The 115,343-nt window shown below is 41.8% G+C and carries 105 protein-coding genes and 1 tRNA gene (2 of these 106 running past the window's edge); 40 read left to right on the top strand and 66 right to left on the bottom strand.

The window, feature by feature from the left end; genetic code table 11:
- From KXQ82_RS13910 to KXQ82_RS13895, 4 genes are all read right to left on the bottom strand, one after another.
- Positions 1-213: the beginning of an aspartate aminotransferase family protein gene (locus KXQ82_RS13910; RefSeq protein ID WP_219489000.1), read on the bottom strand. The gene continues 981 nt to the left of window position 1, outside the view; 213 of the gene's 1,194 nt are visible here — the first part of the coding sequence; it begins with the start codon at positions 211-213; the stop codon falls past the left edge of the window.
- Positions 214-275: 62 nt separating this feature from the next.
- On the bottom strand, positions 276-776 hold the full coding sequence (locus KXQ82_RS13905; RefSeq protein WP_219488999.1) for a hypothetical protein: 501 nt from the start codon (positions 774-776) through the stop codon (positions 276-278).
- Between the two features lie 14 nt (positions 777-790).
- Positions 791-1,612 (bottom strand): hypothetical protein, encoded by an 822-nt coding sequence (locus KXQ82_RS13900; RefSeq protein ID WP_219488998.1) that lies wholly within the window; start codon positions 1,610-1,612, stop codon positions 791-793.
- 44 nt (positions 1,613-1,656) lie between these two features.
- Positions 1,657-2,211 (bottom strand): RNA polymerase sigma factor, encoded by a 555-nt coding sequence (locus tag KXQ82_RS13895; protein WP_219488997.1) that lies wholly within the window; start codon positions 2,209-2,211, stop codon positions 1,657-1,659.
- A gap of 186 nt (positions 2,212-2,397) precedes the next feature.
- Here KXQ82_RS13895 and KXQ82_RS13890 point away from each other — a divergent pair, with 186 nt between their 5' ends.
- A complete protein-coding gene (locus tag KXQ82_RS13890) occupies positions 2,398-2,814 on the top strand; it encodes an EamA family transporter (protein WP_219488996.1) in 417 nt (138 codons plus the stop codon).
- Positions 2,815-2,882: 68 nt separating this feature from the next.
- On the opposite strand, the gene bcp is transcribed toward KXQ82_RS13890, so the two are convergent.
- From bcp to KXQ82_RS13870, 4 genes are all read right to left on the bottom strand, one after another.
- Positions 2,883-3,344 (bottom strand): thioredoxin-dependent thiol peroxidase, encoded by a 462-nt coding sequence (gene bcp, locus KXQ82_RS13885; RefSeq protein WP_219488995.1) that lies wholly within the window; start codon positions 3,342-3,344, stop codon positions 2,883-2,885.
- Entirely contained in the window at positions 3,344-5,068 is a 1,725-nt protein-coding gene (locus KXQ82_RS13880; RefSeq protein WP_369412452.1) for a M23 family metallopeptidase, read from the bottom strand. The genes bcp and KXQ82_RS13880 overlap by 1 nt, the downstream gene beginning before the upstream one ends.
- The gene (locus KXQ82_RS13875; protein WP_219488994.1) at positions 5,065-5,676 is read right to left on the bottom strand and encodes a fumarylacetoacetate hydrolase family protein; all 612 of its coding nucleotides are present in this window, start codon (positions 5,674-5,676) and stop codon (positions 5,065-5,067) included. The genes KXQ82_RS13880 and KXQ82_RS13875 overlap by 4 nt, the downstream gene beginning before the upstream one ends.
- Positions 5,677-5,823: 147 nt before the next feature.
- On the bottom strand, positions 5,824-6,354 hold the full coding sequence (locus KXQ82_RS13870) for a T9SS type A sorting domain-containing protein (protein ID WP_219488993.1): 531 nt from the start codon (positions 6,352-6,354) through the stop codon (positions 5,824-5,826).
- 182 nt (positions 6,355-6,536) lie between these two features.
- Between KXQ82_RS13870 and KXQ82_RS13865 the strand changes: the two genes are divergently transcribed.
- Positions 6,537-8,480, top strand: coding sequence for a KUP/HAK/KT family potassium transporter (locus tag KXQ82_RS13865; RefSeq protein ID WP_219488992.1), 1,944 nt, complete (start codon positions 6,537-6,539; stop codon positions 8,478-8,480).
- A gap of 125 nt (positions 8,481-8,605) precedes the next feature.
- On the opposite strand, the gene KXQ82_RS13860 is transcribed toward KXQ82_RS13865, so the two are convergent.
- Both KXQ82_RS13860 and KXQ82_RS13855 read right to left on the bottom strand, forming a co-directional pair.
- The gene (locus KXQ82_RS13860; protein ID WP_219488991.1) at positions 8,606-8,863 is read right to left on the bottom strand and encodes a SemiSWEET transporter; all 258 of its coding nucleotides are present in this window, start codon (positions 8,861-8,863) and stop codon (positions 8,606-8,608) included.
- Between the two features lie 26 nt (positions 8,864-8,889).
- Positions 8,890-10,602, bottom strand: a complete 1,713-nt coding sequence (locus tag KXQ82_RS13855; protein ID WP_219488990.1) for an APC family permease — start codon at positions 10,600-10,602, stop codon at positions 8,890-8,892.
- Positions 10,603-10,680: 78 nt separating this feature from the next.
- Here KXQ82_RS13855 and KXQ82_RS13850 point away from each other — a divergent pair, with 78 nt between their 5' ends.
- Positions 10,681-11,349, top strand: coding sequence for a phosphatase PAP2 family protein (locus KXQ82_RS13850; RefSeq protein ID WP_219488989.1), 669 nt, complete (start codon positions 10,681-10,683; stop codon positions 11,347-11,349).
- A 1-nt stretch (position 11,350) separates the two neighbouring features.
- Here the strand turns inward: KXQ82_RS13850 and KXQ82_RS13845 are convergent, their stop codons facing one another.
- The 5 genes from KXQ82_RS13845 to KXQ82_RS13825 all read right to left on the bottom strand — a co-directional run bounded on the left by KXQ82_RS13845 (position 11,351) and on the right by KXQ82_RS13825 (position 17,038).
- Positions 11,351-12,004, bottom strand: a complete 654-nt coding sequence (locus KXQ82_RS13845) for a hypothetical protein (RefSeq protein WP_219488988.1) — start codon at positions 12,002-12,004, stop codon at positions 11,351-11,353.
- Between the two features lie 170 nt (positions 12,005-12,174).
- Entirely contained in the window at positions 12,175-12,327 is a 153-nt protein-coding gene (locus KXQ82_RS19985; RefSeq protein ID WP_369412451.1) for a KTSC domain-containing protein, read from the bottom strand.
- A gap of 115 nt (positions 12,328-12,442) precedes the next feature.
- Positions 12,443-12,817 (bottom strand): DUF1634 domain-containing protein, encoded by a 375-nt coding sequence (locus tag KXQ82_RS13835; protein ID WP_219488987.1) that lies wholly within the window; start codon positions 12,815-12,817, stop codon positions 12,443-12,445.
- Positions 12,814-13,647 carry a sulfite exporter TauE/SafE family protein gene (locus KXQ82_RS13830; protein ID WP_219488986.1) on the bottom strand — a complete coding sequence of 278 codons (834 nt, stop codon included), beginning with the start codon at positions 13,645-13,647 and terminating at the stop codon, positions 12,814-12,816. The genes KXQ82_RS13835 and KXQ82_RS13830 overlap by 4 nt, the downstream gene beginning before the upstream one ends.
- A 109-nt stretch (positions 13,648-13,756) precedes the next feature.
- Positions 13,757-17,038, bottom strand: a complete 3,282-nt coding sequence (locus KXQ82_RS13825) for a TonB-dependent receptor (RefSeq protein WP_219488985.1) — start codon at positions 17,036-17,038, stop codon at positions 13,757-13,759.
- A 362-nt stretch (positions 17,039-17,400) separates the two neighbouring features.
- Here KXQ82_RS13825 and lpdA point away from each other — a divergent pair, with 362 nt between their 5' ends.
- Together lpdA and KXQ82_RS13815 are read left to right on the top strand one after the other, a co-directional pair.
- A complete protein-coding gene (gene lpdA, locus KXQ82_RS13820) occupies positions 17,401-18,789 on the top strand; it encodes a dihydrolipoyl dehydrogenase (protein ID WP_219488984.1) in 1,389 nt (462 codons plus the stop codon).
- Between the two features lie 122 nt (positions 18,790-18,911).
- Entirely contained in the window at positions 18,912-19,751 is an 840-nt protein-coding gene (locus tag KXQ82_RS13815; RefSeq protein ID WP_219488983.1) for an MBL fold metallo-hydrolase, read from the top strand.
- A gap of 7 nt (positions 19,752-19,758) precedes the next feature.
- Here KXQ82_RS13815 and KXQ82_RS13810 read toward each other — a convergent pair whose 3' ends face one another.
- The 3 genes from KXQ82_RS13810 to KXQ82_RS13800 form a co-directional block, all read right to left on the bottom strand.
- Entirely contained in the window at positions 19,759-22,152 is a 2,394-nt protein-coding gene (locus KXQ82_RS13810; RefSeq protein WP_219488982.1) for a T9SS type B sorting domain-containing protein, read from the bottom strand.
- A 42-nt stretch (positions 22,153-22,194) separates the two neighbouring features.
- Complete coding sequence (locus tag KXQ82_RS13805; protein WP_219488981.1) at positions 22,195-24,033, bottom strand: UbiD family decarboxylase; 1,839 nt, start codon at positions 24,031-24,033, stop codon at positions 22,195-22,197.
- A gap of 93 nt (positions 24,034-24,126) precedes the next feature.
- Entirely contained in the window at positions 24,127-25,245 is a 1,119-nt protein-coding gene (locus KXQ82_RS13800) for a GAF domain-containing protein (protein ID WP_219488980.1), read from the bottom strand.
- A 152-nt stretch (positions 25,246-25,397) separates the two neighbouring features.
- Here KXQ82_RS13800 and KXQ82_RS13795 point away from each other — a divergent pair, with 152 nt between their 5' ends.
- Positions 25,398-25,868 carry a hypothetical protein gene (locus tag KXQ82_RS13795; protein WP_219488979.1) on the top strand — a complete coding sequence of 157 codons (471 nt, stop codon included), beginning with the start codon at positions 25,398-25,400 and terminating at the stop codon, positions 25,866-25,868.
- A 32-nt stretch (positions 25,869-25,900) separates the two neighbouring features.
- On the top strand, positions 25,901-26,374 hold the full coding sequence (locus KXQ82_RS13790; RefSeq protein ID WP_219488978.1) for a hypothetical protein: 474 nt from the start codon (positions 25,901-25,903) through the stop codon (positions 26,372-26,374).
- Between the two features lie 14 nt (positions 26,375-26,388).
- Here KXQ82_RS13790 and KXQ82_RS13785 read toward each other — a convergent pair whose 3' ends face one another.
- Positions 26,389-27,570, bottom strand: coding sequence for an AIR synthase related protein (locus KXQ82_RS13785; RefSeq protein ID WP_219488977.1), 1,182 nt, complete (start codon positions 27,568-27,570; stop codon positions 26,389-26,391).
- Positions 27,571-27,734: 164 nt separating this feature from the next.
- Between KXQ82_RS13785 and KXQ82_RS13780 the strand changes: the two genes are divergently transcribed.
- Positions 27,735-29,162, top strand: a complete 1,428-nt coding sequence (locus tag KXQ82_RS13780; protein WP_219488976.1) for a chloride channel protein — start codon at positions 27,735-27,737, stop codon at positions 29,160-29,162.
- A 50-nt stretch (positions 29,163-29,212) separates the two neighbouring features.
- Here KXQ82_RS13780 and KXQ82_RS13775 read toward each other — a convergent pair whose 3' ends face one another.
- From KXQ82_RS13775 to KXQ82_RS13765, 3 genes are all read right to left on the bottom strand, one after another.
- Positions 29,213-29,515 (bottom strand): YXWGXW repeat-containing protein, encoded by a 303-nt coding sequence (locus tag KXQ82_RS13775; protein ID WP_219488975.1) that lies wholly within the window; start codon positions 29,513-29,515, stop codon positions 29,213-29,215.
- Positions 29,516-29,639: 124 nt separating this feature from the next.
- Positions 29,640-30,095, bottom strand: a complete 456-nt coding sequence (locus tag KXQ82_RS13770; RefSeq protein WP_219488974.1) for a hypothetical protein — start codon at positions 30,093-30,095, stop codon at positions 29,640-29,642.
- A gap of 217 nt (positions 30,096-30,312) precedes the next feature.
- Complete coding sequence (locus tag KXQ82_RS13765) at positions 30,313-32,499, bottom strand: glutamine synthetase III family protein (protein WP_219488973.1); 2,187 nt, start codon at positions 32,497-32,499, stop codon at positions 30,313-30,315.
- Between the two features lie 363 nt (positions 32,500-32,862).
- On the opposite strand from KXQ82_RS13765, the gene KXQ82_RS13760 reads away from it, so the two are divergent.
- The 10 genes from KXQ82_RS13760 (at position 32,863) to KXQ82_RS13715 (ending at position 42,493) form a co-directional block, all read left to right on the top strand.
- Complete coding sequence (locus KXQ82_RS13760; RefSeq protein ID WP_219488972.1) at positions 32,863-34,479, top strand: ammonium transporter; 1,617 nt, start codon at positions 32,863-32,865, stop codon at positions 34,477-34,479.
- Positions 34,480-34,651: 172 nt separating this feature from the next.
- Complete coding sequence (locus tag KXQ82_RS13755) at positions 34,652-35,716, top strand: porin (RefSeq protein WP_219488971.1); 1,065 nt, start codon at positions 34,652-34,654, stop codon at positions 35,714-35,716.
- Positions 35,717-35,787: 71 nt separating this feature from the next.
- The gene (locus KXQ82_RS13750) at positions 35,788-36,381 is read left to right on the top strand and encodes a DUF4468 domain-containing protein (RefSeq protein WP_219488970.1); all 594 of its coding nucleotides are present in this window, start codon (positions 35,788-35,790) and stop codon (positions 36,379-36,381) included.
- A 47-nt stretch (positions 36,382-36,428) separates the two neighbouring features.
- Complete coding sequence (locus tag KXQ82_RS13745) at positions 36,429-37,211, top strand: energy transducer TonB (protein ID WP_219488969.1); 783 nt, start codon at positions 36,429-36,431, stop codon at positions 37,209-37,211.
- A gap of 124 nt (positions 37,212-37,335) precedes the next feature.
- On the top strand, positions 37,336-39,558 hold the full coding sequence (purL, locus tag KXQ82_RS13740; protein ID WP_219488968.1) for a phosphoribosylformylglycinamidine synthase subunit PurL: 2,223 nt from the start codon (positions 37,336-37,338) through the stop codon (positions 39,556-39,558).
- The gene (gene gloA2, locus KXQ82_RS13735; protein WP_219488967.1) at positions 39,559-39,948 is read left to right on the top strand and encodes an SMU1112c/YaeR family gloxylase I-like metalloprotein; all 390 of its coding nucleotides are present in this window, start codon (positions 39,559-39,561) and stop codon (positions 39,946-39,948) included.
- Positions 39,949-39,950: 2 nt separating this feature from the next.
- Positions 39,951-40,664: a tRNA1(Val) (adenine(37)-N6)-methyltransferase gene (locus KXQ82_RS13730; protein WP_219488966.1), complete on the top strand. Its 714-nt coding sequence runs from the start codon at positions 39,951-39,953 to the stop codon at positions 40,662-40,664.
- Positions 40,665-40,707: 43 nt separating this feature from the next.
- Positions 40,708-41,202 carry a metallophosphoesterase family protein gene (locus KXQ82_RS13725; RefSeq protein WP_219488965.1) on the top strand — a complete coding sequence of 165 codons (495 nt, stop codon included), beginning with the start codon at positions 40,708-40,710 and terminating at the stop codon, positions 41,200-41,202.
- Positions 41,203-41,228: 26 nt separating this feature from the next.
- Complete coding sequence (gene fbp, locus KXQ82_RS13720) at positions 41,229-42,275, top strand: class 1 fructose-bisphosphatase (protein WP_219488964.1); 1,047 nt, start codon at positions 41,229-41,231, stop codon at positions 42,273-42,275.
- A 14-nt stretch (positions 42,276-42,289) separates the two neighbouring features.
- Positions 42,290-42,493, top strand: coding sequence for a hypothetical protein (locus KXQ82_RS13715; protein WP_219488963.1), 204 nt, complete (start codon positions 42,290-42,292; stop codon positions 42,491-42,493).
- On the opposite strand, the gene rnhA is transcribed toward KXQ82_RS13715, so the two are convergent.
- From rnhA to KXQ82_RS13690, 5 genes are all read right to left on the bottom strand, one after another.
- Positions 42,485-42,955, bottom strand: coding sequence for a ribonuclease HI (gene rnhA, locus KXQ82_RS13710; protein ID WP_219488962.1), 471 nt, complete (start codon positions 42,953-42,955; stop codon positions 42,485-42,487). The two genes, KXQ82_RS13715 and rnhA, sit on opposite strands and share 9 nt — an antisense overlap.
- A gap of 32 nt (positions 42,956-42,987) precedes the next feature.
- Positions 42,988-43,884: an MBL fold metallo-hydrolase gene (locus KXQ82_RS13705; protein WP_219488961.1), complete on the bottom strand. Its 897-nt coding sequence runs from the start codon at positions 43,882-43,884 to the stop codon at positions 42,988-42,990.
- A 202-nt stretch (positions 43,885-44,086) separates the two neighbouring features.
- Complete coding sequence (locus tag KXQ82_RS13700; RefSeq protein ID WP_219488960.1) at positions 44,087-44,425, bottom strand: hypothetical protein; 339 nt, start codon at positions 44,423-44,425, stop codon at positions 44,087-44,089.
- Positions 44,426-44,572: 147 nt separating this feature from the next.
- Entirely contained in the window at positions 44,573-44,767 is a 195-nt protein-coding gene (locus KXQ82_RS13695) for a hypothetical protein (RefSeq protein ID WP_219488959.1), read from the bottom strand.
- A gap of 130 nt (positions 44,768-44,897) precedes the next feature.
- The gene (locus KXQ82_RS13690) at positions 44,898-45,599 is read right to left on the bottom strand and encodes a CoA transferase subunit A (protein ID WP_219488958.1); all 702 of its coding nucleotides are present in this window, start codon (positions 45,597-45,599) and stop codon (positions 44,898-44,900) included.
- A gap of 104 nt (positions 45,600-45,703) precedes the next feature.
- Between KXQ82_RS13690 and KXQ82_RS13685 the strand changes: the two genes are divergently transcribed.
- On the top strand, positions 45,704-46,108 hold the full coding sequence (locus KXQ82_RS13685) for a hypothetical protein (protein ID WP_219488957.1): 405 nt from the start codon (positions 45,704-45,706) through the stop codon (positions 46,106-46,108).
- Between the two features lie 102 nt (positions 46,109-46,210).
- On the opposite strand, the gene KXQ82_RS13680 is transcribed toward KXQ82_RS13685, so the two are convergent.
- Both KXQ82_RS13680 and KXQ82_RS13675 read right to left on the bottom strand, forming a co-directional pair.
- Entirely contained in the window at positions 46,211-47,305 is a 1,095-nt protein-coding gene (locus KXQ82_RS13680; RefSeq protein ID WP_219488956.1) for a GDSL-type esterase/lipase family protein, read from the bottom strand.
- Between the two features lie 197 nt (positions 47,306-47,502).
- On the bottom strand, positions 47,503-49,908 hold the full coding sequence (locus tag KXQ82_RS13675) for an MG2 domain-containing protein (RefSeq protein ID WP_219488955.1): 2,406 nt from the start codon (positions 49,906-49,908) through the stop codon (positions 47,503-47,505).
- Positions 49,909-50,186: 278 nt separating this feature from the next.
- Here KXQ82_RS13675 and KXQ82_RS13670 point away from each other — a divergent pair, with 278 nt between their 5' ends.
- Positions 50,187-50,555 (top strand): response regulator, encoded by a 369-nt coding sequence (locus tag KXQ82_RS13670; protein WP_219488954.1) that lies wholly within the window; start codon positions 50,187-50,189, stop codon positions 50,553-50,555.
- A 450-nt stretch (positions 50,556-51,005) separates the two neighbouring features.
- Here the strand turns inward: KXQ82_RS13670 and KXQ82_RS13665 are convergent, their stop codons facing one another.
- The 3 genes from KXQ82_RS13665 to KXQ82_RS13655 form a co-directional block, all read right to left on the bottom strand.
- The gene (locus KXQ82_RS13665) at positions 51,006-53,429 is read right to left on the bottom strand and encodes a hypothetical protein (RefSeq protein ID WP_219488953.1); all 2,424 of its coding nucleotides are present in this window, start codon (positions 53,427-53,429) and stop codon (positions 51,006-51,008) included.
- A gap of 122 nt (positions 53,430-53,551) precedes the next feature.
- A complete protein-coding gene (locus KXQ82_RS13660) occupies positions 53,552-55,906 on the bottom strand; it encodes an endonuclease MutS2 (protein ID WP_219488952.1) in 2,355 nt (784 codons plus the stop codon).
- Positions 55,890-56,519, bottom strand: a complete 630-nt coding sequence (locus KXQ82_RS13655; protein ID WP_219488951.1) for a DUF4296 domain-containing protein — start codon at positions 56,517-56,519, stop codon at positions 55,890-55,892. Before KXQ82_RS13655 ends, KXQ82_RS13660 begins: the two co-directional genes overlap by 17 nt.
- A 41-nt stretch (positions 56,520-56,560) precedes the next feature.
- Here KXQ82_RS13655 and KXQ82_RS13650 point away from each other — a divergent pair, with 41 nt between their 5' ends.
- Genes KXQ82_RS13650 through KXQ82_RS13640 form a run of 3 tightly spaced genes read left to right on the top strand, consistent with a single transcriptional unit; the run spans position 56,561 to position 58,985 of the window.
- Complete coding sequence (locus tag KXQ82_RS13650) at positions 56,561-57,253, top strand: YggS family pyridoxal phosphate-dependent enzyme (protein WP_219488950.1); 693 nt, start codon at positions 56,561-56,563, stop codon at positions 57,251-57,253.
- A gap of 1 nt (position 57,254) precedes the next feature.
- Positions 57,255-57,722 (top strand): GNAT family N-acetyltransferase, encoded by a 468-nt coding sequence (locus tag KXQ82_RS13645; protein ID WP_219488949.1) that lies wholly within the window; start codon positions 57,255-57,257, stop codon positions 57,720-57,722.
- Positions 57,723-57,728: 6 nt separating this feature from the next.
- On the top strand, positions 57,729-58,985 hold the full coding sequence (locus tag KXQ82_RS13640; RefSeq protein WP_219488948.1) for an aspartate kinase: 1,257 nt from the start codon (positions 57,729-57,731) through the stop codon (positions 58,983-58,985).
- 123 nt (positions 58,986-59,108) lie between these two features.
- Here KXQ82_RS13640 and KXQ82_RS13635 read toward each other — a convergent pair whose 3' ends face one another.
- Entirely contained in the window at positions 59,109-59,504 is a 396-nt protein-coding gene (locus KXQ82_RS13635) for a hypothetical protein (RefSeq protein WP_219488947.1), read from the bottom strand.
- Positions 59,505-59,568: 64 nt separating this feature from the next.
- Between KXQ82_RS13635 and KXQ82_RS13630 the strand changes: the two genes are divergently transcribed.
- Positions 59,569-60,429 carry a YitT family protein gene (locus tag KXQ82_RS13630; protein ID WP_219488946.1) on the top strand — a complete coding sequence of 287 codons (861 nt, stop codon included), beginning with the start codon at positions 59,569-59,571 and terminating at the stop codon, positions 60,427-60,429.
- Here KXQ82_RS13630 and KXQ82_RS13625 read toward each other — a convergent pair.
- Positions 60,426-61,106: an NAD-dependent epimerase/dehydratase family protein gene (locus tag KXQ82_RS13625; protein WP_219488945.1), complete on the bottom strand. Its 681-nt coding sequence runs from the start codon at positions 61,104-61,106 to the stop codon at positions 60,426-60,428. The genes KXQ82_RS13630 and KXQ82_RS13625 overlap by 4 nt on opposite strands.
- A 106-nt stretch (positions 61,107-61,212) precedes the next feature.
- Here KXQ82_RS13625 and KXQ82_RS13620 point away from each other — a divergent pair, with 106 nt between their 5' ends.
- The 3 genes from KXQ82_RS13620 to KXQ82_RS13610 all read left to right on the top strand — a co-directional run bounded on the left by KXQ82_RS13620 (position 61,213) and on the right by KXQ82_RS13610 (position 66,089).
- Positions 61,213-62,550, top strand: a complete 1,338-nt coding sequence (locus KXQ82_RS13620) for a sigma-54-dependent transcriptional regulator (RefSeq protein ID WP_219488944.1) — start codon at positions 61,213-61,215, stop codon at positions 62,548-62,550.
- Between the two features lie 269 nt (positions 62,551-62,819).
- The gene (locus KXQ82_RS13615; protein ID WP_219488943.1) at positions 62,820-64,805 is read left to right on the top strand and encodes a KUP/HAK/KT family potassium transporter; all 1,986 of its coding nucleotides are present in this window, start codon (positions 62,820-62,822) and stop codon (positions 64,803-64,805) included.
- Between the two features lie 27 nt (positions 64,806-64,832).
- Positions 64,833-66,089: a sensor histidine kinase gene (locus KXQ82_RS13610; RefSeq protein WP_219488942.1), complete on the top strand. Its 1,257-nt coding sequence runs from the start codon at positions 64,833-64,835 to the stop codon at positions 66,087-66,089.
- 53 nt (positions 66,090-66,142) lie between these two features.
- On the opposite strand, the gene KXQ82_RS13605 is transcribed toward KXQ82_RS13610, so the two are convergent.
- The 4 genes from KXQ82_RS13605 to KXQ82_RS13590 all read right to left on the bottom strand — a co-directional run bounded on the left by KXQ82_RS13605 (position 66,143) and on the right by KXQ82_RS13590 (position 74,370).
- Complete coding sequence (locus KXQ82_RS13605; RefSeq protein ID WP_219488941.1) at positions 66,143-66,997, bottom strand: OmpA/MotB family protein; 855 nt, start codon at positions 66,995-66,997, stop codon at positions 66,143-66,145.
- A 180-nt stretch (positions 66,998-67,177) separates the two neighbouring features.
- Positions 67,178-69,148 carry a DUF3857 domain-containing protein gene (locus KXQ82_RS13600; RefSeq protein WP_219488940.1) on the bottom strand — a complete coding sequence of 657 codons (1,971 nt, stop codon included), beginning with the start codon at positions 69,146-69,148 and terminating at the stop codon, positions 67,178-67,180.
- 4 nt (positions 69,149-69,152) lie between these two features.
- A complete protein-coding gene (locus tag KXQ82_RS13595; RefSeq protein WP_219488939.1) occupies positions 69,153-71,078 on the bottom strand; it encodes a DUF3858 domain-containing protein in 1,926 nt (641 codons plus the stop codon).
- Positions 71,068-74,370 (bottom strand): hypothetical protein, encoded by a 3,303-nt coding sequence (locus KXQ82_RS13590; RefSeq protein ID WP_219488938.1) that lies wholly within the window; start codon positions 74,368-74,370, stop codon positions 71,068-71,070. The genes KXQ82_RS13595 and KXQ82_RS13590 overlap by 11 nt, the downstream gene beginning before the upstream one ends.
- A gap of 282 nt (positions 74,371-74,652) precedes the next feature.
- Between KXQ82_RS13590 and KXQ82_RS13585 the strand changes: the two genes are divergently transcribed.
- Positions 74,653-76,458, top strand: a complete 1,806-nt coding sequence (locus KXQ82_RS13585; protein WP_219488937.1) for a glycoside hydrolase family 31 protein — start codon at positions 74,653-74,655, stop codon at positions 76,456-76,458.
- Positions 76,459-76,526: 68 nt separating this feature from the next.
- Here the strand turns inward: KXQ82_RS13585 and KXQ82_RS13580 are convergent.
- A tRNA-His gene (locus KXQ82_RS13580) sits at positions 76,527-76,600 on the bottom strand.
- Positions 76,601-76,716: 116 nt separating this feature from the next.
- Here KXQ82_RS13580 and KXQ82_RS13575 point away from each other — a divergent pair.
- Entirely contained in the window at positions 76,717-78,810 is a 2,094-nt protein-coding gene (locus KXQ82_RS13575) for a heavy metal translocating P-type ATPase (protein ID WP_219488936.1), read from the top strand.
- Between the two features lie 61 nt (positions 78,811-78,871).
- Here the strand turns inward: KXQ82_RS13575 and accD are convergent, their stop codons facing one another.
- From accD to KXQ82_RS13555, 4 genes are all read right to left on the bottom strand, one after another.
- Positions 78,872-79,717, bottom strand: a complete 846-nt coding sequence (gene accD, locus KXQ82_RS13570; RefSeq protein ID WP_219488935.1) for an acetyl-CoA carboxylase, carboxyltransferase subunit beta — start codon at positions 79,715-79,717, stop codon at positions 78,872-78,874.
- 106 nt (positions 79,718-79,823) lie between these two features.
- On the bottom strand, positions 79,824-80,960 hold the full coding sequence (locus KXQ82_RS13565; RefSeq protein ID WP_219488934.1) for a hypothetical protein: 1,137 nt from the start codon (positions 80,958-80,960) through the stop codon (positions 79,824-79,826).
- Positions 80,953-81,408, bottom strand: coding sequence for a tetratricopeptide repeat protein (locus tag KXQ82_RS13560; protein ID WP_219488933.1), 456 nt, complete (start codon positions 81,406-81,408; stop codon positions 80,953-80,955). Before KXQ82_RS13560 ends, KXQ82_RS13565 begins: the two co-directional genes overlap by 8 nt.
- A 9-nt stretch (positions 81,409-81,417) precedes the next feature.
- Positions 81,418-82,407 carry an SPFH domain-containing protein gene (locus KXQ82_RS13555; RefSeq protein ID WP_219489082.1) on the bottom strand — a complete coding sequence of 330 codons (990 nt, stop codon included), beginning with the start codon at positions 82,405-82,407 and terminating at the stop codon, positions 81,418-81,420.
- 197 nt (positions 82,408-82,604) lie between these two features.
- Here KXQ82_RS13555 and fbaA point away from each other — a divergent pair, with 197 nt between their 5' ends.
- The 3 genes from fbaA to KXQ82_RS13540 all read left to right on the top strand — a co-directional run bounded on the left by fbaA (position 82,605) and on the right by KXQ82_RS13540 (position 84,668).
- A complete protein-coding gene (gene fbaA, locus KXQ82_RS13550) occupies positions 82,605-83,684 on the top strand; it encodes a class II fructose-bisphosphate aldolase (protein ID WP_219488932.1) in 1,080 nt (359 codons plus the stop codon).
- An 83-nt stretch (positions 83,685-83,767) separates the two neighbouring features.
- Positions 83,768-84,256 (top strand): low affinity iron permease family protein, encoded by a 489-nt coding sequence (locus tag KXQ82_RS13545; protein WP_219488931.1) that lies wholly within the window; start codon positions 83,768-83,770, stop codon positions 84,254-84,256.
- Positions 84,246-84,668, top strand: coding sequence for a GNAT family N-acetyltransferase (locus KXQ82_RS13540; RefSeq protein ID WP_219488930.1), 423 nt, complete (start codon positions 84,246-84,248; stop codon positions 84,666-84,668). The genes KXQ82_RS13545 and KXQ82_RS13540 overlap by 11 nt, the downstream gene beginning before the upstream one ends.
- Before the next feature lie 68 nt (positions 84,669-84,736).
- Here KXQ82_RS13540 and KXQ82_RS13535 read toward each other — a convergent pair whose 3' ends face one another.
- From KXQ82_RS13535 to KXQ82_RS13520, 4 genes are all read right to left on the bottom strand, one after another.
- Positions 84,737-85,603: a hydroxymethylglutaryl-CoA lyase gene (locus tag KXQ82_RS13535; RefSeq protein ID WP_219488929.1), complete on the bottom strand. Its 867-nt coding sequence runs from the start codon at positions 85,601-85,603 to the stop codon at positions 84,737-84,739.
- 85 nt (positions 85,604-85,688) lie between these two features.
- The gene (gene secDF, locus KXQ82_RS13530) at positions 85,689-88,682 is read right to left on the bottom strand and encodes a protein translocase subunit SecDF (protein WP_219488928.1); all 2,994 of its coding nucleotides are present in this window, start codon (positions 88,680-88,682) and stop codon (positions 85,689-85,691) included.
- 114 nt (positions 88,683-88,796) lie between these two features.
- Positions 88,797-89,285, bottom strand: coding sequence for a dihydrofolate reductase (locus tag KXQ82_RS13525; RefSeq protein WP_219488927.1), 489 nt, complete (start codon positions 89,283-89,285; stop codon positions 88,797-88,799).
- A 41-nt stretch (positions 89,286-89,326) separates the two neighbouring features.
- Positions 89,327-90,148, bottom strand: coding sequence for a thymidylate synthase (locus tag KXQ82_RS13520; RefSeq protein ID WP_219488926.1), 822 nt, complete (start codon positions 90,146-90,148; stop codon positions 89,327-89,329).
- Between the two features lie 164 nt (positions 90,149-90,312).
- Between KXQ82_RS13520 and ispE the strand changes: the two genes are divergently transcribed.
- Positions 90,313-91,116 (top strand): 4-(cytidine 5'-diphospho)-2-C-methyl-D-erythritol kinase, encoded by an 804-nt coding sequence (gene ispE, locus KXQ82_RS13515; protein ID WP_219488925.1) that lies wholly within the window; start codon positions 90,313-90,315, stop codon positions 91,114-91,116.
- 102 nt (positions 91,117-91,218) lie between these two features.
- On the opposite strand, the gene KXQ82_RS13510 is transcribed toward ispE, so the two are convergent.
- The 6 genes from KXQ82_RS13510 to tgt all read right to left on the bottom strand — a co-directional run bounded on the left by KXQ82_RS13510 (position 91,219) and on the right by tgt (position 96,313).
- The gene (locus KXQ82_RS13510; RefSeq protein ID WP_219488924.1) at positions 91,219-92,106 is read right to left on the bottom strand and encodes an NAD(P)-dependent oxidoreductase; all 888 of its coding nucleotides are present in this window, start codon (positions 92,104-92,106) and stop codon (positions 91,219-91,221) included.
- Between the two features lie 4 nt (positions 92,107-92,110).
- Entirely contained in the window at positions 92,111-92,410 is a 300-nt protein-coding gene (locus tag KXQ82_RS13505; protein ID WP_219488923.1) for a hypothetical protein, read from the bottom strand.
- 118 nt (positions 92,411-92,528) lie between these two features.
- A complete protein-coding gene (locus KXQ82_RS19870; RefSeq protein ID WP_255563658.1) occupies positions 92,529-92,663 on the bottom strand; it encodes a hypothetical protein in 135 nt (44 codons plus the stop codon).
- A 511-nt stretch (positions 92,664-93,174) separates the two neighbouring features.
- Positions 93,175-94,074, bottom strand: a complete 900-nt coding sequence (locus KXQ82_RS13500) for a DMT family transporter (RefSeq protein WP_219488922.1) — start codon at positions 94,072-94,074, stop codon at positions 93,175-93,177.
- A complete protein-coding gene (locus tag KXQ82_RS13495) occupies positions 94,074-95,180 on the bottom strand; it encodes an LptF/LptG family permease (protein ID WP_219488921.1) in 1,107 nt (368 codons plus the stop codon). The genes KXQ82_RS13500 and KXQ82_RS13495 overlap by 1 nt, the downstream gene beginning before the upstream one ends.
- Before the next feature lie 2 nt (positions 95,181-95,182).
- Positions 95,183-96,313: a tRNA guanosine(34) transglycosylase Tgt gene (gene tgt, locus KXQ82_RS13490; protein WP_219488920.1), complete on the bottom strand. Its 1,131-nt coding sequence runs from the start codon at positions 96,311-96,313 to the stop codon at positions 95,183-95,185.
- A 114-nt stretch (positions 96,314-96,427) separates the two neighbouring features.
- Here tgt and KXQ82_RS13485 point away from each other — a divergent pair, with 114 nt between their 5' ends.
- The 3 genes from KXQ82_RS13485 to rsmG are packed head-to-tail and all read left to right on the top strand — an operon-like array spanning position 96,428 to position 98,758.
- A complete protein-coding gene (locus tag KXQ82_RS13485) occupies positions 96,428-97,546 on the top strand; it encodes a glycosyltransferase (protein WP_219488919.1) in 1,119 nt (372 codons plus the stop codon).
- The gene (locus KXQ82_RS13480; protein WP_219488918.1) at positions 97,537-98,142 is read left to right on the top strand and encodes an RNA polymerase sigma factor; all 606 of its coding nucleotides are present in this window, start codon (positions 97,537-97,539) and stop codon (positions 98,140-98,142) included. Before KXQ82_RS13485 ends, KXQ82_RS13480 begins: the two co-directional genes overlap by 10 nt.
- Positions 98,132-98,758, top strand: coding sequence for a 16S rRNA (guanine(527)-N(7))-methyltransferase RsmG (gene rsmG, locus KXQ82_RS13475; RefSeq protein ID WP_219488917.1), 627 nt, complete (start codon positions 98,132-98,134; stop codon positions 98,756-98,758). Before KXQ82_RS13480 ends, rsmG begins: the two co-directional genes overlap by 11 nt.
- An 8-nt stretch (positions 98,759-98,766) precedes the next feature.
- On the opposite strand, the gene KXQ82_RS13470 is transcribed toward rsmG, so the two are convergent.
- The 4 genes from KXQ82_RS13470 to KXQ82_RS13455 form a co-directional block, all read right to left on the bottom strand.
- Complete coding sequence (locus tag KXQ82_RS13470; protein ID WP_219488916.1) at positions 98,767-99,543, bottom strand: energy transducer TonB; 777 nt, start codon at positions 99,541-99,543, stop codon at positions 98,767-98,769.
- Positions 99,544-99,606: 63 nt separating this feature from the next.
- Positions 99,607-100,761 (bottom strand): energy transducer TonB, encoded by a 1,155-nt coding sequence (locus tag KXQ82_RS19980; RefSeq protein WP_369412448.1) that lies wholly within the window; start codon positions 100,759-100,761, stop codon positions 99,607-99,609.
- A 98-nt stretch (positions 100,762-100,859) separates the two neighbouring features.
- Entirely contained in the window at positions 100,860-102,941 is a 2,082-nt protein-coding gene (locus KXQ82_RS13460) for a M56 family metallopeptidase (protein WP_219488915.1), read from the bottom strand.
- Complete coding sequence (locus tag KXQ82_RS13455; RefSeq protein ID WP_219488914.1) at positions 102,938-103,318, bottom strand: BlaI/MecI/CopY family transcriptional regulator; 381 nt, start codon at positions 103,316-103,318, stop codon at positions 102,938-102,940. Before KXQ82_RS13455 ends, KXQ82_RS13460 begins: the two co-directional genes overlap by 4 nt.
- A gap of 208 nt (positions 103,319-103,526) precedes the next feature.
- Between KXQ82_RS13455 and dprA the strand changes: the two genes are divergently transcribed.
- A complete protein-coding gene (gene dprA, locus KXQ82_RS13450; RefSeq protein WP_219488913.1) occupies positions 103,527-104,633 on the top strand; it encodes a DNA-processing protein DprA in 1,107 nt (368 codons plus the stop codon).
- Here dprA and KXQ82_RS13445 read toward each other — a convergent pair.
- The 5 genes from KXQ82_RS13445 to KXQ82_RS13425 all read right to left on the bottom strand — a co-directional run bounded on the left by KXQ82_RS13445 (position 104,630) and on the right by KXQ82_RS13425 (position 109,012).
- Positions 104,630-105,115 carry a SixA phosphatase family protein gene (locus KXQ82_RS13445; protein WP_219488912.1) on the bottom strand — a complete coding sequence of 162 codons (486 nt, stop codon included), beginning with the start codon at positions 105,113-105,115 and terminating at the stop codon, positions 104,630-104,632. The genes dprA and KXQ82_RS13445 overlap by 4 nt on opposite strands.
- A gap of 7 nt (positions 105,116-105,122) precedes the next feature.
- A complete protein-coding gene (locus tag KXQ82_RS13440; protein WP_219488911.1) occupies positions 105,123-105,749 on the bottom strand; it encodes a porin family protein in 627 nt (208 codons plus the stop codon).
- 30 nt (positions 105,750-105,779) lie between these two features.
- Positions 105,780-106,760, bottom strand: a complete 981-nt coding sequence (locus KXQ82_RS13435; protein ID WP_219488910.1) for a glycosyltransferase family 9 protein — start codon at positions 106,758-106,760, stop codon at positions 105,780-105,782.
- Between the two features lie 10 nt (positions 106,761-106,770).
- Positions 106,771-108,453: a DNA polymerase/3'-5' exonuclease PolX gene (locus KXQ82_RS13430; protein ID WP_219488909.1), complete on the bottom strand. Its 1,683-nt coding sequence runs from the start codon at positions 108,451-108,453 to the stop codon at positions 106,771-106,773.
- 406 nt (positions 108,454-108,859) lie between these two features.
- Positions 108,860-109,012, bottom strand: coding sequence for a hypothetical protein (locus KXQ82_RS13425; protein WP_219488908.1), 153 nt, complete (start codon positions 109,010-109,012; stop codon positions 108,860-108,862).
- 88 nt (positions 109,013-109,100) lie between these two features.
- Here KXQ82_RS13425 and KXQ82_RS13420 point away from each other — a divergent pair, with 88 nt between their 5' ends.
- Entirely contained in the window at positions 109,101-110,249 is a 1,149-nt protein-coding gene (locus KXQ82_RS13420) for an SIR2 family protein (protein WP_219488907.1), read from the top strand.
- A gap of 6 nt (positions 110,250-110,255) precedes the next feature.
- Here the strand turns inward: KXQ82_RS13420 and sppA are convergent, their stop codons facing one another.
- Positions 110,256-112,013 carry a signal peptide peptidase SppA gene (gene sppA, locus KXQ82_RS13415; RefSeq protein WP_219488906.1) on the bottom strand — a complete coding sequence of 586 codons (1,758 nt, stop codon included), beginning with the start codon at positions 112,011-112,013 and terminating at the stop codon, positions 110,256-110,258.
- A gap of 84 nt (positions 112,014-112,097) precedes the next feature.
- On the opposite strand from sppA, the gene folK reads away from it, so the two are divergent.
- Together folK and KXQ82_RS13405 are read left to right on the top strand one after the other, a co-directional pair.
- The gene (folK, locus tag KXQ82_RS13410) at positions 112,098-112,562 is read left to right on the top strand and encodes a 2-amino-4-hydroxy-6-hydroxymethyldihydropteridine diphosphokinase (RefSeq protein WP_219488905.1); all 465 of its coding nucleotides are present in this window, start codon (positions 112,098-112,100) and stop codon (positions 112,560-112,562) included.
- Positions 112,563-112,670: 108 nt separating this feature from the next.
- Positions 112,671-113,048 carry an Hpt domain-containing protein gene (locus KXQ82_RS13405; RefSeq protein WP_219488904.1) on the top strand — a complete coding sequence of 126 codons (378 nt, stop codon included), beginning with the start codon at positions 112,671-112,673 and terminating at the stop codon, positions 113,046-113,048.
- Here the strand turns inward: KXQ82_RS13405 and purS are convergent.
- The 3 genes from purS to rho form a co-directional block, all read right to left on the bottom strand.
- A complete protein-coding gene (gene purS, locus KXQ82_RS13400) occupies positions 113,045-113,296 on the bottom strand; it encodes a phosphoribosylformylglycinamidine synthase subunit PurS (RefSeq protein ID WP_219488903.1) in 252 nt (83 codons plus the stop codon). The two genes, KXQ82_RS13405 and purS, sit on opposite strands and share 4 nt — an antisense overlap.
- On the bottom strand, positions 113,296-114,003 hold the full coding sequence (pssA, locus tag KXQ82_RS13395) for a CDP-diacylglycerol--serine O-phosphatidyltransferase (protein WP_219488902.1): 708 nt from the start codon (positions 114,001-114,003) through the stop codon (positions 113,296-113,298). The genes purS and pssA overlap by 1 nt, the downstream gene beginning before the upstream one ends.
- An 87-nt stretch (positions 114,004-114,090) precedes the next feature.
- Positions 114,091-115,343, bottom strand: the 3' portion of a protein-coding gene (gene rho / locus KXQ82_RS13390; protein WP_219488901.1) for a transcription termination factor Rho. The gene runs 385 nt beyond the window's last position; 1,253 of the gene's 1,638 nt are visible here — the last part of the coding sequence; the start codon falls outside the window, past its right edge; its stop codon occupies positions 114,091-114,093.

Below are 115,343 nucleotides of genomic sequence, written 5' to 3'. Positions count from 1 at the left end.
CATGTACTTTTCGGCCTGCTGTTTTATGGCCTCTATTACTTTTGGGTGCGAGTGGCCTATGTTACTAACGCCAATGCCTGATATAAGATCCAGGGATGCCTTTCCTTCGCTGGTGTACAGGTAACATCCTTTGGCTTTTTCAAACTCTAATAACAGCGGAAAACGGGTTGTTTGCGCATTGTGATTTAAGAAAAGTTGCCTGAGGGTTGCCATGGTACAAAAATAACAAAGGCTTTTAACTATTGTTAAAAGCCTTTGTTATTAATTACTGCTTGTTATTCATTCGCAGGATCATCTTTTTTATCGCCACGCAGTCTTTTTAAAACTTCGTCGTTAAATTCCTGTTCGCTTTTATATAACTGAATAACTTTTTCGGGAGGTAATATCTTTCTAAACTCTCCACGGTATTTTATCTTTAGCGTAGTTATCTTCAGATCAATTTCATCAGCCTTATCGGCACTATTAGATTGCGGATTTAAGTTGTTCTGCCTTTTTTCTATCTGTGCAGCGGTAAGCTCATCAAGGTATTGTTTATACAGTGGCCAGAACTTTTCGTTTTGGGCAGGGGTAAGATCAAGTTGCTTGTTCATAAAGGCAACTTTGTAATCCTGCGCCCTTTTCAGTTTATCGGCAATTTTAGCTTCTCTGAAAGGATGGTCAACTTTGCGTTGCTCTGCTTTTGGATTGTGTTGTTTTGGTATACGCCCGTCGCCACTTACCTGGGCAAAGCCCTGATAAACGGTCATTAAAAACAATAGTGTAAAAGCGTATTTCATTAAATTACCAATAGTTAGTTATCCTTGCCTTCAGCTTTTATATCCTGTAAAGCTGCTCCCTCATCGTCAACATTTATATTATCCAATATAGTCGAATTATCGCTGTTTAATTGCAAATATAGCTCTAATTCATCTTTTGTCATTTTCGATACTTCTTTGTGCAAAAAGCTGCGGTTATGTTCGGCTACCGGGTTATTAAATTCGCTCATGTAAATAGCGCTACCCACAACCAATGCAAAACATGCTGCCGATGCGTATTTAAATGCCTTTGATACCAGCAGTTTTACAATAATACCCTGGCGTTGCTCTTTATCAGTTTGTAACGTTTCCGAAACTGTGGTTTGAGCCATTATCCTGCTTTCCAGACCGGCAAAATAACCATCGGGAACTGTGAAGATATTTTCGGTATTTACAGTTTCTTCAACCGCTATGCGCGATAGGATGTTGCCGCTAAGCTCTTCAAAGTAATTTTCCGGTACATCAAAAACTTTTTCTGTATTAAGGGCTTTCTCAATAGTAATGCGAGATTGTATATTTTGCGACAGGTCATCAAAATAGTTTTCGGGCAATTTAAAAGCATTGTCATTACTCAATACTTTATCTATCGCGATACGGCTCTCAATATTTTGAGTTAATTCATCAAAATAATTCAGGGGAGTTGCAAAGCCATTGTTAACAGAATCCCCTTTTAGTTGCTGTAAACGAATGGCTCCCATTACCTGCTCTTCCATCTCCGTAAAATAGCCTGAGGGTACACCAAATGCATTAACAGGGTTTACCTGTTTCAGCACCGGATACTCCTCTATCCATTTTTTATCTTCCTCTTCGTTTGTCATTATCCTTTATAGATACTTTTTTTTGCAAAAGGTTTAAAGCCAATCTAATCTTCTGCTAATAAATACGCTTCAATTTTTTTTACTGCCAGGTGAAAGGACGATTTTAAGGCACCAACGCTGGTACCCAGCACTTCCGATATTTCTTCGTACTTCATATCGTCATAGTACTTCATGTTAAAAACCAGCTTTTGTTTTTCGGGTAACGTTAGCAAGGCTTTTTGCAGTTTCATCTGGGCTTTGTCGCCATCAAAATAGGTAGAGTCGGCCAATGTTTCCGTTAGCTCATTCGATACATCATCAAAAGAAACATTGTTTTTAAGCTTTTTACGGTTCAAAAAGGTAATGCACTCGTTAGTAGCAATACGGTACATCCAGGTGTACAGTTGCGCGTCGCTCCTAAAGCCGGGCAGGTTTTTCCATACCTTTATAAAAACATCCTGTACAAGGTCATCGGCATCGTCATGATCTATCACCATACGGCGTATGTGCCAATATATTTTTTGCTGATATTTTTTCAGCAGCATATTGAACGCCAGGTCCCTTGTTTTTACATCCTGGAATTTTTCCAGTATCTCCGAATCCTCAACCTGGTTAGACATTGAACAATTTTGGTTTTAGCATAAAACGAATATAAAGCTATTTATATTTTACAGTAAATATACAGTTTTGAATGATTGATTTACTGAATGATTGATTTGATACATTTACTAAACTATTAATACGCTTTGTTGTTTTTGCTTCTTTAATTCAATCATTCAATAAATCACTAACTCAATAAATAACTTATGTGGTGGATATACGCATTACTATCAGCTTTTTTCGCGGCCCTTACGGCCATTTTCGCTAAAATCGGTATCAAAAATGTAGATACCGACCTGGCAACCGCTATACGCACTGTTATTATACTGGTATTAGGCTGGGCATTTGTGTTTTTTAAAGGCAGCGCTGGTAGTATCGGAAGCCTCACTAAACAGAACTGGATATTCCTGTTACTATCGGGATGCGCTACAGGTTTATCATGGATATTTTACTTTAAGGCCCTGCAACTTGGCGAGGTATCGCAGGTTGCACCTGTTGATAAGCTTAGCGTTGCCATAGCTATCGTACTTGCCGTAATCTTCCTGCACGAACCCGTTACCTGGAAATCGGCAATAGGCGCGCTGATGATCATTGGCGGTACGTTTGTGCTTATTTTGAAATGATTGAATGATCGATTTATTGAATGATTGATTTGGCTAATCAGTAAATCAATCATTCAATAAATCAAAAATTAACCTAACAAGTCCAACACCTGCTGCGTCGCATTTGCATTGTCAACCTTAGTTATGATGTTTGAAATAGTACCCGCCGGCGAAATAATAAAAGTAGTACGCACCGTACCCATATAGGTTTTACCATACATGTTCTTTTCGCCCCAAACGCCATAGGCCTCATTTATTGCCTTATCTTCATCGGCAATAAGGGTAAATGGCAGGCTGTATTTTGTCTCAAATTTTTTGTGCGATTTTTCGCTGTCGGTACTTACACCTATCACGGCAAAACCCTGCGCCGTTAACGATTGGTAGTTATCCCTGAAACTGCAGGCTTCGGCAGTACAACCCGGGGTATCATCCTTCGGGTAAAAATATAGGATCACATTTTTTCCTTTATAGTCAGCTAACGAAACCTGTTTGCCATTCTGATCATTCGCGGTAAAATCCGGGGCTTTGTCGCCTTGTTTAAGTATAGCCATTATCTGTAAAAATTTGCAGTGTATTGTGTAAAGTTACTCTTGTTGTCACCAACAACCAAATCAAACACATGTTTGCCGGGGGTAATATTTTCGTCAAATGTGTAATTTAACAGGCGGGTTTTATAATCCCATTCTACCAGCACCCATTTGCCATCAATTTTTCCATTATAGGTTTTAAGGCCCGATAGGTTGTCGCTCACTTGAAAGTGAATGGTTTTAACTGCCGAGAGGTTGGCTCCGTCGTGTATATTCAATGGTGTTAACCTTGGCGGAATGGTATCTATCCGTATCTCAAAATTGCCAAAGCCTCGGGCATTGGTTTTAACGTATTCTCCATCAAACGTACCACCTTCCGATCCTCCCGCAAGGTTATATATCACAGCTTTACCTGCATTTGCCCCTAAAGGTGCATCGGGCTTTATCGATAGCTCATAAGTATCGTGTATAGGCGTAAAGCGGTTATGTACGTGGTGAACTACCGAGTATGCTCCCGGCCGCATGGCCGATGCTGAATAGATAAAATTAAGGTCGTCATACAAATTGCCCGGTTGCACAACCACTTTTATACCGGGCGCGTTAAACTCGTTGCGCTGGTTATATTTAAATAAGGTACCTGCAGGTTTTGGCATTATTACCGGTGGTTTTGACGACGATTTAACTTTAAACGCCAATGTAGCCATATTGCCTGCTACGTCTTTTACCTCATACGCCACTTCGTGAACATCATCATCCGTGAAAGAGATGAGTCCGCGGTTTACCGATTGCGGGAATACGGTTATTTTATTCCCTGGTAGGATAAAGCTCTTTTGTATCTCGCGGCCGGTAGTTAAATGCAGCGGGTAATCAATAATGGCATTAATAGCATGTGTTTGATCGAAAGCAAAATCTTCGACAGCGAAAGTGAACACAGGTTTGCCATCCACACTCAAGCGGATAGAATAAACGCCGTTATGGTTCATTGATGTACTGTTCATATCATAAGCGCCAATGCCGAAACCTATTTGCCCGTTCAAGGCTAAAACGGGTGCTGGTGCCAAATGATACTTGCCGTTTGAGCCCGCTACCTGGTGGTATTCTTTAGGTGTTAACTCGCTGAAGGGCTCTCCGTTCAAATGGTAAACATACAGCGATGTTATGGCAGGAGGTACCTTATCGCGGATGGTTAGCCCGAACAATTGAGGGTTTATTGTTTCTTGCGTATTTACATCGCGCATCTCAAAATGTAAATGCGGCCCTGCCGAAGCACCTGCATTGCCCGACCACGCAAAAACCTGGTCTTTACAAACAGGTATCTGCATGGGTTGCAAATTAATATCCACTTCAAAACTTTGCTGTTTATACTGTGTATCGCGAATGATCTTCGCCAACCCCGGTGCAAACCGTGATAAGTGCCCGTAAACGCTGGTATAGCCATTTGGGTGCGTAATGTAAACCGCGTTGCCAAAACCACCAAACTGTACTTTCAACCGCGATACATACCCATCGGCAACAGCATGTAAGGGTATACCAATAGCCTGGTTGGTTTTAAAATCCAATCCGGCGTGAAAATGGTTTGCCCGTAACTCGCCAAAAGAGCCGGCAGTAGTTGGTGGCAGATCTAAAGGATACCTGAAAAAATCTTTCGGGTACTGGCGGGTTTGAATAATATCCTGCGCATGCAGACTAAAACAAATAATGACAAGAAATAGGAGTAAGGTTGTTTTTAGCTTGTACGCGATGCTCACTTTATATAAAAATCAAGTAGTTTCTCATTTTCCAGGTAACCTTCCAGATGGTCGCCTATAGTTACTTTTGATACGCCTGCCGGTGTGCCGGTAAATATCAGGTCGCCTTTTTTAAGGGTAATATAACCCGATACAAAAGCGATGATCTTCTCGAACGAAAAAAGCAGGTCGGTAGTACTTCCTTTCTGACGGGTTTGCCCGTTTATATCCAAATGAAAGCTAAGCTTGTACATATCCTCAAATTTATCTTTCGGTAAAAAATTACTTACCGGGGCCGAGCTATCAAAAGCCTTGGCAAGTTCCCAGGGTAAGCCTTTTTCTTTATGCCTGGCCTGTATATCGCGGGCGGTAAAGTCAATACCTAACGCAACTTCGTCATAATAGTTTGAAGCGAATTTTTCGCTGATGTTTTTACCCTCTTTACAAACCTTCAGCACAATTTCTATCTCGTGGTGTACCTCTTCCGAAAAATCGGGGTGGTAAAATGGTTTATTATCTTTTAGTAAAGCCGTATCGGGCTTCATAAAAATTACCGGTACAGTAGGTACGGCATTATTGAGTTCTTTGGCGTGTTCGGCGTAATTACGGCCAATGGCAATTATTTTCATTAATAGCGAATTTATGCGTTTTTACCCATGCCGCAAAGGCATAGCCGGATTTTTACTTTTCAAACAAAAAACAAGAGGGGGGTAAAAGTGGGTATTAAAAAAAAGAAAAGTGTTAAGGTAAGCCCGCTAACTGGATCGGGTGCCGGATTATAAAATAGTTATACGTTTAATAACAGTTTCGTTGCCGATAACCAAACGCACAAAATAGAAACCGCTTGATAACTTATTATTGAGGTTAAAAGTGAACTTTTGTTCGCCCTGCTCTACATGTTGCGAAAAAAGGGTGATCATATCATTACCTAAAATATCCATTATTTTAATGGTAACAGTACTGCTTTTGGCAACGTTATAACGCAGATTGATCTGGTCGGTAATAGGGCTGGGGTAAACCTGCACATTACTCATTAATTTATTAGGATCAAACTTCGGAAACGACGGTTTTGTGATGGTGCCGGTGTTTGTATTGGTTCCGTATATGGTAATTGCGGGCTTAAGTGGCGGTAGGGACACGTGGAGGCCGTTTTTTAAATACGATTTATCGTTTTTATTGGTAAAAACTTTTGTTATTCTTGCAGTGTCTTTAGGAGCGGTTTTTTTATCGCCGGCAAGGGCATAGTTTAAGAGGGATGCCAGCGCAATCAGTATAACAAATGAATATTTGTAGTAAGCTTTCCTCATAAACGAATATTTACAAAAGTATAAATAAAGTTGCGTTGATTTTTGGTTTTTATTGGTTTAAATATGTTTTTAACAAAATTTAACAAAAGTACTTAAACCCTGCTATTACCCTTCACAACTACATATACGTAAAAGGTGTCTAATATGTTTATATTTTCATAAACATTTTTTTAATAAATTGAATGTCATCAAATAATAATCATTTTACCAAGCTTTCAACAGCTGGTTTATTAATTAGCCTGGGTATCATATATGGCGATATCGGTACCTCGCCATTATACGTGTTTAGTGCCATAGTGGGGCACGAGGTTATTCAAACCGATCTTATCCGTGGTGGTATCTCTTGTATATTCTGGACACTTACCCTTCAAACCACATTAAAGTACATTGTTATTACGCTCCGCGCGGATAACAAAGGCGAGGGTGGCATATTTTCATTGTTCTCATTAGTACGCCGCAGGGCCAAATGGCTGCTCATACCAGCCGTTATAGGTGGTTGCGCCTTATTGGCCGATGGTATCATTACTCCCCCCATTACGGTATCCGCGGCAATTGAGGGCCTTTTACCGCTCTATCCCGAGCTACCTACAGTACGTATAGTTATCGCCATTATTACGGGGCTATTCCTTATACAAAAATTTGGCACCTCATTAGTGGGTAAAGGTTTTGGGCCAATTATGTTTGTTTGGTTTGGTATGATGGGCGTTTTGGGGCTCACTTACATCGTAAAAATGCCATCTATACTGTTGGCTTTAAATCCTTATTACGCTTACAAGCTACTTTCGACAGATACCAATGCATTTGTAATATTGGGTGCCGTATTCCTGTGTACAACAGGTGCCGAGGCACTGTATTCAGATCTGGGGCACTGCGGCAGGCCAAACATCCGCGTAAGCTGGATTTTTGTTAAAACTACTTTAGTATTAAATTACCTTGGGCAGGGCGTGTGGCTTATTCAGCACGACGGGCAATTGCTGGGGCATCAAAATCCCTTTTACCAGATCATGCCGCATTGGTTCCTGTTTTATGGGATAGGTATTGCTACCGTTGCCGCGGTTATTGCCAGTCAGGCTTTAATTTCGGGTTCGTTTACGCTGATAGCTGAGGCGGTAAGGTTAAACCTTTGGCCCAAGCTAAAAATTATTTACCCTACCGATGAGAAAGGGCAGTTATACGTTCCAAGTGTGAACTGGTTGCTGTGGGCAGGCTGTTTGGGTGTGGTAGCCCTATTTCAGCACTCCGAAAAAATGGAGGCGGCCTACGGTTTAAGTATTACCGTGGCCATGTTAATGACCACCATCCTTGTATCTAAATTCCTCAAAGCACGTAATGTACCCAAATACATCATCTGGGTGTTTTTGGCTATTTATATCAGTATCGAGGGCTCGTTCCTGCTCAGTAACATGGTGAAATTTGTACATGGCGGCTGGTTTACATTAACTATTGGTACCATACTGTTTTCGGTAATGTGGGCGTGGCACACAGCCCGTAAAATACGTAACCGGTATGTTAAGTTTGTGGAGATAAGTGACTATTTCCCAATATTAAAAGAACTGAGCGATGATGAGAGCGTACCTAAATACGCATCGCAACTGGTGTACCTTACCAGCGCTAATTTTGATTCGGAGATAGAGTCCAAGATCATATACTCCATCCTGCAAAAGCAACCTAAACGTGCCGACGTATATTGGTTGGTGCATGTTAACGTAATGGACGAACCTCACGTAAAGGAATACGAGGTAACATCGTTAATACCCAATAAACTGATCAGGATTGATTTCAGGTTGGGTTTCCGCGTAAGTCAGAATGTAAACCTGTTGTTCCGTAAGGTGGTTGAAGATTTAGTGAAAAATGGTGAAGTAAATATCACCAGCCAATACAAATCATTAAACCGCCATAAAATTGTTGGCGATTTCCGCTTTATCGTACTGGAGAAGATACTTTCACGCTCGCATAACCTGTCGTTTTACGAGAAGTTTATGATGAACTATTACTTCCAGCTAAAAAAGGTGAGCATTAGCGAAGAACGTAGTTTTGGCCTGGATCTGAGCTTTGTTACCGTTGAGAAAGTGCCGCTATTACTGGCCAACCCTGATGAAGTAGAATTGAACAGGATAAGGCGGTAGGCACTCCATCGCGTCATTGCGAGCGATAGCGAAGCAACCTCTACACATGCAAGTCGATGATGCTGCTCGGAGATCTGTCGCGCAGAGGTTGCTTCGTTCCTCGCAATGACGCGTTTTATTGCAGCTTACTTATATCTTATTTTATAAACCAGAATAATTGTTGCCAGTATAAAGGTAATGGCATTTGCCACTACAACCGGTATGGCTCCTATTAACGCGCCGTAAGTAAGCCAAAATAGCGTTCCCATGGTGAAAAACCAATACATACCCAGTGATATGCCCGATGTATCTTTAGTACGGATGGTTTTTATAGCTTGTGGTAAAAAAGATATGGTTGTGCCAAAGGCGGCCATATAACCAATGATCGGGATATAGTCATTCATTACCTGCAAAGGTACGGTTTATTCAGTTATGCCGATGCTTGTTCTTTGGCTAAAACGCTGTTGTTTTTACTGTAAGTGAAGTAAATAACCAAACCAATAACCAACCATATTAGAAAGCGGAGCCAGTTGATATAACCAAGTTCCGTCATTAAATACAAACAGCTTAACAGGCCAAGTACGGGTATAAGCGATAAGTTTTTGTTAAAGGCCAGTACAGTTAATGCCGCGGATAATATCACAAAGAAAAAATAAGGTATCTTTTCCCTGTATATTTCCCAGCCGTCGCTGTAATCAAACAATCCCAAAAAGTTTTTGTGGAATACTACGCATCCTACTATAAATAAAACCGGTGCTATATATTTTGAATTAATATAGGTCATTTTAAAGCGCCCTTTAACTGCCGCCTCCTGTGGCAGCATTAAAACACCCCCGCAAACTAATACAAATGCGAAAAGGGTACCTATACTGGTCAGATCGGTAACTTCGGTTAAATTCATAAATAAAGCCGGTACGGCCACCACAATGCCTGTAACAATAGTAGCAAATGATGGCGTATTGTATTTTGGATGTATGCGTGCAAATGCTTTTGGCAATAAGCCATCGCGGCTCATATTCATCCATATACGTGGTTGCCCTAACTGAAATATCAGCAAAACACTCGCTGTTGCAATTACTGCACTTATTGATATTACATAACTGATGTTATTTAAGCCGATGCGTTTAAATACAAAGGCCAGTGGATCGCCTACCTGGAGTTCTTTATAACTTACCATCCCGGTAAGTACAAGGGCTATCAGTATATACAGCACGGTACATATTATTAACGAATAGATCATCCCGCGGGGCAGATCGCGCTGCGGGTTTTCGCACTCTTCGGCAGTTGTAGATATGGCATCGAAACCAATATATGCGAAAAATACACCCGAAACGCCTTTCATTACACCACCAAAACCATTAGGTAAAAAAGGATGCCAGTTGGCAGGTGTTATGTAAAAGAAGCCGATAACAATAACGAACAGCACGATGGCTATTTTTAATATTACCATAGCATTTGTGGCCTTCTTGGTTTCGCGTATGCCAATGTATACCAGCCAGGTAATGGCAACTACTATTGCCAGGGCAGGTATGTTGGCTATCAGCTTAAAACCGCCTATGCCGGGTGCGTTGCTCCATGCTAATGCCTGTGTTTTCAAAGTTTCGGTAATATCGGCAACATGGCCACTTGCAGTTAGTGTTTTTATAGTTTCTTCTGCACGGTAGGCCGACCAGTAGTCCATAATAAGGTATTCGGGTATGTGGATATGGAAACCTTCCAGCAGGTTAACAAAATATCCGCTCCATGATATGGCTACGGCAATGTTTCCGATAGCATATTCCATTAAAAGGTCCCAACCAATTATCCATGCTATCAATTCGCCGAATGATGCGTAGGCATAGGTATAAGCACTGCCCGATACGGGTATGCGCGATGCAAATTCTGCATAGCATAATGCCGAAAAGCCACAGGTTACTGCCGTAAGCACAAACAAAATGGATACGCCTGGCCCGCCATTAAATGCCGCTTGCCCAATAGTTGAAAAAATACCTGCGCCTACTACGGCGGCAATACCCATAAAAGTGAGATCTTTTACGGTAAGCACTTTTTTTAACGAGCCTGAGTGCTCGGCATCGCCGTAACCCTTCTCAACATCAGATAATATTCGTTCTATTGATTTTTTGCGGAATATGTTGGTGGCCATTTAATGTATTTAAAGCGTAAAATCAAACATAACCATTTTTTTGCATTGATTAAACAAGCTATCTCATTAACTTGCGGCATGAATAACAGTATTATAAGCGTTTTACACAAGATCAGGTTTTTTCTGTATCCGTATCTTATTTTATTGATAGCCTGCCTTGCCATTAAAGCCATTTACAGTAAGGATGTTATTTACTACACGGTTAATGGCTGGCATTTTGATTTTGGCGATGTACTGTTTGATTATGCCACCTACCTGGGCGATGGTTTAATAGTAGTGCTTATTTGCCTTATCGCCCTGGCGTATAATTACCGCAAAGGGTTTTTATTGGCCTCTAGTTATCTCATTACTTCTATAGTGGCACAAGTTATAAAGCGCGTAATGAATTTGCCCCGGCCTATACACTATTTTACCGATACCAGCCACATGTACCTGGTTAAAGGGGTGGTTATGTTAAACTCACTGAGTTTTCCGTCGGGGCACTCCACTTCGGCATTCTCTGCGGCGGTGGTATTAACCTACCTTACACCTAAAAAGCAGTATGGTTTGTTGTTTTTGCTGCTGGCTGTTATGGTAGGATACTCGCGCATGTACTTGAGCCAGCATTTTTTTGAAGATGTGATAGGCGGCTCGGCTATCGGTGTATTTGTAACCGTAATATGGTTAAGCTGGATAGAAAAAAAGCCCTTTATCCACTCCGAAAAGTGGAATAAGGGCCTGTTATCATTACTGGGCTCTAAAAAGTAGATTAGCCAAACTCGGGTTTGCGGCGCAATATCACTATTACGCCAATAATTATTGCCAGTATCAACGCAGCCATAATTAGCTGTATTAGCGGGGTAAAAAAGCCAGGGCTAACAATAATATACTGGCTGGCAGTTGTCAGATCATCCGAAACTTTTATCGATCCAAAAAAAGCTTTTGCTTCGCCATCTGCAAGCTCTTTGCGGTAATCATCATACAAATACTCAAAAGTATAGGTTACATCTTTGGTATACACCAGCGCAATATGGCGCGATTGTACGCCGCTGCCGCTATCAACCTGTAAAATAAAGTCGCGCGCTTTAAGCTTTCCTATTACGGTGTCATGCGGGTTTAACACATCGGCATCGGGAAGGCTTTTTTGCAGGTTATTGATATAATTATTGAATACTTCATCAAGGCCGCTTTCATTTTTTACAGGTTTACTTTTTGGATTAGCAACTTTAATAACCAACATGGAGCCATAGGTGCCGTTTCCGGATAGTGTTTTTTGTCCGAGTGTATCATATTTTACCACATCTTTAGGTAATGATACCGATACCATGCTATCAACTTTAACCGGGCTTAAATAATAATTGGTTTGCGCATCCGCTTGTCTCACAAGCAAGATCAGACTGCATAATATCATTAATCTCTTCATTATTTCTGTTTTAAAATTTAGTTAAACAATAGGGATAAAAAATTACCTGCTATTTAACTTTAATCTGTTTTATTGAACACGGTAAACCAAAGTATGTGCCATAATTGGCAATTGCAGCCAATATCACTTCAATTGTTACTCAAAAAGGATTGTCAGATGATATGAAATTTTTAGCTGATCCGCTGTTCGGGATAGTGCCCTTTAATGTGGGTTACGAAAAAATTTCCTTTCGATTCGGCACTGATGAACCGGCTGTAAATATCCGCCGGAATATTGGCGTATTGCCACACAGCGCCATTATCTCTGAATTGCAGTTCGAGCACATGGCTCGTTTTATTGTAGCCAATACTCCTTAAAGCGGAAGAATTAACGGGTTGTCTTTTTATTGATAATTTAATACCAATGCAGAAGGGTAAAAGTTTTTTTAATTTTTATGCTTTAGCCGCCAAAGCCACCCAGCATGCTGATGGTTATTATGACCAGTACCGTGAGCGCTATACCAACATACAGGTAGTCCTTTTCGGCAATAAAACCCATGGCCGAGCAGGCTACCCGGGCAATGGGGGTTGCAATGAGCAGTAAGATGCCCAGCTGTATAATGGCCCGGCCCCTAAAAGTGAATACGCCGTTAATAATTGATGTGAAATTTGAAGTAAGAGCAGGCTGGCCCTTAAATATCGAGTAATCGGCAATGCTGTTGCCATGCCTGTACAGGTAAATAGTACCACCAAATATAACTACCGCCATTGACAGTAATACCCCCCATCTAAGCAACGATCCTATAAAAAGCTGTATATCCCTATCCTGTTTCATAACGTGCCGCTTATGCCTTTATATATCATTTGTATAGCCAAAAAAGTAACTATCACAGCAAAGAAATATCGCAGTTTTTTTGATTGAGAGTGTACTAATATTTTTGAACCGGTAAACGCGCCCAGCAAAACACCAATAACCACAGGCATCGCCAATCCGGGGTCTATATAGCCACGTTGCAGGTAAACCACCGCGCTGGCAGCGGCTGTAACACCAATCATAAAATTGCTGGTTGTGGTTGATACCTTGAAAGGCACCCGCATCATCCCATCCATTGCAACTACCTTTAGCGCTCCCGAACCAATGCCTAATAAGCCCGACATTGCCCCGGCAAACATCATCATCAAAAAACCACCGCCTACATTGCTCACATTGTAAGTTACAGGCTTATCGTTTACCGGGTAGGTGCCGTTCAGTTTCAGCTTTTCAGCCAGCAAGCTTTTCTTTTGGCCGGTATACTCCACCTTTTTACGTAGCGACATGCCCGCAGAAAAAATAAGGACAACCCCAAAAAGTATAGCGATGTATTGTACAGGCAGGTATTTGGCAACAATGGCCCCGGTTATAGCGCCACTGGTGGTAGCTATTTCTAAAAACATGCCCAAACGCATATTGGTAATGCCCTCTTTAACATAGGCTGCCGCCGAGCCGGATGAGGTAGCGATAACAGATACCAGCGACGCGCCGATGGCATAATGGATATCAACATGTAAAAGAATGGTAAGCAGAGGTATAATAATAACGCCGCCACCCAGGCCCGTTAATGAACCTACCAAACCGGCGGCATAAGACCCGGCCAGTATAATTAGCGTTAGGATGAGTACAGTCATGTTAAGATGCTAAAGTACGAATATCTTATCACAGCCACCGGGAAATTACTGTAAACAAAAAAACCCATGACTAAAAGTCATGGGTTTCAATTATTTAATTGTTATTTTATTAGAAAGAGTATTTAACGCTTAATTGGCCTCTCCAACGAGAAGTAAAGTCGTTTACAAAATATGGTCTGTAAGCGCCATCAATTACGTTCAATTTGCTCTTATCAAATTGGAAAGTTGTTTTGCTTGTTGTTGTTACACCTGCAGTAGTAGTGGTAGCAGATTGTGTTCCAACGGTAACGGCAACATAAGTTTGGTTAGTTATAAAATAACCTTTACCCCATGCCTGATTCAAGAAATTACCAACGTTAAGTATATCCATTGATACGGATAACTTATGATTGTTAACCAATGTAAAATCTTGTGTTACTTTTAAGTCAAAGTGATTTTCCCAAGGTGTTCTTTCAGCATTACGTGGTATAACTTTACCTTGATACTGTACTAAACCACTTTGGCTATGAATAAAATCGCCAAACTCTTGCCATTGCTGGGCCGGAGTTTTTGCCGGGTTTGCTCCGGCTGCAGGTAAAGTAACAGTCATTCCGTAAGCTACATAACCAAGAGGGTCATTCAATTCCGACTCAGATGGAACATATATTAAGTTACCACTGTTGTTGGCGGTTCCTTTGTTAGTTACGTCATCACCGGTAATGTTTTTAGAATAACCATATGAGAACGGTATACCAGATTGGCCTGTATAAACCACACCAACAGTAGTAGCCATTTTACCTTTCAGGTAAGAGAACTTTTTAGATACGTAAGCAACAAAACGTGATCCCGGATCGTAGTTAGCGCGTGCCTCATCAGGGTTATTTAAACCGGTTTGTGTTTCAACAAAGCGCCAGTTTGAAGCTGCTGTTGAGCTTGTTCCGTCGTTTAACGAGAATGATTCGCCAAAGGTGTAAGCTACCGAGCCTGTCCATCCTTTTGCAAATGGTTTTTGAATTTGCGCTGTTAAGTTATAAGCATAACCTAAGCTGGTGTTTGTTACTTGTATAACATCGCTAAAATTACTGTTTAACCTTGCAAAGTTATGGAACTCGCGGGTACTGTTACCTATAGATATCTCGCCGGTTTGTGGGCCAACGTTTAAGTTTTGGTAATAAACAGCGTTGATGTTTTTAGTAAAGATGCCCTCTAATGTACCTATTAAGCCCCAGAACGGTAATTTTTGGTCAACCGCTAAGTTAGCACGGAAAGTTTGAGGTACTTTAAAGTTCTTATCGATTACGTCGATCTCACCTGATGCGAATGAACCGGTTGGTGGGATATAAACACCGTGTAGTGTGTTGCTCAATGCAGCCTGATCAACAGGGAAACGTCCACTTGCTGGTATAGCTGTAAACCTGATGGTAGCTACTGAAGTATTGGTGTACGCGTTTGATAACCAAACAAATGGAGCACGGCCTGTAAATAAGCCAATACCACCACGTAATTGAGTTTCGCCTGTACCGTTCACATTATAGTTGAAACCGGCCCTTGGCGAGAATAAAGGTGTTGATTTAGGTGTAGTAGTATTTGGGTTTGCAGAAAATACAGGGTCAGCATTATATGCAGCATTTTCGGTTGGCTTATTAAAATAAAGCGGCAAATCAACCCTTAAACCGTAGGTTAGTTTAAAGTTATCATTAACAGCCCAAACATCCTGTCCATAAATGCTTAATTGAGCAGCGTGTACGCTTGCTGTATATTTTGCAGTAACATCGCCCGGTACATAAGTTAAAGTGTATGAACTTGGTGCAATATTATTGGCTTTAAAATCAGCAATGTTATCTACACCAACGGTACTTCTTGCATAAGTATAAGCGCCACCGTAACCTTGTTGAAACACGTTAGCTGTGTTATAAAACTCATTACTTGTACCCAAAGTGATAGTGTGGTTTCCTTTATACAAGGTAAAGTTATCAGCAATGGTGTAATTATCCTGGCCTAAAGAGTTGGCTGCTGATGAAAAATCTGCACCTAAGTTATAGGTTAAACCAGCCTGAGTGATCTGTATGTTAGGGAAATCTGAAGTAGCCCTTCTGTCGCGTACGTAGTTATAAGTTAATCTTAATACGTTCGATGAGCTTTTTGATATGCTGCTGTTTAACTCAATTACTGATGAGTTTGTCGTATTGATCTGGTAGTTACCAGCTTCAGAGAAAGCCATAGTGTTTGGGCCGCGGCTGATGTTATACGCGCTTCCGTTTACATAGCTGTGGCGGAAAGTGATCTTGTTTTTGTCGTTGATGTTCCAGTCGATACGTGCAAAAACAGAATTTGAGTAGGTTTCTTTGTTCATCGCGCCAAAGCTTCCCGGATCATAACCATATTTGGTTTGCATGAAATCTTTAAGGCTCTGCAATGTAGCAACATCAAAGTTTGAACCGGAACCGGCTTCGGTCGGGTCAAAACCTATTGGAGAAATGTTATCGTATTTTTCGTAGTTAGCGTAAAAGAACAATTTGTTTTTAACGATAGCGCCACCCAAACTCGCACCAAAAGTGTAGTTTTTGAATTTTGCATAAGGTAAGCTGCTCAATACGTTTTTACCAACCAGTTTTTCGTTTTGGAAGGTATAGTAAGTTGAACCATGAAAATCGTTGGTCCCGCTTTTAGAAACAGCATTAATACCACCACCTGTAAAACCACTTTGGGTTACATCATAAGGTGATAATACAATTTGAACCTCTTGTATTGATTCAAGAGGTACAGGGTTAATACCTGCCTGGCCACCGTTAGTACCCGAGCCAGCTAAACCAAACACGTCGGTTGCGTTGGCACCGTCAATTGTAAATTGGTTGAACTTGTTGCTTTGACCCGCAAACTGGATACCCAATGGGCTACCATCCGAGCCACTGGTGCTTGCTATAGCCTGAGGGGTTAAGCGTGTAAAATCCTGTAAACTTCTTGATACCGTAGGAAGATCAACTAACTGGCGTTGGTTAACACGTGTAGAAGCACCTGTTCTTTCAGAACTGATTACTGCTCCTTTGTTTAATGTTACACTTACCGCTGCTAAAGCATGGGCGGCATCATCTAACTTAATATCAATTTTTAATGGGTCACCTAAACCTAAAGTAAGGTCGGTAACGGTACGTGGCTCAAAACCTACGTAAGTTACTTTAATTGTGTAAGGCCCGCCTACACGCATGTTAGGAATGGTGTACTTACCTGTAGCACTTGTAACTGTTGAATAAACAGATCCCGAGGGAATGTGCGTTGCTGTAACTGTAGCACCTGGCAAAGTAACACCTTTGGCGTCCTTCACGGTGCCCGTTACACTACTTGTTGTAACCTGTGCGAAGGCTACTACGGTAGTAAACAAAGCAATAAATAAAATGAGTAAATGCTTCCTCATACTTTTCTTTTTTAAATTGTTTAAATTAAATTAATAATATCAGTATTGTGACAAAGATAGCTACTTAGGTTTTAATGAATGTTAAGTCAATGTTAACAATTGTTGGATTTTTATCCACATAATTCGCAATAAATCAATGTGGTTAGCAAATTATTTTCAATAAAATACCAATTATGTAAACGTTTTTGCAAAATAAAAGCGTCGTATTTTAAACTAAAATGTGTTTTTGTTCCCAATACTAAAACGGTATATTTTCTTATTTATTAACTAATTTAAGTGGCTGGTCATAAAAATGATTGTATGTTCCTGATATGCGCGTTTTTATTTAGCTTTGGCGGTAAATCGTAATATTAGAAAAGAATATGAACTATGATCTGATTGTTATTGGTAGTGGCCCGGGTGGCTATGTAGCCGCAATAAGGGCCTCACAGCTGGGTTTAAAAACTGCCATCATCGAAAAGGAATCGCTTGGCGGTATTTGTTTAAACTGGGGCTGTATACCAACTAAAGCACTGTTGAAAAGTGCGCAGGTTTTTGAATATGTAAATCACGCTGCCGATTACGGTATAACAGTACCTTCGGGCACGGTTGATTTTGAAGCCGTTATTAAGCGCAGCCGTGGTGTTGCCGATGGCATGAGCAAAGGCGTTCAGTTTTTGATGAAGAAAAACAAGATCGACGTGATCATGGGTACCGGTAAGCTTAAAGCTAAAGGTGTAGTTGAAGTTAAAGGTGCCGATGGTACATCAAAAGATCTTACCGCAACCAATATTATATTAGCAACAGGCGGCCGCTCGCGCGAGTTGCCAAACCTTAAGCAGGATAACAAAAAAATAATTGGCTATCGCCAGGCTATGATATTGCCTAAAACACCAAAATCAATGGTGGTTGTAGGTTCGGGTGCTATAGGTATCGAGTTTGCTTATTTTTATAACGCTATCGGTACCAAAGTAACTGTGGTTGAGTTTTTGGATAACATTGTTCCGTTAGAGGATGAAGAGATATCAAAAGCATTGGCACGCAGCTTAAAAAAGCAAGGCATCAATATCATGACCAGTTCAACTGTTGAGTCTGTTGATACCTCGGGTACAGGTTGTAAGGTAAATGTTAAAACTGCAAGCGGTACCGAAGTATTAGAGTGCGAAATTGTTTTATCGGCTGTAGGTGTATCTACTAACATTGAGGGCATAGGCCTTGAAGAAGTTGGTGTAAAAACTGATAAAGGTAAAGTATTGGTTGACGATTTTTACAAAACCAACATTGATGGCGTTTATGCCATTGGCGATATTGTTAAAGGCCAGGCATTGGCTCACGTAGCATCTGCAGAAGGTATTATCTGTGTTGAGAAAATAGCAGGCCACCACCCAGAGCCTTTAGATTATAACAACATCCCGGGATGTACGTACTGCTCGCCCGAGATCGCTTCGGTAGGGTATACCGAAAAAGCTGCCCGCGAAGCCGGTTATGAAATTAAAGTAGGCAAATTCCCATTCTCAGCATCGGGTAAAGCCAGTGCCGCCGGTGCTAAGGATGGCTTTGTAAAAGTAATATTCGATGCCAAATATGGTGAGTTTTTAGGCGCCCACATGATAGGCATGAACGTTACCGAAATGATAGCTGAAGTAGTTACCGCGCGTAAGCTGGAAGCTACCGGCATGGAGATCATCAAATCGGTACATCCGCACCCAACCATGAGCGAAGCTGTAATGGAAGCCGCCGCTGACGCGTATGGCGAGGTGATACACTTGTAGCCCCCCTGCCCCCTAAAGGGGGAGAAGAGGAGCAAAATATAGTAACCCGGATCTGTTGTTAGAGCCGGGTTGTTTTTTTATTATTGAATTTTAATTCCCCCTTTAGGGGGTTAGGGGGGCCTATGAAACTTTTCACAATTGATACCGGCTTTTTTAAATTAGATGGTGGTGCCATGTTTGGCGTAGTACCTAAATCATTATGGAGCCGCACTAACCCGGCCGATGAAAATAACCTATGCACCTGGGCCATGCGTTGTTTGCTGGTGCAGGATGAAGGCCGCTTAATATTGATAGATACAGGTATCGGTGATAAACAGGATGAGAAGTTTATGGGGCATTACTATTTAAGTGGCGATGCTACCATTGATTCATCATTAGCAAAATACGGCTTCCATCGCGGTGACATTACCGATGTGTTTTTAACCCACCTTCACTTTGACCATTGCGGTGGGGCTATTATCCGCGAAGGCGAAAACCTTGTACCTGCTTTTAAGCAGGCAACTTACTGGAGTAACGAAAAGCACTGGAACTGGGCAGTTTATCCTAACGATCGTGAGAAAGCATCCTTCCTGAAGGACAATATCCTCCCGATACAAGAGAGTGGAAAACTGAAGTTTGTTGATGCACAGGATGGTGTTCAATTTACAGATAACATCAAAATACGTTTTGCTTTTGGCCATACCGATGCTATGATGCTGCCGCAAATAACCTATAAAGGCAAAACGGTTCTGTACATGGCCGATCTGCTGCCGTCAATCGGGCATATCCCTATGCCTTATGTAATGAGCTATGATATGTTCCCGCTGCAAACGCTTACCGAAAAGAAAGCATTTTTAACCGAAGCTGTTGAAAAAGAATATATCCTGTTTTTAGAGCACGACCCGGTTAACGAATGTTGTACCCTGCAGATGACAGAAAAGGGGATAAGGGTGAAAGGTGCTTTTAAGCTTGATGAAATTTAATATAATACTACCTGGCCAGCAGAACAGAACCTGATTGCGAGCTGTACTTGTTTTCATCATTATTATAATAGGTTGCCAGCCAATAATAAGCGCCCACAGGTACCGACGAATTTTTATAAGTTCCATCCCAGCCAATGTTCATATCGGCAGAGGTAAACATCAGGCCACCATAACGGTTAAATATTGATAATTTATATTGCGTAGCCCTTCCGTTTTGGATAGGTTTAAAAATATCGTTTATGCCATCGTTATTAGGCGTAAAGGTATTGGGGAAAATAACAGGCTGGCATTGCTCAAATTTTATGCTGATGGTTAACGTATCAACAAGGCAACCATTGCTGTTTAACACCGAGAATAAATAGCTGCCCGCAACAAGGTTGAATACATAGCCCGACGGATGTGTAGCTGTGCCAAGTTTAACACTATACTGCTCATTACTCTTTTGCGCAAATACCGTGATCTTGCCGGATAAATGACAAATTTGATCAACAGTATTATAAGTTACCGCAGGCTTTTGTAAATAAAAATCGGGGATGGTAACCGATGTATCTTTACTCAGGCCATCACTGTTTTTAATATTGATAGGGTAAGTACCCGGGGTAATATTATTAAACAGCCCTGTTGTATTAGAGATGCTGTTGTTAAACAGGTAAGTGTATGTTACTGTAGTGTGTTGTACAGGGTAAACCTGTATATCGCCTTTATGTAAATCAGCACATGTTTTGTGAATGCTAATCGAATCAATAACGATATTACATTTTGCCCTTTGCAACGCTACATAAAAGGTATCTATAAGGCAGCCGTTTCTATTCTGTAATTTAAAACGGTATTCGCCGGCAGTTAGGCCATTAAATACATTATTAAAAGGATAGGTTGTGCTATTATATTGAATATTATAAAGGCTGGCGCCCAAACTTGTTGAAAAACTGATGCTACCCTTTTGGTCACAATTCTCATCGGTTTTTGATATGCCGACTATTGGTTTAGTTAAAAAGTAATCGGGGACGATTACTGATGTATCCTTACTTACGCCATCGGAGGTTTTAATATTGATGGGGTAATTTCCTGGTGCAATATTGTTGAATACCCCGGTAGTATTGCTGATGCTATTATTAAAAAGATACGTATAAGATACAGCAGGTTGTTTTATAACATAAACCTGGATGTTGCCGTTGTGCAGGTCGGCACAAGTTTTGTGTACGGTTATCGAATCAATATCGATAGTACATGTTATTTTGTTTAATTTAAGGGTAAAAGTGTCAATAGGGCAACCGCTTAAATTAAGTAAACTAAAAAAGTAATTACCGGCATCAAGGTTGGTAAATACATGGTTTACCGGAAAATTTGATGTGCCTGATTGAATAGTATACAAACTGCTGTTTCCGTTTATAGTGAAACTGATCTGGCCTTTGTGATTACAGTATTCATCTATTTTTGTTGGTGTTACGACAGGCTTGTCAAAAGCATGGGCGTTAATGGTTACTGTGGTATCCTTTGTTGCCAATGTTGATTTTACCCTGATATTGTAAGTTCCGGGCGATATCCCGGTAAATACACCTGTTGTATTGGTTATCGTATTATTAAAAATGTACTGATAATCAACCAACGGATTTTCGCAATTAACCTGAACAACACCCTTGCCGGTATAAGGGCATTCCATCGATTGCGTAATTGATGTTATTTTTATTGGAGGTACGGTGCCGCCTTCCACATCGCTTGCGGCATCATAAACAATAAATGGCAATGTGGCAACCGTTTTTACAATGGCACGGTTTTCCATATCCAATTCAATAAGATCGGTTGTACCGGGGTTTGTTTTGTTAATTACTGTTGCATATATTTTATTTTGCGTACTGCTGTAAGCCACGGCGGCCAATCCGTATACACTTCCCGAAATAGGTATATGCAGGCTACTGTTCATGGTATTGTTCTGGTCTATTTTTACAATGCCAACTGTTGATGCCAGGTACAGGTCTTTCTTGTAAAAGATCAAATCGCCCCCAGCGGTGAAAGGCATATTGCCTAATTTAACTAAAGCAAGTGTTTTAGGGTCTATTTTATATAAGGATGTATTGTTATCCATGTAAAGCACCCCGGTCGAATCAGCAGTTAACGAGTTTCCCGAAGGAGCTGAAACCGATAGTCTTTTACAATTATTTACAGTATTGCCGGATAAGTCGCCCTGAACGATCGACCCGTTATTGGAATAATAAGTATTTTTATATAAAGCTATAGCCGCGCCGTTATTGAGGCTACACATATTAATATCAACCAAAGTTACTCCACCCGAGTTGAGTGTTACCTTTTTTACGGTACCGGTATTTGTAAATACATAAAAGCTTTGGCAATACGCTCCGATAGAAATTACTGTTAAGATAAACAACAGGTAAAAAAACTTCATTGGGCAGGCAAATGTATTTGTATTTTTAGCTTTAGCAAGATATTAAATAATACCGAACAACTCGCTGCCTTTTTCACCCAATTTATCCACGCGTTTTTCAATAGCCGGGTCATTAATCAGCGGCGGGGCATGATGCGGCTTAATACGCGCATCAATAACTAAAGGACCTTTGCAACCCCAGTGCTTATGTTCGGTAAAGCTGTTTATGCCATGTATATCATGACTTGGGTTGCTGCGGGTAAAGGTTACCCAAACAAAATTGTTAATGGTTTGGGCAGTAAAGCCGGCATCATCACATAGTATTATCAGCGGCAGGCCATCTAATTGCTCGTTTTTAAGATGATTGTTTAAAATATCCAGCTGTTTCTGTGTTTCAACTGCGCTGATGTATTTTGGAGCATCAACAGCCAATATACCCGGCATTACCATTTTGTAGTTATTGAACAGGTTGGGCAGGCTAAAGTTAGCGGGTAACTCGTTCAACAATTCTCTTTTTACTGCTCCTGCCACGGCCACAGCTACCTTACTGCCACTGTTAATATCAGTACCGCTATAATCAAGGGTATCAATAGTGGTTTTGGTGTAAAAATGTAAGTCGCGGGTCAAGTCAATACGTTCCAGCACATGGCGCATAAACCGGGGGATATCATGCGAATTAAGCTGGGGGTTATCTTCCTTAGCGGTGATGAACAAGTATTTAGCCAGGCTCAATTGGTTGCTGCCTAATATATGATTAGCCAGTGTGAGTATTTCCTGTGGTTTGCGTTCTTTTAAATAGGGAGTATAACGTTCACTACCTATCGCAAAAAGCAAAGGGTGTACACCTGCCGCGTCAACGGCGTGAACTTCGTGCAGGCCCGGTATCTCTTTCGGGATGGCCGCACCCGATATTTCGTGTATCAGCGCGCCAAAACTGGTGTCTTCCTGCGGCGGGCGGCCTACTACCGTAAAACTCCATATTGGGTCTTCTTTATGGTAAACTCGGTTTACCTTCATCAGCGGGAAGGGGTGCGTTAAGCTGTAATAACCCAGGTGGTCGCCAAATGGGCCTTCGGGTTTGTTTTCGCCGGGCATTACTGTGCCCGTAATCACAAAATCGGCATCCGCAGAAATGCAGAAGCCTTCGTCATCATAATAATAACGGAAACGGCGGTTACCCAAAGCCCCGGCAAAGGTCATCTCTGATAATCCTTCAGGCAAAGGCATTACCGCCGCCAACGGGTGCGAGGGGGGGGCTCCCACAAAAATGCTAACTTTTAACGGCTGTCCTTTTGCATTAGCCTTGCTTTGGTGTATGCCAATACCCCGGTGTAATTGATAATGCAGGCCAATCTCCTTGTTCTGTATATAATCATTACCTGCCAATTGTATGCGATACATGCCCAGGTTGGCATTCATTATACCGGGCTGGTCTATATCTTCAGTATAAACCTGTGGCATGGTAACAAAGGGGCCGCCATCCATAGGCCAGTTTACTATTTGTGGGATATCGCTGATCTGGCAACGACCGAAATTTATGGGCGCCTTGCCATTAACCTTCATCGGTAAAGCCGACAAGGCGGTAGCCGCCACATTTAAATATTGAAAGGGATGTTTTAAGGCTTTTATCGGATCGTTCTTCAGATCAACCAATACCTTTATTTTTTCGATGGTATCGCGAAATATAAATTTAGAACGGTTTATTGTGCCAAACAAATTAGATACCGCCGGAAACTTGCTGCCTTTTATATTTTCGAATAACAAAGCTGGCCCGCCATGCTCATATACACGCATATGTATGGCTGCCATTTCGAGGTATGGGTCAACTTCCTGTTTAATACGAATCAAATGACCATGTTTTTCAAGGTCGGTAACGCAGGATCGGAGAGAGTGGTAGCCCATGGTGTTAATTGTGGGGCTAAGTTAAAATTAATCGGGGTTATGAAGTAGTGCAGGTTTTTAATTTGAGCCTGAGATGATATTCGGCGCAATTGATTATGCAGACATCTTCGAAGTTTGAGCAGTTTCAACTACCTCGTGTATTTTTTCATCAAGCGTATTAACAGCAATTTGCATCATCTGAAGGTATTCTTTTGATGCGATATAATTATCATTTTCAATCAGGTTCATTAAGCCTAAAATTGTAGCTACAGGTCCGCGGTAATCATGCGATTGTATTTCGGCAATGCGAGATAACAATTTGTTTTGTTCGATGATCTTTTCTTCAAACACCTTTCGGGTATCAATATTACGCACTACGTACGATACTCCAATAATCTCATTATCAGTATTACTCACCGGGGCCATCACACATTCCCACCATATCTTGCCTTTTTTACCATAATCAGCCTGTATCTCAAACTGTTCGCGCTCACCTTTTAATGCATTTTTAAAATGAAGCCTAAAGCCGTATTTATAAGCATTGGTCAGCACGTTTTTTATAGGTTGCCCGTAAAAAAGCTTTTGGTTGTGATTTTGAAGTACGGCATCGTAAGCCGCGCGATTAAAATCAATCAATTCACCTTTTTTACCTATTAAAAAATATTGGTCAGTAAGTCCTTCAAACATTGCCCTTAATTTGAGCTGGGTAGTAACTCTTTCTTCTCTTTCTTTGTTTAACTCATTAAATATTTGCTCCATTTTGCCGAAACTTACTTTTTGTTCCATTATGCTCATTGCATGTTTGGCCAATAATTTAAGCATTGCCTTCTGTTCAGCATCTGGCTCATGGGGTTTATAATCTAATAAGCATAGGGTGCCTATGATGTGCCCTTCGCGCGTTACAAGTGGCGCGCAAGCACAAAACCTGATCTTAAGATTTGAAACTACATTTGGATGGTCGGAAAAGCGGTTGTCAAGAAAGGTATCATTAACAACCGTTACTCCCTTTTGCTTAATGGCATTACAAAAAGAAAGCACATGCGCTGTTTGTTCAATATTAAGCCCTTTGCTTAATTTGAGCCATTTCGTATTGTTATCAGCTAAGGTGATCAATGCAATACGGGTTTTACATACCTTGGCAGCAAAAGCAATGGTGTATTTTAATTCTTTATCGTTGTCTAAATTTAACGACTTAAATTGCGATACAATTTGTTGCCGAAGTGATTGAACCATAGCTAATATATTAGGGGCAACAAGTGTAAGGATAATATTTAATTAAAACGATTTTAAATTTGCCTTTTGTTTACTAAATATAACTTATGATAAATTGAAGAGGGCGATTTAAAGAAAATTATCAAAATAAAGTAAATGGCTAACTTTGCCATATGAATAACCCGCTTGTTAAAATAATAGTAAGACACCTGCCCATATTGTTTATACTCAGCGGCTGTCATCAATCAGTAAATAATGCAGGGGACGCCAAACAAGTTGATACGCTTACCCAATACCCGGACAGCATGTTGTTAAACAAACCCGGCGCCGTTATCGTTCGCCCAAATATGCGCCAGATAAACGCGAAGAAAAACAAATATGGAAGCGACGTTTTTGGTACGGTGCTAAATGCCGGTATGTTGTACATGTACGAATCGCAGCATTACCTTGATTCTATCCAGACTTACAAAGTTGAGCGCGAAACAGAAGGCCTGATGAAATTTAAAACCACCAAAGGCGAAATTTATACGATGAAACTGGATACCTTATTTTATGATATCATCCTGTTTAACGGTAAAGATAAACCTGTATTTGCCAATATGGGTGATATGCCGGGTAGTTACACCGGTTATATGAAAAAGTAATGTGCAGTTAATTAATATTCAATTTGCTTGTGATGAAACTCAATAGAATGAGAGAATTGTTATGTGTGTTTTTATTGATCTTTTTAAATGCCTGCAATAGTGTTGGTAGCAGTACCAAAACTAAATTGTATAGTTATGGCAATAGTAAGTTAATAATAGATACCAACCTGGTGAACAAGCCGGGTGCTATTATTATTGAGCCAAGCATAAGGTTGATAAATAAAGTAAAAAAAGCAAATCAGGATGAGGCTGGTTATGATGCTGTTATTGATGATAATGTATATTATATGTCAGTAGCGAAGCATTATTTGGATTCTGTTAAATGTCCAAAAATACAGCGCGAATCGGAAGGTAGCATCCGGTTCAAAACCTCATCCGGAAAAATATATATCATGAAATTGGATACCATATTTTTTGGCGTATTACTATTTAATGGAGAAAGTAAACCCATTTGTACAAGCCTCACTGATTTTCAGGAAGACTATAAAAAGTACATGAGTAAATAATATAGGACTACCCCTTAATTATACACAAACTCCCCAAACTCCGAAGTTATTGTCACTTGTTTTTTATCAGCGGCTTCAACACGGCCAATAACCTGTGCGGGTATATTAAAGCTTTCGGATATGCTGATGAGTTGTGCTGCAATTTCCTGGGGTACGTAAAGCTCCATGCGATGCCCCATGTTAAATACCTTGTACATTTCCTGCCAGTCGGTGCCGCTTTCTTCCTGTATCATTTTAAACAGTGGCGGGATAGGGAAGAGGTTATCCTTGATAATATGCAGTTGATCTACAAAATGTAAAACTTTTGTTTGCGCGCCGCCGCTGCAATGTACCATGCCGTGTATCTGGCTGCGGTGAGCGTCCAGCATGGCTTTAATAACCGGTGCATAGGTTCGGGTTGGCGATAGCACCAGTTTACCCGCGGTAATATTTTGTTCGTTATCTATCTCTACCAGGTCGGTTAGTTTTTTTGAACCTGAGAATACCAGGTCGGCAGGTACGGCCGGGTCGAAACTTTCAGGATATTGGTTGGCAATGGTTTTATTGAATACATCATGCCGTGCAGATGTTAATCCGTTCGATCCCATACCACCGTTGTATTCAGTTTCATAAGATGCCTGCCCGTATGATGCCAGGCCAACTATTACATCGCCAGCTTGTATGTTGTGGTTTGATATTACATCTGCACGTTTCATGCGGCAGGTAACCGTGCTGTCAACTATGATGGTACGCACCAGGTCGCCAACATCAGCGGTTTCGCCGCCGGTCGAGTGTATACCCATGCCGCCATCGCGTAGTTGCTGCAAAACCTCTTCTGTACCGTTAATAATGGCGGCTATAACTTCGCCGGTTATCAGGTTTTTGTTACGGCCTATGGTTGATGATAGCAGGATTCCATCGGTAGCGCCCACGCAAAGCAGGTCGTCCACATTCATAATAATGGCGTCCTGTGCTATGCCACGCCAAACAGACATATCACCCGTTTCTTTCCAATAGCTGTACGCTAATGATGATTTTGTGCCCGCGCCATCGGCATGCATAATGTTGCAATATTCGGGGTCGCCGCCTAAAATATCAGGGATGATCTTGCAGAACGCCTGTGGGAAAATGCCTTTGTCGATGTTTTTTATGGCGTTGTGTACATCGTCTTTAGAAGCCGATACACCACGCTGATCATATCTTTGCGAGGAAATCATGCGCAAATCTAATTATTGTTCGCATAAAACCCCTCATCTAATTAGTATTAGGCATAATTCAAATTAATTAAGGCCTAAATGCTGTGTAATTAGTAACTTTGGTGCATTCTCCCCTAATAAAATCAATATTTCCATAATATTGGTCATAAAAACCTGCACACTTAATGATAATTGTCCACTGGCTACGCTCCCAACTAAAACGCTCATTCGATAGGATCCGAAACGAAGATCTTAAAAAAAATGCTTTACAGGCTATCCCTTTCTGGATCGCCTCTGTTATAACCGGTATTGTAGCAGTGGTATACGCCAAAATGTTTTTGTGGGCCGAAGAGCTTTCGCATCTTATTATACACTATCATGTATGGTTGCTTTTTATATCAATGCCGTTGTGTTTTTTAGTGGCATGGTGGCTGGTAAAGCAATTTTCCCCGTATGCAAGAGGCAGCGGCATACCCCAGGTAGCGGCGGCTATACAGGTATCATCGCCAACTACAAGTTATATTGTTGATAAGCTGCTGAGCTTTCGCATTATCGTTATCAAAATAGCATCAAGTTTGGTAATGGCCATTGGTGGTGCAACAATAGGGCGCGAGGGGCCAACCATCCAGATAGCGGCATCTGTTTATAAGTTGGTATACCAGGTGCTGCCTGCCTGGTGGCCTAAAATTGCTAAACGCAATATGATGGTTACCGGCGCCGCGGCAGGTTTAGCGGCAGCATTTAACACCCCGTTGGGCGGTATCGTGTTTGCTATCGAAGAACTTACTAAAACGCATTTCAGCTATTTTAAAACTGCTATTTTTTCGTCGGTTATTATAGCAGGCTTATCAGCACAGGCATTATTGGGGCCTTACCTGTACCTGGGTTTCCCTAAAATAGATAACCTGGCACCTTTTATATTTTTAGGCATAGCGCTGGTTGGTATTGTTACAGGTATGCTTGGCAGTGGCATGGCAAAATTTATTATGTTTATTTTTAAGCTTAAGCGCCGCATGAAGTTTAAATATAACCAGGCCCTGTATGTTATTGCAGGTGGTTTGGTGATGGCATTTCTGGCATATTTTGTTGACCTCGGTATCTTAGGGTCGGGTAAGGACCTGATGGTACGTGTACTATTCACCCATGATAAATATTCGGTATGGTACGCACCTGTGTTAAAAATGGTAGGCTCGGTCATCTCATTTACTACCGGTGCCTCGGGTGGTGTTTTTGCACCTGCTTTAAGCGCGGGGGCAGGGGTAGGCTCGTTAATATCGGGTTGGATGCATTTACCCGAAAGCGATACCAATATGCTGATACTTGCCGGAATGGTTGGCTTTTTAACAGGGGTAACCCGTTCGCCTTTTACATCAGTGATTTTGGTGCTGGAAATGACCGACCGTAACAGCGTAATATTCCATTTGATACTTGCCGGAATGGTAGCAAGCCTGGCAGCGGTATTGATTGACAAAGAATCGTTTTACGACAGGTTGAAACATCAATATATTGATGAAATGATTTTGAACGAAAAGGATGATGAAGTAAAAGAAGCATTGGAAGAGCGCACCGATGAAGCCTTGGAGGCGACAGAAAAAAGAAATGAAGAGTTATAATAAAAAAGGAGAAGGTTAACCTTCTCCTTTTTTATTATTGATCAATTTGCTTATCGCCATGTAGCAGCTATCCAAACTTGCCCGTGGCCTCGTTTTTCCCAACGGCCGGGTACGTAAACCGCGCGCTCACGTGGCGGGGCTTCCCAGTGGCCGCCGTGCCATGCATAGCCACGGCCTCGTGGGGCCCAGTCTTCTTCAACCCAAACATGTCGGGGCGATGGTGCTGGTGGGCGGTGATACACAACGTGCGGACGGTTGGGGCGCACACGAACTACTATTTGCGCTTGCGATGCCAATGTAGCGCTTAGGGTTAAGGCGGCAGCTAATGCAAAAACCTTTGTTATCTTTTTCATGGTATAAATAGTTATGGTATTTATAGGTAAGACAACCCCTGGCACAGAATGTTTAAAAGGAGTAGGTGTAATATCGGGGTTACAAAATAAATGTAACTGAAAATGAGAGAGATTAATTGAATAGTTAAGCGGCCTGGCTCTTCCCGGCTTTGATCCTGAACAGCACCCGGTATATCCTGTCCATATGCGATTTAAAGGCGCGGTGCTCTATAGAAAGTTCGCCCATTATTTCCCTGTTGGGTATTTTTAATAACAGCAGTTCAAGTATCTCTCTTTGGCGGGTTGATAGTTTTTCTATCAGGGCATCCCGCTCAGGGCCTTTAGGTACCACATTACGCTTAATTTCGCGTGCCAGAATATTTGCTTTAATGAGTTGTACCCTTACCCATATCATTGCGATAATGATCGATAATACGATACATATTGATAAGACAAGTGATGTATCTTCCCAGGGTTTATCCTCACGAATTTTATCAAAATTTGCAATTACCACGAATACCAGCAGAAACAGGGAAAAATATTCCAGTCTTTGCCGATACCTGAAAAGTACATCGGGTAAATGTTTAATGTTAATTTTCATCAATCAGGTAGAAATAAAGCACCAATATACTCTAAAAAAAGTTGAAATTGCAAACCTGTCGGCTTTTTTAGGATGTTGGCAAATGCTGCACTCTTTTTAATCGGTTGTTTTCTATAGCTACAATATGTTTTTTGTGGTTTTTTTGGAAAAATCCGCTTAATTAAAAAGGGCTGACTATTTGTAATAATCAACCCTTTTGGAGATTTAAAAAATCATCTTACTTAATAAACAACAACTCCCTGAATTTTGGCAACGGCCACATCGAGTCGTCAACTATTTGTTCCAGTTTGTCAACATGGTAACGTATAGGTTCAAAGTAACTTTTTACTTTTTCGTCATAAGCAATTGATTTTTCGCGTATGTCTTCAATAGCATTAGCTTTTTTACGTTCGTCAACCATTTCTTCCACATTGGTTTTAATGAAATTAATATGGGCTGATATCCGTTCGATGATGTCCATTTGCGCGGCATAGGTTTCTTTACCCATACCTATCTCTTTTAGCCCTTTAACATTTTCTATCAGTTTGGTTTGATAGTTTATTGATGTTGGTAAGATAACGTTAGTTACCAACTCGCCAATTAAGCGTGCTTCAATTTGTAGCTTCTTGTAAAAGCTGTCAAGTTTTATCTCGTGCCTTGCATGGCTTTCGCGTTTACTGTACACGCCTGTATCTTCAAAAAGTTTTTCAACTTTTTCGCTGATAAGGGCATCTAAAGCTTTAGGCGTTGACCTGGTATTTGATAAACCGCGTGCAGCAGCTTCTTTTTCCCATTCTTCGCTATAGCCATTCCCTTCAAAACGTATCCCTTTCGATTCTTTGATATATCGTTTAATAACGGTTAATAAGGCAATGTCTTTTTTCTCGCCTTTTTTTATCAGTTTATCAACCTCAGTTTTAAATTTTTTAAGTTGGTCGGCAACAATCAGGTTCAAAATTGTCATCGGGCTTGATGAGTTTGCAGATGAACCTACCGCGCGAAACTCAAACTTATTTCCGGTAAAGGCAAATGGCGATGTACGGTTACGGTCGGTATTGTCGCGCAAAATTTGTGGTATTTTAGGGATGCCTTGCCACAGTAAAGCTTCTTCCTTAATACGCTTGCTAATGCGCGATGTTTCTATCTCGTCAAGCAGGTCGCTCAACTGGCTGCCTAAAAATATAGACATAATAGCCGGCGGGGCCTCATTAGCACCCAGGCGGTGATCATTACTTACCGATGCGATAGATGCACGAAGCAGATCGGCATATTCATGTACTGCCTTAATTGTATTTACAAAGAAAGTTAAGAACATCAGGTTGTTCTTAGGGGTTTTGCCCGGAGCTAACAAGTTTTTACCTGTATTGGTTATCATGCTCCAGTTATTGTGCTTGCCCGATCCGTTAATACCGGCATAAGGTTTTTCGTGCAGCAATACCTTAAAGTTGTGGCGCTTGGCAACCTTATCCATCACATCCATCAATAACTGGTTATGATCGATGGCTAAGTTGATCTCTTCATATATCGGCGCACACTCAAATTGCGATGGAGCTACTTCGTTGTGGCGTGTTTTTAATGGGATACCTAATTTAAGTGCTTCGGTTTCCATGTCGAGCATAAAGGCGTACACACGCTCCGGTATCGAACCAAAGTAATGGTCTTCCAACTGTTGCCCTTTGGCAGATATATGGCCAAACAGAGTGCGCCCTGTTAAATACAGATCGGGGCGTGCATTAAATAAGGCAATGTCAACTAAAAAATATTCCTGCTCAATACCTAATGATGCATTTACTTTTTCAACACTTTTGTCAAAGTAATTACATACATCAACCGCGGCTTTATCCAATACACTTAGCGCCTTTAATAAAGGAGCCTTATAATCTAATGCCTCGCCGGTGTACGATACAAATACTGTTGGGATACATAAAGTTTTACCGCTGTTGCTTTCTATAATAAAAGCTGGTGATGAGGGGTCCCAGGCGGTATAGCCACGTGCCTCAAAAGTATTGCGGATACCACCGCTCGGGAAGCTTGATGCATCAGGCTCCTGTTGTGCCAACGCATCACCGCTAAAACGTTCAATGGCAGCGCCATCTGCAGTGGGCTCAAAAAATGAATCGTGTTTTTCGGCAGTGGTACCTGTTAATGGCTGGAACCAGTGGGTATAGTGTGTGGCTCCTTTGCTCATAGCCCATGCCTTCATGGCCGAAGCTACCTGCTCTGCCATATCACGCGGAATAGGTTCGCCAATTTCGATAGCGCTTACAATGCTTTGGAACGCGTCTTTCGATAAATAGTCCATCATTTTCTTTTTATCGAAAACATTTGAGCCATAAAAATCAGAAATTTTGGTTCCCGGTACCTTTACTTCAGGTATTGTGCGGGTAAGCACGGCTTGTAAAGCCTGAAATCGGATGTTCGACATGATTTTATTTTAATTGTTTATAATATGTGCATCAAAAATATAAAACTACTGATAACACTTTCCTTTTTTAGTGAAAAATTGAAAATTTTAATTATAGGTACGTATTCGTATTGATTTTGATAAAAAATTAAAAGTTTTTTACGATTTCGTTTGTTTTTTTAAAATATTACTTATAATTTCATCAAATAATTCCAATAATCATCATGAATTAATAGAAATAGGCGTAAATTAATTAAAAACACAAAAAAATCTCTATCAATTCTATCAATTTTGTTATTTGTTATATAAATTAAGCTTTAAAAATAGAGAATACTCCCTTAAAACTCGTAACTCACTTATCAAACAAACTAAAATAAACAAACTATGAACGTAACAAGTATCAAAAGTAAATTGCTCCCGCAATTTTTATCAACCGGTGGCGGCGGTCAAAGGCCTTCTTCGGGCTGGTTGGGTATCTCTCCGGAAAAATGGCGCTTAGGTGTGACTGTTTTTTCAGGAAAAATTCTTGGATTATTAATTATTCTAACTGCTATGGTTAGTTTGCCTGGCTTGTTAGGTCATGCACAGGCAGCAGCGGCTCCTACACAAGCCGACATTAACACTTCGGTGATCAATTCAATTAACACTGCATGGATGTTGGTTGCGGCTTTTCTGGTATTTGGTATGCAGGCAGGTTTCGTAATGTTAGAAGCAGGTTTTGCCCGTACACGCGAAACGGTTAACGTTTTAATGGAGTGTGTTTTTGATACCTGCCTTTGTGGTGTATTATTTTGGGCTATAGGTTACGCCTTTTTATTCGGCCATGGTAACGGCTTTATTGGCTGGGGTGGTTTAATGAAAGATGGCCATACCATTACAAACTGGTTCTTTTTACAAAACACACCTGAAACTTACGAAGCTTATGGTGTTCCAATTTTGGCTCACTGGGTATTCCAGTTCGCTTTTGCTGATACTACTTCTACCATTACTTCGGGTGCTATGATCGGTCGTTGCTCTTTCCGTGGCGATATCCTTTATAGTATTGGTGTAACAGGTTTTATCTATCCAATTATAGGTCACTGGGCCTGGGGGCCGGATGGCTGGTTAGTAACTATGGGTTCAACCGGTGGTTTCTTACCTCAATTGGGTACTTCTTTCCATGATTTTGCCGGATCAACAGTAGTACATACCATAGGTGGCATTATATCATTAGCCGGTGCAATGGTATTGGGCCCACGGATCGGTCGTGTGTTTATGCGCGACAGCAAAGAAGGTGGTATGCCTGCTCCGCACAACTTACCGGTAGCTTGCGTTGGTGCTTTCTTATTATGGTTTGGCTGGTATGGCTTTAACCCTGGCAGTACCCTGTCAGCTATGGATGCACAAGGTATTGGCCGCGTGGCATTCAACACAACAATTGCCGCCTGTACAGGTGGTTTTGGAGCCATGTTAATGGCCCTGTGGTTTGGCCCAACTAAAGGTAAATTTGATTTAGGCTTTACACTGAATGGCTTACTTGGTGGCTTGGTAGCTATTACCTGCCCTTGTTACTGGGTATCACCGCTGGGTGCTGTACTAATAGGCTTTATTGCCGGTATTGTAGTATATGTTGCTACTTACGCTTTAGAATACCTGCGTATTGACGATCCAATCGGCGCGGTTCCGGTTCACGGTATGTGCGGTATCTTCGGTACCTTATCATTGGGCTTATTTGCCGATCCTAACATTACATTAGGTGCTTACCCTGTGGCTCCGGCATTATCGGGCTTATTTTACGGTGGTGGCGTTAAATTACTTGAGGCTCAGTTTGTAGGTAGCGCGGTAGTAACCGTAGGTACCTTTATTGTGGCATTCGGTATGATGTGGCTGATCAATAAATTACCTGATCCATGGAGACTGCGTGTTGAAGAACATGGCGAAACAGGCCCTGGAGGTATCGATGTATTTGAGCACGGTACTGAGGCTTATCCTGATAAAACAGTTGTTGATGCAATGGCATAAGCCAGTTAGTATATAACAATAGCAAATTATAAAATAGGGGCAGTATGCAAATATTGCCCCTTTATAAAACAATAATTAATCTACATTTTCTATATACAAACTTTAAACTTTTTACAATAAACTCAATCAAACAAATTTTTAAAACAAATCAATCAAATCTTAACTAAACATCATGAAACAAAAATTCTTACTTATTTGTGCACTTGCTGTATCTGGTCTGGCTGCTAAAGCTCAGGATGCAAAACCGGCTGAATCACCTTTAGTGATCTCGGGTTCTGTTGATACCTATTTCAAGTATGATTTTGCAGGTAAAAAAGCTGCAAACATCCAAACAAGCTTCGCGAACGAATCAAACTCGGTATCATTAGGTATGATAGACCTTGGTTTGAAAAAGAAAGTTGGTAAAGCATCTTTTGTAGGCGAATTATCATTTGGTCCAAGAGGTCAGTCGCAATCAATTCCTGATGTTGCGGGCTCAAGTTATCACATCCAAAACTTATACGTAAGCTATGATCTTACTGATAAGTTAAACGTAACAGGTGGTTACATGGGTACTTTTGTTGGATACGAAGTAATTTCTCCGGTAGGGAACTTCAATTATTCAACTTCGTACCTGTTCACTAACGGCCCGTTCCAAAATGCAGGTCTTAAGTTTACTTACACTTTCTCTGATAAAGCGAGCTTAATGGCGGGTATCTTTAACGATGCATGGAATAACTATTCATCAACTAATGACCTTTCAACTTTTGGTGCGCAATTAATGATCGCTCCGGTAAAAGGATGGACCGCTTACCTTAACGTAGCTGCAGGTTACTATTCAGGATTAGAGCTTGACCTGACAACAAACTATCAAATTACTGATGCCTTTAAATTAGGTTTAAACGTGGCTGATTTCTCTCAGCCAAGCTACAAATTTGCTCCTAATGCAGGTAACGGCGGTTTTACAGGTGCTGCTTTGTATCCACAATATGCTGTAAGCAAAGATGTTACTTTAGGTTTACGTGCTGAGTATTTTTCTGCCAAAAAAGGTTCAACTACACCTGGTTCATTTAGCGGTGTAATACCTGGCGAATCAGTAACTGCTTTTACTTTAACTGCTGCTGTAAAATCAGGCCCTTTAACTTTCATTCCTGAAGTAAGGTTGGACAATGGTTCAGCTGCTCAGTTCTTTGATAGCAAAGGTGTTGCAACAAAATCTGCCGGTCAATTCTCGGTAGCTGCTGTTTACGCGTTCTAAATTCAAAGAATAATTTATAAATTTAAGGCCGTCCCGGTATTTTCCGGGGCGGCTTTATTGTATATGCTGATATGAAAAAAGTACTGTTTTTAATATGTTGCCTGGTTGCTTGTAAAATGGCTATGGCTCAAAAAGATTCGCTGGCTCTGGATGATCATGGTAAATATATATACTATAAGGTGGTAACCGCGGCAAATAACAGTGCTGGCGTTTTGTATGCGCGTGCGTTAACTTCAATAAAAAGATCGGCAGACGGGCGACGGCTAAAGTTATTATCAGAAGATGCAAAAAATACTTCTTTTGTTTGTGATGGGAACTTCCTGGTTTCAAAGGTAACATCGCTGGCCAAGCACGATGACGGGGGAATAACCTGCAAACTTAACTGCGAAGTTAAAGATGGTAAATACCGCTATTGGTTTACCGATTTTGTTTTTACGCCTTACATGCGCGACAGGTATAATAGCTACGTGCCACAAATTGGACTGGATATACCTATCGAAAAAATAGAAAAGAAATATGATAAAAAAGATGTAGATCATTTTATGGATGAATGCGCAGCGTTTGCTATTGGAAAGGGGAGGTTACTGGAAGGGTACATGCAGGCCGAACCTGTAGCTAAAAAAGATACCGTTACCAAAAAAGTGATCACCATAAATAAGTGGTAACATTTGCAAATTATATTCGTTAATTTTAGGTATAAATTTCAGTGGCTATGTTTCCGAAATTTGATATATACGATACCGAGTGGCTCGACCTTATATTTAAAGGCCGCAACCAAAGCTATGGCGCGTATGAATTAAGAAAACATTATGCCCGTACCATGATCCGGTCGATGTGGATTACAGGGGGAATGATACTCGTTATATTTTTAGTCGCGCTGAGTCAGGCTGAACCGGCAACCGTTTCGCCAACACCATCTACCCAAACAAGCGTAACTATTGATTTGAGGAAGGAGTTTACCTCAGAGCCAACACACGTACAGGTTAGCGCTGCCCGCCACAAGCATAATGGCGGAACGCCAACTGTTATTGCCACACAGCAAGCAGAGGCTTCAATAGTACAAACGGCGCAAAATCAAACCAAGGCCCATGGCGAAAGCCAGGCTATAAACAAGCCAAAACCTGCTTCATCCAACGTGCTGTTGGCCGAAACAGTGCCTGCAGCGGCAGCGCAACCTCAAATACTCGATATTCCGGATGTTATGCCCGAGCCAAATGGTGGAAGGGCAACATTGAATAATTTTTTGAAACAAAATTTGCAATACCCCGAGGCCGCCGCAAAAAATGGTATATCGGGTAAGGTATGGCTTAGTTTTGTTGTGGAAGCTGATGGCCATTTGTCGGATATCCGGGTTACTCAATCGGCAGGTTTTGGATTTGATGAAGAAGCCATCCGCGTTTTAAAACTTGCCCCTGCATGGCAGCCGGGCACGCAAAATGGTCAGCCGGTGCGTGTTAGGTATAACCTGCCTGTTAATTTTCGTATTGTGAAATAAGAGACGGGCAATTGCCTGTAATTATGCATGTTGTTTAAAAATACATGCTTTTCAACATCATTAAGCTTTCCTGTTTCGGTTCAAATTCCTAATTTTGCGGCAATCTCACAAAAACCAACAAACATTGGAGCACCAGGAACTCACCACCGTTGAAACCGCTAAAGATTTAGGTTTACTACCCGAAGAATTTGAACGTATAAAAGAAATACTGGGCCGCGTACCCAACTTTACCGAACTCTCTATTTTCTCGGTAATGTGGAGCGAGCATTGCTCTTACAAAAACTCCATCACCTGGCTTAAAACCTTGCCAAAAGATGGCCCGCGTATGTTGGCTAAGGCGGGCGAAGAAAATGCCGGTTTGGTTGATCTTGGCGATGGTATTGGCTGTGCTTTCAAAATAGAATCGCATAATCACCCATCAGCTTTAGAGCCTTATCAAGGTGCGGCTACAGGTGTTGGCGGTATTAACCGCGATATCTTCACCATGGGCGCACGCCCTATAGCGCAACTTAATTCATTGCGCTTTGGCGATTTGAAACTGGATAAAACCAAATGGTTAGTTAAGGGAGTTGTAAAAGGTATTGGCGATTACGGTAATGCTTTTGGTATCCCTACCGTTGGCGGCGAACTGTTTTTTGATGAGTGCTATAACGTTAACCCACTGGTAAACGCGTTTTCGGCAGGTATAGTTAAGGCCGGCGAAACCGTTTCGGCAACATCATACGGTGTAGGTAACCCGGTGTATATTGTGGGCTCGGCAACAGGTAAAGATGGTATACATGGCGCGGCTTTCGCATCAAAAAATATTACCGAAGATTCGGTGAATGATTTACCGGCTGTTCAGGTTGGTGATCCTTTCCAGGAAAAATTATTGTTAGAGGCTACCCTCGAGGTGATAAAAACTGGTGCGGTTGTTGGCATGCAGGATATGGGCGCGGCGGGTATCATTTGCTCAAACTCCGAAATGTCTGCCAAAGGCGAGCATGGTATGCGTATCGACCTGGATAAAGTACCAACAAGGCAGCCAAATATGAAGCCTTTTGAGATATTGCTTTCAGAATCGCAGGAGCGTATGCTGATCGTGGTGTACAAAGGCCGTGAAAAAGAGGTTGAAGCCGTATTTGATAAATGGGACCTGAACTGCGCTATCATAGGCGAGGTTACCGATACCAAACGTTTGCATTATTATGTAAAAGGCGAATTGGTTGCCGATGTACCGGCAGACGACCTTGTATTAGGTGGCGGCGCCCCGGTTTACCAACGCGAATACCGCGAGCCGGCTTACTACAAAAAGAACCAGGAATTTAAAATAGATAACGTTGAGCAACCTGCCGATTTGAAGGCCGTTGCCAAACATTTGATATCACACCCTAATATTGCCTCAAAACGCTGGGTAACCAGCCAATATGATAGCATGGTGGGTACAGCTACCATGACAACCAACCGCCCTTGCGATGCCGCCGTAGTGGCCGTTAAGGATACTGATAAGGCCATTGTAATAACTGTTGACTGTAACTCCCGCTACGTACATGCCGACCCGCAAAAGGGCACCATGATAGCCGTAGCCGAAGCCGCACGTAACATTACTTGTGCCGGTGGCGAACCTGTAGCCATTACTAATTGCTTAAATTTTGGTAACCCATACGTGCCCGAAGTTTACTGGCAGTTTGTTGAAGCCATTAAAGGCATGGGGGCTGCTTGTACTAAATTTGAAACCCCGGTAACTGGTGGTAATGTAAGTTTCTACAACCAATCAACCGATGATGGCCCGGTGTTCCCTACACCAACTATTGGTATGTTGGGAGTTATGGATGATATAGCCACCCTGATGACATCGGATTTTAAACAATCAGGCGACCTTGTTTACCTTATCGGTGAATCTGTTAACTGTATCGCTTCATCACAATACTTAGCGTCTTATCATAAAATTTCGGCATCACCTGCACCGCATTTTGATTTGGAGAAGGAATATGACCTGCACCAGGTGATCAAACAATTGATCGGGCAAAAACTGATACAATCTGCACATGATGTTGCTGATGGCGGTTTATACATTACCCTTTTAGAATCGGCTATGCCAAATAAACTTGGCTTTAGCATTGATACTGATGAAGACATCCGTAAAGATGCTTTCCTTTTCGGCGAAGCACAAGGCAGGGTAGTGGTATCTGTTAAGCCTGAGCTGCAGGACACTTTTGTTGAATTGCTATCCACATCCGAAATTGAGTTTACCTTGTTAGGTACGGTTACTTCGGGTAGTTTGGAGATCGACTCGGAATCATTTGGTACCGTAACCGAAGCACATTCGGTTTACGATAACGTATTGCATGGCATATTAGGCGAATAAATGTTTAAACTGAACCGCATACACCACGTAGCTATTATCTGTTCGGATTATCAGGCATCCAAACGATTTTATACGCAGGTGCTGGGGTTGAAGGTATTGCAGGAGGTGTATCGTGCTGAGCGTAACTCTTATAAACTCGACCTTAAGGTTGGCGATCAGTACCAGATAGAGTTATTCTCGTTTCCGGAACCACCTGCCCGCCCATCACGGCCGGAGGCGGTTGGTTTGAGGCATTTGGCTTTTGAAGTAGACGACATTTTTGGAGCCGTTAATATGCTGAACAAGCAAGGCATTGTTACCGAACCTATACGGGTTGATGAGCATACCGGTAAACCCTTTACTTTTTTTGCCGATCCTGATGGATTGCCATTGGAGTTGTACCAGGTGTAATCATGTCTGATATTTTCAAGTTCAAACAATTTGAGGTTGACCAAAGCGGTTGTGCTATGAAGATCAATACCGATGGGGTATTGCTGGGCGCTTTCGCGGAAGCGGAAGATCCCGCGCACATACTCGATATTGGCACAGGCACAGGCGTAATAGCTTTAATGCTTGCCCAAAAGTTTGCCTTAGCTAAAATTGACGCTGTTGAAGTAGATTTGTCTGCCGCCAAAACAGCAGAACATAACTTTCAGAACTCATCCTTTCGCGGGCGGCTGGCTGTTTATAATAGCAGCTTCCAGGATTATTTTAGAGATCATCCCGAAAGAAAATATGATCTTATCATAACTAACCCACCGTTTTATATCAACTCGCTTGAGTCGCCGGGAAGGCAGATCAACCTGGCTAAACATGCCGACGAAGCTTTTTTTGAGGAGCTGATAGCTTGTTTATCAACACAACTTACTTTACAAGGAAATTGCTGGCTGATATTACCCATTCAAACAGCTCAATTTGTTAAAACCATTTTGATTAAACCCAGTTTATATCTCAATAAAATTATAACTATACGTTCTTTCAGTAATGTGGATGCGCATCGGGAGATACTGGTTTGTGGTTTATTGCAAACTGATTTTGCAACTGATGATTTTGTGATATATGATGAGGTTAAAAAATATAGCCAGGCCTATAAAAATAAGTTGAAAGATTTTTTCACGATATTTTAATACCTTGTCTTGATTCCTGATTCTTAACTCTTGCTTCTACTACATGATCCGCATAGGCCTTATCTCTGATACACATGGTTACCTTGACGATGCCGTTTTTAAGCACTTTAGCAACTGCGATGAAATATGGCATGCAGGCGATTTTGGCACAATTGAACTGGCCGACAAGCTTGCCGCCTTTAAGCCTTTGCGGGGCGTTTATGGCAATATTGACGATAAGGATATCCGTTTGCAATACCCTGAAGACCTCCGTTTTAACTGTGAACACGTAGATGTTTGGATGACACATATTGGCGGCTATCCGGGTAAATATGTTCCGCGTGTTAGGGATGTTATTTACACTAAGCCCCCTCAGTTATTTATCTGCGGGCACTCGCATATTTTGAAAGTTGTTTATGATAAAAGGATCAATTGCTTGCATTTAAACCCCGGTGCTGCGGGTAAACAAGGTTGGCATAAGGTGCAAACTTTAATGCGATTTTGTATTTCCGAAGAAAAAATTCATACCTTAGAGGTGATAGAATTGATTAAACCATAATGTACTTTATACACTAAGTCCCCCATATGATACCATTAACTTTAGGCCAATTTATAATTGAGAAGCAATCAGATTTTCCGTACGCTAAAGGCGAGCTTTCGCGATTGTTGCGTGATATAGGTATTGCATCTAAAATTGTTAACCGCGAGGTAAACAAAGCCGGCCTGATGGATATTTTAGGCGACGCCGGAAGCACAAATGTGCAAGGCGAGTCGCAAAAAAAGCTGGATATATTTGCTAATGAGCAGTTTATAACTGCCCTGCAAAGTGGTGGCGAGTGCTGTATTGTGGTATCAGAAGAGAATGATGAGTATGTTTATATTGATTCTGAAATATCAAAGAACGCCAAATATATTGTAGCTATTGACCCATTAGATGGCTCATCAAACATTGATGTGAATGTGAGCGTGGGTACTATATTTTCGATCTACCGCCGTAAATCAACCGAAGGTAAAGCTACCATTGAAGACGTTTTGCAAAAAGGTGTTGATCAGGTTGCTGCCGGTTATGTAATTTATGGTTCGTCAACCATGTTGGTATACACTACAGGTAAAGGGGTTAACGGCTTTACTTTAGATCCGTCAATAGGCGAGTTCTGTCTGTCGCACCCTAACATGACCATACCTAAGGATGGTTATATTTATTCGATAAACGAAGGCTACTATACCCACTTCCCCGATGGCGTTAAGAAATACATTAAATATTGCCAGGTTGAAGATACGCCTACCAACAGGCCTTATACATCGCGCTATACCGGCTCAATGGTTGCCGATCTGCACCGTAACATGATAAAGGGCGGGATATTTATTTACCCGATAACAGCACAGGCTCCAAATGGTAAATTACGCCTGGTATATGAGTGTAATCCCATGGCCTTTATTATTGAGCAGGCAGGCGGCTTTGCATCAAACGGATATGAGCGCATTTTAACGCTTGATGTAACCGAACTGCACCAACGTTCGGCCATATTTATTGGCTCGTGCAATATGGTTAAACGTGCCGAAGAAATGATGGCCTGCTTTTCGCCGCAGGTAACTAAAAAATCTTTCGAAGGCGTTAAGCAGATCCAGTAATTTTACGGTTAAGCATGGATAGAAATAAACTCCACACTATATTTTTGATAATTGGCCCAATTGCATTAGCAACAGGTTTGTACCTAAATAGAAACGCTATGCATGGAAAAGTGCCCGACTTTTTAATTGGTGCTTTGATGGGTTTTGGTATAGCTGTAAGCTTTGGTGCTTTGATATTAAAAATTAAGGCTCGTCGTGAAGCTAAGCTATCAAAGTAAGCCTTCACGGCTTGCTTCAACTTCAAAAACTGAGTCGATAAGCAGGCCTTTTTGTTTGGAAGCATTTACCGCCATCTGATCGCAGCGCTCATTTTCGGGGTGCCCGTTGTGGCCGCGCACCCAAACAAATTTGATATGGTGTATTTTGCTCACTTCTAAAAAACGCATCCAAAGGTCTTTGTTCTTTTTATCCTTAAATCCCTTTTGCACCCAACCGTATATCCACTTTTTTTCGATAGGATCTATCACATATTTTGAGTCGGAGTAGATAGTGATCTGTTGCCCAGGTTTCTTTACAGCTTCTAAGGCCTTAATAACAGCAAGCAGTTCCATGCGGTTATTGGTGGTTTTTCTGAAACCTTCTGATAACTCCTTGTAATGCTGACCCGAACGCAATATTGCTCCATAACCGCCAGGTCCCGGGTTGCCGCTCGATGCCCCGTCTGTAAATATCTCTATCATATTGGCAGCAAGTATACCAATTTTTGATAAACTTATCCTGCCGTTAGCTCATCATACGCGGCATTCAGGGTGGTTTTTATGCCTGGACCTTGCCAATCGGTAACACCAGGTATGCTGGTAGCGGTTGCTATTTCATCTTTTGTTTTACCGGATTTTATCTGGCTATCAACAAAGGCAACTGCCTGCACCATGTAGTTTTGCATGGCTTTAACATCGTCCATAGTGCCGGTTACCTTGGCGGGATCAAAAGCATGGCCAAAAACAAACAAGGTGTCCTTATTAAAAGTATGCTGCGCTTTTTCAAGGGTTTGTGCCCAACTGCGCAGCGATGCACCGTGCTTCATATCAATAACGGGGTAGCGGCGGTTAAAAACAAGGTCGCCGGTATGTACAATGTTGGCATTCTCAAAGTGGATCATGCTATCGCCATTGGTATGACCGCGACCAAAATAGTGGGCTTTAATAGTTTCATCGCCAACTTTTACCTTCCAGGTATCGGTCCAGGTAGTATCGGGGTATAGTTGTTTATCTTCTGTTTTGCCCGCTACAGCTACTTCGGTTTGGTTAGCCAGCGAGTTGGCATGGGCCGCTACTTTTTTTGCAATACCTTTAAATGAAATGTTCCCGCTGGTATGGTCGCCATGGTGATGGGTATTGATGAGCCATTCGAATGGCAATTCCGATCGTTTTTTCAATTCGGTTATCAAGTGCGTTGCCTGTTCCGGAAACTCAGCATCAACCACAACTATGCCACCTTTATTTATCATCCAGGCAATAGTGCCACCCTTTTCGGTAAAGATACCCACGTTACCTCTTAAGGTTTTAATCTGAAAAGGGTCCTGTGCGAATGATGCGAAAGTTTTATTGTTAAGCAAGGCAAGTGATGCCAGGGATAAACCTGAATTGAGCAGAAATTTACGGCGTTCCATATTGGGAGTAATTTTAGTTCAAGATATATAATTATATCGTATTAAACCAGCAAAGGGTTGCTTTTGAAGAATTTCCGATTTCGGATTTGAAAATTCGCAAAATCAAGATAGGCGAAAAAAAAAATCGGATTTCCAATCTCCATTCGGAATTGAAATGCTATTCAATAATCCGAAATTGAAAATTCGAAATCCGAAATAAAAGTTACACCGCATTATCAATTCCCGGCTCGTGCCCCACCATACGGCCTGTTGAGCGCCCATGGTTACTTGGCTGAAAATCAACTTCGCGGTTATGCAATGTAGTATGTTCGGTAGAAGGGTTGTCGTTTTGGCTTGGGTTTTCTACTTCAGTATCTTGCTGATAACCGCCCGCTTCTCCTGTGCCTTCTTCTTCAAACTCATGGCGTTCAGGTTGTTCAACTTGCTCGCTATCTGCCTGTTTATATTCATGGCGTTCAGGTTGTTCAACCTGCTCGCTATCTGCCTGGTTAAATTCATCCGGACTTTTAAATGTTTCCGGGTTTTCTTTATTTGCTTCCATGATGTTAAGTTTTAATAATTATATCTTAACAACAATTTATTTCGTTAAAGTTTTTATTTTAATCTGAAATAAAACATTCCTCATCCTGAATTGATCTAAAATTCACGGTAACGCATTTGCGCCTCAGGTTTGCAATTTTTTAAGGTATCAAAAAATATGATCGGGCCCCGGCTCATGGCCTACCATTCTGCCCGTTTTACGGCGATGATCGATACCGATAAAGTTGGAGTGCAGCGTGTACAAAGTAGCAACGCGTACATGCGTTTCGGCTTCGGCCGCTTTAGGCATTTCTTCAAGGTTCAAATTAACCTGTGTTTGTGGGGTTTTGTTAACAGCTTTCATAAATTCAGGTTTTAATTGTGGGTAGTATTAAAACAAATGTTCCGAAAACGTCAGTAAATTTTAACTATATAAAATTATACAAAAAAATTAGTAAAATGTATTATTTGGTGTCATTTTTTGTACCGGAATATCATACTTCTTTCTTTCTCACGGTTCGCTGTTCAATGCGCTTCTCATAGTCAGCACCCTTAAATATCCGGTGAACATATATTCCGGGTGTATGGATATGGTCAGGATCTAATTCGCCGGGTTCAACCAATTCTTCCACTTCGGCAATGGTTAACTTTCCGGCCATCGCCATTACGGCGTTAAAATTACGCGCTGTTGAACGGTATACCAGGTTGCCCATGGTATCGCCTTTCCAGGCTTTTACAATGGCAAAATCGGCATCAAAAGCCATTTCCATCAGGTAATCCTTCCCGTTAAAATTGCGCACCTCTTTACCAATGGCTATCTCGGTACCAATACCGGCGGGGGTAAATATAGCAGGCATGCCATAGCCTGCAGCCATACAGCGCGTAGCTAAAGTACCTTGCGGGATCAGTTCAACATCCAACTCGCCGCTTAATAACTGGCGCTCAAACTCGGCATTTTCGCCCACGTAGCTCGATATCATTTTTTTAACCTGCCTGTTAGCAAGCAGCATTCCGATACCGAAACCATCAACACCCGCGTTGTTTGATATGCAGGTAAGATTTTTTACCCCGCTTTTTGACAGCTCGGCAATACAGTTTTCGGGCAGGCCGCACAAACCAAAGCCACCCAGCATTAGGGTCATGCCATTGGTTATACCTTTAATAGCCTCACTGGCAGATGCAACTACTTTATTCATGGCTGTATAATTGGTAATCTAATTTAACACTAATCGGCAAATTTTGTTGCTACACTAAAACAATTAAAAACTTAAAGCATTAAACTATTATAAATGGCATAGTTATGGAAACCAACGATCAAAGCAGCCCCGAAACCCGCAATGGCGAACAAGGTAAAAATAAAGTGGAGAAAGACCTGAAACGCTCTTTCCTTTTCGGCGATAATCAAAAAGTTGCCAATACGCCCGGCATGGAAGGGCAAGGCATGGGCGGGCACAAATTTGGCGAAGAGAATCATCCGCCAACAGGCAATGACCCTAACAATCCATCGCAAAACGCAGGATCAACCAATGCCTACTTAGCGCAAACACGGCCCCTGGAAGAGCATCCCGAAAACAATAATTTTAAAGTACCGGAGCAACAAGGCGAACCCGATTATGACGGTGCTCAACGCTATGCCAGTGGATCATCGGCCGTTGAAGCCAAAGACGATGCTGATGATAAAGGGCCAAGTGAGTATATGGAATAGTTAGTTTTTAGATATAAATGCCGACCATAAATATCTATCACTTCATCATTTTATTGTTTGGTGTTCGATAACTATTCAACGTCAACCGATAAATCCAATCTATTACCACTTTATCGTTTTATCAATAAAGCCGATCAACTCATCGGCCATAGCCTGGTGCTCTTTAACGGTAGGGTGGCCCGGTGTGTTTTTATAGGTGAATATAAAGCTGTAAATATTTTTGTCGTTAAGTTGCTGTACCGCGCTTTGAATATAGCCAGACCATGGTAAGCCCGGTTTACAGGCGCTCATACTACCCAACGAACAAATAATGCTTGCTTTAGGATATTTGGAGCGGATACCTTTAATAAAATTTTTATAAGTGTTTACAATGAATTGTTCTGTAGGAGGGGTGTGGCCAAAGCGTGCCTCGAACAAAGCGCCGCTGCCTGACTGGATAACCCCGGCGTCATTTTGAAAAAGGTTAACCACCACTACCTGCGGGGTATATTTACTGAAATCCCATTTGCTTTTTTCGTCAAGCGGATCAAGACGCTCGTAAATTTCGGGCATAGTTGCCGGGTAATAGCCCACGGTAACACCAATACCACTTTTTGCGATGAATGACCATTGTGCATCATAATGCCTTGCTGTTAAAGCGGCGTAGGTAATGTAATTGTTTTTATACCGGCTCAGGTACGAGTCGCGGCCCGAATAATCTTCAATAGCATAACCCGCGGTTATGGAGTTACCATAAAACTCGATTGCTCGTTTTTTAACGGGTGGTGCAGGTAATATGGTGGCGCTGTTATCAAACTGGAAACTGTAAAAATTAGTGCTGCCGTCACCCCATTCGCTACGTTTGTATAGTTGCAAGGTATGGTTGCCATAAGTTAAGCCCGATGCCAGGGTGTATAAACGTTTGGCGGTATCAGGGTGCAACACTACGATCTTACCGTCAACTATCACATTAAAATAATTATCACCGCGCTCATCTTTTAGCCATGCTTTGACACCGGTTCCGGTAAAATTGATTTCGAGCGATGTGCCCGAATAATACAAAACAGCGTAGTCGCTTTTATAAGCTATGCGCCCCATTTCCCGCACATGTGCATCCTGAAATGATACCGTTTTTTGGGCCTGCGCATTAGCAAAAAAGCACAGTACGGTAAGCCCGGTAAATAAATTGCTCAGGATATTTTTTGTAGAAAGGGGCATGGGTATTTATGGGTGTTTTAATTAATTATTGAATGATGGAATTATTGATTTGAATCAGTTATTATTGCTCTTTTGGTTATTGAAAAACATGGGTAAATATGGGTGTTTTATTTTTTCAATAGCCTTAAGGCACTTTTTTATGCCCGATTGCTGTAAACAAAAATACTAAATTTTGCCTGAAATAACGCTGTACATTGTTACTTAACCTCGTATCCGGCAACTGCCGAAAGAGGCACACCCTTATCAGTAACGCCTTGCACTATCACACGTATTTTACTCTTTGGGTCGGCATTGTAGTAACTAACTGTTGCTTCGCCGTTTGCATCGGTAGTAATGGTGGGCTCCCAGTGTATGGTGGTGCGGTAGTCGGGTTTGGTTACATCGTCTTTACCATCATATAATGGCTTGAAAAATGTACGTGCCTGGTAATAGCCATTCACGTTAGCAATCTCAGCACCGAAATCTTTACTATCAAATGCATCGGGTGGTGTGGTTAGATAAATTACAAAAACATCCGCCCCTCCGGGGCCAATATAATGGCTAACAACAATTTTTTTAACTTTATCTAAACCCAAGCCCAATATGGTTTCTGGAGGAAAGTTTGGGTTATATTTTTGATTTACAATAAAATATGGCATTATTTTTTTACCGAACATCAGAAAGTTCAGCCCGCTATCTATATTTTGCTTGGCTTCCGGGCAATTTTGCAACAGGTACCATTCTACCGTTTTGTATTCAAGATCTTTTGGTTTGATATCATAAACTTCATCAGGGTAACCAAAAGTTATCAAGCCACCTACCTCTTCTAAATTGGGTATTATTATCGCCTTTTTTTTCTCGATTATTTTAACCTCTTTTAATTGCTTACCCTCAGCCTTCAACGCTATCGCTCTTTTATCGGCCTGTCTTTTATTAATTTGCGCTAACAGCCCTGTGTCAATAAGTGGTGTTGTTTCCACTTTACTTACCGGCAATGGTTCAGTGCTCAGCGAATCCAACAGCAGCCAGCCATCCCGTTTTCCTTTATCATTTCGCGAAGTTAATTTTAGCGTTTGCGGCCCCGATAAATTCAATCCGTCAATATAATATTTCCCTGCCGAGTCGGTTTTGGCCGTATATAACTTATTCCCAACAGCCTTAAATGCGCTTAGGGTAATGTTCATATCTTTTATAGGCTGCTTCCCGAATTTCCGCCTCACCATGCCCGATACGGTAAAGCCTTGTTCGGGGGCGTAATTAAGCCTTATCGCGGTATCGGCCATCCGGTGCCACACAAAGTCGCGCCAGCCCTGGGTAAGCAGCAACAGGTCCAATTGCTTAAAGCGGTTACCGTTATTAGTGTCAAAGTAAAGTTCAGGGTGCGCTATTTTTCCGCGAACTTCTGATCTTAATAGCAGATATGAAGCAATATCATCAGCCTGCACCGGTACCATTCCTGCGTCAACAACTGCTACCGACAGGTTAGCGTTGGCCTTATCACTCAGCTTAATTTTAACACTTGTTTTTTCTTTTACAGTGTATACTGCTTTATCAGTGCTTAAACTTATTTGTGTTTGATTAGGCTGGTGGATATACAGCAACCGCTCGGCCAATGGTTTTGAATGTTCATCGTAAAGTGTTACGCTAACTATCCCTTGGGGCATTTGTGTGTCGGGTATCTGCAACAGTAATTCATTTGATGTTATCCTCACCTGGTCCTGGTAATAAACTTTACCAGCACGTTTAACCATAACGATCAGGTTATTCCCTGCGTTTTGCTGCAAGGTAAACGCATTGCAATTAATGTTTACCAGTATGCTTTGCTCAACCGTATTGGCGCTTATAACAAAACCTTTTATCAGCGGTGCGGGTAACAAGGCCGTGGTTTTTTCTTTATGATAGGTTACTGTTGCAGTGTAGTTTTGCGTATCATCGGGCTGTAAGGTAAAGCTCCCCATCCCCAGCGTATCGCAAATAAACTTAGCCACGATTCTGCCCGATGATGCTATGATCTCGCCACTGAGCGCTATGCCCTTTCCTGTCGCGTCTTCTGCCTTCACTGCCACCACCGATGTTACCCCGTTAACTAATGCCCCACCTTCCGGGAAAAAGCGTACCACCGGCGCATTTGTGACTATAACAGTTTTTTGTTTCGGTGTTTTTTGCGAAACAGTATTTACGGCGACAGCCACATCTTTCGCAGGAGTATTGCTGATAATATCGATGAACTTTTCAAATACAAAATTATCGCCAAAATTGCGCATCCAGTTGGTATAAGCACGCAGGCGGTATTTACCGGGAGTAAGCGTATCGGGCAGCTTAATATCACCATTGCCAAAACCGTTCTCAAGTCTGACAATTTCGCGCTTGATGATATTCGCATCGGGAGCGATTAACTCTACATACAAATTATTGCTGATGCGGCCGGGCATATTTTGTTGGGCATTTACCAGGTAAGCTTTAAACCAAATATCCTCGCCGCCCGCATACAGGTTTCTGTCGGTATGCAGGTACACCTTCTCGAAGGAGAGTTTAACATCGCCCGGCTTTTGTTGGGCAAACAAATTGTAACCAGACAGTAATATAGCTATACTTAATATAAAGTGCTTTGCAACAGTATACATAAAAACGATTTAGGCTTGGTTTTGCTAATATACATTATTTAACCACGTATCCTGCACTTGCCAACACAGGTACACCTTTATCGGTAAATGTCTTGCACAATTACCCTTATGTTACTTTTCGGGTCGGGCATTGTAAAAGCTTACCGTGGCTGAGCTATTGGTATCATTATTCTTTCATGATAAACCTCCTTGCAGGATTTTAATGTCTGCTTTTGTTATTATCGCTGTAATTAAAAAATTTCCTATATTCGACAGGTATTTCTAATAAATTAAACGCTTTGAAAAAAACAGTGCTGATCATTGAAGACGATAACGATATCCGCGATATTGTAAGTTATATTTTGGAATCGGAGGGCTTTAATGTGATAGCTACTAACCCCAAGCCGGCTATTGAGCTCCCTGTTCACCGTTGCAATATTGTTTTGATTGACGAATGGCTCAACAAAACTGAGGGCCATATGCTTTGCCAGGAGATCAAAAAAATTCATCAAATGCAGCACCTGCCTGTTATTATCCTGTCAACCTCGGCAAAAATAGAAGAGATAGCGATAAGTTGTAAAGCTGATGGCTTTATACGCAAACCATTTGAATTGGATGAGTTGGTAAACGTTGTTAAAAAGTGTTTGATAGCGGGTACTGTAGCGTAGCTATTTTTTGAACTGAGGTGTTGGTTCTTGCTCACTGTCCCCTCCGAGGTCTTCTCGATAACTCACTTCAAATAGACATACCTTATCCCATTTTTGTTCCCGCAGGGTCTCTCGGTAGAGGACCCAGACATTCACGCCATGTAGAACAGCCCTATACATATCATATCTCAATCCCAAAAAGAATAATAGTTTGATAGCTGCACAATGGATGAGTAACCTCATCAACATAAAAAGTAGCGCTATTATGCGGTTATGCAGTATAATCTAAGCTTAAGCCCATTTTCCACTTGCCGGATTCTTATGAATATACTCCAGTTTTTGTTCCCAAAACTGCGATGTAAAAACATCTTTGGCGTTGTGTTTGGTCCGGATAGGCATGGTATTATCCCTGGGTTTGCATGGTGTGAATATCCTGCATATCCTGCGGCGACAAAAATGGCTGCCGTAGCGTTACTTTACTACGTATCCCGCCGTTGCTGCAACAGGCACGCCCTTATCAGTAACACCCTGCACGATCACACGTATCTTACTTTTCGGATCAGCATTATAATAACTAACTGTCGCTTCACCGCCGGCATTGGTGGTAATGTTAGGTTCCCAATGAATGGTGGTGCGCATATCGGGCTTGGTTGATGCCTGCAGATACTTAGGCTCATAAAATGCGCGTGCATTATAGTACCCATCCATATCCAGGTTAGTAACATGAAAATCAAATTCATCAAAGGCATGTGGTTTAACTTTAATATCTATCCAGATGAAATGTGTGGACACCACTAAGCCATCTTTACCTTCAGGGGCCATTCTAAACCCTTTGGCCTGCTCCTCAAAGGTTGGCATCTGGTCAATCCGGATGAGCCGCGCGTGCGCCGAGTTGATCTTATCCATAGGCATCGCAAAAAATTTAACCCGCCAGTAATTCCATGATGCTAATGAGTCTGATGTAACAACCATTCCTATAGGTGCCCCTTTTAAGCCACCCTCAGCTATTTGCTTTTGCATGTAAGGTTGCAACTTGCGGGCATAATAGCCACCCAAAGTTTCATATTTGTAGTCGGCCTTGCTTACTTGTATTGAGGTATCTCCATATTTTTTACCCACACGTAAGCCAATAATTTCAACCGTTCTCAGGCGTTGCGTATCCGCGAAGGAAAACTTCCTGGATACCTTTTGCCGGTTCTCCATCTCATCACGGTAACGTGCAAAAGTTCCCGAAGTATCAGGGAATACCACCAGCTTTTTAACCGGGTAGCGGTTAATGGTAGCGGTATCAACACCTATCCAGGCGCTTCGTTTTCCCCTGTCATTCGCGGCGTTAACGCTAAAGTATTGGTGGCCGTACATGTTAACGCCGTCAATGCTGAACAGCCCTTTTTCATCAGTCCGTGCCGAAAAAAGCTTGGCACCTGTGGCTTTATTGGCGAACAAGGTAATGTTCAGGTTAGGCGCTGGTTTTTCCGACCATACTTCTTTTACCTTCCCGGTGATGGTGATGCCGCGCTCGGGCTGGTAAGTTATCTTTAAAACCGAATCGGCAAGCCTGCGCCAGGTGTATTCGCGCCAGCCTTGTGTAAGCAGCAGCATATCCAATTGTTTAATCCTATTGGCATTTGTGGTATCAAAATATCGCCCGGCCTGCTCAATATCACCCCTGATCTCTGATCTTAGCAAGAGGTACGATTGGATATCTTCATCCTGAACCGGCACAATCCCGGCATCAACAACCGCCATGGATAAATTGGCTTTAGCCACGGTTTTGATATTTACAGTAACCTGTTGCTTTGGCGAGTAAGTAGCCTTATCTGTGCTGATACCGAATGGTACCATATTATCCTTACGGTGATAGTAAACCAACCGCTCACAAAGCGGAATGTTATGATCGTTATACACACTCACAACGGCAACACCTTCGGCAAAATGGCCACCCGGTATGGTAATGATGATCTCGTTACTGTTAACGGGTATGCGCTCCTGGTAATAAACGCTGCCGGCATGCCTTGCCTTGATGATCAGGTTTTGGCCTGCATAATGGAACACATCTCCCCGAGGGCAACTCACCGTAGCTACAATAGTCGAATCGGCCTGGTTAACACTTAATACAAAACCACTCCTAATTGCGACAGGCAAAGCGATATCGCGTGTTTGCCCGTTCACTGTTACTTTGGCACGGTAGGTTTGTGTTTCATCCGGCGTAAGCGTAAAAATACCCATGCCTACCGAGTCGCAGGTAAATTTAGCTACCGACCGGCCCGATGAAGCGAATACTTCGCCAGTAGCGACTATGCCTTTGCCGTAAGCATCTTCCGCTTTTACGGCTACCTGGCTGCTTACATTGTTAACCAATGGCCCACCTTCAGGAAAAAACCGGACCGTTGGCAGCATTGAATTGAACGATATAGGATTTTGTGTTGATAAAGGCGGGATAGTTTTACCTGTTGATGCCAAAACAGGTACATTATTTGTTGCAGGTGCCAGTATGGTGATCTTTTTTTCGAAAACAAAATAATCGCTGAAGTTGCGCATCCAGTTGGTATACGCCCTGATGCGGTACGTACCGGCTATCATAGGTTCGCGCAATTTAAAATCGCCTTTGCCCATGCCGCTGTCTATACGGATAAGCTTCCTGTCGGTTATTTGGTTTTTGGTATCTATCAGTTCAACATACAGGTTGTTGCTTACATCCAGTAATTTATGGTCCTTAGCGTTTACTACATAAGCCTTGAACCAGATATCTTCGCCTTGCAGGTAAACATCCCTGTCGGTATGCAGGTAAACCTTTTCAAAAAATAAGGGGATAGAGGTTGTGGTTTGCGCCCATGTTTTAAAGGCACAGAATATGAGTAAGCAGAAAAGCAAACGCTTTGCAATAGTATGCATAACAGCGGTTTAGGTTGGTTGAACGAATATAGGGAAATTTATCAGTAGCGCTGCCGCGAAGGCACTAAGTCACGAATAAGGGAAATTTAATGTATTAGTGGCAATAATCACCATTCACCACCTTACTTCAAATAAACATACGTTATCCCATCGCCGCCCCTGTCTGCATGCTCATCTTCCATCCTGTCAACTTCGCTATATTTGCGCAGGTACTCGCGTATGAGTTTCCGTAAAATACCATCGCCTTTGCCGTGCAATATTTTTAGCGTGCCGAAGCCCATCATAATGGCCTTATCCAAATAACGCTCTATCTCGTAAAGGGCTTCATCGCCGCGCTTGCCGCGCACGTCTATCTCCGGACTAAAATTAGCCACCGAATCTGTTTGCGAACTGAATGAGCGGCGCACCTCTTTTGGTACTTCTTTTTTAGATACTTTGTGCACCCGGTTCTTTTTTGCAACGGTGCGCAGGTCGCCAATGGCTATAATGAGGTTATCGCGGGCAATTTCCATTACCTGGCCGGTAGTTTCGCTGTCGTTCAGCTTTACCCAGTCGCCAATTTTTATCTCATCAGCTACCGGTTTTAACGGGGCAGGTTTTACCGTGTTTTTAGCCAGTTCGTTGTTCAGCTTTTCGCGAAGGTTTTTGGTGACGTCTTTATCCGCCTGGGCGCTTTTGATTTCTGATATGGTATTTTCCACCAACTTATTCGCGTTCAGGATGATGCTCTTGGCCTCCTGCTTCGCTTCGCTGATGAGGGTACGTTTATTCTCTTCGTAATAAGCTTTCAGTTTTTCATTTTCGGCCTGTAAGGCATTAACTTTGCGCTGCTGTTTTTCGAAGGCTAATTTGGCATCGTAAAATTCTTTTTTATCCCGCTCAAGGTCAACCAATAAGGTATCAACCTTTTTTTGCCCGGCGCTAATTTTGTTGCGGGCAAGGTTCAATACATTCTGTGGCAGACCTATCTTTTGGGCTATCTCAAAAGCGTAGCTGCTGCCGGGCTTGCCAACTTCTAAAATATACTGCGGCTGCATCTTCACGTTATCAAACAGCATCGATGCGTTTTCCAGTCCTTCGGTATTGCTGGCAAATATCTTCAGGTTGCTATAGTGGGTGGTTACCATACCCTTTACCTTTTTATGGTTGAGCGATTCGAGTACAGCCTCGGCAATCGGCCCGCCAAATTGAGGGTCGGTACCGGTACCAAATTCATCTATAAGGATAAGGGTTTTGCCATTAGCCTGCTCCACAAACATTTTCATTTTGCTCAGGTGGGCACTGTAGGTACTCAGGTCGCTCTCTATTGATTGGTCGTCGCCAATATCAACAAATATCTGTTTAAAGGTACCTATCTCGCTGCTTTCGTGCGCGGGTATCAGTAAGCCCGCCTGTACCATCATCTGTAATAAGCCAACCGTTTTCATGCAGACAGATTTACCACCCGCGTTAGGCCCCGAAACCACTACTACACGGTCGGTTTCGTCAATTTTTACATTGAGCGGTACTACGCTTTTCTGCTCCTTTTTAAAACTGAGCATCAGCAGGGGGTGGCGGGCGTTTATCAATTTTATACCGGCATCATTATTCGTTACCGGCATTTCTGCTTCAATATCAATGGCAAACAGGGCTTTGGCACGCACAAAGTCCAGTTTGGTGAGTAAGCCGTGGTACGATAATAAAAGTGGCACATAAGGCCTTAATTCGTCCGTTAGCGCGGTCAGTATTTTTACAATTTCCCGGCGGCGCTCAAACTCAAGGTCGCGAATTTTATTATTGAGCGAGAAAACCTCCTCAGGCTCCATATACACCGTTTGCCCCGAAGCCGACTCATCATGTATAAAACCTTTTAGCTTACGCTTGTTCTCCGCCAAAAGCGGGATACAAAGCCTGCCGTCGCGAACGGTAAGGCTGCCATCTGCCGTCCAGCCACTGGATGTCGCATTTTTAAACACATGGTCTATTTTACGTCGGGCATCCTGCTCTGCTTTGGCAATGCTGCCGGTAATATCCATCAGTTCACGGCTGGCATTAGGTCTTATCTTACCTTTATTGTCAATAACCCGGTCAATATGTTTCAGTATGATCTTCTCTATGGGCAAATGCTCAAACAAGGCCTCCAGGTTAGGGTATTGCCCCTCACGCTCATTAAAATAGCTGATCACGGCAAAAACCGTACTTAATGAAGCCTGTACCTGGAAAAACTCTTCTTCGTTCAAAAAGGTACCTTCTATCTTAGCCTTGTTAGCCAGCGATTTGATATCGAAAAAATGATGAATAGGCAGGGGGGCATCATTTTGCAGAATGTTTTTAAACTCGCTGGCCTGGTGCAAAAACTTACGTATCAGGTCGTGGTTATGCATTACCTGTATCTTATCAACCATTTGCTGGCCCATAATACTAAGGCAATGTGTTTTTATTAGTTCCTTTACCTCGGTAAAACCCAGCTTATCTACACTATTAGTTGGGTACAGCATCAGGAGTAATAATTTTTACAGGGTTTTTATTGTGTTTTGCCTTCCGGATGGAGTCGCGCCTTATTTTGGCTTTTTTGTTCACATCCATTATCACCTTCATTCTCAACTTTGAGGCCTTAACCGAGTCGATCCGTTTTTTTGCCTGTATAAGTTTAACGGAGTCAGCTTTTACTTTTTTAACTGAATCTGCTTTTACCTGCGCCTTTTTAACCGAGTCGGCTATCTGCGCTGTTGTTTTTTGTGATGCCTGTGGTTTAACCTCTTTTACCACCTTGGTTTTAGCTTTCAGCAATGAATCTAAGCGCCTTGTTACACCGGTATAAATATCGTTCATCAGGTCGGGGCGTGTGGCATAGTATTTCAGGCTTTCCCTAAATTGTGTAGTATCGGTATGGTGCATCTTAAAAACAGCCAAATATAAGCCTAAACTATGCTTGGCTAAGGTATCGGGTATGTTGGGCAGGCTTGATATGGTACCATCAACCAGGTGTATATCGGTAAGCAATAAAGCCATCTGATGTTTGGGTATTACATCATCAGGTATGCTTTTATCATCGCTGCAGCTAAATAAAAAGCCCAACCCGCAAAAAAACAAGATCAAATAAAAACGCATTCTGTAATTTAGCACCATTTAAAAGGTAAAATTAAGCATTAATGAGTATTGCAGATAATATAAAAAAATTAAAGGCCGAAATTGAGCTGGTAAACGTGCAACTGATAGCCGTTTCTAAAACAAAACCGGTTGAAGATGTGGAGGAGGCCTACGCCGCCGGGCAGCGTATATTTGGCGAAAACCAGGTACAGGAGATGGTAGAGAAGTACGAAAAGCTGCCTAAAGATATTAAATGGCACCAGATAGGGCACCTGCAAACCAATAAAGTAAAATACATAGCGCCGTTCATCAGTTTGATCGAATCGGTTGATAGTTTGAAACTTTTACAGGAAATAAATAAACAGGCGCTAAAACATAACCGTATTATTGATTGCCTGCTGCAGGTTTATATTGCTGATGAGGAAACTAAATTTGGGTTATCGTTTGATGAAGTGATCGAATTGCTGCGCTCAGAAGAGTTTGCAGAGTTAAAAAATGTACGCATTACCGGCCTGATGGGCATTGCCACCAATACCGAAAGCGAAAAGCAGATTAAAGAAGAGTTTTATGAGCTGCGGATATTTTTCAGCGGCATTAAACAAAGCTTTTTCCGTAAGGAGGATAGCTTTAAGGAGATCTCGATGGGCATGTCGTCCGATTATAAAATAGCGATAGAAGAGGGGAGCACCATGGTAAGATTAGGGAGCACTATCTTTGGTCAGCGTGTTATCAAACATTATAAAAACTTAGAATAATATGCAGGTTGAACTAAGAGTAGCCCGGGTTGAAGATTGCCCCCGCCTGTTAGAATTGATACACGAACTGGCTGTATTTGAAAAAGCACCCGACGAAGTAACCGTTGCCCTGAGCGAGTTTGAAGACGCGGGCTTTGGTAAAAACCCCGTATGGAAAGCCTTTGTTACCGAGGTTGATGACATGATACAAGGTTTTGCTTTATACTACGTGCGCTACTCTACCTGGAAAGGCCGCCGCATTTATTTGGAAGACCTGATTGTAACCGAAAGTATGCGCGGCAAGGGCTTAGGCAAGTTATTATTCGATCGCATCATCCAGGAAACGCAGGAATTTAACTACAGTGGTATGGTATGGCAGGTACTCGACTGGAACCAACCCGCCATTGAGTTTTACCAAAAATACGGCGCGGCTATGGATGCAGGCTGGATCAATGCATCGCTATCACAAGAACAGATATTTAGTAAATAAACATTAATGCAGGTATTCAAATTTGGGGGAGCATCGGTAAAGGATGCTGCCGGTATCATCAACTTAGCTAATATTGTAAAGGCCAACAGCGGTCAGCAACTCCTTATCGTGGTATCGGCCATGGGCAAAACCACCAACGCGCTCGAAAAACTTACCCGTGCCTATGTGGAGCAAAGCGATGATATGCACACTGTGCTTGATGAGATAAAACAATACCACTATGATATCCTCCACCAGCTTTTCGATACATCCGACAAGGTTTTTGAAGAAGTGAACAACACTTTCGTGGAGATAGAGTGGATGATAGAAGATGAGCCGCAGGACGATTTTGATTTTATTTATGATCAGATCGTATCTATCGGTGAACTGGTTTCTACCAAAATTGTGAATGCCTACCTCAATAAAAACGATATAAAAAGTACCTGGCTTGATGCACGCGGGTATATCCATACCGATAATACTTACCGCGAAGGTATGGTAGATTGGGCCAAAACCCGTGCAAGCATCCAACAGGATGTGCCTAAGTTATTAGAAAAGGGTGTAGTAGTTACCCCCGGTTTCCTTGGCGGGACATCCGAGAACTTCACTACTACGCTTGGCCGCGAAGGTTCTGATTATACCGCTTCCATCTTCGCGTCATGCATGCATGCCGAAAGCGTTACCATTTGGAAAGATGTACCCGGCGTGCTCAATGCCGATCCGAAACTATTTGCCGACACGGTAAAATACGATGAACTATCCTACGCCGAAGCTATTGAGATGACCTATTATGGTGCAAGCGTGATACATCCCAAAACAATAAAACCTCTGCAGAACGCCAAAATTCCGTTATTGGTAAAACCTTTCTTGCATCCGGAAGAACCGGGTACCATCATTAAGGAAACTGATTATATCGAGTTTAATACACCGGTAATTATTGTAAAACAGAACCAGGTATTGCTGTCAGTATCAACTAAAGACTATTCTTTTATATCTGAAAATCACCTGGCTGATATTTTTAAACTTTTCGCGCAAAGCCACATCAAAGTAAACACCATGCAAAACTCGGCCATGAGCTTTACCCTCTGTTTTGATTATGATGCCGAACGCTTTGAAAAACTGGCCGCGGCACTGCAAACCGATTTTAAAGTGAAATACAATACCGGCCTCACACTCATCACCGTAAGGCATTACAAGCCTGAATTTGTAAAGCAACTCACCATTGATAAAACTATATTATTGGAGCAAATAAGCAGGAACACGGTGCAGATGGTGGTGAGGTAAGTGATTTCGGATTTAAAAAGCACGTCATTGCGAGGAACGAAGCAATCCTAAACTTGCACTCCGCTATGCATGTCGCCAACCTGTCAATCGAGGATTGCTTCGTGCCTCGCAATGATGTAAAATTTAAATTGCTGTTTTTTTCTCTGCCGGTGCTGTGAACCCCACATACAAAAAGCAAACCGCGTAAAGCGTGTAAATTACCAGTAGTGACCAAAGTAAAGGCGTCATTGTTGTTTTAGAATACACTTTTATGATGGCCATAGCACCTGCAAAAAAATGGATGCCGTTACCCATCGAAATAGGTTTGGCAAATATCCCGCCTATCAAGGCGCTTTTGGCCATCCAGTTCAACATCGCGAAGCCGAGGTAACAAGCTCCCAATAATTGCAGTACAACAGATATGATCATATTTGGCGGTATCAAAAGTGCTTTTACCGTTTCGTCGGGTGCAAAAGTGAGTGCAAGTCCGGCCAATCCCATCACAACTGCACTTGATATCATTAATAGTCTTGTATTCATTTGTTTAATGTCCTAAAGTATTCACCTGGCTAAAGTATACCTGCTTTAGCTTATATTTGGTTCAATGAAAGCCAAATATATTATAAAAGATCTGGTACTGGTTATATTGGGTATCCTCTCTGCCGGGATGGGCATTAAAGGGTTTTTGCTGTCCAGTCATTTTATTGATGGTGGCGTAACCGGTATATCCATGCTGCTGGCTGATATTACAGGCATATCAACATCCATATTTATCTTCGTGATAAATGTGCCCTTTATTATCTTAGGATACAGAAAGTTAGGTACACAATTCGGTATTAAAAGCGCGCTGGCTATTGCCGGGCTTTCCCTATGCATCGCTTTTATCCAGTTTCCCGATGTTACGCATGATAAACTGCTTACCGCAGTATTTGGCGGCTTTTTTATAGGCGTAGGTATTGGTCTTGCCATGCGCGGTGGTGCGGTGTTGGATGGCACCGAAATAGCCGCGGTGCTGGTCAGCAAAAAAACACAGGTAATAAAGGTCAGCGATTTTATCCTGATACTCAACGTGCTGATATTTACAGCGGCATTGTTTCTTTTAGGCGTAGAGCCTGCGCTATATTCTATCCTTACCTATCTGGCTGCCTCACAGATGATAGATTTTATACTGAACGGTATTGAGCAGTATACGGGTATTACCATCGTATCCGTTAAAAGCGAAGAGATCCGTATCGCCATTATTGAAACATTGGGCCGTGGCGTTACCGTTTACGAGGGCAAAAGTGGTTACGGCAAAGACGGCCATATTAACGAACCACGCGATATCATATTTACCGTAGCTACCCGTTTGGAGATCCCCTCACTTAAAAATGTGATACTGCAGATAGACCCCAAAGCATTCATCGTACAACAAAGCATTGATGATACTACGGGCGGTATGTTAAAAAAGAAAGCCTTACACTAACTTACCCGATTGGCCGAAGCTTTAATATCAGGCACCTCCAAAATCTGTTTATCATAACCATATAGGGCGGTGTTTATCATGCCTAAACCCATTTCTTTCATGGTACTTACCCTGTTGGGGAAAATCAGTTTTAACACGGGGTAAAGCCAGCTCAGGTATTTATACAGCTTTAATAAGTTTTTTTGTCCGGGCGTGGCGTGCATATACCCCGGCCTCATATTGTACACATGCGCGAAGGGTATTTTCATCAGGTCGTTTTCGGTTTTACCTTTTACGCGTGCCCACATTAGTTTCCCGGCTTCGGTGCTATCGGTTGATGCGCCGGAGATATATTCAAACGTCATACCCGGGTTTAACTTTACCAGTGTTTTGGCAACATTGGTAGTAAGTGTGTAGGTCATTTTATAATAATCTTCCTCGTTCATACCGATAGAAGATACCCCCGCGCAAAAGAAACAGGCATTATAACCACTCAATTCGCTTTCAATGGGCGACAAGTCGAACAGGTCGGGGTGAATGATCTCCTTTAGTTTAGCATGCGTTCTTCCATTTGGCCTGCGGTTTATCACCAATATCGATTTTACCTGTGGGTGCTCCAAGCACTCCAGTAACACACCTTCGCCAACCATACCGGTGCTGCCCGTGATGATAACGTTTAATTCTTTTGCTGTAGCCATATTTCAAATTTAGGTTTAATTTTTTGGAATAACATTTGAATAACCCCGATCAAAATAACACTGTGATTATTCATATTTTCTTTCTTAATTTATCTAACGCTTAAACATGATACAATCCACCGTACTGATCATCGACGACGAAAAAAAACTATGCGACCTGCTGGCCCGTATTATCGGCCTGGAAGGTTATAAAGTTTTCCAGGCATACAACGCAAAAGATGGCCTGAAGATACTGGCGCACGAGGATATTGGCGTAGTGATAAGCGATGTGAAACTACCCGATGCCAACGGCGTAGAGCTGGTAAAGACTATCAAAGAGAAAAAGCCCTATGTAGAGGTAATTAACCTTACCGCCTTTGGCACCATTGCCGATGGTGTGCTCTCCATTAAAAACGGGGCCTTCGATTACATCACCAAGGGCGATGATAATGATAAGATACTACCCATGCTGAGTAAAGCGATGGACAAAGCACAACTGCAGTTACGCCTTTTTCAGCTACAAAACAAAATTACCAAACGTTATGGTTTCGATGAGATCATAGGCCAATCCAAAGCCATACATGCCGCTATCGATTTGTCAAAAAAAGTATCGGTAACAGATACCACTGTACTGCTTTTAGGCGAAACCGGTACAGGTAAAGAGGTTTTCGCGCAGGCTATTCATTATAACAGTTCGCGCAAAGCACAAAATTTTGTCGCTGTAAACTGCAGTGCTTTTGGTAAGGACCTGTTAGAGAGCGAACTGTTTGGCCACAAGGCAGGCGCCTTTACCGGAGCCGTAAAAGATAAAAAGGGCCTGTTTGAAGAAGCCGATGGTGGTACCCTGTTTTTGGATGAGATAGGCGAAATGAACATTGACCTGCAAGCCAAAATACTCCGTGTGATAGAGAAAGGCGAGTTTATTAAGGTTGGTGATACCAAAACACTGAAAGTAAACGTGCGCATTATAGCAGCCACTAACCGAAACCTGGAAACAGAAATTGAAAGCGGGCATTTTCGTGAGGACCTGTTTTACCGCCTTTCGGTATTCCAGATCATCCTTCCATCGCTTAATGAGCGTAAAGATGATATCGCCATCCTGGCAAAGCATTACCTGAAAGAGTTTGCCAATAAGATCAACCCGGCCATTACACAAATGGACGCCGGTTTTATAAAGCACCTTGAAACCCACCAATGGAAAGGCAATGTGCGGGAGTTAAAGAACATCATTGAGCGCTCTGTTATCATGTGTGATACCCAGATCCTCACACCCGATTTGCTACCTATAGATTTTATTATCGGGCAAGCGCAAGCCATATCCGCATTTGACCTGGCAACGGTAGAAAAACACCACATCCAAAAAATACTGCATTACACCAAAGGCAACAAAACCGAAACCGCAAGGCTGCTTAATATCGGGTTAACTACGCTTTATCGTAAAATAGATGAATACCATTTGAGTTAATATATATTGCTCTGCTGGGGCAAGCAAAGGAGCAAAAAGCGATAATTTATTTTGTCATGCCAGGTACGATACCCAATTCGGCAAGTGTTGCGCCTGCAGCATATTTTTTATGCAACCACCCCATTTTGAAAACCACCCTACCAAAATGGCATGGTATTGAAAATTATTAAAAAGCTCAAAAAATCTTTTTTTGCCAAAATGGAGGGGTATTTATCATAATGGCATTGTGCTTGCCATGGGCTTTTGCAAAAAGCAATTAGCACATTTAAATGAACTCACATCTTAAAAAACTATCTTTTGCCGGTATGCTGGTTACACTCGGTATCATCTTTGGCGATATCGGTACATCCCCTTTATATGTTTTTCAAACCCTGCTGGTGGAAGGGGGCAAGGTAGATACCGCGCTGGTATTAGGTTCCATCTCCTGCATATTCTGGACACTCACCCTGCAAACTACCTTCAAATATATTTTCATTACGCTGCAGGCGGATAATAAAGGCGAGGGCGGTATTTTTTCACTCTACGCATTAGTAAGGCGCTATGGCAAATGGCTGGCTATCCCAGCTATTGTTGGTGCAGGTACCTTGCTGGCCGATGGTATTATCACTCCGCCCATATCGGTAACATCAGCTATCGAAGGTTTAAACCTGGTCCCTGCGTTTTCGCACGCTATCATTCCGGGCAATAACCTGGTGTTGCTCATCGTGATCGGTATTATGGTGGTCTTATTCTTTATACAACAGTTTGGTACTAAGGTGGTAGGCTCTGCATTTGGCCCGGTAATGTTAATTTGGTTTGTAATGTTAGGTGTGCTTGGCTTTGCGCAGATAGTACAATACCCGCAAATATTTAAAGCGTTAAACCCATACTATGGTATCAGGTTATTGGTTGACCACCCGAGTGGCTTTTGGCTGTTGGGCGCGGTGTTTTTATGTACCACAGGTGCCGAGGCTTTATACTCAGATCTGGGCCATTGCGGTCGTAAAAATATCCAGGTAAGCTGGATGTTTGTTAAAACGGCATTAATGCTCAACTATCTTGGCCAGGGCGCATGGGTGCTTATGCAGGCACCTGATAAAAATTTTACCGGCGTTAACCCCTTCTTCGAGATCGTTCCGCATTTCTTTTTGATACCGAGCATTGCCATTGCCACGTTGGCCACCATCATAGCCAGTCAGGCATTAATAAGCGGTTCGTTCACGTTGATAAGTGAAGCCGTGAGCATGAACTTTTGGCCGCGCATCACCATTAAATATCCATCCAACATCCGCGGGCAGATATACATTCCGAGCATTAACTGGATACTGTGTATAGGCTGTATCCTGGTTTCGCTATACTTCCGCACATCGGCCGCCATGACGGCCGCTTACGGCTTTTCTATCACCATAGCCATGCTGAGCACCACCATCCTGATGTCGTACTTTATGCGTTATGTAAAACACTGGCCGTTGTGGGTGGTGGTCATAATATTAGCAGTTTTCCTTACTGTAGAAGGCTGTTTCTTTGTAGCCAACGCGGTTAAAATATTAAAGAGGTTATTCTTTTTAGTGTTCGAGTTTGGTTTGATATTTACCATGTACATCTGGTTCAGGGCGCGTAAGATCAATAACCGCTTTTTACACTTTATCGATCTGAAAGACCAGATACCTATGCTGAATGCGATAAGTAATGATCAATCGATACCGAAGTATGCAACGCACCTTATCTATCTCACCAAAGCCAATAATGCAAAGCAGATAGAGCAAAAGATCATGTACTCCATTATGAGCCGCAGCCCCAAGCGTGCCGATACCTATTGGTTTGTACACATTGAGCGTACCGACGAGCCTTTTACTATGGAGTACAACATTACGCACATCGAAGAAAGTAAGATCATCCGTGTTGAGTTCCGTTTAGGGTTCAGGATACAACCCAAAGTAAACGTGCTGTTCCGCAAAGTGGTAGAAGATATGGTGGCCCGCAACGAGGTTGATATCAGCAGCCGGTACGAATCGTTGCGCCAGTACAAAATAGCGGCCGATTTCAGGTTTATCATCATGGAAAAATTCCTGTCGTACAATAACCTGTTCAACGTTACCGAAGGCTTTATTTTACGCAGCTATTTCGCCATCAAAAAACTGGCGCAATCTGAGGCAAAAGCATTTGGCCTGGATACCAGCGAAACCCGTATCGAAAAAATACCCCTGGTGGTTAAACCGGTTACCAATATCGCGCTAAAGCGTGTTGAGCCAAACCTTGCAGAATTTGCACATTAATAACGACCTTGCAGTATAATTGCAACCATGAGCATTAAAAATAAACTCCGTGCCGGTATCATCTTCCTGTTTTTGCTGGCGCTGCTATGTTCGGGCACGGGGGCTTATTACCTGCAAAAATTAGCTGATGACTCTAAAGCTATTTTGAAAGATAATTACCGCTCGTTAAGTTATGTTGAAGATATGGCAGGTGTTTTAGATAGCACAGGTTTGGATAAACAGCTTATCATCCAATCCATACAACAAGATTTGACGGCACAACAAGGTAACCTGACAGAACGGGGCGAAAGGCAATTGACCGACTCGCTGCAAGCTTTGTTCGATCAATACAAAGCGGCAGATAACCCGGCGGTAGTTTCGGTAGTGGCGCAAAAAATGCGGGCCAATATTTACGCTATTATGAAGTTGAACCGTAATGCCATTGAGCGAAAAGGTAAAACTGCTGATGATACGGCCAATCATGCCCTCATCATCATCGCGCTGATAGGTGCAGGCTGTTTTATGATAGGATTTACGTTTATGGTTAACTTTCCCGATTATATTGCTACGCCCATAACCAGGTTGGCCGAAGATGTTGAAGAGAAAAGCACCCGCAACGAAGCGAAGACCAACTTTATAGCTACTATTTCGCATGAGTTGAAAACGCCTATCGCATCCATAAAAATGAGCTTAAAACTGCTGGAAGATGAACGTATAGGAGCTGTAAATACCGAACAGCGCCAATTAATAGGTAACATTGGCGATGATACCCGCCGCCTGCTGCAAATAACCGGCGAATTGCTGGATATGGCGCAAATTGAAACGGGTAACATCAAAATTAATTTTGGTATTGCCCACCCCAAAGATATTATCGACTATGCCGTTAAAGCGGTAAAATTTATTGCCGACCAACGCCGTGTAAACATTAACGTGAGTTGTGATAACGATATCCCCAACGTACGTGCCGATCTGGATAAAACTACCTGGGTACTCATCAACCTGCTATCCAACGCTATAAAGTACAGCCCCGAAATAAGCGCGGTAGAACTGACGGTAACCGAGCGAAAAGACACCATCGAGTTTTCTGTGCGCGATCATGGTCATGGTATTGAACCACAATACCTCAGCCGTATTTTCGATAGGTATTTTAAAGTACCCGGCGCAACAGCAGGGCAGGCAGGTACGGGCTTGGGGCTTGCCATAGCCAAAGATTTTATCGAAGCGCAATCGGGTAAAATAGGGGTTGAGAGCGAGATAGAAGAAGGCAGCAGGTTTTACTTTTTGCTGCCCGTGAGTTTAGAGTAAATAAAAAATGCCCCTACATTTCTGCAGGGGCATTTGTATAGTTTAAAAAAATCTTACTTATCAATAGGCTTACCAATTAAACCCATAAACTGGTCCAGTTTGGGTGTGATGATAATTTGTGTGCGCCTGTTTTTAACTTTACCGGCATCTGTGCTATTATCGGCTACCGGGTTATATTCGCCACGGCCACCTGCTGTTAAGCGTTTAGGGTCTACGCTATAGGTGGTTTGCAGGGCTTGTACAACTGATGATGCACGTAGGGTACTCAAATCCCAATTGTTGCGGATGTTTGTTTGTTTAATAGGCACATTATCGGTGTTACCTTCTACCAATACATCATAATCCGAGTAGTCAGTAATAATTTTGGCCACCTTGCTTAAAGTAGAGCCCGCTTTGTCAGATATTTCATAACTGCCCGATTTGTACAACATATTATCCGATAAGGAAATATAAACCACTCCTTTTAATACCTGCACATCCACATCTTTTGTTTCGGCGGCACTTAATGAGCGGGTCAGGTTGTTGGTGAGCACCATATTGAGCGAGTCGCTTTTGCTTTTGGCAGCTATCAATTGTTTAACGTACCTGTCCGATGCCGAGATCTGATCGGCCAGTTTAGCAATGTTAACATTACCCTGGTTGTTGCCGGCCAAACATTTATTCAAAGCATCCTGCAAGGCAGACTGGGTTGATTTTGCCGCGGCTATTTGCTCTTCTAAACTGGCAACACGGCTTTTAGAAACATTAAGGTCTTGTGTGGTGCTGGCATAGCGCGCCATTACATCTTTATTATCGGCCTGTAGTTTATCATAGTTTGATTGTAGCTGTGCATATTCTTTTTTGCTTACACAACTGGTGGCTATCGCCGCAATCAACAGTACCGGCAATAGCTTCATATAATTTTTCATAGGGTTGTATGTTTAACAATTTATCATGATCCATTTCATGATCTGCTAAAACCAACAATAAAAAAGTTGTAAAGTTTGAACTTTTTTTGACCGGCAGCATTAACCATAGCAGCTTAAAAACAAAAAAAACGCTTTCCTGATATACAGAAAAACGTTTTTTTACAGGGAATGATATTTCGTTTAGCTTTTCTTTTCTAATACCAAAACAACTTTGTTAAAGTCAGACGAGGCATTGATGATCTTTCTGAATTGCTCGAACTGGTTAAGGGGGTAAAAGGTTTTGCGGTACTCTTCCATAATATGGATAGATAGTACGTTACCTTTTATTTCGTATCCCGATACAAAACCCATAGTTAACTCACCATTATCCAAAAATACCTGGTTCATCTTTAAATCGTTAAGGTTGCTTATGGCATAACCATCGGGAATGGTAAAGTCTATTTTACGTTCTTCAATATGGCCATACTCAATACCCACGGTTTGCTGCCTTGGTTTTTCCTGGTACATTTCAACCTGCGGGCCTATGGCAAGGCCTATTTTTACCAACAGCTTGTTGCCTGCACGCTCTAATAACTCGCCCGATTTTGTTTTTATCTGGATAATTAAAGGCTGGTTGGTAGTGCCGTTCTCAAAATCCTGGTTCTTAATTTCGGATGACAGGATATGATCGGTACTGGATACCGATTTAGCCAATTGTTTGATCACATCTTTACGCTGCTCGTCATTCGCGAAATTGAAAACATCCCTGTAATCAACCGCCGCGTAACCGCCATATATTTGTTTAGAATCAATAGTTAATGAATCAAGGCCTGCGTTAAGCTCTATTTTTGATTCGAGGTTGTTTGTTGATTTGGTATAGTCTTCCAACACAATAGGTTTTATTTCGGCTAATGCCGATGAAACCGTACCTAAGGTTGTTATTTTGCAGAACAGGCCATTTGCCTCGCCCCATGACGGGTATATCCAGGGGAAACGGTAGTCGGGCCGCGAAGGGGCAATAAACTTTTTCTCGGCCGGGAAGTAGAACAGCGGGTTATCGCAGTTGTTCCAGTTTTCAAAACTACGGTCAATAATAAATTTGTTCCTGTCGCCTGCCAAAACTATTTGCCTGTTTATGCCAAGGTTTTGAAAAATAGCGCTGTACAAACGCATGGTACCTATCAGGCCGCCTATTTTGTTGCGTATAACGCTTTCCAGTTTATTGGCGTCTTCGCTATCCATTTCTTCTTTATAGGTATAGCGTTTTTTAACATAACTTTCTACAGCTATAATTTTCTGGGTTTCATCAGCCAGTTTATCCCACCCGTTTTGCGCCACAATCTCTGATGCCTGCTTGTATTCTTTATCCGTGTAAAACGAGTAAATATTGAAAACCCTTTTGGCAAGCTCGTTCCATGTAAATAAGCGCTCGCCACGGCGCGCTTCGTCATTATAAGATAGTTTAAACTCCAACCTGATGAGGTTGGCATCATAAAAAGCATATTTTTCATTTTCGGCACCTGCAATATCTTTAAAATTGCAGGTAATAATGTGTTTGCTATTCAGCAGCGTATCTATGCTGGTTACGGTGCTGTTAAATGGTTTTACCTCGAACCTTAAACGCTCAGGCGCGATAAGTTTAAAGCTCGATGCCATAATTGGTACGCTACCTTGTATCAGTTCCCTGCCAAAATACGATGTGGATTTTTTAAAGGTGTAGAAGTACTCCACCTCGCAGCCTTTTTCAAGGCCATCCATCGCGAATATTTTGTAAATATTGCCGTTGTCTTCTTTTAGGTCTTTAATGTTGTTTTTATCAAGCTCAATGATCTTACCGCCCGGCAGTATAGTGCGTGCCTTAACAGCTATCACATCCGAGCTTTCGCCAATGCCGAGGTATATTTTGTTAAACTCCTCTATCCCACGGTCATCGTTAATATGGATCAGCTTATGAAGGGTATAATACTCTAAAACCTCTTTTTTATCATCAACATATTCAGTTCTGCGGCTATCAGATACAATAACTGCCGATTCTTTTGCATAGGCACCGCTCAGTTGGTGAATAACAGGCTTATCGGCCCATTTTTCTGTTTCGATACCTGTTGTTTGCCCTTGTGCATACTTAACGGCAGATAGTGCCAGCACAGCGAGCAGGATGTGTTTTTTCATCATTGTATTATATTTTGGATAGGCTTAAGGTTTCTTTGTATTGCGGGAGCAGGTTTTCGAGCACCTTGTTCCATTCTTCAAACTGGTCGTTTGTTATCAGCAGGTTCTCGTTATCAAAATCCTGGGTCAATATAACGTAGTTGCCTTTTTGGCTATACTCCAAATTAAAACCCCACACTTTATTACGGAAGGTTTTGCTTGGCGGCAGGTAGCTAAGTTTATAACCTTGGGGTATTTTTAGCATGGTAACATACTTGCGTATATATTTAAAGTTATACTCAATGGGCGTTTTCCTTTTCGGGAAATCTATCTGCTGGTCTAAACAAAGCTTAAACAGGTTAAGGTTAAGGTAATAATCGTTACCTATTTTCTTGGCATAATCGGGCAGGGTAAAATCGCCATAAAGGGCTATCTCATTATTAGGCAGGGTTTTGTCTATCCTAAAGGTATCCAACAAAAACTTGTTCGAGCCACGGCTGAACATGCCTTTAAGATGGTCGTGCATATCTTTCTGTTTCCAGTACATCATACCGCCATACATGTTCATGGCGTAGTAGCCCTTCAGGTTTTCTTTTATTTTGCCTTTAATACCGGTAGGAGTGAGCTCCATCCAGGTGGTATCAATTAACATATTTTTATTTTTTTCAACTATCGGGATGTTGAGTATCTTATATTCTTTTTCGTTTATTGATATCATGGCTTCCTTTTCCTGTATGCCGGCCGGTGTGGTGCCAAAAACACAGGTGGGGTCGGTGCCATCTAAAAATATGTACTTCCCGTTAAGGTTTATGGTACATATCATGTGGTTACTCACCAAGGGTAAAGGTACTTTGGTGAATTTGTAGGGCAGATCGCGCGTGCCGAGCCATGTAAAATATGCCGGTATGTTAACTACTTTAAGCATTTCAGTTAAAATGCTTGCCATATCCTTACAATCGCCAAAGCGCCTGCTGCAAACAAGGCCGGCATCCCGTGGTACAAAGCCACCCATGCCATCTTCAAACGCTACGTATTTAATGTTGTGCTGCACCCACGCGTAAATGCTTCGGGCTTTGCTTTCGGGCGTAGTCAGTTTGTTGGTAAGCGAGTCCACAATATGCTTTAAACCGGGGTTAACAGTGGTGTTTACATCTTTTATAAAGCTGTAACTGAGTTTATACAGGTCATCATCATTTGAAAGATAAGATACGGTGTTACCGCTGCCGTCCTTATAATTTTCGATATAAAAAATAACATGAGGCGAATACCATGCATACTCCGGCGCATCAGGGTAACGCTTATCCGGAGGGCAGTTTTTATATTGAAAGGTGTAAACTTTATTACCATGTTTGTTATCGATATTAACTGCAATCTTATCGGTGTCAAGGCCTGTCAAAAAATATTTTAACGATATTTCTTTCGCTACAGTAACTTTTAGCTCGCTGTTTATGGCAGGCATAAAACCAGTAAAATAATAAGGAGATAACAGGTGCGGGTTAGTATTTTGCCATGATACCTGCAGGTTGCCTACCGCGCCGGGCTCAATTGCCGGAAAATTGAACGATGTTTCTTTCACATCATCGTAAAAAACAAAGCTCTCTTTATCGGTGCCTGTTTTAAACTCGGTTACCTTAATTTTTTTATTATCGGGAGTGCGTGTAAAGGCTTCGTAGGTTACCAGTTTCTGGAAATCGCTATGCGAAAAACCATAATTACCACTGTATGCGGTAGCGCTACCCAGCACGTATTCTATTTGCTGGAGCTCGCTGCTTTCAACATATGGCTGCCCGTTTTTTAAGCTAATATTGTACTGGAGCGATTTATTAAGCATAACTGCTTTTTCGCCGGGGAACTGTTTGCTTATTTGTTCAACAGTTTGAGCCAGTAAATTATTTGTGAATAACGAAATGGAAGTAATTACGCACAATAAAGCGATTAAAAACTTATTTCTCATTCTTCACAGCTATTAGTGTACCATAAGTATATACCATGGTTTTATCGTTTTTGCCGGCCGCGTTGTAGTATTTTGTAGGGCCATGGTTAGTGCCGTTTTCCAGTGTCATTTCTTTTACCAACCCACCCTGCTGATTAAACTCTTTACTAATACCATTCAGGTTATCGGTTAAATAGTAATACTCAGATTTGGGCTTTCCATCAGCATAATATTCCTTAAATACACCTTCGGATATACCGTAAACTTCGGTGTCTATTGATCGTAACTGGCCGTTAATGTAATATATTTTGTCATCGCCGTTTTTTACACCATCACTGTAAGTACATTCCCTTGATACTTTTCCATTCGGAAAATAAGCTTTAAGTAAGCCGTTTGTACTTTCAAGATCAATTACCGGTACCGGTTTTTCGTCTTTACCGAGATAGGAAAAAGCTACCGCATTGCCGTCTTCAAAAATAACTTCGTCAACCAATACACCATCAGGGTCATACTTTCTAACTGTGCCCTCAAGTTCATCATTTTTATATGGCGATACCAGGTCTTTATTACCATTAGGGAAGTAATAGGTTCTGTCGCCGTTTAACATGTCATTCTCATACATTTTAGTCAGGTACATCTTACCGTCTTCATCATAGTTTTTCCATAAGCCGGTTTTGTTACCATTTTTAAACTGGCCCTCTAAGTATTTTTTGCCACCATGGTAATAACTTACATAGGCACTGTCTTTAATGCCCTTGCGGTATACCTGTACGCTCTCTATACTGCCGTCAAAATAATAAGTTTTATAAGGGCCGTCAAAATCGCCATTAACATAATTTGCACGGGCGGTTACTTTCCCATCGGGTGAGTAAACAACATATTTACCCGTACCATTATAAAATGAATCAACAGCTATTACTTTTCCTGAGTGATCATACTGGGTCATTTTTTCGAGCCAGCCCCTGCGGTATTTTTGCTCGGTAGTTTTCAGGCCGTTGGGCCAATAATCTTCTTTATAGCCATTCAGTTCACCATCAAGGTAATAGTATTTAGCGGTTAAACGGCCTTGCTCATCATATGTATCCCATTCGCCCTGGTTTTGCCCGTCTTGTTTCCATCCTTCAGATTCTATCTTGCCATTGGTATAAAAGCTTTGGTAATAGCCATTAGCTTTACCATCTGTCATGTTCACTTCGGTTCTTTTTTTACCATTTAAAAAATAGGTAACAGAGGTGCCATTTAACTCGCCGCCTTTGTAATTATTGGTTTGATACACTTTTCCTGATCCGTAAAATACAGTATCAGGTCCTTCCAGGTCGCCTTTTTTATTATAGCCAAAGTGCGATTTTTTATGCCCCCTGGCAGTATAGCTGGTGATATCGATGGCGTTGTTTTTAAATTCGGATGAGCTTAGGATGGTGCCGGCTTTGCTGAAATATTGTGCTGATTTGATTACACCATTATCGTAAACATATTTTGAGAATAGCTTGCCATCTTTATCAAAATAGGTTATCTCGCCGTTCATTTTACCTTTTTTGTTTTCATACCTGCTCGACAGTTGCCCGTTATCATGAAACTCTTCGTGCGGGCCTTCTTCAACATCGTCCACGTAAGTGCGTGTTTCTTTTAACTTTCCGTTCTCATAGTAGTATTTCCATTGGCCTTGCCCCTTATCTTTTACATTTATACCATCTACCGAAAGGCCGCCGCTTTCATAATATAATTTAAATGCGCCTTCGGCCTTACCGTTCAAAAACTCTTCGGTTTGGTTAACCTTTCCGCTCTTAAAATACTCGGTTGACAGGCCTGTAATTAAGCCATTTGCATATGTATTGACCGCCATTAAATTGCCATTGGAATAAAACTTGCGTTCTTCGCCGTCTTTTTTGCCAAGTTTATAATGTACTATCGATTTTTTGCAGCCCGCGTAGTAATAAGTAGTCACCACACCCTCTACCAGGTCATTTACATAGGTTTCTTCCGATGAGATATTTCCATTCTCAAAGCGACCTAACTGTGGGCCGTTAAGCTTTCCGTTTGTATAATGCTCTTTGGTTTTTAGTTTACCCGAATTAAAATAGAACAGCCAGTCGCCTTCACGTTCGCCTGCAGCATTATACTCGCCTATCCCTTTCATGTTTCCGCCGGGGTAATAAAATTCCCAGTGGCCGGTAAGTGTTTTTCCTTTGTTTAATAATATGCCTTTGCCAACAAGCTTGCCGCTCTCAAAATAATATTTGCCGGTAACAGTATCGCGCTCTGCATAAGCTAATTGGCGTGTAGCACGTATCTGGTTAAAGTAATCGGCTGCATCGCTGGCAAATGCTTCAAGTTCTTTTTTGTTCCTTTTGGCATAATCTTCAATAGCCTTGATCTTCACATTTGAGAAGAGGTGATAAATAAAAGGCTCAAATTTATGATCATTAAATACGTGTTTGTAATAAGGCAGGTAATACTGTATATAAAAATCTTTATCAGTTTTGTTATATTCCAGTTTCTCAATTACAGCCTGTATTTGTCGGGATATTGGGTCGTCTAATGATATGATGGGCTTATATTGTTTATCGAGCGCAATTTTTGATAGTAAAATATCTTCTACTGCCTGGTAGTTTTCGTCGGGAGTTTCTGTTCTCTTGTTCTTAAAATTCAAAACCTCATCGGTGCTTTTTGAGATCTCGCTTAACAATGTGATAGCCCTTGAACAATACTTACCCTCCGGATTTGTTAAAAGGTAGCCAATGAGGCTAAGAAAGCCCGGTACTATTTTACCCTGTTTGCATGTGGCCAGCGCCAGTTGGAAATGCGCGCTGTACATATAAGGGTTTATAATAAGTGCTTTTTGAAACAGCAACTCGGCTTCGTGCGGTTTTGAAGCCAGCAATGCAACGCCCTTATTAAAATACAATAATGAAAAGGAAGGATACCTGGCAATGGCCATATCAAAAACCTTGATGGCCTGTTCTGTTTGGCCCATATCATTCAGCGTGTTGCCATAGGTATTGTAAAGCTCGGGTTCAAAATCACGCTGTTCTTTAAGGGAAAGAGCTTCCTGGCAATATTTGATGGCCTGGTTATATTGGCTGTCGGCCTCGCAGGTAAGTGCTTTTTCGTAAAGCGACCATACATAATTTGTATCGCTGCGGTTTATTTTGTTATATAATGTTAATGCCTGCTTATATTTTGCGGAGTCATGCAGAATGCCGCCTTGTTTGAGTAGCTCACCGGAGTTGATGAGTTCGATTTTTTGGGCGAAAGTAATTTGCGATAGAGCCATTAGCGATAAAAGCGCTAATAAGGGGAGGTAATATTTCATATAGTTTAATTCAACAGAGGCTGTAGGAGCCGAGGTGAAAATAATATTTTTTTCAATAATAAAAAAAAGTTATGGGTCACAAATTAAAAGCTTTTTAAGCTAAAGTTATATTTTTTGCTGTAACATAAATCGTTATGAAATAATATTTGGGGATGGGCGGTAACATAAAATATAATAAAAAAAGCTCCCGATTTTCACCGGGAGCTTTCAAAACTTACATTGATATTATTCCGCAAATAACCGCCATTCGGCCGTGGTGAGGTTTGAACCGTCTTCGGTTTTATGCATTCGGTAAAAGGTTATGGTATTTTCTGGGATAATTATTCAACCACACAATTTGAAGATAACGCTGCCGGGGCTTCCTTCACCTCCGAAGTAGGCGATGGCGTAGATTATTATTTTATATACGGCGGAAATGCCGATGGTGTGATTGCCGGTTTACGCAAACTTACCGGGCAGGCACCGATGTTTCCGCAATGGGTATTTGGTTATTGGCAAAGCCGCGAACGTTACAAAAGTCAGCAAGAAGTGGTTGGGGTGTTAAAAAAATACCGTGACCTACATGTGCCTATTGATGGCATTGTGCAAGATTGGCAGTACTGGGGCGTGGATGAAAAACAATGGAACTCAACTGAATTTGTTGGTCCGGGCTATCCCGATCCTAAATCTTTGATAGATAGCGTACATCAGCTTAATGCACACATCATTATTTCGGTGTGGCCATCGTTTGGCAATAAAACCAAAATATGGGCGGATATGAATAATCATGGTTATTTGTATAACAGTTACATTACCTGGCCCATAAACCCTGCAGTACAGGTTTACGATGTTTTTAACCCCAAAGCCCGCGATTTATACTGGAGTTACATGAACAAAAATATTTTTGCTTTAGGTATGGACGGCTGGTGGCTTGACTCGACAGAACCCGATCATCACAAAGAAAAACCAGGCGATGAAAATATACTAACCTATGATGGTTCTTACCGCAAAATGCGTAATGCTTACCCTTTGCTGCACACACAAGGCGTTTATGAACATCAGCGTGAAACAAGCGATGCCAAAAGGGTTTTTATATTAGCGCGATCGGCTTTTGCAGGGCAGCAGCGCAATGGCACAACGGTATGGTCGGGAGATATCAGGTCGGATTGGAAAGTGCTGCGCAATCAAATTTCGGGTGGATTAAATATCGGCCTGTCGGGCATCCCTTATTGGAACACTGATATTGGTGGCTTCTTCGAAAATGGCTTCTCTCGCCGCGGAACTAAGGACCCTGCTTACCAGGAGTTATATGTACGCTGGTTACAGTTTGGAACCTTTTGCCCTATGATGCGTTCGCACGGAACGGACGCTCCGCGTGAGATATACCAATTTGGGCAAAAAGGCTATTGGGCTTATGATGCGATAGAAAAATACATCAATCTTCGTTACCGTTTACTGCCGTATAATTATTCGAATGCCTGGGCGGTAACCAGTAATAACTCAACTATGTTACGGGCTTTAGTTATGGATTTCCCGAAAGATGAAAAGGCTTTGGATATTAATAATGAGTACCTTTTTGGTAAAGCGTTTTTGGTTTGTCCGGTTACTGATTCTATGTACACCAGCAAAGCGAGTGCTAAAACCACCTTTGATGTGGTTAAAACCCAGAGCGTTTATTTGCCTAAGGGTACTTATTGGTTTGACTTTTGGACAGGCCAGCAAAGCGTTGGCGGGCAAACTATTGAAAAGCAAACCCCGATTGATGTGTTGCCCTTATTTGTAAAGGCCGGGTCGATCATTCCGATGGGGCCGGAGTTACAATATGCAGCCGAAAAGAAAGCCGACCAGATGGAGATCAGAGTTTACCCCGGATCGGATGGCTCTTTTACACTTTATGAAGATGAAGGCGACAATTACAATTACGAAAAGGGTGCTTATGCCACCATCAATTTTAAATGGGACAATCTTCATCAAACATTAACCATTGGGAAAAGGAAAGGTGCATTTTCGGGAATGCTGAAGACCCGGAAATTTAATATCGTACTGACCGGAAGTAAAAAGGAATCAACCGTGACCTATAACGGGTTCCCCAAATTGGTACACCTTTAAGCAGCGTATAAAACGCTCGATAGTATAAAAAAAATGGCAAGGTTCTTTTTAAAGACCTTGCCATTTTGGGTAAATGATGGGGCTCGAACCCACGACCCTCGGTACCACAAACCGATGCTCTAACCAACTGAGCTACATCTACCGTTTTGGAGAGTGCAAATGTACAAATCTTCACCTTAATGTCAAACCGTTTTTTAAAATTACATTGTGCTTACGCTATTTATTTAGAACGGTTTTAAATACAGCTACCTTTGTAGCATGGCAAATGAGCAATTGATCGAACTAAATGTAACAGGCATGCACTGTAACAACTGTGCCATGTCTATCCATAAACTCCTTGAAAAGAGAGGGCTGCAAAATGTATTTGTTGATTTTGCGAGTGAAGAAGTTAAATTTTCTACTCCCGATGAAGGAACGCTTCCCGGAGTTATAAAAGATATAGAGGGCCTCGGTTTTAAGGTTGTTGATGATATAAATACCCATACCGAACACTTTTACGAGAAGGTAGAGAGCAAATTCATCTTCGCGCTGGTGTTTACGGTGCCGCTTTTGCTGCACATGGTGTTCCCCTGGCACTTATTACATCATCCCATAGTTCAGTTGTTTTTATGCCTGCCGGTATTTTTATTGGGCTGCTGGCATTTTGGTAAAAGCGCCATTAATTCCATAAAGGGGGGTGTACCTAACATGGATGTACTCATTTTTGTAGGCTCATCATCGGCTTTTGTATATAGTTTGATCGGTACACTGCAACATTTGGGTGCCGATTACCTCTTTTACGAAACCTGCGCCACCATCATCACACTGGTATTGTTGGGCAACGTTTTCGAAAAACGCTCTGTAAGTCAAACTACTTCGGCTGTAAAAGATCTGATAAAGATCCAAAAAGTAAGCGCCCGCCGTATATTAAACGGCGAGATTCAAAACATCAGCGCAAGCGAAGTACGCCCCGGCGATACCTTGCAGGTTAACGAAGGCGATAAGATACCCGTTGATGGCGAGATACTATCCGGAAATGCATCGGTTGATGAATCGATGCTGACCGGCGAGAGTATCCCGGTAGAAAAAGAAAAATATGCTACAGTTATCGGCGGTACCATTGTTCAGCACGGTAATTTTCAAATGCTGGCTACCAAAGTAGGCTCCAATACTGTGCTTTCGCAGATCATTGACCTGATGAAGAAAGCACAGGCGGCCAAGCCACCTGTACAAAAACTGGGTGATAAAGTAGCTGCCATATTTGTTCCGGCGGTTATCGCTATTTCCTTGCTTACTTTTATACTGAGCTATTGGGTATTCAGTATCACTTTCCAGGATGCCCTGATGCACGCCATTGCCGTATTGGTAATATCGTGCCCTTGCGCTATGGGTTTGGCCACGCCTACAGCCGTTATGGTGGGCTTAGGGCGCGCCGCTAAAAATGGCATCCTGATAAAAGGTGGCGATACTATAGAGGCCGTAGCGGGCGCAAAATATGTTGTGTTTGATAAAACGGGGACGCTTACCACGGGTAAATTCCGGATCAGCGAAATTAAAGTGGAAACAACAGACGATATAGAAACTATCCGAGGTATAATCCTCTCCATCGAAGAACGATCTAACCACCCCATAGCACTATCGTTAGTAACTGAGCTAAAATCCTTACCCCTAAAAAAGATCATCCTTAAAACGGTATCCGAGCAAAAGGGCTTAGGTATGCGCGCCGAAGATGTGGATGGTAACTCATATTTTCTTGGTTCGGGTAAAGATGTAAAGGGTACCGATTTTAATCTCTTCCTGTATCAAAATCAAAAATTGCTTGCCCAAATATCTATTGAAGATGAAATAAAACCCGAAGCGGCAAGGCTGGTATCCCAACTCAAAAAAATGGGTGTTGTGCCGATACTGCTCAGTGGCGACAGGCAAAGCAAGTGCCTCCAGGTTGCACAAACCATTGGTATTGATAAGGTACATTATGAACAGCTACCGGAACAAAAACTGGACATTATTGACATGTATAAAAAGAAGGGCAAAACCATTATGATAGGCGATGGTATTAACGATGCCCCCGCTTTAACGCAGGCTGATGTTGGCGTATCTATGAACGATGCCAGCCAGGTGGCTATCCAATCAGCCAAGGTAGTACTACTTAACGCCGATCTGCATTCGGTAGTGAATTTCCTGCAGATCAGCAGGCATACGCTCATCACCATCAAACAAAACCTGTTTTGGGCCTTTGCTTATAACGTGGTAGCTATCCCGATAGCGGCCATAGGTTTACTTAACCCAATGGTAGGCGCTTTCGCCATGGCTTTTTCGGATGTAGTAGTAATAGGGAACTCGCTGCGCTTAAAGCGGAAGAAACTATCTTGAAGAAAAAAAGTCATTCCCACGCAAGTGAAAATGACTTAATGATCAATGACCCAATGACTAATTAATTTGCCATTAATTTAAGGAATGTCGATAACTTATCCTTCATTTCCCTGCGGTCAACTATAAAATCTAAAAAACCGTGCTCCTGAACAAACTCCGCAGTTTGGAATCCTTTGGGCAGGTCTTTTTTAATCGTCTCTTTAATAACGCGCGGACCAGCAAAGCCAATTAAGGCACCCGGTTCGGCAATGTTTACATCGCCCAGCATAGCAAATGATGCCGTAACACCACCAGTAGTAGGATCTGTTAACAGCGATATATAAGGTATTTTAGCCTGCGATAACAATGCCAGTTTAGCCGATGTTTTAGCCATCTGCATTAACGAGAACGCAGCCTCCATCATTCGTGCACCGCCCGATTTTGATATCATCAGGAAAGGGATCTTATTTTTAATGCTGTAGTCGATAGATCGCGCTATCTTTTCACCAACAACCGAACCCATCGAACCGCCGATGAAGTTAAAATCCATACAGGCAATTACCAGGTCTTGCCCGTCAATTTTACCATGCGCGGCGCGTATGGCGTCTTTTAAGCCGGTTTTATTTTGGCTTTCAACTATACGGGCGGTATATTTTTTTGTATCGGTAAATTCCAACGGGTCGCCCGATGTGAGGTTCTCAAACAACTCGGTAAACTCGTTATCATCAAATAGTACCGAAAAATATTCTTTAGAGCCTACACGTAAATGGTAGCCGCAATAGTGGCAAACGTATTGGTTTTCAACCATCTCAGAATAGTGAAGCGGTTTTTTGCACGATGGGCACTTGTTCCAGATACCATCGGGTGCTTCTTTCTTTTCTTCGGTAGTAGTACTTATACCTTTTTCTTCTCTTTTAAACCAAGCCATTACGTATCCTTCTTAATGGATGCAAAGAAACAAATTTTTTCAATAGCATAACAGGCAAAATTATTGTTGATGCCTGATGCCATTACAATAATAACGCTTAGTACTATTAATTTTCGAATATGTTTTTTGTTTTGCCCGATAGTATATTATCAAGGCTTTTTTCTCTTATGGCTTTGTATCTTGAATAAGCTTTTGCTTCAAAGTACTTGTATAAAACAGTGCAACATGTTAGCGGTATAACTACACAAATAAGTACTGCCCTTATCATCCAATAGGTGCCCCACAAAGGACTAATCAACAGATTGTCATAAATGCCATGATCCAGGCCGTATTTTTTGTCAACGTATTCAGCTAACGCTATGCGCGCTATATAATATAAAAACCATAACACAAGGCCATTGCGAAAAACGTTTTTAGCTAATGAAAAAACTGAAAGGCCAAGAGCGGCAGCTTTTTCTCTTTCTCCAATCACCTCGCCCGAAACCTCGTCAACACATATAAGTTTTGGTTCGGAGAGAAAATACCGGTAATTGCATGTCCAAAGCGGATAATACAGCACATCTGACGATGTAACGTCGTATTTAAGATAATGCGTAATTTCGCCCGCAGCCGGGTTTTGTTGTTTCAGTACATCGTAAACAAAAGCAGCCGCTTTCATTTCCGCGGCATCATCCCAGGCCAGTTGTGGCGGTTCGGCATCTACAATATCTGTTTCAAGCTGGCTTATCTTGGTCAAAGGCACAGTTTGCACCGAAGTTCCGGCTTTGATTGTCAGTTCGGTTACAAGATCTTGCTCTGCCTGGCTTATCTGTTCTTCGCCGCCATATTTTACCACTGTAAAATCGCCGTGAACAGGATTGGCTGAATTTGCTACTTTGCCGTATTTGTCTGAAACGGAGTAAGTGCCGTCATAAGTTCCCTTAAAGGTGTAAACAGGATAGTAAACTTTGCGAAGTGCGGATATGGTACTCGCCATGAGTATGTTTACCGGCGTCATATTATCATCTATCAACCATTTTAATATTTTGGTTTTTATTTCCCTTACCTCATTGGTAAATACGATGGCTTTGGCTTCTGTATTAAAGCTGTCTTTAGCGGTCACAGCATCGTTCTTATCAAAAAGCGTTGTTTCGGCCCCGCAATACTCACAGGTAGCAAAAGTGGTGTTTGCATTGTATGATTGTATGGCAGCACCGCATTGGCTACAGCTTATATTGAGATGCGTGTTGGTTGTTTTATCCATTTTGATTTGTGTAGGTTGATATGGCTTTAGTTGCCAGGGAGTAATATGTTATTTTTTCGCCAAGGTCGCTAATAATGTAAGACTCGGGATAGTCCCGGAGTTTTTTCAACTCCTCAGTAGCTGCATCCGGCCTGCCTGTGGCCAGGTAACAGTTTATTAGGGCATAATGGCATTTGGCGGCTGTTCTGCCAAATTCGCAATTGTTATGTGTACTTATTTCGCCATCGGGATATCTTGATAAAACATCGTTAAGTGTAGTGATAGCCAGGCCAAACATATTGATATGGCAATAACATAAGCCAGCGTTAAATAAGGCATCATCTGCCAGATCGCTATCCGGAAACTCATCCACAAAATCAAGATATTTTTTTACGGCTTCGGTAAACAGGCCATGTTCAGTAAAATTATGAGCTTGTGCAAACAGCTCGCTTTGGGTTATTATTGACATTCTGTTTTATTATAAAAGCGCTAATAATTTAGATTTTTTCTCATCAAACTCGCTTTGGGTGAGTATGCCCATATCAAATAGGCCTTTCAATTCCTTTAACTTCTCTACCGGCGATTGTACCGGAGCGGCTTGTGCAGGCTGGGCCATTTGCCCCATGACTTGTTGTACCATTTGTGGCATCATAAAACCCATACCCAGGCCCAGGCCTTGTGTTATCATTTGTCCTGCTGCTGATGAGGGGTTTCCCGCAGCGGTTTCAAGTGCCATGGCGGCCTTGTATTTCATAAACTCGTCCATATCGCCAAGTGCAGATAAACCCGAACGCTGATCTATCATTTGCTGCACATTTTCGGGAACGGAAATGGACGATACATTAAAATCGTGAAGTGATAATCCCAGGTTTGCAAAATCAGCCTGGAGCGCTTCTTTAACGGCATCGGCTATCTGCGAAAATGATGCGGGCAGATCAATTACTGATTTTGCTGTGGCGCCTATTACCGAAGTTAACTTTGATAGCAGGATATTTTTTAAGTAGTCGGCAATATCCTTATCCTGGAACATGCCCGATGTGCCTACCATCTGGTTCATGAATACCCTCGAATCTGTGATCTGTATAGAATAGCTGCCGAACGCCCTTAACCTGATCAATTTAAATACTGTATCCGAAAACAATATCGGTTCTTGCGTGCCCCATTTAAGGTTGGGGAATATTTTTTTATTTACAAAGTATACCTCGGCCCTGAAGGGTGAGTTTGGCCCGTAAGCAAAGCTTGTTACCCATTTACCAATTTCGGGGATGTTTTTAGTTTCGAGCATGTACCTGCCCGCTTTAAACGTATCAACTACCTGCCCGTCACGAAAAAAGATCGCTTCCTGGGTGTCACGAACAGTTAGCTGCGATCCCCATTTTATCTCCGTTGGGCCGCTTTCGGGTACCCGTTTTACCATCACACTGCCAGAGTTATCTAAAAACTCTATTACGTCCATCAATTGAGGCATAATTAATTAGGTTTTTTTAAAGGTTTTAAGGCTAATATATGTTAATTATTAATCATAAAAAATATAGTGTTAAGAAAATCGGAAAAAAATACATCCATATTTTTTGTGGTTGAAAACAAAGTTATTTTATGATATTAAGCAGATTATATTGTTGGCTTTTTTCTTAATTTCGGAACGTAAACCAAAACACTCAAAACATGGATATCAAAAATTATAGGGGCGTTTTACACGGCGATCAGGTTCAGGAGCTTTTTGAGGCTGCTAAAAAGCACCAGTTCGCGTTACCTGCTGTAAACGTTATAGGTACTAATTCTATAAACGCGGTTATGGAAACAGCTAAAGCTGTTAACTCGCCGGTAATTATACAATTGTCAAACGGTGGCGCACAGTTTTACGCCGGTAAATCATTAGATAACTCAAAACTACAGGCTTGCATTTTGGGTGGCGTATCGGCAGCGCGCCATGTGCACTTGCTTGCCGAGCATTATGGTGTTGGTGTGATATTACATACCGACCATGCCGCGCTAAAATTATTACCATGGATAGACGGCCTGTTAGATCATGGCGAGAAATTCTTTGCAGAAACAGGTAAACCGTTGTTTTCATCGCACATGCTCGACCTATCTGAAGAGCCGATTGAAGAGAATATCGAAATCTCGGCCAAATACCTGGAGCGTATGGCCAAAATGGGTATGACACTTGAAATTGAATTAGGTGTTACCGGTGGCGAAGAAGATGGTGTGGATAACAGCGATGTGGACAGCTCACGCCTGTATACCCAACCCGAAGAAGTATCTTATTCTTACGAGCATTTGTTAAAGGTTAGTCCGCGTTTTACCGTAGCTGCCGCTTTTGGCAATGTGCACGGGGTTTACAAACCGGGCAATGTAAAATTGGAGCCAAAAATTCTGCATAACTCGCAGGAGTATGTGAAAAACAAGTTTAACCTTACTGCCGAAAAACCTATCAATTTTGTGTTCCACGGTGGTTCGGGCTCAAGTCAGGAAGAGATACGTGAAGCTATTTCTTATGGTGCGATAAAAATGAATATTGATACCGATATGCAATGGGCATTTTGGGAAGGCATCAAAAATTACTATCAATCAAAAGAAGGGTACCTGCAAAGCCAGATAGGCAGCCCTGATGGTGCCGATTCGCCAAACAAAAAGTATTATGATCCACGCGTTTGGTTACGTAAAGGCGAAGATCAGTTTGTTAGCCGCCTCAAAGCAGCTTTTGAAGACCTGAACTGTGTTGATGTTTACAGTAAATTGTAATACCTTATTATAATATATATCAAGACGCCGTGAAACACACGGCGTCTTTTTTGTTTAACAGTATATATTAAAACTGATTTAAAATGAGCAGTAATAAAAAAAACTTTTTCGAAGTATTTTCAAATTGGGCAACCAATGCCACGGGCAGTTCAACCGCTTTTATATTGGCCGCAGGTACCATTGTAGTATGGGCAGGCACAGGGCCGGTATTTAATTATTCAGAAACGTGGCAATTGATCATCAATACCGGTACTACCATCATTACTTTCCTGATGGTGTTTTTGATACAGAAATCGCAAAATAAAGATTCAAAAGCCGTTCACCTTAAACTGAATGAATTGATAGCCGCGCACCAGGGCGCCAGTAACCGTATGGTGAATATTGAAGATATCACCGAAAAGGAATTAGACCAGTTGCATAAGTTTTACGTGCGTTTATCTATCTTAGCCAAGCAGGAAGATGATCTGGGTTGCACACATTCGATAGATGCTGCGGATGACAACCATAGCTCAAAGTCGAAATTGATACAGGCGCATCCTATTAAACGCAATAAAAAAGCACATGTTGGTTGAAGTTAAAAAAGTAAGCAATCCTAACGATTTGGAAACAGTATTTGCCATACGCCGCGAGGTTTTTGTTGACGAGCAAAACTGCCCGCCCGAATTGGAATGGGAATATGAAGATGAATCGACCCATTTTTTAGCCAGGGTTGATGGTGTGCCCGCCGGTGCATCACGCTGGCGCAAAACCGACAAGGGCTATAAACTGGAACGCTTTGCTGTATTAAAACCCTTCCGGGGAAAAGGGGTAGGGCAGGCATTGGTGCAAGCTGTTTTAGATGACTTACCCGCCGATGCAACTTACGTTTATATGCATGCCCAAATACAGGCGGTTACTTTATATGAGCGTTTTGGATTTGTAAAAGTTGGAGCACAGTTTGAAGAAGCCGGGATACAGCATTTTACAATGGAGAGGATGAATTAACGCCTAAGAATGGCGCAGATGCATAGTTTAGGATTGCTTCGTGCCTCGCAATGACGCGCTGGATATTATTAGCGAAAGATTTGCTCCGAAAACTCCATAGCTTCAGCCCATTTATTCATATCAAGGTTTAACTCAACCCGTTGTTCCTTCTGTAAATAACTTATCAGGGTTTCCGTAGCGATGTTGCCTGTCAGGTCATCAGCCGCCATGGGGCAACCGCCGTAACCTTTTAATGCGCTGTCAAAATTAGTGCAACCGCTTACATAAGCCGCTTTAATTTTTCGGATACTGGTTTGTGGTGTGGAATGCAGGTGTACGCCAAATTCCGTTTCCGGGAAGTGTATAGACAAATGCCTGTATAAATAACCAATGTTTTCGGGTGTGGAAACACCGGTTGTATCCGATAGCATCAAGATGCCAATTCCTTCATCTGTCATTTTCTCCGCCCAACTTTCTACTATTTCCGCGTTCCAATCATCCCCGTAAGGGTTACCAAACGCCATGGACAGGTAAATGCGCAATTGCTTATTGTGTCGCCCGCAAAGCTCATGTATCCGCTTCACAGTATCAAATGAAGCCGCTATGCTTGAATTTGTATTGCGTTGCTGAAAGGTTTCGGATATGGAGAATGGAAAACCCAAATAAGTGATCTCATCAAACTTTACAGCATCTTCGGCGCCGCGTAGGTTGGCTATAATGGCCAATAGTTTAGATTTGCTATTGCCCATATCCAGTCGGGCTAAAACCTCTGCCGTATCCTGCATTTGGGGTATGGCTTTCGCGGATACAAAACTGCCAAAGTCAATCGTATCAAAACCTACCTGCAGCAACAGGTTAATGTAGGCGGCTTTTATTTCCGTCGGTACAAAATCATGCAGACCCTGCATGGCATCACGGGGGCATTCGGTTATTTTTATGGGAGATAGGCCTGTCATTACTTCAAACTTACAGCTATTAGATTTAAAAACAAAAAAGGCTCCCCGGTATGCCGGGGAGCCTGAATATCATATCGAGATATACTTAGCGCAGATCTTTTTTACCAAAGTCAACAATAACCGGTGTAGCCACGCAGATTGATGAGTAAGTACCGAAGCACACACCGATCAATAACGCGAACGAGAAGCCGCGGATAACATCGCCACCGAAGATGAATAACACGATCAACACGAACAATACGGTTAAAGCGGTAATAATGGTACGGCTTAATGTACTGTTAATAGCGTGGTTAATTACTTCTTTAGGGTCATCAGTTTTAGCATGGTGTAATTCAAGGAACTCACGTATCCTATCGAACACTACCACGGTATCATTGATAGAGTAACCAATAACGGTCAGTATCGCGGCTATAAAGGCCTGGTCAATATCTAACGAGAATGGTAGCACATCTTTAAATATCGAGAAGAACGATAGTACCATTAAAGCATCGTGGGCTGTTGCCACAATAGCACCCAAACTGAACTGCCATTTGCGGAAACGGATAAGGATGTATAATGATATGATCGCGATAGCGAATATTACTGAGTAAAAAGCTTTCAGCTTTAAATCGCTTGCTATGGTAGGCTCAACTTTTTGCGAGCTCATGATAGTGTATTTACCCGGTACTGCTACTAAACCTTTACGCAATTGGGTTTCTACTGTCGCATCTGTAGTTGGAGCATTCTCATCTATCATAAAGGTAGTTGTAATACGCACCTGGTTACCATCGGTACCATAAGTTTTTACTTCGGTCTCTTTGTTCAGGGTTGGTACAACTGCAGAGCGGATATCTTCGGCTGTAATTTTATTTTCGTAACGTACCAAATAAGTACGGCCACCTTTAAAATCAACACCGTAGTTAAAACCGCGAACACCCATAGATATTAAACCTGCCAGTATAAATAAACCTGAGAAGGTGTAGAATTTAAAACGGTTTTTAACAAAAGCAAAATTTGCATTTTTAAAGGTATGTGAACTCCATGGGTTAGAAAACTTGATCACCTTGTCTTTATTTTTCGATAACATCGCTTCGAATATTAATCGCGAGATCAAAATTGAACAGAACAATGAAGTTACGATACCGATCATCAATGTAGTGGCGAAACCACGGATAGGGCCCGAACCAAATACATATAATATAGCACCTGTTAAGAAAGTACTGATGTTTGAATCTAAGATTGATGATAATGCATTTTTAAAACCATCAGTTAAGGCAATGCGCATTGATTTTCCCTGCGCCAGCTCCTCGCGGATACGCTCATATATCAATACGTTGGCATCAACCGCCATACCCAATGTTAATACGATACCTGCTATACCCGGTAAGGTTAATACCGCGTTTAAGCTGGTTAACACACCCATCAAAAAGAATACGTTAACTAATACAGCAACGTTAGCTACTGTACCTGCACGGTTGTAGTAAGCTATCATAAACAGCAGTACCACAACAAAACCAACAACGCACGATAGTAAACCCGCGTTGATCGCTTCCTGGCCTAATGATGCACCCACTACCTCTTCGGCAACGATGTGTGCTGGCGCTTTTAAGCGGCCCGATTTTAATATGTTGGCCAAATCGCGTGTGGCCTCAACGGTAAAGCTTCCGCTGATAGATGATATACCACCGGCAATTTCGTTGGATACACGTGGTGCTGAGTAAACATTATCATCCAAAACAATAGCGATACACCTTTTCAAATCTTTAGATGCCGCTGCAGCGGTGATCTTTCTCCATTTTTCGGCACCGTCCGAGTTCATTACCATTACAACCTCAGGGTTGCCGGTTTGATCACTGCTTGGGCGCGCGTCTGATATTACATCGCCTGAAAGGGCAGGGCCGTTATTGGCACCTGATAAGCGCATGGCATACAAAGCGAATATTTTAGATGTTCCGTAAGGTTTTACATCCCATAATAATTTTGCGTTACGTGGTAGTACTGATAAAGCCTCGGGGCTATGCAGCATCGCGTTTATTTTAGCCGTATCTTTTTGAGCAGCCTCGCCAACAACAGGGCCCGGAGCTAAACCAGCCTGGCCGGTTGACGGATCGCGCTGAACGTTTGGTTGCATTAACGAGAACAACGGACTTGTATTAGCCAGGGCGTTCTTTTTGCTTAAGCCACCGGTATCAGCGCCTGTGCTTTTTTGTACTTTGCTTAATAACGATGTTTTACCGGTATCGGTTTTACCTGCGGCGGGTGTTGCCGGTGTTGCAACAGTTGCTGCTACTTTAGTGGTATCATCTTTTTTTGCTGTTTTAGCTTTAGCAGCTAATATTTTATCCAGGCTTTCTAAAGCAGGATAAATTTCACTGTTCTCAAAAGTTTCGTAAAACTCAAGGTTTGCCGATCCCTGTAACAGGTTACGTACACGTTCGCGATCAGAAACACCTGGCAACTCGATAAGGATACGGTTGCCTTGTTGCAACTGTATATTTGGTTGTATTACACCAAACTGATCTATACGGGTATTTAAAACCGTTTTAGCCTGACCAACGGCTACATTGGCCTGCTCTTGCAAATAAGCCTTAACCTCGCTGTTGCTCGCGCTGAATTTGATGTGCTCCTGGTTTTCTTTTGTTGAGAAAATAGCGGCAAGTTTACCGTTAGGTGCTAATTTTTCATATTCCTGTACAAACAGGGTAATATAATCGGCACTGCTGGTTTTAGCCAGCACGTTAGCGTTAGATATGGCTTTGTTAAAAGCAGCATCGTTGTTATTGTCAGATAACGACTTTACCAACTCGGCAAGCGATACCTGCATGGTAACATCCATACCACCCTTTAAATCCAAACCTAAAGCCAATTGCTTGGTTTTAACGTATTGATAGTTCCATTTCAATATCGGGTACACAGGTTGTGTGTCCATCGAATCCAAATAGGCCTTCTCTTTAATCAACCTGTCCTCAGGTTTGAAACGTTTAGCGTATTCAGCGGCATCGCCTTCCACTTTCCGGGCAACCCACGTAAACGAGAGCTGGTACAGACACACTATTGCCAGTAGAATGGCGAAAAATTTAATAACTCCTTTACCTTGCATTGTAAATCAAAAATGTATAATTAATAAGTCTATAAGCTTTTTTAACAAGACGGCAAATCTAATAAAATTTCGGAAAACGAATTTTTAATTCACACAAAATAAAAGATTATGCGTTTAAGGCCTTTCCAGCGTGATAAATGAATAGCTAAAGGCGTGTTTTTCATCGGTTTGGTGGTCCTCGCGGGTAGTCTCTTTCCACTCACGGTAGTCAATTTCGGGAAAAAATGTATCAGCCTCAAAACTGTGGTGAACAATGGTGAGATAAATACGATCGGTAAGGTGCATGGCCTGCCTGTAAATTTCGGCCCCGCCAACAATAAATACCTCATCCTCAGTTTTGCAAAGTGCAATGGCTGCTTCAATAGACTTTACCACCTCGCAACCCTCAATCACTATATCCTGCCTCGTTACTACGATATTTCTGCGTTTAGGCAAAGGGCGCCCAACAGAGTCGTAAGTTTTGCGTCCCATAATAATGGTGCCGCCTGCGGTGATGTCCTTAAAGTGCTTTAAGTCTTTAGGCAGGTGCCAAAGTAACTGGTTGCCTTTTCCGATGGCGTAATTACTGCTTATCGCTACTACAATTGTTATTGTTGGTTTCATTTAGATATCGGGTTCATTTCGTTCCGCGCAATGACGCGTTTTTATACCGCCACTGCTCCTTTGATATGCGGATGTGGGTCATAGTTTTCGAGAGTGAAATCCTCAAACTTAAATCCAAAAATATCTTTCACATCCGGGTTGATCTTCATCACAGGTAAAGCCCTCGGTTCACGACTCAGTTGCAAATGCGTTTGCTCGATATGATTGTTGTATAAATGGGCATCGCCAAAGGTGTGGATGAAATCGCCATAGTCCAGGTCGCATACCTGCGCCATCATCATGGTGAGCAGCGCATACGATGCGATGTTGAATGGCACACCCAAAAAGATATCCGCACTACGTTGGTATAACTGGCAGCTTAGTTTTCCTTTGGTTTCCCCTTTGGCGGGATCTGCGGGCTGCACATAAAACTGGAACAGGCTATGGCAAGGCGGCAACGCCATTTGGTCAACATCGGCAACGTTCCAGGCCGAAACCATAATGCGGCGCGAGTCGGGGTTGTTCTTCAGCGTTTTTACCACCTGGCTTATCTGGTCGATGTGCCCGCCATCGGGTTTTGGCCAGCTGCGCCATTGATAACCGTATACAGGGCCAAGGTTGCCATCGGCATCGGCCCACTCATCCCAAATACGAACGCCGTTCTCTTTCAAATAGCTGATATTGGTATCGCCGCTTAAAAACCAGATGAGCTCGTGTATGATGGATTTAAGGTGCAGCTTCTTCGTGGTCACCAGCGGGAAACCTTCCTGCAGGTTAAAACGCATCTGGTAACCAAATACGCTGATGGTTCCGGTTCCGGTACGGTCGTGTTTTTGGGCGCCGTTCTCCAGCACATGGCGCATCAGGTCTTGGTATTGTTTCATTTTTGTTGAGGCATTAAGCATTGGGGCATTAAGTCATTGGCCGCTCGCTAAAAAAACAATGACCTAATGACAAATGACGCAATGACGTTCCATTGCAAATTAAAAAAATCTAACTTTGTTATCCTACGGATGTGCAAAACTAAGGTCCGTGTTGATGATACTTGATGATAAATTTTCCGAACGCTAAGATCAATATCGGTTTAAATATTACCGCCCGCCGCCCAGATGGTTATCATAACCTCGGAACTGTCTTTTACCCCATCAAACTAAACGACGTGCTCGAAGTAATCGTTGCCGACGAATTAAGTTTTGCCTCGTCGGGGCTGGGCATACCGGGCAGGGTGGAGGATAACCTTTGCGTGAAGGCCTACCACCTGATGAAGCAGGATCATGACATGCCGCCGGTAGCTATCCATTTACACAAACACATCCCGATAGGCGCGGGGCTTGGAGGGGGCTCGGCTGACGCTGGTTTTTTCATCAAGATCCTCAATCAAAAATTTGAATTGGGTTTAAGTGTTGATGAGATGATGGCCTACGCCCGGCAACTGGGTGCCGACTGCGCCTTCTTCATCGAAAGCAAACCCACCTACGCCTTTGGCAAAGGCGACGAGTTTGAACCGGTAGCGCTCGACCTGTCGGGATACCACCTCGCGCTGGTGATGCCGCCCACTCATGTATCAACTGCCGAAGCTTACCGCGGCGTAAAACCTGCGCTTGCAAAGGCATCGCTAAAAGACCTCATCAAACTTCCCATAGCAGAATGGCGCAACCATATCAAAAATGATTTTGAGGAACACATCTTCAAAGCCCACCCCGAAATAAGAGGAGTTAAGGCCGCTCTCTACCAGGCCGGCGCATTGTATGCCTGCATGAGCGGGAGCGGTGCTTCCGTGTTCGGGATATTTGAAGCTAAACCCGACCTTGAATTTTTGAAAGGGGAGAACGAGGTGTTTTATGAGTTGTGATTTAGTTTTAGTTGAAAGTTAAAAGTGTAAAGTAGAAAGTTTGTTTTTTTTTCTCGCCGTGTATTTTACTTTCGACTTTATACTTTCAACTCATAAACTCTTTCAAAGTCCCGCATCCTCACTAACTCCCTTACCAAACGCCTCCACCCAGTCTTTATCACCGTCGCCTTTTTCTACGGCGTCAAATAAGCGCTTGTGAGCGAGTTTGGCAAGCGGCATAGGAACTTGTGCCAGTTCTGATAAATTAAGGGCAAGGCGGGCATCTTTTAAACCCAGTTTTGCCTTGAACCCAACCGGCGTGTAAGTTTTATTGGCAATGAGCTTACCATAGTTTTGATAGATGGGCGCGTTAAAAATTGTTGCCCCAAAAAACTCTGCTACCCTGGCGCGGTCAAGTCCGCTCTTCTCGGCAAGGGTGAATGCTTCGGCCATCAGCTCCAGCGAGGCGATGATCATAAAGTTGCCGGTAATTTTTAAAACGTTGGCTGCACCAACGGCCCCGCCAAAATCATGCACGCTCTGGCCGAGCGCTTCGAGCACTGGATGCGCTAATTTTTTAGCCTCCGCATTTCCGGATGTACACACAAATAATTTCTTCGCGGCGGCAGCTTCGGGCCGGCCAAAAACGGGGGAGGCAATGTAGTGGCTACCCGTAGCTTCATGCAGCATTGAAAGTTCTTCCGATGTCTCCGGCGCAATGGTGCTCATTGAAATATGAACGGCCCCGGGTTGTAAAGTTTTCAATACACCATCCTCTCCCAAAACAGTTTCCTTTAAAATGTCATCCTGAGAAAGCATGGTGACTACGAGCTTCACATTTGCAGCGGCTTCGGCGGGTGTTTTGCAAATGGTGGTAAACGCCGGGTCGAGCGCGTTGGCCTTGCCGGCAGTGCGGTTGTAAACCTGCAGATGGTAGCCTGCCTTTATTAAATTTTGAGCCATCGGCATGCCCATGTTTCCTAAGCCTATAAATCCAATTTTGTTTTCCATGGTGTTAGTTTATGTAGTCGCGGTCTTCGTCGCTTAGTGTATTGGATGTATTGCGTTTTGGTTGCTCGTCTTCTTCGTTCTCATCGGCTTCGTAATTACTGGTGTCTATCTTGTATTTTTTTGGTTGGGCAATTACTATGCCTGCTATAAAACATGACACAGCAACAAACAGCAGTACCGAAAGTTTGGAAACATACACATCTGAAAAAAAGAGGATGTTAAATTTTGCTGACTCATTATTCTGCATAATGAGTACGGTTACGATGATGGCGACGGCCAGCAGGAAAATAGTTTTTACACGCATGGTTTTATGTTGGTTTTTTTGATGGGTTAATTTCGTTATTGAAAAATTGAATAAGGCAATTTACCAATTTTATTCAAGCGGGTGGAGTTTGTTGTGCAAGGGGACGGGAGGATTTTTATTATAAATTTTGATGCGGGAAAAAATGCACTCCTTCAGTTTGATTTTTATCACGGAAAATCCCTTCGATGTAAATTGATTTTTCGCTCATTTTTTCCAATTTAAAAACATGCGCTCGCATGTCTTGTTTTTTCATGAAATTCAATTTTGCCAATTCAGTACACTAATGGCCTTGTTTTTTTGCCGAAATAGCTTTTGTTAAAATAACATGATATAAATGTCTGATTATTAATTAATAATATAGTAAATATTGATAGGTTTTAAGCGTGTGCTAAAATTATTAGTTTTTGCTTCTGTAAGTTAATGGTCTTAATGTTAATTATAACTTTTGTTAATGTTAATAACTATCTGAATTTTAAATTTATATATTTTTAATGTAAAGCTAATTTAAAACCTATATTGTCTTTATTATCTTGAAATTTGGCTGGTTTTTGTACGTGTTATGCTATTGTAAAAATACCCGTATTTGGTACACTAAGCTGATGGTTAAATTTGCCCTGTATTTGATCTTTTTTTGTAAAATGTATACAAGTGCCACTAGGATGTAGCGTTGCTTAGAGGGCTTTAAAATGCGTGAGGTGTATACAAAAAATTATCCCCTACCCTGATGGGATGCTTGTGATTATAGTAAAAAAAGAAGCAGACCGTTACTTGCGGCGGTTAGCCACGCGGGTTTGTACAACCGGGAAGAGGAAGATGGTTGACAGGATAATGAGCGCTCCGGCCCAAAATCCAGCCGTCATTTTACCCAGGTCGCCAAAGAAAAAGAAAGCCATGATGATGCCATATACAGGCTCCAGATTGGTGATGAGCGCTACCCTGAAAGCCGACAATTCTTTCATTACTGATACTCCTGCAACGTAGGCGAGTGAGGTGCAAACTGTACCTAAAATGAGCAGATAGCCCATGTCGGCAGGTATCAGTTTCATGTGTTCATCAAAGCCACCGGTGGCTAAAATGTATAAAGATATCCAGAATAAGGCGCCTGATAATTCGTAAAAAGCAATGACCGGGGCCTCTCTTTCTTTAATTTGTTTGGAGTTGATGATAGAAAAAAGACTGGCAAAACAAGCGCTCAATAATCCTAAAAAGATACCCATAGTGTACTGAGTTTCGAATTTGAAGATGAGTATAATGCCGCAGATGATGGATAACCCTGCTATGATCTCGAGCTTTGATATTTTCTTTTTGCTCAGCAATGGTTCGAATATGGCCGTGAACAAAGTAAGCGATGAAAGGCATACCAGTGTAACCGAAACTGTTGCTGACTTGATGGATTGGAAGAACAAAATCCAATGTCCGCCCACAAGCGCGCCGGTGAAAAATAATCGTAAAAAAGTGCCTTTATCAACCTTGATTGCGGTACGGTTAAACTTAAAATACAAGAATAAAGTAGCGAAGGCGATGAGTACCCTATACCACACTAAGTACACCGCATGTACGTGTATAAGCTGCCCAAGGATGCCTGTAAACCCCCATATAAAAACCGTAAAATGGAGGATGATGAGGTTCTTATTCAGCTCGCTTTTTGGCCCTGTTTCTGCCATTATTTTGGTGCTTTTCGTAACAAATAATAGCCCAGTAAACCGAATACGATATTGGTGATGAATACGGATAAAATAGGTGGAAGCCCGCCCTTGCTGGCAAAAACATCGGCAAATCTGTCAACCACAATGTAGGCAAAACAAAGGAAAAACCCTATCCCTAAAGGCAACCCCACCCCACCGCGCACCTTGCGCGACGAGAGCGAAACACCTATTAATGTTAATATAAACGAGGCAAAAGGGTGGGTAAAACGTTCGTATTTTACCAGTAACATATCGTTTAAAACCCCCGTACTTCTTATCTTTTCTTTCTGGATGTTGGTGTTAAGTTCGCTCATTGACATGGCTGTATAGATGTTGCTATGCAGTACAAAATCGGCAGGGAGCATGTCCAAAACGGTATCTTTTAACGTTCCTGGTATCATCTTTTCGCGCAAGCCATTCACATATCGTATGCTATAATCACGTATTGACCATATCCTTTTTTGCTGTTTTACTGATTTTACCGAGTCGTAAACAATACGGTTGGCAACCCATTTTTCTTTCATTTCGTTGCCATTAAACTTCTCCAAAACAAACTGGTATCCGGTACCTGTATTGCTGTCAAAGGTCTGCATATACACGTAGGTTGCCTTATCTAACTGTATGTGCACATCACTTTTGGTAGGGTCGTCCAATACAATATATTTGTTTTCGAAGGTAGTTCTGAGCTTGTTTGTGTAGGGTATAAGGAATAATTCGCCAAACAAAGCAATGGTAAATATTAAAGCCGAACAGATAAAGTATGGCCTTAAAAAGCGGTTAAAACTTGCACCTCCACTTAGTATAGGTACAATTTCGGTTTGGTTTGCCATTTTAGCGGTAAAGAATATTACCGACAGAAAATTGATGAGCGGGAACAGCATATCAATATAAAACGGAACAGCCCCGGCATAATATTCAAATACGATCTCGTTAAAAGATGCGTGCCCTTTTAAAAAGTTATCCAGCTTTTCTGATACGTCAAAAACAACAATAACTACTATAAAAATGGCTATTGTGAATACAAAGGTACCCAGGTACTTTTTAATGATGTACCAGTCAATAACCTTTATGTACCTGTTTAACATATCTATAATCGTTGTGCTAAAGTTTTAACCATTTTCTCTTTCCAGGCATAAAACTCACCTGTAAGTATCTTTTCGCGGGCCTGCTTTACCAGCCACAAATAAAAGTGCAGGTTGTGCAATGTTGCTATTTGTGCGCCAAGCATCTCGCCCGAATGCACCAGGTGCCTCAAATATGCCTTTGAATAGCTGATATCCGCAAAAAGATCGCTGTCGGCATCAATAGGCGAAAAATCATTTTCCCACTTTTTATTTTTAATGTTGATGATACCGTTTTTTGTGAACAACATCCCGTTACGGCCATTCCTGGTCGGCATTACGCAGTCAAACATATCAATGCCTAAAGCAATATTTTCCAGCAGGTTAACCGGTGTTCCTACACCCATTAAGTAACGTGGTTTATCTTGCGGCAGTATATCGCAAACAACCTCTGTCATCGCGTACATATCTTCGGCCGGTTCACCTACTGATAAGCCTCCAATAGCATTGCCCTCCCGCCCGAAAGAAGCAATAACCTCGGCCGATTTCATCCGCAGATCCTTATAAACCGAGCCCTGTACTATCGGGAAAAGCGTTTGGCTATAACCATATTTTGGCTCGGTGCTGTCAAATCTGTCGCAGCAGCGTTTAAGCCAGCGGTGTGTCATATCCAGGCTGCGGCGGGCGTATCCGTACTCGCAAGGGTAGGGCGTACACTCATCAAAAGCCATAATAATATCCGCGCCAATAGTACGCTGTATATCCATTACACCCTCGGGTGTAAACAAGTGTTTTGAGCCGTCAATATGCGAACGGAACGTTACACCTTCCTCCTTTATCTTACGCACTTCGGTTAGCGAGTACACCTGGTAACCGCCGCTATCAGTTAAAATTGGTTTATCCCAACCATTAAATTTATGCAGGCCGCCCGCTTTTTCAAGCGTATCCAAGCCGGGGCGCAGGTATAAATGGTAGGTGTTACCTAATATAATTTGCGCCTTAATATCGTCTTTCAGCTCGCGCTGGTGTACGGCTTTAACCGTTCCGGCAGTGCCAACAGGCATAAAAATGGGCGTTTGTATGGTGCCGTGGTCGGTTGTTATCTCGCCTGCACGGGCTTTAGAAAGGGGGTCTTGCTTTGTTAATTGAAATTTCATTGTACAGCACAAAAATAGAAAATAAAGCCCTTATTTAGGTGTCGAATTATTTTATCAATAAAAGTGTTATTTCATTCATTTTTAAGAAATTTGCGCCTTTAAATTGTACCCGAATTGGAAATATATATTCAGCTGTCGTTATTCGTTATTTTTCAGATCTGTTTTATTCTTCAGCTGTATTATCTTATTGCAAACCACAAGCGTTTAGCTAATTATAAAGTAGATGAAGTATTACCGCAGGTACATATCCCCGTATCTGTTATTATTGCTGCACGTAATGAATACGAAAACCTCAGGCAAAACCTGCCGCTGATATTAGAGCAACAATACCCCGATTTTGAGGTTGTGGTAGTAAATGATTGCTCTTATGATCAGTCGGAAATTATTTTGGAGGAGTATGCCAAAGAGCATTCTAACCTGAAAATTGTAACCATTACCGAGCATGAGCGCTTTAAAACAGGTAAAAAGTTCGCGCTTACTTTGGGTATAAAGGCTGCTAAAAATGAACACCTTTTGTTTACCGATGCCGATTGCCAGCCTGCATCTGTAAACTGGATAACCCGTATGGCGGCTAAGTTTACAGGCAATGCGCATATTGTTTTGGGCTACTCACCTTATATAAAAACAGCGGGCTTTCTCAATAATTTTATCCGTTTCGAAACCGTAAAAACAGCCATTAGCTATCTTTCGGCAGCATTAAAGGGCGATGCTTATATGGGCATTGGCCGTAACCTGAGCTATACAAAAACCTTATTTTTTGCCAATAAAGGCTTTGCTTCGCACATGCATGTCATGTCGGGCGATGATGACCTCTTTGTTAACCAAAACGCTACGCATGATAATGTAGCTATCGAGATACACCCCGAGGCGCACATGTGGAGCGACTCGAAAGAAGGTTTTGGGGCTTATTATAAGCAGAAAAAACGCCACATGGGGGTGGGTAAACTATATAAAAATAACCACAGGCGCTTTCTGAGTATTGATGCCATAAGCGGGTTTTTCTTTTATATCACCTTAATACTATGCCTCGTATTTAAATTTGATCCGATGCTGATGCTTGGTTTTTTTGCCTTAAGGCTGATATTGCAGGGATGGCTATACTCCAAAAACTTTAAAAAGCTGCGCGGTGCCGATTTAATTTGGTGGTTACCCTTTTTTGATTTGATTTATTACCTATATTTAAACATATTTGGCCTGATAGGTACTTTTACGAAAACTACTAAATGGAAGTAAACGCTAATTTTTCGGACAACGCTAAAAACGACTTTAGTTTAGTAGTACGTGCAAAGGAAGGCGACCAGAAAGCTTACGCCGACCTGATGCACCGCTATAAGGATTCGATCTATTTTATGGCCCTTAAAATGGTGAATAACAAGGAAGACGCGATGGACCTCACCGTTGAAACCTTTGCCAAAGCCTTCGAAAAACTGGATAAATATCAACCCGAATTTGCTTTTAGTACCTGGCTGTTCAGGGTGGGTACCAATAACTGTATCGATTTTATCCGTAAAAAAAAACTCAACACCCAGTCGATAAACGGTATGGTGGATGATGATGGGGATGAGCGCCCCTTGCAAATAAAATCGGATACGTTGAACCCCGAAGAGGTTTCGATGAAGAAGGAGCAAACCCAAACCCTCAAGGTTTTAATAGATAGTTTACCCCCGCGTTACCGTAATTTAATTGTACTGCGCTATTTTGATGAATTAGCTTACGAAGAAATTGCCGAACAGCTCGATCTGCCATTGGGTACTGTAAAGGCCCAATTATTCAGGGCGCGCTACCTGTTGGGTAACATTGTAAATACCCGTAAACGCGATGAGATCTGACCTGATAAACAAGTACTTTCCAAACCTTACCCCACAGCAGCAAAGCCACTACGAACAGCTATTTGACCTGTACACCTATTGGAACGAGCAGATAAACGTAGTATCCCGCAAGGATATCGACCTGTTGTTTGAACGCCATGTGCTGCACTCATTAGGTATAGCAAAAGTAATGCAGTTTTTACCCGGCGAGCAGGTGCTGGATGTGGGTACAGGCGGCGGTTTCCCCGGAATACCTTTAGCTATCATGTTCCCCGAAACAGAGTTTCATCTGGTTGATTCTATCGGGAAAAAGATAAAAGTGGTGAACGAAGTTGCATCGGCCCTGGGCCTGCAAAATGCCAAAGGTTCGCATATGCGTGCGGAGCAGGTGCCCGGTAAGGTTGATTTTGTGGTATCGCGCGCGGTAACGCAGTTAAAAGACTTTTACCCCTGGGTGCACGGCAAATTTAATAAGCGCGATAAAAACAGTTTACCCAATGGCATACTATACCTAAAAGGCGGTGATTTGGCTCAGGAAATCGCCGATTCTAAACTCGAAGTACATCAGTACCATTTAAAGGACTATTTTACCGAAGAGTTTTTTGAAACAAAGCAGGTAATATACGTGCAGGGTTAAACGTAGGCTTACTTATCATCTACTACATAAATATCGCCTAAAAAGTAATCATAATTTCGAAGTTTAATCGAGTCTTTTTCATCAGGAGTTTGTTGATGCGTACAGAAATGGAAAGCTATCAGGTATTTTCCCGAAGGTACATCTAACTTATTTTTATAGTTTTTCAAGGCGTTTCTAACAGCTCCACGCAACCCATTTACTGTTCCAATAAGGGTTATATCTTTTGATAAATAACCGTCATTAATTGATATCTCAGCTAATTCAATACCAACTGGTGTGTTTTTAGGGTACTTTAAATTAGCTCTCAGGTAATTATCCAAATCACTAAACTCCTTTTTTAATCCCGATAAGTAATCTAATTTAAATGTGATTGGAAGCGTATATCGAAATGGAACCGGCTTGCCATTTTGTATACCAACGTGCCAGTATCGAGACATTTTAATAACACGTAATGCTTCTTCGGCAAGGGTATTAGATGGTGATCTGATAATTTTATAATTATCTAATCCCCCGTTTGGTTCAACAATAAATTGGACAAATACCCTCCCCTGTATATTATCTCTTCTATCTTCGGGAGGATAACGCAGGTTATTAGCTAAGAAGGTGTAAAAAGCAGGGAAACCTATACTTGGTTCGGGCTCAACTTCAATAGCAATAAATACTTTGTTTGTATCTGTTAACGGTTTCGAATCGCTTTGCTGTGCAAACGCTGTGTGCAGCCCGCCGAAAATAACGCCAATAGCAAATGATATTAAGAAAGAGTAAGCACGTATATTAAAAAGCATGCGGGAGTATTAACAATGTTAAATATATACAATATAGTATAGACCAGGGCTGCAAGTCTGATTTTAATTGCCCAACGAGAAATTGATAGGAATTGTGTACCTAACCCGCACAGCGCTGCCATTTTGCAATCCCGGTGTCCATTTGGACGATAATTTAAGCACCCTTATCGCCTCGTTACCCAATGTAACCGATGGCTGGCTCAATATCTTGATATTTGATAAGGAACCATCTTTTTCAACAACAAATTGCGCTATAACACGGCCTTGTACCTCGTTCTTTTTGTCTTCGGCAGGATAAATGATTTTACTGTTTATAAATAAGTTAAACCCATCTAAGCCCCCCGGTGGCACGGGCATCACTTCTGCCGCACTTAAAACGCCGTCGGTAGCAGTGCCATCAGATGCGCGCAAACTAGCCGATACCGTGTTACGAAGACCTAAGGGCATAATCACTACAGGCAGGGTATTTTTTGCTGCTGCCATAACCGAAGGGTCCAACCTGTCGTGCACGTTGTAAATAATAATGACTGAATAGGTGCGGGCATCGGTTTTTATTTCGTTTTGGTATGATTTGATGGTGGTACTTACTTTTTCATCAAAATCCTTATTTAGCCCTTTAGGGATATTTACATTTGTAATGTGGTTATTGCTGATATCAAACGTAGCGATCAGTATCCCGGATATATCATTGTTGATGGGTTCGTTTTTTAAGTGTTGATTAAAGTAAGTATTAAAATCCTGAAAATTAACCCTTAGGGCCGTTAATGGATTGTTGCTGCTGTTTGAATTAATTGGTGTACCAAGCGAAAAATTTACAGGGATAATATATTGAACACGCACAGGCTTGCCACCTTGTGTGCCCGGTATCCAGTTAGGGGCAAGTTTAATTACCCTTACTGCCTCATTGCCTAACGATGCTGACGGCTGGCGCAATACCTTAATATTACTTAATGAACCATCTTTTTCAACAATAAACTGAACGATTACCCTTCCTTGTATATTACTTTCTTTATCCTGGGCAGGGTAGCGGATAGTTTTACTTATAAATGCATAATAGGCGTTAAGCCCTGCCGCAGGTACGGGTTCAACCTCTACAGCGGTAAATATTGATGTATCCGAAGATGCTACAATTCTTGTATTTTGCGCCTTTGCAGATAGGCAAACAAAGGTTATAAATAAGGTAATTAAGTAAGCTACTTTAGATTCAGGTATTTTCACGATGGGAGTTTATATGCCTTGAAGATACATATAATACTATAAAAAGCAAGCCGGCCCTGGTAATCAAGCCGGCTTTGCTACTATAATTAAACTGACCTTTAATTATTTCCAAGTGAAAAATTTATAGGAATTGTGTACAGTACTCTTACGGGTTTGCCTGCCTGTGTTGCAGGAACCCAGTTTGGTGCCAGTTGTAGTACACGCAACGCTTCATTACCCAATGTGCCTGATGGCCTGCGTTTTACATTAAAACTTGACAGGCTGCCATCTTTTTCAATAACAAACTGTACAATTACGCGGCCCTGAATGTTATTCTTTTTGTCTTCTGCAGGGTATTTAATATTAGCGCTTAAAAAGTTGTAAAAGGCATCAAGGCCACCTTTTGGCGAAGGCGGCGTTTCTGCTGTATTATAAATGGCGTCGTCACTTCTAATATTTACAGCAGCAACCGCTTTGTAATCATCATTACTTAGCGAGAAATTGATTGGCACAGTGTACTTTACCCGTACCGGCCTTCCATTCTGTACACCGGGGTTCCATTTTGGTGCAAGGCTCATCACCCTCAATGCTTCATCTGCTATAGTTTCCGAAGGTTTCCGTAATACCGTGACATCCGAAAAACTGCCATCTTTCTCAACTATAAATTGAACGATGGCACGGCCCTGTATCATATTCTTTTTGTCTTGTTCAGGATAGTGGATATTTGATGCCAAAAACTTATAAAAGTTGTCCAATCCCTCTTTAGGCGATGGTTCCACTTCAACAGCTAAAAAAACAGCGCCTTTAGTGGTGTCGCGCTTAACAGCATCGTTCGTTTCTCTTTTTGAAGCTACAACAATTTCATTAAGCGTGGCTACATCAACTCTTTTCTTGGTATTAATAATTAATACGCCATTTACACCGGCCGAACCATACAACGCAGTAGCCGAGCTGTCTTTTAACACAGTAATATCTTTAATATCATTTGGCGATATGCCTCCCAGTAACTCCGTATAATTTTTTTGCTCTGCAGTGTTAAAATTGAACTTGTCGTTACCCTTAGGGTTTAAAACCTTTCCATCCAGCACTATTAATGGTGGCTTTTTATTCGCTACAATAACAGTATCATTTACACCTTGTTGTGCGCTGATATCGCCTGCATCATCACCGGCATCGTTCAATACATCCATTGCTTTTTGCAATTGCAAGGTATTTTGTTTTGCAGTTGCACGAGAACTGTTTTTATAAGAAAACGAGGTACTTACCCCATGTGCCGCTGCCTGTTTATGTTGTGGTAAAATATCAACAATACCATAGCTTTTATCGGTAAATGCCATGGTTGACAGACACAGTAAACCGCCTATCAGCGGCAATGCAAGCATATATTTTAACACAGCCATTTTTCCAGAACGTTTTTGGTACAACATAGTAATGCGTTTACGCAACATGCTTTTGCCCGAAAATGAATTGGTCAATGCCCCTTGGGCCATGCCGTACGCATTACTTATTAAAAAATCGGCATAGGTATCGTTACTGTTTTCCAATTGTGCGGTTTGCTCATCGGCAATAAACTCATGCAGCTCTTTAATGCTGTTTTGGAGCAGGTAAACAAAGGGATTAAACCAATTTACTATTTTAATAAGCTCGAGGTAAATGATATCCCACGAATGCTTTTGGCGAATATGCACCTGCTCATGCTGAATAATGGTAGATGAAGAAGCCAGCTTTGTATCAATAAAAAGGTAGCTGAAAAACGAGAATGCCGCGTTCTCGCTTTCTATCTCAACTAACTTAAAATCGGTTGTGGCATGGATGGTATTCTTTTTTGATAACATCACCAGCCTGAAAATTTTGATGCTTAAGTTGATGATAAAGCCTATGGTAATAATAACATAAACCATAAATAAATAGTCTGTAACACTCCAGGTCGGTACCTGCGGCGCTATTGCTACCTGTTGTATTGCCTGTACATTGCTAATTGTAATGTTGCCGGGAGCGGCTATAACCGTGGCTACGGTATCATTATGCGGTTTTAAGAAACCCAATTGTACTAATGGGATAATAAAAGCCAGCGTGCTTGCCGTTAATAAATAAACGCGGCTTAGCTGGTAATAAGTTTCTTTTTGCAACAATAACAAATACAGCAAATAGAAAGTCACCAGGTACAGGTTGGCTTCTAACAGGTAGCGCATCAGGTTCATTTTTTGTTGCTTTTAAGTTTTTCGGCCAGTTTGGTTATTTCTTCCAACTCGTTAATGCTCAGGTTTTTTTCTGTTACCAGGAATGATACCAGGCTTTGGTACGAGTTGCTGAAGTAATTATTCATTACCTTATCAAATGCGAATTTTTTATAATCTTCTTCGGCTACGGTAGGGAAATACACGTAAGAGTTACCGTATGCTTTATGATCAATAAAACCTTTGGTTTCCAATACCCTTATCACGGTTGATACCGTATTATATGCGGGTTTTGGCTCGGGCATTTGCTCTAATACATCTTTTACTATGGCTTCATTTAACTGCCATAAAATACGCATCACCTGCTCTTCGGCTTTTGTTAACTCTTTGATCTGTTTCATGTGTGTCAGTAATAACTAATTGATGATTAAAGTTATAAACTATTTATTTAGTTTGTAATTATTGGTGTAATTTTAGCCCTGTTTTAACATAAATTACTGTAAATGAGTGTGTTTAATTGATGATGAGGTGTTGTAAGTAAAAATTAGTAATGCTATTTAAACCAAATGCTATTTTTATTAGTAAAATTTATAAATTAGCCGGGTATATATGTCAACTCTCCATCAGCTCGCACTTACTTTTACACGCCACGTAGGCGATCACCTTGCAAAAGTACTGGTGAGCTATTGCGGCAGTGCCGAAGCTGTATTTGAAGCATCGCCAAAAAAGCTCTTGCAAATACCGGGGATAGGTACTAAGGTTATCGAAGCTTTAAAATTACCTGGTGAAGCCTTTGAAAGGGCCGAAGAGGAGCTGAAATTTATTGAAAAGAACGGTATCAAGGTTTTGTTTTATACTGATGCGGCATACCCCAGGCGTTTGAAAGCCTGCACCGATGCGCCGGCTTTGTTATATTATAAAGGTACTGCCGATCTGAATCAGCCACGCGTTATCAGCATTGTGGGTACGCGTAATGCCACAGAATACGGCAAACAACTTTGCCGCGATCTCATCGAAGACCTTAAAGCCTACGATGTGCTCATCATCAGCGGACTTGCTTATGGCATAGATGTTTGTGCTCATAAAGAAAGCCTGCGTATGGATATACCAACCATTGGTGTTTTTGCGCATGGGCTTGATCGCATATATCCGGCACAAAACCGGCCTACAGCCGATAAAATGCTGCAGAATGGTGGCTGGCTAACCGATTTCCCATCGGGTACGGTGCCCGATAGGGAAAACTTCCCGAAAAGGAACCGCATTGTTGCCGGTATTGCCGATGCTACCATTGTGGTTGAAGCAAGTATAAAAGGCGGCGCGCTCATCACAGCCGAAATTGCCAACTCATACAACCGCGATGTGTTTGCCTTCCCGGGGCGCATCAATGATGAATACTCAACAGGTTGTAACTTTCTTATCCGCAACAATAAAGCGGCATTGTTAACCTCCGGGGCCGATCTGGCCTATATTTTAGGTTGGGAAAAAATTGATGGGGCATCGCAAACCAAAGCCCAACTTAGTTTACCTATTGATTTGAGCGGCAACGAACGGTTGATATTTGAAACCATACAGCAAAATGCAGGACAATTGGGTATTGATGATCTGGCTATTAAAACAAGCCTGCCAATCAGTCAGTTAGCTATGAGTTTGTTGAATATGGAAATGATGGGCTTTGTGCGCTCATTGCCCGGGAAAACGTATAGTATAAATCACTAATCGCCGCTTTTGGGGTAATCATAGTATTCAACCCGGCCGGTATCACCCGATATCATTTTCCACTCGGGTAAATTAAAATTAATGATGGCAACAGCACAGGTAGGCATATCATTCATATCGCCTGTAAGGCCATAAAGCAAATCGCTTAAACCGGGGTTATGCCCGTATAAGGCCACAAAATCATAAGCATCGGGCAATTCGTTAATCAGGCGTAATAGGTCGGCGTACTTTGCTTCGTATATTGATCTGTTATAGGTAGGCTCTGCAAGCCCTAATTTATCTGCAAAAATGTTTGCTGTAGTTTTAGCCCTCAATGCCGGGCTTGATATGGAGTATTGCGGAATGATGTGTTTTTTTAATAAGCGCGAGGCCATTTCTGGAGCACTTTGTAAACCGCGATTGTTCAATGGCCGGTCAAAATCATCTAAAAATGCATCGCCCCAGTCTGATTTGGCATGCCTTACCAACATTAATTTCTTCATATCCCTGTTAAAAAAGAAACCCCAATCCTACCGAAAACACCCTGTTCTTTGCGCTCAGCGTTCCTGCTGTTTTGATCTGGTCGCCGGCAATATTGTTTAAACCAAACTCGTAATTGAGATAAAACGTGAGGTGGTTATTTAGCTCAGCACCACCGTTAATATTGCCGCCCAATTCAATTTTTTTATAATCTTCGCTACCGCTAAATGTTACGCTCTGGCCTGATGTGGTGTTGGTGCTCTGCGTTTCATCATTACCACTCAACCCTACACCTACGTATGGCCCTCCGCCTACAAACAGTTTCCCAAAACGTTTAACATTAAATTTATAGATCAGGTTCAACGGAACATCAAGGTAGGTTAACGATATGATATCTGTTTGTGCGTTTTGATATAATTTAACACCTTTACCAACAAGGCTGATACCCGGTTCAATATAAAAATCATTACCGAGTGCTTTATCAACAAAAGCGGTAACTTTTAAGGAATTGATGGATGTGGTTGATAAAATATCGGGGTTTTCAATGCTTTGAGATGAAAAACATAATCCGGCCCGGATGCCATATTTTAAATCCTGGCAAACAGCATAATTACATATCAGCACAAAAAAGATGGGGAAAATCAGAAACTTTTTCATGTAAAATTAACAATAAATCAATCTACTATATTACGTATTATTAGCAAAGCTAACAACCACGCTTTCGGGTATTTCGTTCATGCATTTAAAATGGCCTAAAGGGCATTTTTCTAAGCCAAACTTTGAGCAGGGCCTGCATGGCAATTCAATACCTATTACTTCGGCATCTTTTACTTTATAAGGCTGCACACCCAATAACTCAGGTGCCGTACCTCCCCATATTGATGCGATGGGCACATTAAATGCCTCGGCAATATGGGTCAGCCCGGTATCAAAACCAATAACCTTTAGCGCCTTTGATACAATGAACACTGATTCATCTAACGTAGTTTTACCACAGGCATTATAAATTTTATCGCCTAAGGCTAAATTTATTTCGTCGGCATTGCTTTTTACATCGTTGCCCCCTAATAAAACCACGGGTGCAGCAATTTGTTGGCAAATGCTGATGATCTTTTTATTGGGCATGCGCTTGGTAAAATGAGTAGCGCCAATAACAAAAACGATATAGCCATTTTGGTGCGATAACGGCAGCAGATCACTTAACAGATAATTGTTTTTTATGAAGTAATCTATCGGTTTATCATCATTAATTACACCTAAAAAGTGTACAGCCTGCATATACCGTTCAACAATATGAGTATGTGGAACCAGGTTTTTCCGGAGCTTTAATGACAGCCATTTGCGTACCGTATATTTAGGAAATGTTGACGACCTGATACCCGTTTTAAACTTAATAATAGCCGTACGCAGGTTATTATGCAGGTCGATGATATGATCATATTGGCCGCTCTTTATCTCTTGTATGGTATCTGATAATTTGTCTTTTAACAGGAGTACCTTATCAACGTAAGGGTTATCATCATAAATATATTTAAAAGCAGGTTTAGTTAAAAAATGAATTTCGGCACCGGGCAGTTGTTGCTTTAAACACCGCACAATGGGTGTGGTATAAATAATATCACCCATCGAGCTAAAGCGTATCACCAGTATTTTAAGGCCTTTTTTCAATAGGGTATGTTTATGCTGTCGCTATTTTAGCTTTCCGGCTTTCAAAAGCCCTGTTAATTTGCTCTGCAGATAAAGCATTAAGGCAACGCTCTTTATACAAACCGCCTTTGCGTGCAACCAGGGTGCCGTAATGCATATCCAAAAAGCCCTCAACACGGTGAGCATCGGGGTTAATGGATAACCAGCAGCCTTTATCTAAAGCATATTGGTGCCAGCGCCAGTCCATATCCAAACGTAGTGGGTTGGCATTTATTTCTATCACCACGTTATTAGCCGCGCAGGCGTCTATCACCTTTTTATGATCAATAGGATATCCGTTACGGCTTAATAGCAGTCTGCCTGTAGGGTGCCCCAATATGGTAGTGTATGGATTTTCTATCGCTTTTATTAACCTTGCGGTAGCTTTATCCTCGGTCATTTTCAGGTTGCTGTGTACTGATGCCACAATAAAATCAAACCGCTGTAATATCTCGTCCGGGTAATCCAGCGAACCATCATTCAATATATCCGATTCGATTCCTTTAAATATTTTAAAGCCATCCAGTTTCTTGTTCAGACTGTCAATTTCTTCGTGTTGCTGCAAAACTTGCTCAATACTGAGCCCTTTGGCATAAAAGGCACTTTTGCTATGGTCGCACATGCCTAAGTATTCCAGTTTAAGCTCATCGCGGCAAAATAGTGCCATTTCTTCAATGCTGTTTACGCCATCGCTCCAGGTACTGTGGTTGTGCAATGTACCTTTCAGATCGGTAAATGCTATTAATTCGGGTAATTCTTTTTTAGCTGCTTTCGCGATAATATCCGCACCTTCACGCAATTCAGGTTCAATGTATTGCAGATTGGCTTTGGCGTAAATGGCTTCCTCGCTTTCCGGTTTAAAGGACGGCTCATTTATCATCGCTAATACAGCCTTCACATGCTCATCATCACCGGTTTGGATAAATACCTGCTTGTAATAGTCGGTATCTTCTACTACAATACTTACCTTAACGCCATGTTCGGTATCTCCTGTTATGGTATTTCCAACTACAGTTGTATTACTTAATAACTCGTTATCCTGCAAAGCGGCAATGGCAGTATCCGGGTCGCTGTTGAGTACAAAACATAGCCCGGTAATGATATCCAGCCTGCGGCGAAACTCGCCACATATGGTTATATTACCTTTCGGGAATAGTTTTTCCAGGTGTTTTTCCAAATGCGCCGCAATGGGCTCAACCTGCGCGTATAAAAACTTCCCGCTGCTGGTCATCTTAAACTCAATTACCTTGCGTATCTCTTCCTGTGTTTTTAGTCCGAAACCTTTAGCCTCAACCAAACGGTTCTCGTTACAGGCATAATACAATTCGCCTACGTTTTCAATACCCAGATCGTGCCAGATAATGCCGATCTTTTTTGGCCCGATGCCTTTTATGCCCAGCATCTCAACAATACCCGGCGGAGTAAGGTCCAATAGTTCCTGCAGCTCGGTCATGGTGCCTGTAGCAAGCAACTCCGCTACCTTCGCGGCAATGCTTTTACCGATGCCGTCTATCTTCTCCAGTTCTTCAACCGATTTGCCAGCTATTTTAAACGGCAGTTTATCCACCTTAAAAGCCGCGTTGGCTATCGATTTGATCTTAAAAGGGTTCACCTCGTGCAACTCCATCAATTGCGACAACAGGCGAAGGGTACGGGCTACAGGTTTATTTTCCATGTTTGTGATGAGCCATAAAAATACAAATTATTCTATGTGCAGATGTGTAAATGTGCAGATGTGCAAATTAAAATGCCCTAAGGAGCAAGGATAAAACTTATGGGTACTCTCAGCCTCTGTGAATCTCTGTGTATTCTTTCTCGGTGTTCTATGTGGTTAATTTTTTACCGCAAAGTGCACGGAGATAAAAATACGGAGTTACACAGAGATTAAAAAAGGGGGATAAAGTAAGACTTCTACACCATCCTGTATCTTGCCTCTTGATTCTCGATTCTTGCCTCTTTCTTCAAAGGGGGGATAAAGTAATAAGTTTTTAGGACTTGCTTTACATCGCTATTTATATGGTTTCATTCCATACAATATAGCGAAAATTTGTGAGGATTTGAAAATGAAACCGTCACGATGGTTATTCCAAGCCATATTTTCCAAATATCTTTATCGCTACTTCATGAGAAATAACTTCGCCATTGTCTGCTTGAGCCAAGCCTTCTAAAATGATCTTTTGGTTTTCTTCACTTAGATCGTCGAACCAGTCTTGTTTTTCCGTTTGTAAGTTCATAAGTTAAATATACCTGTTTATCAATTATTCCTAAGTACCTTTATTTATTTTTAGAGTGCATAGTTTTGCTTAAAATTATAAGATGCAGATGGAAACAACACTTATAGTGGGTTCGGGTGTTTCATACGTTTCAGGTATACCTGGAATAAAGGAAATTACCTCGGAAATAATGAGTGGTGAAAATATTGGACGGGCGGCTGATGGTAATTACTATTTCGGTCAAGGTCAACCCTATCTTAAAAACCATGTAAGTGAAAATATTTTGCTTATAAATATCGTAAGCGAAGTTATTACACGTTTTTTTGACATAGTAAACGTGAAGCACGAAATAAATTACGAAGATATTTATTATGCGATAAATCAAATTCTAGATTCAATATATTTTGAATATGAAAATCCAGCTATTTTTCCTTTTATAGATTATTTAAAAAACCATGAGTCTATAAAAGATAAAAACTTGCTCAAAATTGTGAGAGAAACAATCAAATATATACAGTGTGTAGTTGGTCAAATGGCGAACTATAAAATAAAGACTTTGGAACAATATAACTTGATACCGGAATTAATAGATCAAGTTAATTTAAAAAACATAATTACGTTAAACCATGATTTAGTTTTAGATAAATATTTGGAAGCTAATAATTTGAAATATTTTGACGGATTTTTTTTAGATAAATATAAATTTCAAAACTGGAAAGGCTTTAATGATTTTGATAACTCGATGTTAAAAGTATGTAAGATACATGGGAGCATAGATTGGTATGATTTACATATCTGTACAAAGGATTATGAGGATAATGAAGTTTTCAAAATTCCTTCTAATTCTGGCATATATATTCAAAGGATAAGAGATTACGACGATCAATTAATTGGACCAAATAATGGTGCTCGACATTTATTAATAGGAAGTTTTAATAAAATGATAGGTTATTTAGGAGGTGTGTTTGAATCTTTATATGATGAATATAGAAAAACCCTGACTCAATCTTCGAAATTAATTGTATCTGGCTATGGATTTGGGGACAAAGGAATTAATTCCAAATTATCATTATGGTTGAACTTAGACAGCGCAGTTCAGATGATTATTATTCATCCAAGCAAAATTGATTTAATAAAATATTCGCGCGGGAATTTTAGAAATAACTTTATCAATGAAAATTCAATTCATCCTAAAATAAGATTTATTGAAAAGAAGTTCGAAGATTTAACAATCGACGAACTTACCGATCTTCATTGACAATTCTTACTTCACCTCAACCTCATAATCCATACGCATTTGCATACCGCTCAATTGCGATGCGGCTTTTACCTGCTCATAGTATTTATAGTTTTCGCCCAATTCCGATTTTAGCATGTACACACGTGTTTGCGCTGTAGCGCCGCGGGTAAGGCTTTTAAATATGGAGTTATCCTGCTCCGGGTAAGGTACGATGTTGTAACTTTTAACTTTCGCTTTTTTTGCTGCACATACTATAGCGTCATTTATGCTGCCCAGGCGGTCAACCAGGCCAATTTTCAGGGCTTGTTCGCCTGTCCACACACGGCCCTGGCCAATAGTGTTGATATAGGCCTGCGTTTTATGTCGGCCATCAGCTACGGCTTTGGTAAATTCATCGTAACCACGGTTAACCTGTGTTTGCAGTATAGCTTTTTCGTCGGTAGTTAAAGGGCGCGATACATTACCCAGATCAGCATATTTACCGGTTTTTACACCATCAAAGGTGATGCCCAGCTTATCATTCAATAGTTTTTGCATGTTAGGCAGCACGGCAAAAATACCTATCGAACCGGTAATGGTATTTGGCTGTGCGAATATAGAATCGGCCGCGCAGCTGATATAATAACCACCCGATGCCGCTACATCGCCCATAGATACCATAATGGGTTTTACTTTTTTAGTGAGTGCTACCTCGCGCCATATCACATCGCTGGCTAATGAGCTGCCTCCGGGAGAGTTAACACGTAATACAACGGCCTTAACCTTATCGTCCATACGCACCTTACGCAGCGTTGCCGATATTTTATCAGAACCAATGCTATTATCACCACCCTCGCCGCCGCTGATCTCGCCCGAAGCATACACAATAGCGATACGGCTGTTGCCTGTGGTATCCTTATTGGCTTCTGTTTTGGTATACTTAGCAATATCTATTGATTTTACATTCGCTTTTTTATCTGTTCCGGTACGGCTGCGCAGTTCGTCAAGCAGTTCGTCCTTATATTTAATGCCGTCAACAAGTTTGTATTTCAACGCGTCTTCGGGGCTGCGTACCAGCATATTATCAGCAATGTTGAATAACGAATCTTTGTTAATCTTGCGACTCTTGCTGATATTGGTTAAAAAGAAATTATACATAGAACCCAGGTAGGATGTTACCTGCTCGCGGTTGGCGGGGCTCATTTTGGTTAAAAAATATGGCTCAACAGCACTTTTGTAGGTGCCTACTTTGATGATCTGCATATCAACACCCAGTTTATCCAAAGCTCCCTTTAAAAAAGTAACCTGTGAGCTAAAGCCATGCAGGTCAAATATTCCCTTGGGGTTAATGTATATCTTATCGGCAACGGATGCTAGGTAATAAAAGCTTTGGGTATATATTTCGGCATAAGCCACAACAAACTTGCCCGATGTTTTAAAATCGATAAGCGCGTTGCGTATTTCTTCGGTGGTAGCCTGCCCGGCCTGTATATAACTTTCGTCTAAAAATATACCTTTTATATGGTCGTCTGTTTTGGCCTTTTTTATATTAGCGAGTATATCATTCAGGCCAATGGTTTTATCATCGTAACCTAAAATGTTTAGTCCGGCTAAAGGGTTATCGGGTGTACGGTCGGCTATAGGCAGCTTAAAAGCGATATGCAATACTGAGTTTGACGATACATCAACTGTTTTATCGCCACTGGCTGCAGCTATAATTCCTATACAAACAATTAAGAAAAGTACAGTGGTTAATACAATGCCTACTATTGTGGCAAAAACAAATTTAAAGAATTGTTTCATTTACTATTTTAAAAACTTAACTATGCAAAACTACTAATTCATAGCGGTAACATTAAGAGCGCTGCGAATTATAATTGTTACAACATGAACAACGTTTATTTACTGTTAGGCAGCAATTTGGGTAACCGCGAAACCTATTTGCAAAAGGCTGCCGATGAGATTGCCGCCGCTATTGCCCCGATAGCAAAAAGCTCATCCATACACCAAACCGCGGCATGGGGAAAAACCGACGAACCTGATTACCTTAACCAGGTGTTGATGCTCAAAACCGATATGCCCGCGCAGGATATTTTACAAACCATTTTAGTTATTGAGTTGTTGATGGGGCGCGAGCGAAAGGAAAAATGGGGTTCCCGCACAATAGATATTGATATTTTGCTGTATGGTGATGAGATCATAAGCGAACCGGGCCTGATAGTGCCCCACCCGCAACTACATAAACGTAAATTTGCTATGGAGCCTTTAATTGAAATAGCACCTAAGCTGGTTCACCCTATTTTTAACCGTACTTTTGAAGAATTGAACCACGTGGTTGATGATAGGGCATAGGTGTTAATAATTATTTGATATTAAAAATCGTATTAGCCAATATTTCGTATTTGTAAAACACATATATTGGTATTATAAATAATTAGTAATTTTACGCACTGTATTATTATGGCACAATTAGAAACCTCTGATCAAAACTTTGATCTCTCATTATTATTAGAAATTGCGGATGGAAGTGATGAATTTCTGGTAGAATCGATAGATATGTTCCTGGTGCAAACCCCCGAGCTAATGACAGCCATTTACACCGCATTGCAGGAGCAAGATCGTGAAGTTTTAGCAAAATCGGCACATAAACTAAAGCCTAACCTTGGTTTCTTTGGTATGCTAACCGCGCAGGCCATGATGGTTGAAATAGAAATACTAACCAAAACCGATGGTAGCTTTGATGAGATAAAATCAAAATACTACCAGGTTGCAGGTATGATAAAGCCTACGCTTGATAAGTTAAAGCTAATTCGCGATGAAAGGCAAGCCGGTGTTTAAAGCTGTACCAGCTTAAAAGTATAGCTTTCCATAATTAAGTTAGCCAATAAACTTTTACAAGCCTCGTCAACTTTTTGGCTGGCAGCGCTTTCTGTTGCTGCTTCAATTTCAAGCGTGATGTGTTTGCCTATGCGCACATTCTGGATCTCAGATAATCCTAAATTTTTCATGCTGCCGGTTACTGCTTTTCCTTGTGGGTCAAGTATTTCTTTTTTTGGCATTACATCAATTTCTGCTTGAAACTTCATTATTTGGTAAATTTGAATTGAAATATAGAAATGGCGATATATACAAATATCACCATCGGAACTGCCGCAAATTTAAAAAATACAAGCAGAATGACTGCTATCAGTATCAATAAATAGCGGTAAATATTTTCTTTAACATCAGTGCCCTTAAACTTAAGCGACATGAGTGGTATTTCGGCAACAAGTAAAGAACACATAATGAGCACAAAACAGGCCAAAAAGAAAGGATTTAAAATATATGCCGTGTAAAAACTATTATGCTGTTGCAGGATAAGTGGGAACGAAGCGATAAGTATGGCATTGGCCGGTGTGGGTAAGCCAATAAAAATTTCGGCCTGCCGGGTATCTATATTAAAGTTAGCCAGGCGCAATGCCGAAAATACGGAGATCAAAAACGCAATGTAGTTGAGATACTGGCTCACCCCATCAATTTGCGGGGCCTGTAAAAACAACTGGTAAACTATAACAGCGGGCAGCAAACCAAAACTCACCATATCCGCCAACGAATCCAATTCTTTGCCTATAGCAGAGTACGCCTTTAACAAACGTGCGGCAAAGCCATCAAAAAAATCAAATATCGCAGCCAGAAACAACGCGTATGCTCCGAACAATAAGTTATGCTGAAATGCAAATACAACCCCAATGCACCCACTAAACAGGTTTAGGCAGGTAATGGCATTTGGGATGTGTTTTTTTATGCTCAACATTCAGGCTGCGAATATATCGTGATTTATCCAAAAAAAATACCCGGCAAAATGTTTTACCGGGTATTTTTTTATTCTTTTACTTTTCTGTTACGAGTTCATCGATATCAAAAACTCTTCGTTGGTTTTTGTACCACGCATTTGCGCCTGTAAAAACTCCATCGATTCCTGCGAGTTCATATCCGCTAAGTGGTTACGTAGTATCCAAATACGTTGTAACGTATCGCGGTCAAGCAACAGATCATCACGGCGTGTGCTCGATGCAGTAAGATCAATAGCAGGGAAAATACGTTTGTTAGATAATTTTCTATCCAACTGCAACTCCATGTTACCGGTGCCCTTAAACTCTTCAAAAATAACCTCATCCATTTTCGATCCGGTTTCGGTTAATGCTGTAGCGATGATAGTTAACGATCCGCCATCCTCAATTTTACGGGCCGCGCCGAAGAAACGTTTTGGTTTATGCAACGCGTTAGCATCCACACCACCCGATAGTATTTTACCGGATGCAGGGGCAACGGTGTTATAAGCACGTGCCAAACGGGTGATAGAATCCAGCAGGATAACTACATCATGCCCGCACTCCACCATACGTTTCGCTTTTTCTAACACAATGTTGGCTATCTTTACGTGGCGCTCAGCAGGCTCATCAAAGGTTGATGATACTACCTCGGCGCGTACGCTCCGGGCCATATCTGTTACCTCTTCAGGGCGTTCGTCAATCAATAATATAATCAGGTATACTTCGGGGTGATTACGGGCTATGGCGTTTGCCACATCCTTTAACAACATGGTTTTACCTGTTTTTGGCTGTGCTACGATCAAACCACGCTGGCCTTTACCAATTGGCGAGAACAGGTCCATTATACGGGTAGAGTAATTACCCGATTCGGTAAACAGGTTCAATCTTTCCGATGGGAAAAGCGGTGTTAAGTGGTCAAATGGAACACGGTCGCGCACTTCGGCAGGCATACGGCCGTTTATGGCCTCAACACGTACGAGCGGGAAATATTTCTCGCCTTCTTTAGGCGGGCGTATGCTTCCGCGAACGGTATCGCCGGTTTTTAAACCAAACAGTTTAATTTGCGATTGCGATACATAAATATCATCCGGTGATGTGAGGTAGTTATAATCCGATGAGCGTAAAAAACCGTAACCATCGGGCATAATTTCTAAAACACCTTCGTTAACAATAACATTGTCAAAATCAAGGTTAATGGCAGGGTCCTGGCTTTTTTGAGTAGGAGTGCCGTTGCCTGTGTTGTTAAACTTACGCTCAAATTTTTGAGGGCGTGCTTCTGCAACTTCGGGCTGGGCCGCTTGTGGCTTGGTTTCATCAGGTG

Source organism: Mucilaginibacter rivuli, assembly GCF_019391655.1.
In the GTDB taxonomy this organism is placed as follows: domain Bacteria; phylum Bacteroidota; class Bacteroidia; order Sphingobacteriales; family Sphingobacteriaceae; genus Mucilaginibacter; species Mucilaginibacter rivuli.
This window is presented reverse-complemented; position numbering and strand designations above follow the sequence as displayed.

What these genes read in the sequence shown, in the direction of transcription:
- KXQ82_RS13905 (WP_219488999.1), bottom strand. Translation starts at nt 776, where the DNA reads ATGAAATACGCTTTTACACTATTGTTTTTAATGACCGTTTATCAGGGC.
- KXQ82_RS13900 (WP_219488998.1), bottom strand. Translation starts at nt 1,612, where the DNA reads ATGACAAACGAAGAGGAAGATAAAAAATGGATAGAGGAGTATCCGGTG.
- KXQ82_RS13895 (WP_219488997.1), bottom strand. Translation starts at nt 2,211, where the DNA reads ATGTCTAACCAGGTTGAGGATTCGGAGATACTGGAAAAATTCCAGGAT.
- KXQ82_RS13890 (WP_219488996.1), top strand. Translation starts at nt 2,398, where the DNA reads ATGTGGTGGATATACGCATTACTATCAGCTTTTTTCGCGGCCCTTACG.
- bcp (WP_219488995.1), bottom strand. Translation starts at nt 3,344, where the DNA reads ATGGCTATACTTAAACAAGGCGACAAAGCCCCGGATTTTACCGCGAAT.
- KXQ82_RS13875 (WP_219488994.1), bottom strand. Translation starts at nt 5,676, where the DNA reads ATGAAAATAATTGCCATTGGCCGTAATTACGCCGAACACGCCAAAGAA.
- KXQ82_RS13870 (WP_219488993.1), bottom strand. Translation starts at nt 6,354, where the DNA reads ATGAGGAAAGCTTACTACAAATATTCATTTGTTATACTGATTGCGCTG.
- KXQ82_RS13865 (WP_219488992.1), top strand. Translation starts at nt 6,537, where the DNA reads ATGTCATCAAATAATAATCATTTTACCAAGCTTTCAACAGCTGGTTTA.
- KXQ82_RS13860 (WP_219488991.1), bottom strand. Translation starts at nt 8,863, where the DNA reads ATGAATGACTATATCCCGATCATTGGTTATATGGCCGCCTTTGGCACA.
- KXQ82_RS13855 (WP_219488990.1), bottom strand. Translation starts at nt 10,602, where the DNA reads ATGGCCACCAACATATTCCGCAAAAAATCAATAGAACGAATATTATCT.
- KXQ82_RS13850 (WP_219488989.1), top strand. Translation starts at nt 10,681, where the DNA reads ATGAATAACAGTATTATAAGCGTTTTACACAAGATCAGGTTTTTTCTG.
- KXQ82_RS13845 (WP_219488988.1), bottom strand. Translation starts at nt 12,004, where the DNA reads ATGAAGAGATTAATGATATTATGCAGTCTGATCTTGCTTGTGAGACAA.
- KXQ82_RS13835 (WP_219488987.1), bottom strand. Translation starts at nt 12,817, where the DNA reads ATGAAACAGGATAGGGATATACAGCTTTTTATAGGATCGTTGCTTAGA.
- KXQ82_RS13830 (WP_219488986.1), bottom strand. Translation starts at nt 13,647, where the DNA reads ATGACTGTACTCATCCTAACGCTAATTATACTGGCCGGGTCTTATGCC.
- KXQ82_RS13825 (WP_219488985.1), bottom strand. Translation starts at nt 17,038, where the DNA reads ATGAGGAAGCATTTACTCATTTTATTTATTGCTTTGTTTACTACCGTA.
- lpdA (WP_219488984.1), top strand. Translation starts at nt 17,401, where the DNA reads ATGAACTATGATCTGATTGTTATTGGTAGTGGCCCGGGTGGCTATGTA.
- KXQ82_RS13815 (WP_219488983.1), top strand. Translation starts at nt 18,912, where the DNA reads ATGAAACTTTTCACAATTGATACCGGCTTTTTTAAATTAGATGGTGGT.
- KXQ82_RS13810 (WP_219488982.1), bottom strand. Translation starts at nt 22,152, where the DNA reads ATGAAGTTTTTTTACCTGTTGTTTATCTTAACAGTAATTTCTATCGGA.
- KXQ82_RS13805 (WP_219488981.1), bottom strand. Translation starts at nt 24,033, where the DNA reads ATGGGCTACCACTCTCTCCGATCCTGCGTTACCGACCTTGAAAAACAT.
- KXQ82_RS13800 (WP_219488980.1), bottom strand. Translation starts at nt 25,245, where the DNA reads ATGGTTCAATCACTTCGGCAACAAATTGTATCGCAATTTAAGTCGTTA.
- KXQ82_RS13795 (WP_219488979.1), top strand. Translation starts at nt 25,398, where the DNA reads ATGAATAACCCGCTTGTTAAAATAATAGTAAGACACCTGCCCATATTG.
- KXQ82_RS13790 (WP_219488978.1), top strand. Translation starts at nt 25,901, where the DNA reads ATGAAACTCAATAGAATGAGAGAATTGTTATGTGTGTTTTTATTGATC.
- KXQ82_RS13785 (WP_219488977.1), bottom strand. Translation starts at nt 27,570, where the DNA reads ATGATTTCCTCGCAAAGATATGATCAGCGTGGTGTATCGGCTTCTAAA.
- KXQ82_RS13780 (WP_219488976.1), top strand. Translation starts at nt 27,735, where the DNA reads ATGATAATTGTCCACTGGCTACGCTCCCAACTAAAACGCTCATTCGAT.
- KXQ82_RS13775 (WP_219488975.1), bottom strand. Translation starts at nt 29,515, where the DNA reads ATGAAAAAGATAACAAAGGTTTTTGCATTAGCTGCCGCCTTAACCCTA.
- KXQ82_RS13770 (WP_219488974.1), bottom strand. Translation starts at nt 30,095, where the DNA reads ATGAAAATTAACATTAAACATTTACCCGATGTACTTTTCAGGTATCGG.
- KXQ82_RS13765 (WP_219488973.1), bottom strand. Translation starts at nt 32,499, where the DNA reads ATGTCGAACATCCGATTTCAGGCTTTACAAGCCGTGCTTACCCGCACA.
- KXQ82_RS13760 (WP_219488972.1), top strand. Translation starts at nt 32,863, where the DNA reads ATGAACGTAACAAGTATCAAAAGTAAATTGCTCCCGCAATTTTTATCA.
- KXQ82_RS13755 (WP_219488971.1), top strand. Translation starts at nt 34,652, where the DNA reads ATGAAACAAAAATTCTTACTTATTTGTGCACTTGCTGTATCTGGTCTG.
- KXQ82_RS13750 (WP_219488970.1), top strand. Translation starts at nt 35,788, where the DNA reads ATGAAAAAAGTACTGTTTTTAATATGTTGCCTGGTTGCTTGTAAAATG.
- KXQ82_RS13745 (WP_219488969.1), top strand. Translation starts at nt 36,429, where the DNA reads ATGTTTCCGAAATTTGATATATACGATACCGAGTGGCTCGACCTTATA.
- gloA2 (WP_219488967.1), top strand. Translation starts at nt 39,559, where the DNA reads ATGTTTAAACTGAACCGCATACACCACGTAGCTATTATCTGTTCGGAT.
- KXQ82_RS13730 (WP_219488966.1), top strand. Translation starts at nt 39,951, where the DNA reads ATGTCTGATATTTTCAAGTTCAAACAATTTGAGGTTGACCAAAGCGGT.
- KXQ82_RS13725 (WP_219488965.1), top strand. Translation starts at nt 40,708, where the DNA reads ATGATCCGCATAGGCCTTATCTCTGATACACATGGTTACCTTGACGAT.
- fbp (WP_219488964.1), top strand. Translation starts at nt 41,229, where the DNA reads ATGATACCATTAACTTTAGGCCAATTTATAATTGAGAAGCAATCAGAT.
- KXQ82_RS13715 (WP_219488963.1), top strand. Translation starts at nt 42,290, where the DNA reads ATGGATAGAAATAAACTCCACACTATATTTTTGATAATTGGCCCAATT.
- rnhA (WP_219488962.1), bottom strand. Translation starts at nt 42,955, where the DNA reads ATGATAGAGATATTTACAGACGGGGCATCGAGCGGCAACCCGGGACCT.
- KXQ82_RS13705 (WP_219488961.1), bottom strand. Translation starts at nt 43,884, where the DNA reads ATGGAACGCCGTAAATTTCTGCTCAATTCAGGTTTATCCCTGGCATCA.
- KXQ82_RS13700 (WP_219488960.1), bottom strand. Translation starts at nt 44,425, where the DNA reads ATGGAAGCAAATAAAGAAAACCCGGAAACATTTAAAAGTCCGGATGAA.
- KXQ82_RS13695 (WP_219488959.1), bottom strand. Translation starts at nt 44,767, where the DNA reads ATGAAAGCTGTTAACAAAACCCCACAAACACAGGTTAATTTGAACCTT.
- KXQ82_RS13690 (WP_219488958.1), bottom strand. Translation starts at nt 45,599, where the DNA reads ATGAATAAAGTAGTTGCATCTGCCAGTGAGGCTATTAAAGGTATAACC.
- KXQ82_RS13685 (WP_219488957.1), top strand. Translation starts at nt 45,704, where the DNA reads ATGGAAACCAACGATCAAAGCAGCCCCGAAACCCGCAATGGCGAACAA.
- KXQ82_RS13680 (WP_219488956.1), bottom strand. Translation starts at nt 47,305, where the DNA reads ATGCCCCTTTCTACAAAAAATATCCTGAGCAATTTATTTACCGGGCTT.
- KXQ82_RS13675 (WP_219488955.1), bottom strand. Translation starts at nt 49,908, where the DNA reads ATGTATACTGTTGCAAAGCACTTTATATTAAGTATAGCTATATTACTG.
- KXQ82_RS13665 (WP_219488953.1), bottom strand. Translation starts at nt 53,429, where the DNA reads ATGCATACTATTGCAAAGCGTTTGCTTTTCTGCTTACTCATATTCTGT.
- KXQ82_RS13660 (WP_219488952.1), bottom strand. Translation starts at nt 55,906, where the DNA reads ATGCTGTACCCAACTAATAGTGTAGATAAGCTGGGTTTTACCGAGGTA.
- KXQ82_RS13655 (WP_219488951.1), bottom strand. Translation starts at nt 56,519, where the DNA reads ATGCGTTTTTATTTGATCTTGTTTTTTTGCGGGTTGGGCTTTTTATTT.
- KXQ82_RS13650 (WP_219488950.1), top strand. Translation starts at nt 56,561, where the DNA reads ATGAGTATTGCAGATAATATAAAAAAATTAAAGGCCGAAATTGAGCTG.
- KXQ82_RS13645 (WP_219488949.1), top strand. Translation starts at nt 57,255, where the DNA reads ATGCAGGTTGAACTAAGAGTAGCCCGGGTTGAAGATTGCCCCCGCCTG.
- KXQ82_RS13640 (WP_219488948.1), top strand. Translation starts at nt 57,729, where the DNA reads ATGCAGGTATTCAAATTTGGGGGAGCATCGGTAAAGGATGCTGCCGGT.
- KXQ82_RS13635 (WP_219488947.1), bottom strand. Translation starts at nt 59,504, where the DNA reads ATGAATACAAGACTATTAATGATATCAAGTGCAGTTGTGATGGGATTG.
- KXQ82_RS13630 (WP_219488946.1), top strand. Translation starts at nt 59,569, where the DNA reads ATGAAAGCCAAATATATTATAAAAGATCTGGTACTGGTTATATTGGGT.
- KXQ82_RS13625 (WP_219488945.1), bottom strand. Translation starts at nt 61,106, where the DNA reads ATGGCTACAGCAAAAGAATTAAACGTTATCATCACGGGCAGCACCGGT.
- KXQ82_RS13620 (WP_219488944.1), top strand. Translation starts at nt 61,213, where the DNA reads ATGATACAATCCACCGTACTGATCATCGACGACGAAAAAAAACTATGC.
- KXQ82_RS13615 (WP_219488943.1), top strand. Translation starts at nt 62,820, where the DNA reads ATGAACTCACATCTTAAAAAACTATCTTTTGCCGGTATGCTGGTTACA.
- KXQ82_RS13610 (WP_219488942.1), top strand. Translation starts at nt 64,833, where the DNA reads ATGAGCATTAAAAATAAACTCCGTGCCGGTATCATCTTCCTGTTTTTG.
- KXQ82_RS13605 (WP_219488941.1), bottom strand. Translation starts at nt 66,997, where the DNA reads ATGAAAAATTATATGAAGCTATTGCCGGTACTGTTGATTGCGGCGATA.
- KXQ82_RS13600 (WP_219488940.1), bottom strand. Translation starts at nt 69,148, where the DNA reads ATGATGAAAAAACACATCCTGCTCGCTGTGCTGGCACTATCTGCCGTT.
- KXQ82_RS13595 (WP_219488939.1), bottom strand. Translation starts at nt 71,078, where the DNA reads ATGAGAAATAAGTTTTTAATCGCTTTATTGTGCGTAATTACTTCCATT.
- KXQ82_RS13590 (WP_219488938.1), bottom strand. Translation starts at nt 74,370, where the DNA reads ATGAAATATTACCTCCCCTTATTAGCGCTTTTATCGCTAATGGCTCTA.
- KXQ82_RS13585 (WP_219488937.1), top strand. Translation starts at nt 74,653, where the DNA reads ATGCATTCGGTAAAAGGTTATGGTATTTTCTGGGATAATTATTCAACC.
- KXQ82_RS13575 (WP_219488936.1), top strand. Translation starts at nt 76,717, where the DNA reads ATGGCAAATGAGCAATTGATCGAACTAAATGTAACAGGCATGCACTGT.
- accD (WP_219488935.1), bottom strand. Translation starts at nt 79,717, where the DNA reads ATGGCTTGGTTTAAAAGAGAAGAAAAAGGTATAAGTACTACTACCGAA.
- KXQ82_RS13565 (WP_219488934.1), bottom strand. Translation starts at nt 80,960, where the DNA reads ATGGATAAAACAACCAACACGCATCTCAATATAAGCTGTAGCCAATGC.
- KXQ82_RS13560 (WP_219488933.1), bottom strand. Translation starts at nt 81,408, where the DNA reads ATGTCAATAATAACCCAAAGCGAGCTGTTTGCACAAGCTCATAATTTT.
- KXQ82_RS13555 (WP_219489082.1), bottom strand. Translation starts at nt 82,407, where the DNA reads ATGCCTCAATTGATGGACGTAATAGAGTTTTTAGATAACTCTGGCAGT.
- fbaA (WP_219488932.1), top strand. Translation starts at nt 82,605, where the DNA reads ATGGATATCAAAAATTATAGGGGCGTTTTACACGGCGATCAGGTTCAG.
- KXQ82_RS13545 (WP_219488931.1), top strand. Translation starts at nt 83,768, where the DNA reads ATGAGCAGTAATAAAAAAAACTTTTTCGAAGTATTTTCAAATTGGGCA.
- KXQ82_RS13540 (WP_219488930.1), top strand. Translation starts at nt 84,246, where the DNA reads ATGTTGGTTGAAGTTAAAAAAGTAAGCAATCCTAACGATTTGGAAACA.
- KXQ82_RS13535 (WP_219488929.1), bottom strand. Translation starts at nt 85,603, where the DNA reads ATGACAGGCCTATCTCCCATAAAAATAACCGAATGCCCCCGTGATGCC.
- secDF (WP_219488928.1), bottom strand. Translation starts at nt 88,682, where the DNA reads ATGCAAGGTAAAGGAGTTATTAAATTTTTCGCCATTCTACTGGCAATA.
- KXQ82_RS13525 (WP_219488927.1), bottom strand. Translation starts at nt 89,285, where the DNA reads ATGAAACCAACAATAACAATTGTAGTAGCGATAAGCAGTAATTACGCC.
- KXQ82_RS13520 (WP_219488926.1), bottom strand. Translation starts at nt 90,148, where the DNA reads ATGAAACAATACCAAGACCTGATGCGCCATGTGCTGGAGAACGGCGCC.
- ispE (WP_219488925.1), top strand. Translation starts at nt 90,313, where the DNA reads ATGATAAATTTTCCGAACGCTAAGATCAATATCGGTTTAAATATTACC.
- KXQ82_RS13510 (WP_219488924.1), bottom strand. Translation starts at nt 92,106, where the DNA reads ATGGAAAACAAAATTGGATTTATAGGCTTAGGAAACATGGGCATGCCG.
- KXQ82_RS13505 (WP_219488923.1), bottom strand. Translation starts at nt 92,410, where the DNA reads ATGCGTGTAAAAACTATTTTCCTGCTGGCCGTCGCCATCATCGTAACC.
- KXQ82_RS19870 (WP_255563658.1), bottom strand. Translation starts at nt 92,663, where the DNA reads ATGAAAAAACAAGACATGCGAGCGCATGTTTTTAAATTGGAAAAAATG.
- KXQ82_RS13500 (WP_219488922.1), bottom strand. Translation starts at nt 94,074, where the DNA reads ATGGCAGAAACAGGGCCAAAAAGCGAGCTGAATAAGAACCTCATCATC.
- KXQ82_RS13495 (WP_219488921.1), bottom strand. Translation starts at nt 95,180, where the DNA reads ATGTTAAACAGGTACATAAAGGTTATTGACTGGTACATCATTAAAAAG.
- tgt (WP_219488920.1), bottom strand. Translation starts at nt 96,313, where the DNA reads ATGAAATTTCAATTAACAAAGCAAGACCCCCTTTCTAAAGCCCGTGCA.
- KXQ82_RS13480 (WP_219488918.1), top strand. Translation starts at nt 97,537, where the DNA reads ATGGAAGTAAACGCTAATTTTTCGGACAACGCTAAAAACGACTTTAGT.
- rsmG (WP_219488917.1), top strand. Translation starts at nt 98,132, where the DNA reads ATGAGATCTGACCTGATAAACAAGTACTTTCCAAACCTTACCCCACAG.
- KXQ82_RS13470 (WP_219488916.1), bottom strand. Translation starts at nt 99,543, where the DNA reads ATGCTTTTTAATATACGTGCTTACTCTTTCTTAATATCATTTGCTATT.
- KXQ82_RS13460 (WP_219488915.1), bottom strand. Translation starts at nt 102,941, where the DNA reads ATGAACCTGATGCGCTACCTGTTAGAAGCCAACCTGTACCTGGTGACT.
- KXQ82_RS13455 (WP_219488914.1), bottom strand. Translation starts at nt 103,318, where the DNA reads ATGAAACAGATCAAAGAGTTAACAAAAGCCGAAGAGCAGGTGATGCGT.
- dprA (WP_219488913.1), top strand. Translation starts at nt 103,527, where the DNA reads ATGTCAACTCTCCATCAGCTCGCACTTACTTTTACACGCCACGTAGGC.
- KXQ82_RS13445 (WP_219488912.1), bottom strand. Translation starts at nt 105,115, where the DNA reads ATGAAGAAATTAATGTTGGTAAGGCATGCCAAATCAGACTGGGGCGAT.
- KXQ82_RS13440 (WP_219488911.1), bottom strand. Translation starts at nt 105,749, where the DNA reads ATGAAAAAGTTTCTGATTTTCCCCATCTTTTTTGTGCTGATATGTAAT.
- KXQ82_RS13430 (WP_219488909.1), bottom strand. Translation starts at nt 108,453, where the DNA reads ATGGAAAATAAACCTGTAGCCCGTACCCTTCGCCTGTTGTCGCAATTG.
- KXQ82_RS13425 (WP_219488908.1), bottom strand. Translation starts at nt 109,012, where the DNA reads ATGAACTTACAAACGGAAAAACAAGACTGGTTCGACGATCTAAGTGAA.
- KXQ82_RS13420 (WP_219488907.1), top strand. Translation starts at nt 109,101, where the DNA reads ATGGAAACAACACTTATAGTGGGTTCGGGTGTTTCATACGTTTCAGGT.
- sppA (WP_219488906.1), bottom strand. Translation starts at nt 112,013, where the DNA reads ATGAAACAATTCTTTAAATTTGTTTTTGCCACAATAGTAGGCATTGTA.
- folK (WP_219488905.1), top strand. Translation starts at nt 112,098, where the DNA reads ATGAACAACGTTTATTTACTGTTAGGCAGCAATTTGGGTAACCGCGAA.
- KXQ82_RS13405 (WP_219488904.1), top strand. Translation starts at nt 112,671, where the DNA reads ATGGCACAATTAGAAACCTCTGATCAAAACTTTGATCTCTCATTATTA.
- purS (WP_219488903.1), bottom strand. Translation starts at nt 113,296, where the DNA reads ATGAAGTTTCAAGCAGAAATTGATGTAATGCCAAAAAAAGAAATACTT.
- pssA (WP_219488902.1), bottom strand. Translation starts at nt 114,003, where the DNA reads ATGTTGAGCATAAAAAAACACATCCCAAATGCCATTACCTGCCTAAAC.